The organism is Anaerotruncus sp. G3(2012), from assembly GCF_000403395.2.
Taxonomy (GTDB): Bacteria; Bacillota; Clostridia; order Oscillospirales; family Ruminococcaceae; genus Anaerotruncus.
Genome location: NZ_KE159657.1, coordinates 32,185 through 143,657, shown reverse-complemented (window position 1 = coordinate 143,657; position 111,473 = coordinate 32,185). Strand labels below are relative to the sequence as shown.

At 56.9% G+C, this 111,473-nt stretch carries 107 protein-coding genes, 6 tRNA genes and 1 other annotated feature; of the genes, 32 read left to right on the top strand and 81 right to left on the bottom strand.

Annotation, left to right across the window (positions count from 1 at the left end; genetic code table 11):
* From C814_RS06675 to C814_RS06625, 9 genes are all read right to left on the bottom strand, one after another.
* The coding region (locus C814_RS06675; protein WP_016314861.1) for an efflux RND transporter permease subunit at window positions 1-1,928 on the bottom strand (1,928 nt) is incomplete at its 3' end.
* 19 nt (window positions 1,929-1,947) lie between these two features.
* Window positions 1,948-3,750, bottom strand: a complete 1,803-nt coding sequence (locus tag C814_RS06670) for an efflux RND transporter periplasmic adaptor subunit (RefSeq protein ID WP_016314860.1) — start codon at window positions 3,748-3,750, stop codon at window positions 1,948-1,950.
* A 385-nt stretch (window positions 3,751-4,135) separates the two neighbouring features.
* Complete coding sequence (locus C814_RS06655) at window positions 4,136-5,707, bottom strand: sensor histidine kinase (protein ID WP_016314858.1); 1,572 nt, start codon at window positions 5,705-5,707, stop codon at window positions 4,136-4,138.
* On the bottom strand, window positions 5,691-6,365 hold the full coding sequence (locus C814_RS06650; protein WP_016314857.1) for a response regulator transcription factor: 675 nt from the start codon (window positions 6,363-6,365) through the stop codon (window positions 5,691-5,693). The genes C814_RS06655 and C814_RS06650 overlap by 17 nt, the downstream gene beginning before the upstream one ends.
* Window positions 6,366-6,475: 110 nt before the next feature.
* Window positions 6,476-7,495 (bottom strand): ABC transporter permease, encoded by a 1,020-nt coding sequence (locus C814_RS06645; RefSeq protein WP_016314856.1) that lies wholly within the window; start codon window positions 7,493-7,495, stop codon window positions 6,476-6,478.
* A complete protein-coding gene (locus tag C814_RS06640) occupies window positions 7,495-8,631 on the bottom strand; it encodes an ABC transporter permease (RefSeq protein ID WP_016314855.1) in 1,137 nt (378 codons plus the stop codon). The genes C814_RS06645 and C814_RS06640 overlap by 1 nt, the downstream gene beginning before the upstream one ends.
* A gap of 15 nt (window positions 8,632-8,646) precedes the next feature.
* Window positions 8,647-10,365 (bottom strand): hypothetical protein, encoded by a 1,719-nt coding sequence (locus C814_RS06635; protein WP_016314854.1) that lies wholly within the window; start codon window positions 10,363-10,365, stop codon window positions 8,647-8,649.
* Window positions 10,366-10,535: 170 nt separating this feature from the next.
* Window positions 10,536-11,201, bottom strand: a complete 666-nt coding sequence (locus C814_RS06630) for an ATP-binding cassette domain-containing protein (protein WP_016314853.1) — start codon at window positions 11,199-11,201, stop codon at window positions 10,536-10,538.
* A 279-nt stretch (window positions 11,202-11,480) separates the two neighbouring features.
* The gene (locus C814_RS06625) at window positions 11,481-12,356 is read right to left on the bottom strand and encodes a class B sortase (RefSeq protein WP_016314852.1); all 876 of its coding nucleotides are present in this window, start codon (window positions 12,354-12,356) and stop codon (window positions 11,481-11,483) included.
* A gap of 131 nt (window positions 12,357-12,487) precedes the next feature.
* On the opposite strand from C814_RS06625, the gene C814_RS06620 reads away from it, so the two are divergent.
* From C814_RS06620 to C814_RS06610, 3 genes are all read left to right on the top strand, one after another.
* Entirely contained in the window at window positions 12,488-13,978 is a 1,491-nt protein-coding gene (locus C814_RS06620) for an oligosaccharide flippase family protein (RefSeq protein ID WP_196809892.1), read from the top strand.
* Between the two features lie 64 nt (window positions 13,979-14,042).
* Window positions 14,043-14,483, top strand: a complete 441-nt coding sequence (locus C814_RS06615; RefSeq protein WP_016314850.1) for a cell wall hydrolase — start codon at window positions 14,043-14,045, stop codon at window positions 14,481-14,483.
* A gap of 39 nt (window positions 14,484-14,522) precedes the next feature.
* Window positions 14,523-14,882 carry a hypothetical protein gene (locus tag C814_RS06610; protein ID WP_016314849.1) on the top strand — a complete coding sequence of 120 codons (360 nt, stop codon included), beginning with the start codon at window positions 14,523-14,525 and terminating at the stop codon, window positions 14,880-14,882.
* Between the two features lie 331 nt (window positions 14,883-15,213).
* Here C814_RS06610 and C814_RS06605 read toward each other — a convergent pair whose 3' ends face one another.
* The gene (locus C814_RS06605; protein ID WP_016314848.1) at window positions 15,214-16,539 is read right to left on the bottom strand and encodes an MATE family efflux transporter; all 1,326 of its coding nucleotides are present in this window, start codon (window positions 16,537-16,539) and stop codon (window positions 15,214-15,216) included.
* A gap of 269 nt (window positions 16,540-16,808) precedes the next feature.
* Here C814_RS06605 and C814_RS0103610 point away from each other — a divergent pair, with 269 nt between their 5' ends.
* A complete protein-coding gene (locus C814_RS0103610) occupies window positions 16,809-17,744 on the top strand; it encodes a uridine kinase family protein (RefSeq protein WP_016314847.1) in 936 nt (311 codons plus the stop codon).
* A 32-nt stretch (window positions 17,745-17,776) separates the two neighbouring features.
* Window positions 17,777-18,160 (top strand): DUF2500 domain-containing protein, encoded by a 384-nt coding sequence (locus C814_RS06600; protein WP_016314846.1) that lies wholly within the window; start codon window positions 17,777-17,779, stop codon window positions 18,158-18,160.
* Window positions 18,161-18,361: 201 nt separating this feature from the next.
* On the opposite strand, the gene pheA is transcribed toward C814_RS06600, so the two are convergent.
* The 3 genes from pheA to C814_RS06585 form a co-directional block, all read right to left on the bottom strand.
* Window positions 18,362-19,501 carry a prephenate dehydratase gene (gene pheA, locus C814_RS06595; RefSeq protein WP_016314845.1) on the bottom strand — a complete coding sequence of 380 codons (1,140 nt, stop codon included), beginning with the start codon at window positions 19,499-19,501 and terminating at the stop codon, window positions 18,362-18,364.
* Between the two features lie 158 nt (window positions 19,502-19,659).
* Window positions 19,660-20,676: a 3-deoxy-7-phosphoheptulonate synthase gene (aroF, locus tag C814_RS06590; RefSeq protein ID WP_016314844.1), complete on the bottom strand. Its 1,017-nt coding sequence runs from the start codon at window positions 20,674-20,676 to the stop codon at window positions 19,660-19,662.
* 399 nt (window positions 20,677-21,075) lie between these two features.
* The gene (locus tag C814_RS06585) at window positions 21,076-22,110 is read right to left on the bottom strand and encodes a sugar kinase (RefSeq protein WP_016314842.1); all 1,035 of its coding nucleotides are present in this window, start codon (window positions 22,108-22,110) and stop codon (window positions 21,076-21,078) included.
* Between the two features lie 219 nt (window positions 22,111-22,329).
* Between C814_RS06585 and C814_RS06580 the strand changes: the two genes are divergently transcribed.
* Entirely contained in the window at window positions 22,330-22,881 is a 552-nt protein-coding gene (locus C814_RS06580; RefSeq protein ID WP_016314841.1) for a sugar O-acetyltransferase, read from the top strand.
* Between the two features lie 87 nt (window positions 22,882-22,968).
* Here the strand turns inward: C814_RS06580 and C814_RS06575 are convergent, their stop codons facing one another.
* From C814_RS06575 to C814_RS06545, 7 genes are all read right to left on the bottom strand, one after another.
* Window positions 22,969-24,231 carry a chloride channel protein gene (locus C814_RS06575; RefSeq protein ID WP_016314840.1) on the bottom strand — a complete coding sequence of 421 codons (1,263 nt, stop codon included), beginning with the start codon at window positions 24,229-24,231 and terminating at the stop codon, window positions 22,969-22,971.
* Window positions 24,232-24,469: 238 nt separating this feature from the next.
* On the bottom strand, window positions 24,470-25,186 hold the full coding sequence (gene yunB / locus C814_RS06570) for a sporulation protein YunB (protein ID WP_161909964.1): 717 nt from the start codon (window positions 25,184-25,186) through the stop codon (window positions 24,470-24,472).
* A gap of 275 nt (window positions 25,187-25,461) precedes the next feature.
* The gene (locus tag C814_RS06565; RefSeq protein ID WP_016314838.1) at window positions 25,462-27,114 is read right to left on the bottom strand and encodes an AMP-binding protein; all 1,653 of its coding nucleotides are present in this window, start codon (window positions 27,112-27,114) and stop codon (window positions 25,462-25,464) included.
* Between the two features lie 4 nt (window positions 27,115-27,118).
* Window positions 27,119-27,703: a helix-turn-helix domain-containing protein gene (locus C814_RS06560; protein ID WP_016314837.1), complete on the bottom strand. Its 585-nt coding sequence runs from the start codon at window positions 27,701-27,703 to the stop codon at window positions 27,119-27,121.
* Window positions 27,704-27,757: 54 nt separating this feature from the next.
* Window positions 27,758-28,006, bottom strand: a binding site (T-box leader).
* Between the two features lie 106 nt (window positions 28,007-28,112).
* Window positions 28,113-28,760 carry an HAD family hydrolase gene (locus C814_RS06555; RefSeq protein WP_016314836.1) on the bottom strand — a complete coding sequence of 216 codons (648 nt, stop codon included), beginning with the start codon at window positions 28,758-28,760 and terminating at the stop codon, window positions 28,113-28,115.
* Window positions 28,757-29,146 carry a thioesterase family protein gene (locus tag C814_RS06550; protein ID WP_016314835.1) on the bottom strand — a complete coding sequence of 130 codons (390 nt, stop codon included), beginning with the start codon at window positions 29,144-29,146 and terminating at the stop codon, window positions 28,757-28,759. Before C814_RS06550 ends, C814_RS06555 begins: the two co-directional genes overlap by 4 nt.
* 66 nt (window positions 29,147-29,212) lie before the next feature.
* On the bottom strand, window positions 29,213-31,666 hold the full coding sequence (locus C814_RS06545; RefSeq protein WP_016314834.1) for an ATP-dependent Clp protease ATP-binding subunit: 2,454 nt from the start codon (window positions 31,664-31,666) through the stop codon (window positions 29,213-29,215).
* Between the two features lie 153 nt (window positions 31,667-31,819).
* On the opposite strand from C814_RS06545, the gene C814_RS06540 reads away from it, so the two are divergent.
* On the top strand, window positions 31,820-32,068 hold the full coding sequence (locus tag C814_RS06540; protein WP_016314833.1) for a hypothetical protein: 249 nt from the start codon (window positions 31,820-31,822) through the stop codon (window positions 32,066-32,068).
* A gap of 79 nt (window positions 32,069-32,147) precedes the next feature.
* Here C814_RS06540 and C814_RS06535 read toward each other — a convergent pair whose 3' ends face one another.
* From C814_RS06535 to C814_RS06520, 4 genes are read right to left on the bottom strand one after another with little or no spacing between them, the layout of a single operon-like run.
* The gene (locus tag C814_RS06535) at window positions 32,148-33,362 is read right to left on the bottom strand and encodes an ABC transporter substrate-binding protein (protein WP_016314832.1); all 1,215 of its coding nucleotides are present in this window, start codon (window positions 33,360-33,362) and stop codon (window positions 32,148-32,150) included.
* The gene (locus C814_RS06530; RefSeq protein ID WP_016314831.1) at window positions 33,359-34,174 is read right to left on the bottom strand and encodes an ABC transporter permease; all 816 of its coding nucleotides are present in this window, start codon (window positions 34,172-34,174) and stop codon (window positions 33,359-33,361) included. The genes C814_RS06535 and C814_RS06530 overlap by 4 nt, the downstream gene beginning before the upstream one ends.
* Window positions 34,171-34,986 carry an ABC transporter permease gene (locus C814_RS06525; protein WP_242828983.1) on the bottom strand — a complete coding sequence of 272 codons (816 nt, stop codon included), beginning with the start codon at window positions 34,984-34,986 and terminating at the stop codon, window positions 34,171-34,173. Before C814_RS06525 ends, C814_RS06530 begins: the two co-directional genes overlap by 4 nt.
* Window positions 34,983-36,032: an ABC transporter ATP-binding protein gene (locus C814_RS06520; protein WP_016314829.1), complete on the bottom strand. Its 1,050-nt coding sequence runs from the start codon at window positions 36,030-36,032 to the stop codon at window positions 34,983-34,985. The genes C814_RS06525 and C814_RS06520 overlap by 4 nt, the downstream gene beginning before the upstream one ends.
* 488 nt (window positions 36,033-36,520) lie before the next feature.
* On the opposite strand from C814_RS06520, the gene C814_RS06515 reads away from it, so the two are divergent.
* Window positions 36,521-36,597 (top strand) — tRNA-Pro (locus C814_RS06515).
* Here the strand turns inward: C814_RS06515 and C814_RS24445 are convergent.
* From C814_RS24445 to mltG, 16 genes are all read right to left on the bottom strand, one after another.
* Window positions 36,576-36,872, bottom strand: coding sequence for a DUF4368 domain-containing protein (locus C814_RS24445; RefSeq protein ID WP_242828982.1), 297 nt, complete (start codon window positions 36,870-36,872; stop codon window positions 36,576-36,578). The two genes, C814_RS06515 and C814_RS24445, sit on opposite strands and share 22 nt — an antisense overlap.
* A 59-nt stretch (window positions 36,873-36,931) precedes the next feature.
* Window positions 36,932-37,960 (bottom strand): galactose ABC transporter substrate-binding protein, encoded by a 1,029-nt coding sequence (locus C814_RS06505; protein WP_031219379.1) that lies wholly within the window; start codon window positions 37,958-37,960, stop codon window positions 36,932-36,934.
* Window positions 37,961-37,982: 22 nt separating this feature from the next.
* The gene (locus C814_RS06500) at window positions 37,983-38,864 is read right to left on the bottom strand and encodes a substrate-binding domain-containing protein (protein ID WP_016314826.1); all 882 of its coding nucleotides are present in this window, start codon (window positions 38,862-38,864) and stop codon (window positions 37,983-37,985) included.
* Window positions 38,861-40,678, bottom strand: coding sequence for a cache domain-containing sensor histidine kinase (locus C814_RS06495; protein WP_016314825.1), 1,818 nt, complete (start codon window positions 40,676-40,678; stop codon window positions 38,861-38,863). The genes C814_RS06500 and C814_RS06495 overlap by 4 nt, the downstream gene beginning before the upstream one ends.
* A gap of 195 nt (window positions 40,679-40,873) precedes the next feature.
* Window positions 40,874-42,460: a response regulator transcription factor gene (locus C814_RS06490; protein WP_016314824.1), complete on the bottom strand. Its 1,587-nt coding sequence runs from the start codon at window positions 42,458-42,460 to the stop codon at window positions 40,874-40,876.
* Window positions 42,461-42,634: 174 nt separating this feature from the next.
* Window positions 42,635-43,684, bottom strand: coding sequence for a galactose/methyl galactoside ABC transporter permease MglC (locus C814_RS06485; protein ID WP_016314823.1), 1,050 nt, complete (start codon window positions 43,682-43,684; stop codon window positions 42,635-42,637).
* A gap of 14 nt (window positions 43,685-43,698) precedes the next feature.
* Window positions 43,699-45,201 (bottom strand): sugar ABC transporter ATP-binding protein, encoded by a 1,503-nt coding sequence (locus C814_RS06480; RefSeq protein WP_016314822.1) that lies wholly within the window; start codon window positions 45,199-45,201, stop codon window positions 43,699-43,701.
* A 207-nt stretch (window positions 45,202-45,408) separates the two neighbouring features.
* Complete coding sequence (locus tag C814_RS06475) at window positions 45,409-46,590, bottom strand: galactose ABC transporter substrate-binding protein (protein WP_016314821.1); 1,182 nt, start codon at window positions 46,588-46,590, stop codon at window positions 45,409-45,411.
* A 274-nt stretch (window positions 46,591-46,864) separates the two neighbouring features.
* Entirely contained in the window at window positions 46,865-47,398 is a 534-nt protein-coding gene (locus tag C814_RS06470; protein WP_016314820.1) for an inorganic diphosphatase, read from the bottom strand.
* Between the two features lie 79 nt (window positions 47,399-47,477).
* A complete protein-coding gene (locus C814_RS06465) occupies window positions 47,478-48,083 on the bottom strand; it encodes a LexA family protein (protein ID WP_016314819.1) in 606 nt (201 codons plus the stop codon).
* The gene (locus tag C814_RS24385; RefSeq protein ID WP_207637133.1) at window positions 48,052-48,477 is read right to left on the bottom strand and encodes a hypothetical protein; all 426 of its coding nucleotides are present in this window, start codon (window positions 48,475-48,477) and stop codon (window positions 48,052-48,054) included. The genes C814_RS06465 and C814_RS24385 overlap by 32 nt, the downstream gene beginning before the upstream one ends.
* 38 nt (window positions 48,478-48,515) lie before the next feature.
* Window positions 48,516-49,400, bottom strand: coding sequence for a radical SAM protein (locus C814_RS06455; protein ID WP_016314817.1), 885 nt, complete (start codon window positions 49,398-49,400; stop codon window positions 48,516-48,518).
* On the bottom strand, window positions 49,397-49,831 hold the full coding sequence (locus C814_RS06450; RefSeq protein ID WP_016314816.1) for a C-GCAxxG-C-C family protein: 435 nt from the start codon (window positions 49,829-49,831) through the stop codon (window positions 49,397-49,399). Before C814_RS06450 ends, C814_RS06455 begins: the two co-directional genes overlap by 4 nt.
* 364 nt (window positions 49,832-50,195) lie before the next feature.
* The gene (locus C814_RS06445; RefSeq protein ID WP_016314815.1) at window positions 50,196-50,939 is read right to left on the bottom strand and encodes a YebC/PmpR family DNA-binding transcriptional regulator; all 744 of its coding nucleotides are present in this window, start codon (window positions 50,937-50,939) and stop codon (window positions 50,196-50,198) included.
* A gap of 35 nt (window positions 50,940-50,974) precedes the next feature.
* A complete protein-coding gene (locus C814_RS06440; RefSeq protein WP_016314814.1) occupies window positions 50,975-52,216 on the bottom strand; it encodes a peptidase U32 family protein in 1,242 nt (413 codons plus the stop codon).
* A 7-nt stretch (window positions 52,217-52,223) separates the two neighbouring features.
* Entirely contained in the window at window positions 52,224-53,873 is a 1,650-nt protein-coding gene (gene mltG, locus C814_RS21985; protein WP_016314813.1) for an endolytic transglycosylase MltG, read from the bottom strand.
* Window positions 53,874-54,115: 242 nt separating this feature from the next.
* Between mltG and C814_RS24040 the strand changes: the two genes are divergently transcribed.
* Entirely contained in the window at window positions 54,116-54,286 is a 171-nt protein-coding gene (locus C814_RS24040) for a hypothetical protein (protein ID WP_016314812.1), read from the top strand.
* Between the two features lie 194 nt (window positions 54,287-54,480).
* Here C814_RS24040 and C814_RS06435 read toward each other — a convergent pair whose 3' ends face one another.
* The 10 genes from C814_RS06435 to fliS all read right to left on the bottom strand — a co-directional run bounded on the left by C814_RS06435 (window position 54,481) and on the right by fliS (window position 61,602).
* Window positions 54,481-55,101, bottom strand: a complete 621-nt coding sequence (locus C814_RS06435; protein WP_016314811.1) for a 5-formyltetrahydrofolate cyclo-ligase — start codon at window positions 55,099-55,101, stop codon at window positions 54,481-54,483.
* Window positions 55,089-55,631: a DJ-1 family glyoxalase III gene (locus C814_RS06430; protein ID WP_016314810.1), complete on the bottom strand. Its 543-nt coding sequence runs from the start codon at window positions 55,629-55,631 to the stop codon at window positions 55,089-55,091. The genes C814_RS06435 and C814_RS06430 overlap by 13 nt, the downstream gene beginning before the upstream one ends.
* A 104-nt stretch (window positions 55,632-55,735) precedes the next feature.
* Window positions 55,736-56,611 (bottom strand): GNAT family N-acetyltransferase, encoded by an 876-nt coding sequence (locus C814_RS06425; RefSeq protein WP_016314809.1) that lies wholly within the window; start codon window positions 56,609-56,611, stop codon window positions 55,736-55,738.
* A 16-nt stretch (window positions 56,612-56,627) separates the two neighbouring features.
* On the bottom strand, window positions 56,628-57,536 hold the full coding sequence (locus tag C814_RS06420; protein WP_016314808.1) for a DUF2156 domain-containing protein: 909 nt from the start codon (window positions 57,534-57,536) through the stop codon (window positions 56,628-56,630).
* A gap of 166 nt (window positions 57,537-57,702) precedes the next feature.
* Window positions 57,703-58,374, bottom strand: a complete 672-nt coding sequence (locus C814_RS06415; protein WP_016314807.1) for a dTMP kinase — start codon at window positions 58,372-58,374, stop codon at window positions 57,703-57,705.
* Entirely contained in the window at window positions 58,371-59,150 is a 780-nt protein-coding gene (gene thyX, locus C814_RS06410; RefSeq protein ID WP_016314806.1) for an FAD-dependent thymidylate synthase, read from the bottom strand. Before thyX ends, C814_RS06415 begins: the two co-directional genes overlap by 4 nt.
* Window positions 59,151-59,243: 93 nt before the next feature.
* Window positions 59,244-59,585 (bottom strand): hypothetical protein, encoded by a 342-nt coding sequence (locus C814_RS06405; protein WP_022788172.1) that lies wholly within the window; start codon window positions 59,583-59,585, stop codon window positions 59,244-59,246.
* Window positions 59,578-61,032 carry a recombinase family protein gene (locus C814_RS06400; protein WP_016314804.1) on the bottom strand — a complete coding sequence of 485 codons (1,455 nt, stop codon included), beginning with the start codon at window positions 61,030-61,032 and terminating at the stop codon, window positions 59,578-59,580. The genes C814_RS06405 and C814_RS06400 overlap by 8 nt, the downstream gene beginning before the upstream one ends.
* On the bottom strand, window positions 61,029-61,202 hold the full coding sequence (locus C814_RS23365; protein WP_016314803.1) for a hypothetical protein: 174 nt from the start codon (window positions 61,200-61,202) through the stop codon (window positions 61,029-61,031). The genes C814_RS06400 and C814_RS23365 overlap by 4 nt, the downstream gene beginning before the upstream one ends.
* A 46-nt stretch (window positions 61,203-61,248) precedes the next feature.
* Window positions 61,249-61,602, bottom strand: coding sequence for a flagellar export chaperone FliS (gene fliS, locus C814_RS06395; protein ID WP_016314802.1), 354 nt, complete (start codon window positions 61,600-61,602; stop codon window positions 61,249-61,251).
* 180 nt (window positions 61,603-61,782) lie between these two features.
* On the opposite strand from fliS, the gene C814_RS06390 reads away from it, so the two are divergent.
* Both C814_RS06390 and C814_RS06385 read left to right on the top strand, forming a co-directional pair.
* Complete coding sequence (locus tag C814_RS06390) at window positions 61,783-62,598, top strand: flagellin N-terminal helical domain-containing protein (protein ID WP_016314801.1); 816 nt, start codon at window positions 61,783-61,785, stop codon at window positions 62,596-62,598.
* Window positions 62,599-62,788: 190 nt separating this feature from the next.
* Window positions 62,789-63,559, top strand: a complete 771-nt coding sequence (locus tag C814_RS06385; RefSeq protein ID WP_031219374.1) for a DUF134 domain-containing protein — start codon at window positions 62,789-62,791, stop codon at window positions 63,557-63,559.
* Window positions 63,560-63,637: 78 nt separating this feature from the next.
* On the opposite strand, the gene C814_RS21980 is transcribed toward C814_RS06385, so the two are convergent.
* The gene (locus tag C814_RS21980; protein WP_016314799.1) at window positions 63,638-64,099 is read right to left on the bottom strand and encodes a hypothetical protein; all 462 of its coding nucleotides are present in this window, start codon (window positions 64,097-64,099) and stop codon (window positions 63,638-63,640) included.
* A gap of 71 nt (window positions 64,100-64,170) precedes the next feature.
* Entirely contained in the window at window positions 64,171-64,554 is a 384-nt protein-coding gene (locus C814_RS06375; protein WP_016314798.1) for a sporulation initiation factor Spo0A C-terminal domain-containing protein, read from the bottom strand.
* 409 nt (window positions 64,555-64,963) lie between these two features.
* Between C814_RS06375 and C814_RS06370 the strand changes: the two genes are divergently transcribed.
* Both C814_RS06370 and C814_RS06365 read left to right on the top strand, forming a co-directional pair.
* Window positions 64,964-65,314 carry a sporulation initiation factor Spo0A C-terminal domain-containing protein gene (locus tag C814_RS06370; protein ID WP_147407907.1) on the top strand — a complete coding sequence of 117 codons (351 nt, stop codon included), beginning with the start codon at window positions 64,964-64,966 and terminating at the stop codon, window positions 65,312-65,314.
* Window positions 65,315-66,570: 1,256 nt separating this feature from the next.
* On the top strand, window positions 66,571-67,698 hold the full coding sequence (locus C814_RS06365; RefSeq protein ID WP_016314795.1) for an ROK family transcriptional regulator: 1,128 nt from the start codon (window positions 66,571-66,573) through the stop codon (window positions 67,696-67,698).
* 191 nt (window positions 67,699-67,889) lie between these two features.
* Here C814_RS06365 and C814_RS06360 read toward each other — a convergent pair.
* The 5 genes from C814_RS06360 to C814_RS06340 all read right to left on the bottom strand — a co-directional run bounded on the left by C814_RS06360 (window position 67,890) and on the right by C814_RS06340 (window position 68,346).
* A tRNA-Cys gene (locus tag C814_RS06360) sits at window positions 67,890-67,964 on the bottom strand.
* Between the two features lie 62 nt (window positions 67,965-68,026).
* Window positions 68,027-68,102: transfer RNA gene (locus tag C814_RS06355), tRNA-Gly, on the bottom strand.
* Window positions 68,103-68,105: 3 nt separating this feature from the next.
* Window positions 68,106-68,181, bottom strand: a tRNA-Phe gene (locus tag C814_RS06350).
* A 6-nt stretch (window positions 68,182-68,187) separates the two neighbouring features.
* A tRNA-Asp gene (locus tag C814_RS06345) sits at window positions 68,188-68,264 on the bottom strand.
* Between the two features lie 6 nt (window positions 68,265-68,270).
* Window positions 68,271-68,346 (bottom strand) — tRNA-Val (locus C814_RS06340).
* 367 nt (window positions 68,347-68,713) lie between these two features.
* Between C814_RS06340 and C814_RS06335 the strand changes: the two genes are divergently transcribed.
* Window positions 68,714-70,462 carry an ABC transporter ATP-binding protein gene (locus C814_RS06335; RefSeq protein WP_031219371.1) on the top strand — a complete coding sequence of 583 codons (1,749 nt, stop codon included), beginning with the start codon at window positions 68,714-68,716 and terminating at the stop codon, window positions 70,460-70,462.
* Between the two features lie 84 nt (window positions 70,463-70,546).
* On the opposite strand, the gene C814_RS06330 is transcribed toward C814_RS06335, so the two are convergent.
* Window positions 70,547-71,170 carry a cytidylate kinase-like family protein gene (locus tag C814_RS06330; RefSeq protein ID WP_016314793.1) on the bottom strand — a complete coding sequence of 208 codons (624 nt, stop codon included), beginning with the start codon at window positions 71,168-71,170 and terminating at the stop codon, window positions 70,547-70,549.
* Window positions 71,171-71,652: 482 nt separating this feature from the next.
* Between C814_RS06330 and C814_RS06325 the strand changes: the two genes are divergently transcribed.
* Window positions 71,653-72,030: a VOC family protein gene (locus tag C814_RS06325; protein WP_016314792.1), complete on the top strand. Its 378-nt coding sequence runs from the start codon at window positions 71,653-71,655 to the stop codon at window positions 72,028-72,030.
* 99 nt (window positions 72,031-72,129) lie between these two features.
* Here the strand turns inward: C814_RS06325 and C814_RS06320 are convergent, their stop codons facing one another.
* The 7 genes from C814_RS06320 to C814_RS06295 all read right to left on the bottom strand — a co-directional run bounded on the left by C814_RS06320 (window position 72,130) and on the right by C814_RS06295 (window position 78,010).
* Window positions 72,130-73,248, bottom strand: a complete 1,119-nt coding sequence (locus C814_RS06320; protein ID WP_022788168.1) for an aldo/keto reductase — start codon at window positions 73,246-73,248, stop codon at window positions 72,130-72,132.
* Between the two features lie 238 nt (window positions 73,249-73,486).
* Complete coding sequence (locus C814_RS06315; RefSeq protein WP_016314790.1) at window positions 73,487-73,765, bottom strand: zinc-ribbon domain containing protein; 279 nt, start codon at window positions 73,763-73,765, stop codon at window positions 73,487-73,489.
* A 143-nt stretch (window positions 73,766-73,908) separates the two neighbouring features.
* A complete protein-coding gene (locus C814_RS06310; protein WP_016314789.1) occupies window positions 73,909-74,520 on the bottom strand; it encodes a sigma-70 family RNA polymerase sigma factor in 612 nt (203 codons plus the stop codon).
* A gap of 149 nt (window positions 74,521-74,669) precedes the next feature.
* Entirely contained in the window at window positions 74,670-76,025 is a 1,356-nt protein-coding gene (locus C814_RS06305; protein ID WP_016314788.1) for an MATE family efflux transporter, read from the bottom strand.
* 185 nt (window positions 76,026-76,210) lie between these two features.
* Complete coding sequence (locus C814_RS06300; protein ID WP_016314787.1) at window positions 76,211-77,215, bottom strand: peptidylprolyl isomerase; 1,005 nt, start codon at window positions 77,213-77,215, stop codon at window positions 76,211-76,213.
* Window positions 77,216-77,391: 176 nt separating this feature from the next.
* Entirely contained in the window at window positions 77,392-77,634 is a 243-nt protein-coding gene (locus C814_RS23360; protein WP_016314786.1) for a hypothetical protein, read from the bottom strand.
* Between the two features lie 163 nt (window positions 77,635-77,797).
* Window positions 77,798-78,010 (bottom strand): hypothetical protein, encoded by a 213-nt coding sequence (locus tag C814_RS06295; protein ID WP_016314785.1) that lies wholly within the window; start codon window positions 78,008-78,010, stop codon window positions 77,798-77,800.
* Between the two features lie 142 nt (window positions 78,011-78,152).
* On the opposite strand from C814_RS06295, the gene C814_RS24035 reads away from it, so the two are divergent.
* Together C814_RS24035 and C814_RS06290 are read left to right on the top strand one after the other, a co-directional pair.
* Entirely contained in the window at window positions 78,153-78,329 is a 177-nt protein-coding gene (locus C814_RS24035) for a hypothetical protein (protein WP_016314784.1), read from the top strand.
* A gap of 153 nt (window positions 78,330-78,482) precedes the next feature.
* A complete protein-coding gene (locus C814_RS06290) occupies window positions 78,483-79,004 on the top strand; it encodes a ferritin-like domain-containing protein (protein WP_016314783.1) in 522 nt (173 codons plus the stop codon).
* Window position 79,005: 1 nt separating this feature from the next.
* On the opposite strand, the gene C814_RS06285 is transcribed toward C814_RS06290, so the two are convergent.
* Window positions 79,006-79,209, bottom strand: coding sequence for a hypothetical protein (locus C814_RS06285; RefSeq protein ID WP_016314782.1), 204 nt, complete (start codon window positions 79,207-79,209; stop codon window positions 79,006-79,008).
* A gap of 74 nt (window positions 79,210-79,283) precedes the next feature.
* Between C814_RS06285 and C814_RS24755 the strand changes: the two genes are divergently transcribed.
* Entirely contained in the window at window positions 79,284-79,418 is a 135-nt protein-coding gene (locus C814_RS24755) for a hypothetical protein (protein ID WP_022788166.1), read from the top strand.
* 264 nt (window positions 79,419-79,682) lie between these two features.
* Here the strand turns inward: C814_RS24755 and C814_RS06280 are convergent, their stop codons facing one another.
* A complete protein-coding gene (locus C814_RS06280) occupies window positions 79,683-82,337 on the bottom strand; it encodes a translation factor GTPase family protein (RefSeq protein WP_016314780.1) in 2,655 nt (884 codons plus the stop codon).
* Between the two features lie 840 nt (window positions 82,338-83,177).
* On the opposite strand from C814_RS06280, the gene C814_RS06275 reads away from it, so the two are divergent.
* From C814_RS06275 to C814_RS06220, 12 genes are all read left to right on the top strand, one after another.
* Window positions 83,178-83,486, top strand: a complete 309-nt coding sequence (locus C814_RS06275) for a hypothetical protein (protein ID WP_147407906.1) — start codon at window positions 83,178-83,180, stop codon at window positions 83,484-83,486.
* Window positions 83,487-83,535: 49 nt separating this feature from the next.
* Window positions 83,536-85,548 carry a V-type ATP synthase subunit I gene (locus C814_RS06270; RefSeq protein WP_016314778.1) on the top strand — a complete coding sequence of 671 codons (2,013 nt, stop codon included), beginning with the start codon at window positions 83,536-83,538 and terminating at the stop codon, window positions 85,546-85,548.
* 5 nt (window positions 85,549-85,553) lie between these two features.
* Entirely contained in the window at window positions 85,554-86,036 is a 483-nt protein-coding gene (locus tag C814_RS06265) for a V-type ATP synthase subunit K (protein ID WP_031219367.1), read from the top strand.
* Window positions 86,037-86,079: 43 nt separating this feature from the next.
* A complete protein-coding gene (locus tag C814_RS06260) occupies window positions 86,080-86,664 on the top strand; it encodes a V-type ATP synthase subunit E (protein WP_016314776.1) in 585 nt (194 codons plus the stop codon).
* Window positions 86,665-86,697: 33 nt separating this feature from the next.
* On the top strand, window positions 86,698-87,666 hold the full coding sequence (locus C814_RS06255) for a V0D/AC39 family V-type ATPase subunit (RefSeq protein WP_016314775.1): 969 nt from the start codon (window positions 86,698-86,700) through the stop codon (window positions 87,664-87,666).
* Window positions 87,659-87,979, top strand: coding sequence for a V-type ATP synthase subunit F (locus tag C814_RS06250; protein ID WP_022788165.1), 321 nt, complete (start codon window positions 87,659-87,661; stop codon window positions 87,977-87,979). The genes C814_RS06255 and C814_RS06250 overlap by 8 nt, the downstream gene beginning before the upstream one ends.
* Before the next feature lie 23 nt (window positions 87,980-88,002).
* Window positions 88,003-89,775, top strand: coding sequence for a V-type ATP synthase subunit A (locus tag C814_RS06245; RefSeq protein ID WP_016314773.1), 1,773 nt, complete (start codon window positions 88,003-88,005; stop codon window positions 89,773-89,775).
* A complete protein-coding gene (locus C814_RS06240; RefSeq protein WP_016314772.1) occupies window positions 89,775-91,145 on the top strand; it encodes a V-type ATP synthase subunit B in 1,371 nt (456 codons plus the stop codon). The genes C814_RS06245 and C814_RS06240 overlap by 1 nt, the downstream gene beginning before the upstream one ends.
* 13 nt (window positions 91,146-91,158) lie before the next feature.
* A complete protein-coding gene (locus C814_RS06235) occupies window positions 91,159-91,833 on the top strand; it encodes a V-type ATP synthase subunit D (protein WP_016314771.1) in 675 nt (224 codons plus the stop codon).
* 329 nt (window positions 91,834-92,162) lie between these two features.
* Entirely contained in the window at window positions 92,163-93,383 is a 1,221-nt protein-coding gene (locus C814_RS06230) for an MFS transporter (RefSeq protein WP_016314770.1), read from the top strand.
* Window positions 93,384-93,927: 544 nt separating this feature from the next.
* Entirely contained in the window at window positions 93,928-94,401 is a 474-nt protein-coding gene (locus C814_RS06225) for an NfeD family protein (protein WP_016314769.1), read from the top strand.
* A 171-nt stretch (window positions 94,402-94,572) separates the two neighbouring features.
* Window positions 94,573-95,499: an SPFH domain-containing protein gene (locus tag C814_RS06220; protein ID WP_031219365.1), complete on the top strand. Its 927-nt coding sequence runs from the start codon at window positions 94,573-94,575 to the stop codon at window positions 95,497-95,499.
* Between the two features lie 59 nt (window positions 95,500-95,558).
* On the opposite strand, the gene C814_RS06215 is transcribed toward C814_RS06220, so the two are convergent.
* Window positions 95,559-96,167, bottom strand: coding sequence for a DUF1638 domain-containing protein (locus C814_RS06215; RefSeq protein ID WP_016314767.1), 609 nt, complete (start codon window positions 96,165-96,167; stop codon window positions 95,559-95,561).
* A gap of 192 nt (window positions 96,168-96,359) precedes the next feature.
* Between C814_RS06215 and hflX the strand changes: the two genes are divergently transcribed.
* Entirely contained in the window at window positions 96,360-97,616 is a 1,257-nt protein-coding gene (hflX, locus tag C814_RS06210; RefSeq protein WP_016314766.1) for a GTPase HflX, read from the top strand.
* Between the two features lie 143 nt (window positions 97,617-97,759).
* Here hflX and C814_RS06205 read toward each other — a convergent pair whose 3' ends face one another.
* The 10 genes from C814_RS06205 to hrcA form a co-directional block, all read right to left on the bottom strand.
* Window positions 97,760-98,347: a zinc dependent phospholipase C family protein gene (locus C814_RS06205; protein WP_016314765.1), complete on the bottom strand. Its 588-nt coding sequence runs from the start codon at window positions 98,345-98,347 to the stop codon at window positions 97,760-97,762.
* Window positions 98,344-99,633 carry a glycosyltransferase 87 family protein gene (locus tag C814_RS06200; protein ID WP_196809891.1) on the bottom strand — a complete coding sequence of 430 codons (1,290 nt, stop codon included), beginning with the start codon at window positions 99,631-99,633 and terminating at the stop codon, window positions 98,344-98,346. The genes C814_RS06205 and C814_RS06200 overlap by 4 nt, the downstream gene beginning before the upstream one ends.
* A gap of 104 nt (window positions 99,634-99,737) precedes the next feature.
* A complete protein-coding gene (locus C814_RS06195; protein WP_016314763.1) occupies window positions 99,738-100,316 on the bottom strand; it encodes a hypothetical protein in 579 nt (192 codons plus the stop codon).
* Window positions 100,313-101,107, bottom strand: coding sequence for a M15 family metallopeptidase (locus C814_RS06190; RefSeq protein ID WP_016314762.1), 795 nt, complete (start codon window positions 101,105-101,107; stop codon window positions 100,313-100,315). The genes C814_RS06195 and C814_RS06190 overlap by 4 nt, the downstream gene beginning before the upstream one ends.
* A 45-nt stretch (window positions 101,108-101,152) precedes the next feature.
* Window positions 101,153-101,878, bottom strand: a complete 726-nt coding sequence (locus C814_RS06185) for a 16S rRNA (uracil(1498)-N(3))-methyltransferase (RefSeq protein WP_016314761.1) — start codon at window positions 101,876-101,878, stop codon at window positions 101,153-101,155.
* Between the two features lie 22 nt (window positions 101,879-101,900).
* Window positions 101,901-102,827: a 50S ribosomal protein L11 methyltransferase gene (prmA, locus tag C814_RS06180; protein WP_016314760.1), complete on the bottom strand. Its 927-nt coding sequence runs from the start codon at window positions 102,825-102,827 to the stop codon at window positions 101,901-101,903.
* Between the two features lie 297 nt (window positions 102,828-103,124).
* Window positions 103,125-104,279 (bottom strand): molecular chaperone DnaJ, encoded by a 1,155-nt coding sequence (dnaJ, locus tag C814_RS06175; RefSeq protein WP_016314759.1) that lies wholly within the window; start codon window positions 104,277-104,279, stop codon window positions 103,125-103,127.
* Between the two features lie 108 nt (window positions 104,280-104,387).
* Window positions 104,388-106,232, bottom strand: coding sequence for a molecular chaperone DnaK (gene dnaK, locus C814_RS06170; RefSeq protein WP_016314758.1), 1,845 nt, complete (start codon window positions 106,230-106,232; stop codon window positions 104,388-104,390).
* A 59-nt stretch (window positions 106,233-106,291) separates the two neighbouring features.
* Window positions 106,292-106,861 (bottom strand): nucleotide exchange factor GrpE, encoded by a 570-nt coding sequence (gene grpE, locus C814_RS06165; RefSeq protein ID WP_016314757.1) that lies wholly within the window; start codon window positions 106,859-106,861, stop codon window positions 106,292-106,294.
* 48 nt (window positions 106,862-106,909) lie between these two features.
* Entirely contained in the window at window positions 106,910-107,941 is a 1,032-nt protein-coding gene (hrcA, locus tag C814_RS06160) for a heat-inducible transcriptional repressor HrcA (protein WP_016314756.1), read from the bottom strand.
* A gap of 266 nt (window positions 107,942-108,207) precedes the next feature.
* On the opposite strand from hrcA, the gene C814_RS06155 reads away from it, so the two are divergent.
* On the top strand, window positions 108,208-108,426 hold the full coding sequence (locus tag C814_RS06155) for a hypothetical protein (RefSeq protein WP_016314755.1): 219 nt from the start codon (window positions 108,208-108,210) through the stop codon (window positions 108,424-108,426).
* Between the two features lie 133 nt (window positions 108,427-108,559).
* Here C814_RS06155 and C814_RS06150 read toward each other — a convergent pair whose 3' ends face one another.
* From C814_RS06150 to C814_RS06145, 3 genes are all read right to left on the bottom strand, one after another.
* On the bottom strand, window positions 108,560-108,985 hold the full coding sequence (locus C814_RS06150) for a hypothetical protein (protein ID WP_016314754.1): 426 nt from the start codon (window positions 108,983-108,985) through the stop codon (window positions 108,560-108,562).
* A 131-nt stretch (window positions 108,986-109,116) separates the two neighbouring features.
* On the bottom strand, window positions 109,117-109,245 hold the full coding sequence (locus tag C814_RS24750) for a hypothetical protein (protein WP_022788161.1): 129 nt from the start codon (window positions 109,243-109,245) through the stop codon (window positions 109,117-109,119).
* The gene (locus C814_RS06145) at window positions 109,246-111,012 is read right to left on the bottom strand and encodes a phosphoenolpyruvate carboxykinase (GTP) (RefSeq protein WP_016314753.1); all 1,767 of its coding nucleotides are present in this window, start codon (window positions 111,010-111,012) and stop codon (window positions 109,246-109,248) included.
* Between the last annotated feature and the right edge of the window lie 461 nt (window positions 111,013-111,473).

Sequence of the window (111,473 nt, the reverse complement as noted above, 5' to 3'; positions counted from 1 at the left end):
GTGACCCCGCGGCTGCCAAACGACATGCTGCTGCGTTCCGAAACCTCGACACTTGCATTGTCGATCCCCTTGGTCTGCTCCCGCATCAGGGTAATAAACTCGCCCGTCCCGATCGACCGGTCGTCCTTGAGGGTGACAGTCAGACTGGAGGAGCCGCCACCGCCCCCGCGCATCGAATAACTTTCCACATCCGGCTGTGCTGCCACCAGTTCCTCAATCCGGGTCATAATCTGGTCGGTTTCGTCCAAGTTCAGTCCGGTCTTGGTGGTCACCGAAATGCTGATAGAGCCTTCATCCGACATCGGCATCAGCTCCATATCCAGCCGGCTGAACATCACTGCGGTACCTGCCAGCAGCACCACCGCAATCACGATTACCACCAGCTTGTGGCTGAGCGCCTGTTCAAGCACTCGTGCATAAACCCGCTCCAGTCTGTGCAGCTGGGTGTTGACCCAGGAACGCTCCTTTTCGCGCGGCCGGAACTGCACAAAGAGCAGCGGTACAATGGTCAGCGCGGAGATCAGAGAGGCAGTCAGAGAATAGACGATCGTGAAGCCAACCTCTTTAAAAAGCTGTCCGGACATCCCATCCATCAGCGCGATCGGCAGAAAGACGACCACGGTGGTCAAGGTGGAGGCGATGACCGAGCTGTTGACCAGGTTCGCACCCTCAATGGCTGCATCAGCAAAGCTGCGCAGCTCGTTCTGGGAGCGGAAGCAGCTGTCGAGCACAACAATCGAGTTGTCGACCATCATGCCGATACCGACGACCAGTCCACCCAGCGACATGATGTTCATGGTCATACCGGTGGCTGACATGATAACCAGTGTCGCAAAAACCGAAAGCGGCATCGAAGTTGCGACGATCAGCGCGGCACGCCAGTCCCCCAGGAAGAGGAAGAGCACCAGCATGGCAAGTGAAAGACCCTGAATCAGCGTGGAGACGACATTCATGATGTTTTCATAGATCGTCTCGCCCGAGTTGTTGGTGATGTTGATTGCGAGCCCCAGCCCCTGCCGGTTCAGCTCATCGACCACAGCGGTGATCTTGTTGCAGATTTCTATTGTATTCGCGCTCTGGTTTTTGGAGACCGAAAGACTGATATTGTCCATCCCGTTGTAGCGGCTGATGTTGGAGCGGGCCTCCTCCGCCATCTCCACAGTGGCCACATCCGAAATATGGATGATGTCCCCCGAACGCAGGGAAATTGGGATGGTCGCAAGGCTGTCGTAGGTGTCGTAACTCACCCCGCCCTGTAGCGAAAGGGTGACATTGCCGCGGTTGATCTCGCCTGCGGTGATGGTGAAATCGGCGGTTGAGATCGCATTGACAATCTCGTTCATCGACAGCCCATACTGTTCCATCTCCTCCTCTTTCAGTTCCACCTTGACATACTTACGGGCGCCGCCCCGCATATCCACCGACGAGACCCCGGAGATCCGCTCGATCTCGGGCACTACGGCCGACTCGATATAGGAATAGATGTTGTCGTCCGACTCCGCCTGGATCGACAGATCCATAATCGAAGAGGAGTCCATGCTCATCTCCATGATCGTTGGGTCATCCGCCGAATCGGGCAGCCGCAGGCGGGTGAGCGCCTCGTTGATCTCATCGTACTTTTCGTCCATGTCGGTATTATAGTTGAACTCGAGCGTGGTCATCGACGAGCCTTCGGACGAACGGGAGGACATACTCTCCACATCGCTTACCGACGAAAGTGCCGATTCCACCACATCAGTAATCATCGTGTCGACCTCTTCGGGGCTTGCACCCTCATAGCGGGTCATGACCATGAACACCGGCATCGACATTTCGGGGGTAGACTCCATCTTCATATCAAAGATCGAGGAGATGCCAAACACCAGCAGCATCAGCACACACATCAGCATCGAAACCGGACGTTTGACCGCAAGTTTTGGAAGTGTCATCAATCAATCCTCCGAATCGTCAATCTTTGGGCTGCATCCGTTGGACCCGCTTCGGTTCCGGGGCGGCGGCGGAGGAGGCTTCGGAATCATCAGATGGGGCTGCTTCCGCCGGCTCGCTGTCCGGTTCCGGTTCGGAGGAAACCTGTTCGGGGACCTGTTCCGGTTCCGATGCGGGAGCCTGTTCCGGCTCGGAAGAGGAAGGTTCCACGGCAGGCTGTGTGCCGGCAGTCTGCTCATCCGCCTGCTCTTCCGGACTGTCAGTCTCCTGCCCGGACGCTTCGTCCCGCTGTGCAGGGTTTTCCTCCGGTTTGGCAGGCGGAGCACTGGCCGGGGCTGCCTCCCCGTCAATCAGCGTGACCTCTGCGCCATCCGCAAGGTCGGGATGCCAGGTGGTGATGATCTGGCTGTTCAGCGTCAGCCCGGACTCCGCAACGACCTGCTCGCTCGACGACATGCCCGCGACAAAATCGGTACGGTGGGCTTTTCCATCTGCATAGGTAAAGACGTACGGCTGACCGTCGGCATCATAGTAAACGTTGTCAATATCGACCAGCAGAGCGTTTTCCGCCTTGGCGGTCGCAGCGGTGACCTTGACCGAAACACCGGTTAACAGGGACTCATCCGTCTCGTCAAGGGTCGCCTTGACCGGGAACAGACCAGTCGTATCGGAGGCTTTGGACTCCACCTCGGTGACAGTCGCGGGGTAATCCCTGCCGCCCTTGTTGACGGTTACAGCATCCCCCGCCGCAAGGGCTGCGGCGCCGTCTGCCGAAGCATTGAAGGTGACCGACAGGCTCTCCTTGTTCGAGATGGTAAAAACCGGGCTTTGGGAACCGACCGTCTCATACAGCTCGGCCGACCTCGACTCGATCACCCCATCAATCGGGGAATAAACCTTATATTTGTCGAGGGTGTTGGCACTCTGCTGGAGCGAGAGCGCCGCAGACTTCAGATCGACCTCTGCCGCCGCCTGTGCATCGGTGTAGGAATTTCCCAACACGAGCTCGTAGTTGGCGAGCGCCGATTCATAGCTGGTCTGTGCATTGCGGTAGGCGGAGCGCAGGTCACGCGCGCCCGAGTCCTCGCTGTCCTCCAGCTCCCCGATCTCGACGCTCAGCGCGCGGTACTCGTTCTCTGCCTCCGAAAGCTGGTTGTTCAGGTCGCTGATCTCCTCCCGGTCGGCGTTGTTCGCCTTGGCATCCGCGAGCTTGGCATTGAGCGACGAAACCTTCTGGCGGGCACGCTCGAGGGATTTTTCCGCATTCACGAGGTCATCGTCATAGCCATCGTTGTAGTCCTTGAGCTTGAGCCGCGCGTTGCTCAATGCCTGCTGCGCGTTGTCGAGCTGGCTCTTCGCCGAATTGATCTTGGATTCATAGCTGCTGCCCAGCGTGGTATCAACACTGACAGCGGTCCTCTCATAGCTGGTCTGCGCCATCTGATAGGAGAGCTGCGCGTCGGTGTCGTCAAGCGAAAGCAACAGCTGCCCGGCCTTGACCGAATCGCCCGCTTCCGCATAGAGCTGGACCACCTTCCCCGAAGTTTCGGGGTAAATATTGACCGTTTTGGAGGGCTCAATCTTCCCGATAAATTCGGTTTCCCGGGAGAGGGAACCGATCACAGGGGTGGTGAGCCTGACGTTGATGACGCTTTTGCTCATCTCGACACCGCCTCCCTGCATCCCCCCGGGGCTGCCCGGGCCACCCCGGCCTCCGCCCATCCCGCCTCCGGGACCGGCGGCGAATACCATTGTGGATACCAGCAGGATCATCGCCAGTGCGATGACCGCAGCCATCCTGCCTTTGTCTTTCAATCTTGCCATCGTTGTCTCCATTCTCCGGTGGAACGGGTATTGTGTGACGCGGGACCTCCCCAACCGGCGGACAGCCCCTTTCCAAAGGTAATGGTATGCGCCCAATGTGATAAGCCCGACAGAAAAATATGAATGAACTATGAATTTTCAACATAGTACCATCACATTTTCCGCCGGATTTCCAAGGCACTCCGCCATCTGAATGCCTGCCCGGTATCAGACCGGTTCGGTCCCCCGGGAACCTCCCGGCGGGCTGGCCGCGCAAAATGCATTTCCCACGCAAAAATGCCCCTGCGGGAAGGCGGAACAGACTCTGTCCTCCACGCAGGGGTCTTTTATCATCAAAATGCTTCCTGTACACTGCACACTTACAGGCATCTGCTCGAGATTCTCTTCAGGGATGTTGGTCATCCTCTTCGCCATCCTCCTCGGGGTCCTCCACCTCGACGAGCGGCAGCTCAAACCAGAACCGCACGCCAGTCCCGGTGTTCTCCACACCATAACGCTGGTTGTGCGCCTCCATAATCACCTTGACAATCGCCAGACCCAGACCATAGCCGTCGGTACAGGAACGGGACTGGTCCGCGCGATAAAAGCTGTCAAACAGGCTTTCGATCTCCTCCTCCCGGATCGGTTCTCCCGTATTTTCAACCCCGACCCGGCAGCATCCGCCGTTTCTGTGGACTATCACCCGGATCTCCCCACCATCCGGCACATACTTCACCGCGTTTTCAAACAGGTTTGCGACCACCCGTTCTATCTTATGGTAGTCCGCTTCCACGATAAACTCGTCCTCGATCTCCCGCCGCACCTCTATCCCGCGGCGGCTGGTGGGAAGCCGGTAGTTTTTCATTGCCCCGTCCACCACCTCGCTCAGGCAGAAGATCGAGCATTCCACCTTGTCAATCCCGTTTTCGAGCTTGGAGAGGTCGAGCATCCGCCCTACCATATGTGAAAGCCGGTTTCCCTCGCTGATGATCGTTTCGCAATATTCCCGGCGTGCGGCTTCGGACGTCTCGTTCTCCATCGCTTCTGCATAGCTGACCATCAAGGTGATCGGGGTTTTGAAATCGTGCGAAACGCTCGCCACAAACTGCTGGCGCATCCGGTCGGTCTGCTGCTGGCGCAGCAGATCATTCTGCAACACCTCGTTCGCTTCGACCAGTTTTTCGATCCCTGCTTCCAGCTGTTCGGACATATCGTTGATGCTGCCGGCGATCTGTGCGATCTCGTCCCCGCCGTGTACCCTGCACTTCTGGGAAAAATCCATCTGTGCGATCTTGCCCGCTACCGTACGAATCTCGTTGAGCGGACGGGTCATTCGTGCCGCCAGCAGATAGATCAGCACCGACCCCGCCAGCAGAATCCCGATCGAAAGGAGCGCCGTATACTTCACTGCCAGCTCGGCTGTGGATCTGATATAATCGCGCGGGGTGTAGATGTAAAGATAAAGCCCGTCATCCAGCTTGCAGGAAAGGCTGATGCTGTTGTCCCACGGCTCCTCCCGCTCCTCCCGCCCATCCGGCTTTCCCAGTTCGATCAGACTGTCCTCACCGGTCTCAAGCAGGCGCGCCCGAAGCCGTCCCTGCATCTCTTCATAATGCCGGTGCTTCTCCTTTAAAAAAGGCGGAAACTTCTCCAGTTCATGTTCCAGCTCCTCCATTTTCTGCGGGCGGGAGCGGTAGATTTCCGCTATTTTTCCATCTTCCTCCACCATAAAAAGTGCCACAAGCGCGTTTTCATTTTCGATCGAGCTGATCTCATCGTAAAAGGTCTCGCTGTTCCCCTCATATGCCTGCCTGATCCGCTTGGCTGCATCCTTCAGATTGGCAACCTTGCTGTTCATATAGAAAACCTCGAACAGGGTAGACCCCATGAACAGGAGCACCACCGCATTGCAGATCAGGATCATCAACACCGCTGTGAACAGCTTTCGCCGGATTCCCCAGCTACTCCAGCCACTCAAATTTGTATCCCACCTTCCGTACGGTGATAATACATTTCGCGTAGGGCCCCAATTTGGCGCGCAGGCATTTGATATGGGTATCCACCGTCCGGTCGTCCCCGCTGTAATCCATCTCCCAGACTGTGCAGATGATCTGGTCGCGCGTCAGGGCAATATTGACGTTTTTCAGCAGGTAATACAGGAGATCAAACTCCTTGGGGGTGGTCACGATCCGCCTGCCGTCCACTGTCACCGCCCGCTCCCGGTAGAGGATTTTCACCCCGCCTACCTGCACATCACTCATGTCGTTGGCTGCTGTGCGTTTGAGCAGGTTTTTCACTCTGGTCACAAGGATGGTCGGGGAGAACGGCTTGGAGATGTACTCATCTGCCCCCATCCGGAAACCGGTCACCTCGTCCTGTTCGGCGTCCCGGGCGGTCAGCATCAGGATCGGCACATCGGATTTTTCCCGGATCTCCCGGCAGGCATCGAACCCGTCCTTGCGGGGCATCATCACATCGAGCATCACCAGGACCACATCCTCGTTGTCCTCAAACCGGTCGACCGCCTGCTGCCCGTCCGCCGCTTCGATCACCTTGAACCCTTCCCGCACCAGATAGCTGGAAACCAGCTGGCGAATTTTCGCCTCATCTTCTGCAAGCAAAATTTTACTGTCCATCCGAAAACCACCTTTCCTGTGTTGCCATTTTCCAGTATGGGCGGATTTTGTGTTGCAAATGTGTGGAAACCTTTGCGGTTTGGTTACAATCTCCTGACGGGCCTTCCAGTTTAGAGGATCGACAGAAGCCGCAGGGCATACCATGCCGGCGACAGGAACCGTAAAGCCCCCAACCCGGCGGGCAGCAGCTCCGGCCGGACAATCGCCCCCGAACAGAGGATACTCACCAGCAGAAAGGGCGGCAACAGCGCGGGAACCACTGCCCGGAGCCTGCCGGACAGCGAAACAACGGCGGTGAGCAGGGCGGAAGCCACCGCCAGTATCGCCAGCATGGCCAGACGCGCATACAGCGGATAGGCAGGATGATCGAGCAGGGCGCCAAGCAGCAGATCGGACGCCACAAGCACGAGAAGGTTCAGCAGGGCCTGTGAAAGCGTCCCGGCAAAAACGGTTGCCAGCGGATGCCCGGACACCGACGCGAGCTGTCTGACCGCGCGGTCCCGGCCGCTCTCCCCCAGCAGCCCGGCGGCGAGCGAGATTGCCAGGAATGCCGAAACCAGCGCCGCATACAGAAGCGGCTGGACACTGCTCTCCGCGAGTGTATCGAGCGCCCGCCCGCCCGACTGCCGCAGAACCACGGTCATCGGTTCCGCTTCCTCCCGCAGACGTTCGAAATCGGCGTGCGCCTGTGCATCCGAAAAGCCGTTTTGGGTCAGACGTTCCGCTGCGAGCACCGGCATCTCCTCTTCAAACCAAGCTGCGAACACGATCTCATCGATCAGCGGGCGCATATAGGCGCTTCTGGTCGAAAGCGCGATGATCGGCGGTTCCTCCGCACCCAGCAGATATCCGCAGTGCAGCTTCCCGGCCAGAACCGCCTGCTCTGCCGCTTCCTGTCCGGGATACCGGATAAACCGATAGTCCTCGTTCTGCATGAGGCGGGCTGTAACCCGTTCTGCCCGTTCCCCTTCCGCCACCAGGCCGACCTCCAGACTCATCCGGCTGGAATCTGGCAGAGCCGCGGACAGCACCGCTGAGAGTGCAAGGAAACAGACGGCGGTGAGCAGAAAGGTCCTGGAGGCGGCCCCCGCCTTGATCCGGAGCCGCAAAAGGGTAAAGAAATACCGCATCACCGTTCCCCCCTTCGCCATAGAAATCCACAGAACAGTAAAAAGCAGACGGTCATTCCCACTGCCTGTAAAACCCCTGTCCCTGTGACCGGCTCCCCAAGCAGGGTTGATGCAAGAACACGTGCCTGTCCGGTCACAGTAAACGGGGCGATCCGGGAAAAAGCAGGGGGCATCAGCCCAAGCGGGAGGAACCCGCCTGAACAGAACCCCAACCCAGCCGAAACCAACAGGCATCCAACGGCAGAAGCCGTTCTCCTCCGGAAGAGCAGGAGCAGCAGCAGGCTTGCGGTCCCGAGCAGGGCGCCCAACAGCAGCCAGACCGCAGCCATCTGCGCCGAGCGTTCCCCCAGCCAGAAAAGCAGTGCTGTCGGGAACAGCATCAGCAGGAACAGATGCAGCCATGCCGCGCCGAACAGAGCGAGCTTTCTCCCGCAGAGGGAGGAAAAACAGCGGAGCGACGCAACTGTGGGCTGATAGAAAAATGCATAGCAGAGAACCAGAACCGGAAAGAGCGCGGCCAGATAATACGCGGGCAATGAAAGACCGCCCGTCGCCGAAAGCGGGGATTCTCCAAGCAGGGAATCCCGCTCAAGGATGGCGCGCATCGCTTCCAGGTTCACGTCGGCGAGCAGGAGGGTGTACTGGCCGGGAGCAAGCCCCTCGCCATAGCCGACCCCCTCCTGCACCGTATAAACGCAGAGCTGCGCCAATGTCAGATATTCCGCCCCTGTCCGCGCCATCTGACGGACCCAAACCGCCTCCAGCGGGTTGGCGGCATGGACTTCGACGACCGGGCTGGGATTGGACCCATTGAGCACCCCGGCGAGGAAGCCGTCCGGAATCGTGATGACCGCCCCAAAACCGCCTGCATCGGCTTCTTCCCGGGTAACCGGGTGTACCTCAAACATCGAGTCCAGCCGGTCCTGCCCAACCACCATCCGCACTGCCATCCGGGAAAGCGGATCGCTGTCCTCGTTCACCAGTGCGATCTGTACCGGCCCGGGAGGCTCGGTATCCAGCGCGCCAAGTGCCGCATAGCCCAGCAGGCCGCAGACCGCAAGGATGCAAAGCAGGCACAGCAGCTTTTTGCCGCTGTGCCTGCACGCAACCCATAGAGAAGTTGTGAATAACCGCATCGTTTCTCCTTCTCGTCACGCTGCCGGCTGCCCTGCCTCCGGCACTGCTGACCCCATAGCATATCCGAACAGACTGCCGAACAGGGCCTGTGCACCGGCCTCATATTCGCTGGCCCAAGCATCCAGATCGCTTTCCCCCATCTCGAACAGCGGGGTGAGCGTCCTCGACGCTTCATACGGCACCGTGATCGGGCTGGAAGTGGATTTGCAGGTGAAGTTCAGTGTGTAGGAATCGTCCAGATAGCCCACCTTGCCTGAAACAACCGGGAACTCCCAAATGGTATTCTCCCCGTCGGCTGTGACCGTCCCATCCAGCTGAATGCCGATCGAGGGTACCATCTGGTCAAGGCCCATCCCGTCAAAGCCCATGTCAAAACCGAGCGCATATCTTCCGTTTTTGTCCATCGTGAGCTGCTCGTCTATCTGGATCGCGACCGGTTCCCCCGCTTCCTCGCCTGACAGGTCAAATGTCAGGGACATTTCGTAGACACCGTCCGCATAGCGATCGGAAATCTCGGCGCTGAGAGAACCCTCCCTGACGCCTTCCTCCGAGAAGCCCATCTCAACGGTCATTGACGTATCGCCGGCCTCACTGTAGCTGATGTCCGCCAGAATGGTTTCAAAGCCGGATTCTCCGCCATCATTCGGAACGAAGCTCGCTTGGACCGAGCGGATGGTCCTGTTGATCTGGAAAACCAATGTTGCATCCATCTCGGGCATACTCTCCTCTATTTCGGGGAGCATATCCTCTTCGATCATCTCGGAGTAGCGTTTTCCGTCGAACATTTCAGCCGGGAACGCATTGTCATAGAGCTCACCGATCGGCGAGTCTATGTAGAGATACCGCACCAGATCGACCAGTGCCTGTTTGATATCCGCACCCGGAATCTTCACCTCATAGGCGGTATCCTTGCCCTCTTTCCCGACCTTTTGATAGGTTGCATGTTCCAGCGCGTCCATGAGGATTTTCCGGATATCCTCCTGCATCGCCCTGATATCAAGGCCACCCGCTGACTGGACCATCCCGGCCTGTGCCGTCAGCATCTCCTGAAGCTCCTCCAGCTGCTCGTCCGGCATCGTCTGTGGGTCATAAAACCGGCTTGCACGCATATCGTCAGCAAATGTCTGGGGATCAATCGAGACCATTGTATCGGTAAAGGTCGGGATGCCGCCCGCGTAGGTCTCAGGCGACAGGAAAAAGTAGAGTCCCAGCAGTTCAGAACCGCTCATGGCGATCGAACCGTCCAGCTCCATGACCCCATTCTCCGGATCGGTCACAACCGTACCCTTTAACCCAAAGCCTGCAAACAGCTTTGAAACGATCTGGAGCGAGGTGTCTCCCCCTTCGAGCGACTGGAACTCCAGCTCAAAATCACTTTTCTCGGGTTGCACCGAGGTATCTATCATGGATTTTGCAGCGGGGATCTCCGCGCTGATCCGCTCAATCCGATCCTCCGATTGTTTTTGTGTGGCTTCTATCGCATCGTTGACCGCTTTTTTGGGGTCCTTCCCGAAGATGCCGCTTACCCACAGGATCACCAGCACCACCAGCAGGAGCACCAGCCCTGCCACGACAAACAGAACGGCCGGCTTCTTTTTCTCCGGCTGCCCCGGTGTTTGGGACGGCTCCGCCGACTGCTGCATATTTTCCTGCGGCGCAGCAGTCGACTGCATAACACCGCTTTCAGACAGCTGCTCCGGCTGCTGCATCCCCTTGTTTTCTTCCATATCCATCTTTCTTTCCTCCTAATCTATCCTTCTGGCCTTCTCCACATCTTTTGACAAGAACCCTTGGCAGCGGCCCAGCCGGGCTTCCCGAACGCAGATCCCTCTCCGAAGTTTCTCTGTGCCGCGCCGCACTGCGAACCGCAGCAGAAGCTGCGGCCACAATTGCCTAGCCCGGATTACGTCTGGGAAAGCAGCGCGATCACCTGTGCGATGCGGTCTTCCTGCTCACCCGCGAGCCGGATTTCCCCGGAAATAGCGCCATCCCGCAGCAACAGCACCCGGTCGGCTGCTGCCGCGACCGCAGACGGGTCGTGAGAAGTAAACAAAAGCCCCTTTCTACGCTGTTTCAGATCGGAAAGCAGCGCGAGAATATCGGTTTTGGTTTGCAGATCAAGGGCGGTGAACGGCTCGTCGAGCAGCAGCCCGGGAGGGTCTCCCGCCAGCGCACAGGCGATCGAAAGCCGCTTCCTGACCCCGCCGGAGAGGCGGTCCGCCCTTTTGCGCGCATGAAGGTGCAGGCCGAGCAGCGTCTCGGGTGCGGATGCGGAAAAAAGCAGCTTTCCCGGCAGATTATTCGCCGCATACCACAGGCGGAGATGGTCTCTGACCGTCATCTCCCCGAACAGCGCTGGCTCCTGGGGCACATACCCCAGTTTCCCTTCCGCCGCGACCGAGCCGCTGTCCGGCTTCTGCATCCCGGCCGCGATGGTCAGCAGGGTGGTTTTCCCGGCCGCATTTGCCCCGGCGATACAGACCGCTTCCCCGTCATCAACTTTCAGGTTGACCCCATCAAGCACTCTGCTGCTGCCAAACGATTTCACAATCCTGGACAGCTCCAGCACGCCGCATCGCCCCCTTTCCGGTTCTGTTTTCGCGCTCTCTGTTCACAACTTGTGTCGGAACGGGCCATCGGGACAAGGACGGGCACCCGCCCGCAGACCGTCCCGACCTATAAGCCCGCTGTTGTGGCAGCAAAACCATCTGGTCTGCGCCTATTATAGCACAATGTTTTCATCAATACAAACCGAGAAACAGAGGAAAAGGGGACAGGAAAAACCTACAGGCCCAGCAAAACTACGCCGCTGATGCAGAAATCTGCATCAGCGGCGCATCGTTTGAAATCAGCCGAAGTTCGGCTCTTTGATCTTCGCGTTGGGCTTGAGGTTGGCTTCCTTGTGGAACGACTCGCCATCCTTGACCAGCTTGCCGAACACGACAAAACGCTGGTTCGGGTTCTGGTTGTAGGTGCCATATTTATAGGTACAGGTCGAGAGGGTGATGATCTTGTCATCCTCAGAGAAGGGTACCTCATAGGTCCAGAGCGAGCGGTCCATCATATCATCCACCAGACGGAGGAACTTATCCCCGTCATAGGAAGCCATGTGATACGGAACCGGGCTGGTGGTCGGCTCGCAGTAGGCAACCGCGAAAATCTCGAAGATATGCTGTGCACCCTCGGTGGTGAAATAGATGTACGGGTTCTCTTTGGCGAACTTCTCTTCATTGAACTTGAGCAACTGTGCAAATTTAACCCCCTCGGGATCGTCCTTGACGCCCATCGGGGTGCCGAGGTTATGCCCGTAGATGATCGTGTTCTGCGGGAGGTCCTTGCCGTTGTTCTTCAGCTCGCTCTCATAGTCCACATAGTAGCAGCCCTCATAGGCATAGTTTTTCTCAACGTCTTTGCGCAGATAGAAGTCGTTATCGGTGGTCTGGACAACCGCTTCGTCGATCGTGGTGTTCGGAATCTGGAGCCAGCCCACCACATCTGCGTTCTTCTCCTTGGCGGCCTTCATCTTGTCGGCAACATCAGGGACGGTGGGCTTATAGTCATCCTTGCCCTTGCTGCTCGACTTGGTAGAGGAAGCGGACGAGCTGGTCCCCGAGCTTGCGCTCGAGCCGGGCTCCTCCTCGCTCTGGCGGTTACAGGCGCTCATCGAAGCGACCATCATGGCTGCCAGCATAAATGCGGCGATACGTTTCATGATCTTTTGCATAAAATTCCCATCCTTTATCGTGATTTAATGCCCCACGTTTTTTTGCGCGGACACTTTGAAACGGTGTTTTTTTCTGATCCGGCACATATATTTAACTGATCAGAGAATCAAAGCAAATGTGTGGTGAAGCTATGAAAAAATCGCAGGTATTTCTGCTGAATGCGCTCATTATGACGGTCACCTCCCTCGCGATGAGCAGCATTGGCGTCTGGTTCAACCTCTACATCTCCAACCGGCTCGGGGCCGTCGGGATGGGGGTATTCCAGCTGATGATGTCAGTCTATTCCATGGCAACCACCTTTGCGGCGTCAGGGATCAACCTTGCCGCCACCCGGATGGTCGCCGAAGAAACGGTATCGAAACAAGGGAATGTACGCGGCGCCATGCGCCGGTGCATCGGGTTCAGCCTGCTTTTTGGCGGGCTCACCGGGCTGGCACTCTGGTTCGGCGGGCCGTACATCGGCCTGCACTGGCTCCAGAACGCTGATACGGTCCGTCCGCTCCGGCTGATGGCCTTCAGCATGCCATTCCTGTCGGTCTGCTGCGCCCTCAACGGGTATTTCACCGCTGTGCGCAGGGTGGTCAAGGCGGTAGCCTCCCAGGTACTGGAACAGTTCCTCAAGATCGCCCTGACCATTTTCGCGCTTGCCTGCCTGGTCCCTCCAGGACTGGAATACGCCTGTCTCGCCATCACGGGGGCCGGCGTGCTCGCTGAAGCGGGCTCCTGCCTGTTCGAGCTGGCGCTCTATCTGATCGACCGCCGGCGCTACCATGGCAGCCGCTCCCCGCACCTGACCCGGAAGCTCTGCGGCATTGCTCTGCCGGTCGCTTTCAGTTCTTATCTGCGTTCGGGGCTTGCCACCGTCAAGCATCTGCTTGTACCGGTGCGTCTTCAGGCGGGCGGGCTTGCCGCCGCCGATTCGGTCGCTGTTTTCGGTGCGGTTCACGGGGTCGCGCTTCCGGTCATCCTCTTCCCCTACGCCTTCCTGAACGCGTTCAACTGCCTGATCGTGCCCGAACTCGCGCAGTCGCACAGCCTCAAAGAGGATGTGGCGGGGATGATCGACCGGATGTTTGCTCTCACACTCGGATGTTCGATCGGGATCTGTGGGATTGTCTTTGCCTTTTCGGGCGGGATCGGGGCAGCTATCTCGGAAAACCCCGATGTAGGAATCTATATCCGGCTGCTTGCGCCGGTGATTCCGGTAATGTATCTGGATACCGCAGTGGACAATATGCTCAAGGGGCTGGACGAACAGCTCAGCGTCATGCGCTATAACGTAATCGACGCACTGTTCAGCCTCGCAGCCGTCTGGCTGCTGCTGCCCGTTTTGGGCATCAAAGGCTATATCCTGATTATATGCGGCAGCGAGGTATTCAACTTTTCACTCAGCCTCTGGCGGCTGGTTAAGGTGACGCAGTTCCGTCTCGACCTTTTCGAGCGGGTGGTCCGTCCGGTCCTCTGCATTGCAATCGCAGTCCTTCTCGGGCGGCTTGCAGTAGAAGCGGCTTCCCTCCCGCTCTCCCAGCTGCGGACCATCACCGCCGCGACAGTTTCCGGATTGGCCTACCTGCTTCTTCTGCGCGTTACCCGCTGCAAGCCCGGGAAAATCCCGGCATAGGGACAGGCGGCCCCTCCATAGACTGTATCATTCAGCCAGTTTAAAAAGGAAGGAGGCGGTATCCATGCCGTTGGACGACAGGGAACTGTTTGCCAGGCTAATCCAGTGCGAAGCCGGCGGGGAAGGCGAAAACGGTATGAAAGCGGTAGCCAGCGTGGTCATGAACCGGGTGAATGCCCCGGGCGGAGAGTATGCGCGGGTCGGCCAAGGGAGTATCCGTAAAATCCTCTACCAGACCGGGCAGTTTGTCTGCATGTCCGAGACCGAGCGCGGGCGGTATAATCCACAGAATGTCTACAACATGCGTCCGGAGCCGATCCACTACGAGATTGCAGACTGGGCAATCGCTGGGAACCGGCTGATCAACCTTGGACAGTCGCTCTGGTTTTTCAACCCGTTTTCACCCACCTGCCGCAGATACTTCCCGAGCGATGTCGGGATTCTGGCCGACCGCATCGGCGACCACTGTTTCTACAACCCGACCGACGCCTACTATCAGACTTAGGGGATGCCCACCCCACAACTTTCGGAAAGGATGATCGCAATGCCAATGGATGCAATGGGGAGAACCATGAGCCCCGCTACCGACGTACAGGAGGTGCTCGACCCACAGAATACCGAGCAGGTGTACGCCTCGTCGTTCGTCTCGGTGCTGACCGAAAATCTTGGCTATTATGTTGTCGTTGAGTTCCTGATCGGCACTTCCGGGCTGGTGCAGAAGGAGGGGATCCTTTACAACGCGGGAAACAACTTTATTACCCTCTACCAGAGCGCGGAGGACCGGTATGTCGTCTGCGACCTCTACTCGATTAAGTTCGTCACCTTCTATGACAGGCACACGCCCCCGGCCAACGTTCCACAGCAGCCCCAACCCACCATCCCACGCCCTAGAGCAATGGGATAATAACCGGTTCGCATAAACGCCCGCGCGGCAATCCGTCTGGAAACCGCGCGGGTCTTCTGTTTCTCAATCCTCAACAAACCCTATCATAACACAGCTTTGTGAAAAAAACAAGCCTGCAAAGGGGGGTGAAAAAATGAATTTAAGGTTAATTTATGTGGCAGAAGGGTAAAAAAGAGCGGCCATTTTTTATTTTATAGTTTCTTACAGAAAAGGAAATTTATATCCGTTCATGGACATGTAAACCATTATTTCACAGCAAACTGCTGTTTGAAAAGCAGAAGCCAAACTGCCCTGTCCGTCATTGCCGCTGGCATAAGCGCCAGCCTGCGCTTCAGACACCTTTTATGTATTGCCACTTTCCACCCATCGTACGAACAGTAAAGACGACGGCGCGGGCAACCCAGTCGATAATCATGGCAAGCCAGGTGCCAAGCAGCCCCATCCCCAGCCACGCGCCAAGGATATAGCTGAATCCCACCCGAAATATCCACATGCTGAGTACCGAAACGATCATCGTAACCTTCACATCATTGGCGGCCCGCAGGCCATTTGGCAGGGTAAACGAGGCGGGCCAGATCAGGGCATTTCCGATACAGCAGACCACACAGACCTCCCATGCCGCGCGGGCGGTTTCTTCCGAAAGCCCGAAGCAGCCGATAACCGGCGGCAGAAAAAAGATCATCAGAAGGTTGAGTGCAGCCATCAGCGCATAAGACACTCCTGTCAGCCCGAACATATACTTTTTAGCCAGCGGATAGTCCCTTGCACCGACGCATTGCCCGATGACTGTCACCATCGCAAGCCCCAGCGCCGAACCGGGCATCTGGGACATGGTAAGGATGCTGTTGCTTACCGCATTTGCCGCGATTGCCACCGTCCCGAACGAGGCAATCAACCCTGCAACGATGATCTTCCCGATGTGGAAGATACCGTTTTCCAGTCCGTTGGGGATGCCTAACCGAAGAATATTTCGGATCATCTCCCGGTCGAACCGGAATCCCCGGAGGGTATCCAGATGCAGGCGGTTGTGCGGATTCCGCAGGAAAAAGAGAAGCAGTGCGGTGCCGCACATGCGCGCGATCAGCGAACCCAGTGCCGCACCCGCTACCCCCATCCGGAATACAAAGATCAAAAGCGCGTTGAAGCCGATGTTGGTCACATTCATCACCAGCGCGGCAAACATGGAGATGCGGGAGTTTCCCTGCACCCGGAAGAGCGCCGCTGATACATTATAAATAGCAATCAGCGGATACCCGAGGGCGGAAAGCCAGAAGTAGGTCTGTGCACTCTGCATGACCGCCTGTTCTGCCGACCCAAACAGCAGATGCAGGATCGCCGGCCCCACAGCCAGGCAGACTGCCCCCAGCCCGGCCGCAACCAGTGTGGTGACCACCATCAGCTGTCTTGCGGCGCGGTTGGCGTTTTCGGCATCCTCCCGCCCGAGGTACTGCGCGGCAACAATCGCGCCGCCGGTGGAAAGGGCGGCAAACACCTGTAGCAGCAGAATATTGATCGAATCGACCAGCGAAACGCCCGAGACCGCAACCTCTCCCACGCTCGCAACCATCAGGGTGTCTGCAATGCCGATGGTTGCCGCGAGCACCTGTTCGATAATCAGCGGAACAATCAGCCGCACCAGGTCCTTCCTTGTAAACAAAACGCACTCCACCTTCTCTCTTTAAGGTTCTATTCTGAACCTTTTTCCGGAAGATTGCAAGCCTTTTGGCAGAGTTTGGAGACCTGTACGGTTTGTACACCCCTGCCGCATACGTTTTGTGCAGTCTGCCCTTGCCATCCGGCAGGCAACATGGTATAGTATAGTCAAAGCAGTTCCATCCTTGCTTTTTCATCCGGCAGAGAAAACGCTGCCAATTCGATACAGCTATCAAAAACGGGGCATTCTATCCCATCTTCAAGGAGGTTTTTATGCGTTATAATCCCCTTCTCGACAGGATCAACTGTTCCAGCTTTTACGGCCATATGGCACAATCCCCGCAGGAGATTGTGCAGAAAGCCGAGGACCGCTATCAGAAACGGATTGACGAGGTCTGCGACCGGATCATCCGGGAAAAAAAGTGCATCGTACTGGTGACCGGGCCTTCTGCCTCGGGCAAAACAACGACCGCTCAGAAAATTTCACTCGTCCTGCAAAAGCATGGCAAAAAGGTCAGCACCATCTCGCTCGACAACTTCTACCGCCATGCCTCCGAGCTTCCCCGCTGGAAGGACGGCTATCAGAACTACGAAAGCATTGAGGGCCTGGATATCCCTTATTTTGAAAACCGGGTCACCGAACTGCTCACCACCGGGCATTCCCAGTTCCCGCTTTACGATTTCTCGGTCAACGAGCGGTCTGCACAGTCGGTCGATCTTACCTTTGATCAGGACACCATTCTGATCTTTGAAGGGATCCATGCGCTTAACCCGCTGATCTCCCAGCCGGTGTCGGATTTTTCCACCCTGCGGATTTATGTCAGCGTACATAGCGACTTTGTGGACAGCGATGGGCAGGTGCTCTTCCCGGCACGCGACCTGCGCCTCACCCGGCGGGTACTCCGCGACTACACCTACCGGAACACCTCCGCGGAAGGCACCTTCCGGATGTGGGATTACGTGATGATGGGGGAAAAGCTCTATATCCGTCCGTTCCGCAAGTATGCCGACTGCCACATAGATTCCACCCATAGCTATGAGCCGTTCCTTTATCACGACGACATCCTCACCGCTCTGGACAACACCCCGGCCGATTCTCACTATGCGGAAATCGTCCTGCGTCTGCGGGAATCTGCGGAGCACTTCTTCGGCATCTCCTCCGCGCTGATCCCCGAAACCTCCCTGATCCGGGAGTTTATGAAGCCCTGACCCAGGGGGAACTCATTGATGGAGGTGACGAGATGGGATTTGGTTTTGTATTTGGAATCCTGGAACTCCTGGTCCCGGTTGTGTTTCTTTTGGTGATCGGGGTTTTTGTTGCAACGATGGTCAGCGGCCTTCGCACCTGGAACCGGAACAACCAGTCGCCGCGGCTGACGGTTCCGGCTGTGGTTGTGACCAAAAGAACCGAGGTCTCGCATCATCACGCAAACGCAGGGGACGCCAGCGGCGCCCATGGGTTCCATACCACCTCCGCCACCTGGTATTATGTGACCTTTCAGGTTGAAAGCGGCGATCGGATGGAGTTCTCTGTGGGCGGCACCGACTTTGGTATGCTTGCAGAGGGCGACCATGGAAACCTGTCGTTTCAGGGAACCAGATACCTGTCTTTTGAGCGGACATAAACCGTTTTCTGTTTGATCCATTTCATAATCTTGATAAAGAGGGGCTTTTTAAAAAAAGCCCCCTCTTGCTGTTCTTCAAACTGCAAACCACTCCAAAAATGCGCTTCCGCAGCGGGGGCCCCGCCCCTCGACCCCGCCACACCTTTGAAAAGGTGGACGAAGCTTTTGAATCAAGATCACAGGAGCCAAACGGACGCTGTCTCAATTGGTCCGCCGGGAGCCGCTGCTCCGATAAGCGCCAAGCATCTGGAACCCCTTGCTCTCTCTGGAGATCGACTCTAACAGCGCCTTGACCCGCGCGTCTGCCGGATCGCCCTCAAAGTCCAGATAAAACCGGTAGTTCCAAAGCACATCCGGAATCGGCCGAGACTCGATCTTTACCATATTGACCTGTTGCTGGGAGAAATGCCGGAGCACATTGTAAAGGGTGCCCGAAGCGTGGTCGAGCAGGAACGAGATACTCACTTTATCTGCATCCGCCGTACACATCTCCCGCGCCACAACGATAAACCGGGTCGTGTTCTGGCTGTTGTCCTGAATGTCCGGCGCAACCACCGTCAGACCATACAGTTCAGCGGCCCTGCGGCTCGCGATCGCTGCCTTGGATGGGTCTCCCTCGTCCGCGACCATCTTGGCACTGATCGCGGTGTTATGAAAATGCAGCATCTGCCAGCTGCGATGCTGTGCCAGAAATTTCCCGCTCTGCTCGATCCCCTGCGCGTGGGAATAGATCGTCCGGATGGTGTCCAGCGTTGCACCCGCTACGCTGACCAGATTCTGGCTGATTCTGACGCTCTGTTCCCCTACAATATAAAACCGATAACTGCCCAGCAGGTCATAGACCTTGGTGATCGAACCTGTGGAAGAATTTTCAATCGGCACTACCCCGAAATCAATCTCCCCAGTATGAAGGGCGGCGAACACATCCTCGATCTCCGGATAGGACGCAGCCTGACGCCCCTCACCAAAAAAGTCGAGCAGGGCCTGCTCGGTGAACGAGCCCGCGACCCCAAAATATCCGAGTCTGCCCTCGAACAGATGTGGCTGTTCCCCCTGGATAGGCGGCTGGCTGTCCGCAATCTGCTGGTGCTGGCTGGCGCGGCTCAATTCCATCACCTGATTCATAAACTGCCGTATCTGCGGCACATAGGTAGGGTTTTTCAAACTGTCCGCAGCTTTCCGGAGGACCTCCTCCTCCCGGCCTGCATGGAGCACCGGCAGATTGTGCTCTTTTTTGTATGCGGCAACCTTCCGGACGACCTCCATCCGCTGCTCAAAAAGCGGTACCAGCTGGTGGTCAATCTCGTCGATCTCCTTGCGGTAATCACTCAAATCTGCCATAGAACCATCTCTCTTTCCCATAAGCACATTGCGTCAGATTTTTCACAAAAATGGGGCTTTGCCGCCCTGCCTGAATATCGGGATTGGTGCGCTTCGGTATTCGCCGAAAGGCGGGAACGCCGTTCTAAGCAATATCCCTTGCCGGCGCGCAGCGGGTCTTACATGGCACGCCCAACAGCCGCCGCTATCGGCCGGATATCGTCGATCAGCTGCCTGTAGACCGACGGTCTGATCGACTGCGGACCATCGCAAAGCGCATTTGCCGGGTCGTTGTGTACCTCGACGATCAGACCGTCCGCACCGACCGCGACCGCTGCTTTGGCAAGCGGATCAACCATCCACCATTTCCCGGTTGCATGGCTCGGGTCCACCACTACCGGCAGATGGGAGAGTTTCCGGATCGCGGGGATCGCAGAAAGATCAAGGGTATTGCGGGTGTACTGCTCAAAGGTGCGGATTCCGCGTTCACAGAGGATGATGCTTTCGTTTCCGCCCGCCATGATGTATTCAGCTGACATCAGCCATTCTTCGATCGTTGCGGAAAGGCCGCGTTTGAGCAGAATTGTCTTGCGGGTTTTTCCAAGCTCGCGCAGCAGATCAAAATTCTGCATGTTGCGCGCTCCCACCTGAATCACATCAACTTCCCGCTCAAAAATTTCGATGTCATGAGGCGCCATGATCTCGGTCACGATCGGAAGCCCGGTCTTTTCCCGCGCCTCCATCAGCAGCTCCAGCCCGTCGTATTTCAGGCCCTGAAACGCATACGGGCTGGTACGCGGCTTGAACGCTCCGCCCCGCAGGAAGTTCGCGCCCGCCTCCTTGACCTCGGCCGCAATTCCGCAGATCTGCTCCTCGCTCTCAACCGAACAGGGGCCCGCGATCAGCGCAAGGCGGCTGTTCATGCCCACTTCCTGACCGCCCACATGGATGGTAGTCGGTTCTGGGTGGAACATTTTATTCGCCTTTTTGAACGGCTCCGCAACATGCATCACCCGCATGACGTTCCGGTTCGCCTCGATCCAGCTGTCGTCGATCCTGCTGGTGTCCCCGACAAGGCCGAGAATCGTCAGGTCCTTTCCGACCACCGGATTGACTTCCACCCCTTTTGCAATCAGCGCTTCCGAAAGCTTGTCGATTTCCTTCTGGGGGGTTCCCCGTTTCATAATAACAATCATGGCTAAAATCCTCCTGAAAATTGATCTGGGACGCGCCGGGCCGCTCGCTTGCATCCTGTGGGACAACAAAAAAGAGAACCCATTGCGTCAATGAGTTCTCTTGAATCGTCCCTGAATCTGCCACTCCGGGAACTATCTCCGCTCACAAACACAACGATGGTCACAGCAAATAAAGCCGGTGCCGTAATAATAGCCCCAGCTAAAAAAGCTGTTAAATCGGTTCTGTTTGCTGGTCAGACAGTTCATGGCTTCCTCCTGGAATCTTTTCAAATGGTTTGACTCTATTATAGCAAGATTGGTGCCACTGTCAAGGGGTTTTGGAAAATTTACTTTATCAATTTAAATCTGTACTGCTTATAAGTGGAAAACCGGCGGGCGGAATACCCGCCGGCTCCGGCTTTACCGGTTCAGCTCATCCCCGGACTTGCCGGAATTGTTGATCGTAATCACCCGCTGGATTTCCTCAAAATCGGAGGCGGGCATGTCCCCAACGATCGTATTTTTGACCGCGGACATTGCATTTCCAAAATCGACCGCCTGCTGTATATCCCCATATTTGAGCATTCCGAACAGCGCTCCCGCGACATACGCGTCGCCCGAACCGATCCGGTCGATTACGTCGATGTCCTCGAACGGCACACCAGTGTAGAGCCTGTCCTCCTCGTGCAGATAGATGGTCGAGTTGAACGAATGGCACCTGGGGCTTTTGACCTTGCGCTGGGTACAGGCGACCACCTTGCAGCCAAACTCGCTGCAGTAGCCTCTCATGATCTCTTCCATGGTGCCGCTGCGCTGCATCATCCTCCGGGAAGTCTCCTCCGAGACAAACAGCACATCCACATAGGGCAAAATCTCATAGATCGTTTTGCGCGCTTCCTCCTCGTCCCAGAGATTGGCGCGGTAGTTGACATCAAACGAAATCGCCGCGCCTCCAGCCTTGAACTGTTTGATCATCTCGACTGCGGCGGTCCGGCAGTTCCGGCTTAACGCGAGCGAAATCCCGCTGGTGTGGAACACGCGGGTATCCTGATAGATGGCGGGGTTGATCTCGTCAACCGAGATGCTGTTGATCGACGAATAAGCGCGGTCATACATTACCGCCGGCTTGCGCGGATAAGCTCCGCTTTCATAATAATAGATGCCGATGCGTTTTTTATCTGATTGATCGTAGATCAGGCAATCATCGCTGACCCCATAAAACCGGATCTTATTTTTGATGAATCTGCCCATATCGTTGTCCGGGACCTTCGTGATTACCGCAGTGCGCAGCCCAAGCAGCGAGATGCCCGAAACCACATTCAGCTCACTGCCGCCCGGACGCTTCTCGAGCGTTTCACACTGGGACAGCCGCTCCAAGCCGGTTGGGGAAAGGCGCAGCATGATTTCTCCAAACCCCACAACGTCAAATTCTTTTGTACGATTGCCTAACTCCATATTGACACACTCCTGTTCTCAAACTAACAAATCTGCATCTTTGTACCAAAAGCAATGGCGTCTCCTGCCGGAATATGGTATAATAGCTGTGGCCAGGACGATACACGGGCCGAGCCTGTCCGGCGTGCTGGCGGGCTTCTGCCTGCCGCTTAAAAACAACTGATTGTTTTTAAGCGGGTCGATTATACAACCTTAAAAAAACAAACCGAGGTGTTCCACATGACCGAAAAAGAAAAGATGATCCGCGGGGAACTGTATGCCCCTGGCGACCCTGTCCTGCTCGCCGCACGAATGCGTGCACGTGCGCTCTGCCGGCGATACAACCAGATGGAGGAGGGCCACTGGGAGGAACGCGAAGCGCTGACCCGGGAACTGTTCGGGGCGGCAGGCGCAGACCCCTACCTCGAGCCGGGATTCCGATGCGACTACGGCTTCAACATCCGGGTGGGGGATAACTTCTACGCAAACTTTGACTGCGTGATGCTCGACGCCGCCCCCATCACGATCGGTGACAACTGCATGATCGCGCCGCAGGTTGGCATCTACACCGCGACCCACCCGATCGACCCGCAGGCCCGCAACTCCGGGCGCGAATTTGCCCGGCCGGTCACGATTGGCAACAATGTCTGGATCGGCGGCCATGCGGTTATCAACCCCGGCGTTACGATCGGGAACAATGTGGTGGTTGCGTCGGGCGCGGTGGTCATCCGGGATGTGCCGGACAACGTAGTGGTTGGCGGGAACCCCGCCCGCATCCTAAAACAGGTCTGACCTCCGGTACACCACCCTCACCCTATTTCGGACAACCCTCGCACGTTTTTGCCACTACATACATGCGGCGACAGCCCTGCGGAACCTTCAATGGGTCGGCTTGTTGATGTACTTCGGGCGCATTTTGCTGTACATGATCTTCTGTGCACTGTACAGGCTGTAATATCCAGAGAGCATATAACTGGATGCGAGTGCAAGCAGAAACCCTTTTGGGGAAACGAACCCAAAGATCTCGAACGCAAGCACAAGCGCCGTGATCGGGCAGTTGGTGACTCCGCAGAACACCGAAAGCATTCCCAGCGCCGCCGCATAGCCGGGTTCCAGGCCGATCATCCGCCCGATCAGACAGCCGCCGGTTGCGCCGACAAAAAACGACGGGACGATCTCTCCCCCCTTAAATCCCGCACCGAGCGTGATTGCGGTGAACAGGATTTTGAGAAGGAATGCTTCCGGACGTGCCTGCCCGGTGATCGCGGCTTTGATGACCGGCATCCCCGCGCCGAGGTAGTCCCGGGTCTGGAAAACCAGCATCAGCAGGAGCACCAGGACCCCTCCCGAAAATGCCCGCAAATACTGGTTGGGCAGGTATTGCCGGAACAGCCGGTTTGCCTGATGGAACGCAGCGCACATCACCACGCTGATCCCCGCGCAGAGCACCCCCAGCAGCAGTACCCGCAATACTGTCGAAAGCGCAAACGCCGGGACCGTCTGGATGGAAAGCGCTTCGGGCGGTATGCCGAGGCGCCCCGCCAGTGCATATGCAACCACCGCTGAAACCACGCAGGGCACCAATGCCGCGTAGTACATCACCCCGACGCTGATGACCTCCATCGAAAAGACCGTCGCCGCAACCGGCGTACCGAACAGCGCTGTAAAACCCGCGCTCATCCCGCACATAATCACGATCTTTTTGCAGTCGTCATCCAGTTTGAGCCACCGTCCGACCAGTGTTCCCAGGCTCCCGCCGAGCTGAAGCGCTGCCCCTTCGCGTCCCGCGGAACCGCCAAACAGGTGGGTCAGGACCGTGGAAACAAAAATCAGCGGCGCCATCCGCGCAGGCAGCGGCTCCCCCGAGCGCACTGCTGCCAGCACCAGATTGGTCCCTTTGGGCGTCTCCACCTTGCTCAACCGATAACAGCCCACGATCAGCAGCCCTCCAAATGGCAGCAGCCAGACCAGCCATCCATGTTTGGTGCGAAGATCGGTAACCCAGTGGAGCAGGTAATAAAATGTACTTCCCGCCGCACCGACCACCAAACCAACCGCCGCCGCAACCATCAGCCATCGGCAGAAGCTGGCAAGGTTTGCCCGCACCGGAACCAAAATCCGCTCTCTCCAATCGAAACGCATATGTACGCCCCTCCCTTAGACCGCCTTCGGTCTACGTTTTCTATTTTAACACATTCCAAGCGTCTGCAAAAGGGATTGCGCACAAATTGGGTAAAAAAATCATCCGGATGACGCCCGCATAAGACACAAAACTGGGACATGGGGAACCTCTTGAGAAAGCAGAGGCGAAAGGAACGGGTTCCTTCCAGAGGCTGCGCCTGTCAGACCTTCCGCTTTCCTCAGACCGGCCGCCACTCAATCAGGAAATTCCCGCAGGGGACTCTGCCGGAGGTTCCGCGGCATAATCATTCCTCATGTTCAGCAGACTGGATTTATCGCCGTTGATGTCGGTGAACGCCTGCGGCACCTTGCCTACAATCACCGTTTCGGCGATGCAGAAGTTGGTGGTGATGTCGGTGGTTGTGGTATAGACCGGGGCAACCGCGCTGACCGTCGCATCGACCGAAAGCATGATCTGGTGCAGTGTCTGGTTGATCCCGGCGGACTCGAAGTTGTTATAAATCTCGGTGTGGACATATCCTGCCGGCAGGATGCGGAATTCCATGTTGGGGCCGCGTCCCGAAAAGAGCTGCCCGCCCAGTACCGTACCGATCGGGATCAGGACTGCGCGGTCGGAATCCTCCAGAAGCTGGTCAGAAATCTGGTTGGTGATCTCGGATTTCAACCGGTTGACGGTAATCATGTCGGTTTCGATCGAGGCGATCTCGCCATTCTCGTCCTGCACCATGCTGATGATGTTGTTATAGACCACATCCTCCTTAGAGATCACCTCGATGACCGCATTGTTGATCGAGCGGGTCGCCGAGAGTTTCGCCTGATAGGAGGCAATCATGGTAATCAGCGGGCGGAGCCGGCTGTCCATCACCAGCACAAGGACCATCGCCAGCACCCCTGCCAAAACCAGTTTGATCGCCCGCAGCTTTTTCTTTTTCACTCGAATTACGATCGGTTTCACCTGTCCACCTCCCGAAAGCATCTCTTCCACTATATTCATACAGCCTGCAAAAGTGCACAAAAACCCTCCGGGTTCCGTATCATTGCCGCATATATCTTCAAGGTACTAAAAAAACGGACCGCAAAAACACAGCGGAATGGTTTCTGACGAAGTGGTATGTTCCGGATAGCAGGCGGGCGATCTCAGCTCTTCCGTTTTTGAAAGACTGCCCTGATTTTCAGGCAGCAAAAAGGCACGTGTATCTTCCACTACGTGCCTTTTGTGTTTCTGCTGTTTTATTTCTGCTGATCCTTCGCCCGAATTTCGGTGCGGCGGATCTTACCCGAGATGGTTTTGGGCAGCTCATCAACGAATTCGACGATCCGCGGATATTTATACGGTGCGGTCTGGCGTTTTACATAGGTTTGCAGCTCTTTCTTCAACGCTTCAGACGGCTGATATGCCTTTGTCAGAACGATGGTTGCCTTGACAACGGTGCCGCGGATCGGGTCAGGCGCGCCGGTGACCGCGCACTCGAGCACCGAGGGATGCTCCATCAGGACGCTTTCGATCTCAAACGGGCCGATCCGATAGCCCGACGCCTTGATTACGTCGTCCGTCCGCCCGACATACCAGAAATACCCATCCTCATCCATCCACGCGGTATCCCCGGTATGGTAGTAGCCGTCATGCCACGCCTGCCGGGTGATCTCTTCATCCCGATAGTAGCCGGAAAACAGCGCATAATGCGGTTTATCGGTGTTAATCACAATCTCGCCCACCGCGCCGCGCGGGACATCCTTCCCATCCTCGTCTACCAGGTGGATGTCATAAAGCGGCGATGGCTTGCCCATGGAGCCGGGCTTGGGGGTAGTCCCAACAAAGTTGGCGGTCTGCACCACCGTTTCGGTCTGGCCGTAGGATTCCATCAGCTTGAGCCCGGTGAACTCGAACCAGCGGTTATAGACCTCCGGGTTGAGCGCTTCGCCGGCGGTAGTCGAATAACGCAGGCTGGAAAGGTTGTACTCCCCCAGCCCTTCTTTGATAAAGAACCGGTAGACGGTCGGCGGCGCACAGAAGGTGGTGACCTTGTGTTTCTCCATCACATGCAGCAGGTCGGACGGGACAAATTTATCAAAATCATAGACAAAGACCGACGCACCGGCGAGCCACTGTCCGTAGAGCTTGCCCCAGACACATTTCATCCAGCCGCTCTCCGAAACCGTCAGATGCAGGTCGTCGGCGTGGACATTGTGCCAGTAACGCGCTGTTACGATATGCCCCAGCGGATAGGCCATATTATGCACCACCATCTTGGGGAAGCCGGTGGTCCCGGAGGTGAAATAGAGCAGCATCGGGTCATCTTTGGAGGTCTCTATCCGTTCCCAGTTCCCGTCACACTGGGACATCTCCTCATCATAGGAGAGCCAGCCTTCGCGAGAGCCGCGCACAATCCATTTTGCGCCGATGTCATGATATTTCTGACAGGCCTCATCAACATAGGATGTGATGCTGCATTCTCCCGAACAGACACAGGCAGTGATGCCCGCCGCTTCAAACCGGTAGAGGATGTCCTTGGTGGTGAGCAGGTTGGTTGCCGGGACGCCAACCGCACCGATCTTATGCAGTGCGAGAACGGTAAACCAGAATTCGTAGTGCCGCTTGAGCACGAGGAGCACCTTGTCGCCCTTTTTGACCCCTCGTCTGGCCAGCATCTGGGCACACCTGTCCGAATACTGTTTCATCTCGCCAAAGGTGAATACCCGCTCCTCACCCGGGACATTGCACCAGACCATTGCCCGGCGGTCAGGCTCCAGCCGCGCGATCTCGTCCACCACGTCATAGGCAAAGTTGAAATTGTCCGCAGGAAGCGGCTCAAAAAAGCTGAGCACTCCGTTTTCGTCGAACCCCTCCTTGCAGAAGCGCTGGTAAAAATGTTCCATATCCATCCTGTTACTCCCCTTTTTCTTCTTCGTCCTTCATCACGATTGCCAGAAATACGCATTCTTCCCCGCCGGTCGCGATCATCCCGTGGCCGTGGCCCGAATCATAGTAGATGGCGTCGCCCTCATGCAGATATTCGGTGTGCCCCTCCATCTGCACTTTGAGCTGTCCTTTGATGATGTAATCAAACTCCTGCCCCGGATGCCGGGACAGATGGATCGGCTGGTCCTGCTCCTCCGCAAAATAGGGCGCGGTGACAAGGAACGGTTCGGCCGTCTTGTCCTGGAACCGGTAGGCCATATGTTGATAGGTGAACCCTTTGCGGCGCTCAATGTTCAGTCCCTCGCCCTTGCGGACGATCGAATAAAAGGACAGCCGCGGGGTTTCACCGGTCAGCAGTTCAATGATGTCCACCCCGAACTTCTGCGCGCAGTTATAGAGGAAGGTAAAGCTGAAATCCTTGTTCCCCGCCTCATATTCCTGGTACTCCGCCTCGGTGACGCTCGCTGCCCGCGCCATCTCCGCCGGGGTGAACTCCATAATCTCCCGCAAGGTGCGGATTCGCTGTGCAATTTCCAAAATCTGATCCTGCATGGTCGATCCCTCCAAAAAAATCTTCTCTGAACAAAACAAAAAGGCCCGCCCCAACACTGGGACGAGCCTGTTTTTACCAAACATACCCGCGGTACCACCCGCATTGCGCAGATCTGCGCCTCTCATCAGAGCTCCAACAAGCTCCTGACCTGTAACGCTGTCCAGCGGAGACACCTACTCACAACCGTTTTGAGTGCCCGGCTCAAGGGTGATAAACAAAATCCCCTCCGCTGCCGGTTTCCACCAACCACCGGCTCTCTGTAAACGGAATCCGGAACCTGCCGTCCCTCTCCCTGCCTTTGTTCAGATATTGGGGTTATTCTACACCATCACGCAGCGTTTGTCAAGCGTCTCCCAGAAAATACCGCTTGAACCATGGAAGCCCTTGTTTTTCAATGTACTGGCCCGGTCAGAGCAGATGCAGGATTTCTTCAATCGACCCGGCAACCGTATCCGCACCGGCCTGTTCCAGTTCCTCCCGGGTGCGGAAGCCCCAGAGTGCACCGACCGCGAATACACCCGCATTTTTGGCGGTCTGCATATCCACCCCGGAGTCCCCGACATACAGGCAGTCCTCCGGCTGGGCATCCGCCAGTTCGAGCAGCTCGGTCACCAGCCTGCGGTCGGGCTTGCGGGGATACCCCTGCCGCTGCCCATGGACGAACCGGAGCCGGTCGCCGAAAAACCGCTTACAGAGCGGGACTGAAAATTCATGTGGTTTGTTCGAAAGCACCGCGCAGATCACGCCGCGTTCCCGCAGGGCGTCAAGCGTGTCGAGTACGCCCGGATAGGGAGCGGTCAGTTCCTCGCCGTGTGCCGCGTAATAACGGTCGAACCCCTCCTTCAAACGGGCGGCCAGCGCGGTATCCGCCCGCTGGGCGGGCGGCGTCATCCGCTCGATCAGCTTATAGACCCCATCTCCGACAAATGTTTTGTACTGTTCCACCGGGTGGACCGGCAGCTCCTGTTCCGCAAGCGCATGGTTTGCCGCAGCCGCGAGATCGTCAAGCGTGTTCAGCAGGGTGCCATCCAGGTCGAAGATCACCAGTGTTTTCACTCTGCCGCCTCCCGCTTCGCGTTGGTCTTGGAGAGGAATTTTGCTGCGTCGACGACAAACCGCGTATGGGTCCCCCGCCCGATCTCCCCGCACGCATCCCGCGCGGATACCTCAAATTCTACCTTGCGTCCCTCCTGTGCGGTGATTGTGGCGGCCGCTGTCACCTGCATCCCGAGCGGGGTCGCCGCTGAATGTGCGACATGCATCATGGTTCCCACCGAGGTCTGCCCCTCCTCCAGGAACTCCTGCAAAAGCGTGCAGGCGGCCTGCTCCATCGCGGCAATCATCATCGGGGTTGCGAACACCTCCAGGCTCCCGCTCCCCACGGTGCAGGCAAGTTTCTCCCGGTCCACTGTTACACTGATCTCTTTGGTCTTTCCAATCATTGCAATCCTTCCTTTTCTAAGAACCTGTCATGATTAGATTGTACCATATTCCGCCGCATTCATCAATCAGGAAAAGGTAAATTGTTCATTCTCCCAGGTGCAGATGATCTTATCCCCCGCCTTGATCGTGCCATGCAGCATTTCATCCGCGAGTTTATCCTCGATCTTCGCCTGAATCGCCCGGCGCAGCGGCCTCGCCCCGTAAACAGGGTCGAATCCATCGGTTGAGATCCGTTCGGTCGCGGACGGTGTGAACTGGATCTCGATCGACAGCCCTGCCAGCCGGGTCTTTAGCCCGTCGAGCATGTTATCGGCAATCTTATGGATTTCCGACCGGCTCAGTTTGTGGAAAACGATGATCTCATCCACACGGTTGAGAAACTCGGGTTTAAACTCCTTTTTCAGCTCCCCAATCATCATCCTGCGCACCAGCTCCTGCTGTTTCTCCACCGCCTCCCGGCCCTCTCCGCCCTGCGAAAACCCAAGGCTTTTCTGTTCACTGAGCAGGCGTGCGCCGACATTCGAGGTCATAATGATGATCGTGTTTTTAAAGCTCACCCGCCTGCCCTGCGAATCGGTCAGCATCCCATCCTCAAGGATTTGCAGGAGCATATTGAAGAAATCCGGGTGCGCCTTTTCGATCTCGTCGAAGAGAAGCACCGAATAGGGCCTGCGGCGCACCTTCTCGGTGAGCTGTCCGCCCTCTTCATAACCGACGTATCCGGGGGGCGGCCCGACCAGCTTGGAAACCGCGTGTTTCTCCATATATTCGGACATGTCCAGACGGATCATCGAGTGGGGGTCGCCGAACATGCACTTGGCAAGCGCCTTGCAAAGCTCGGTTTTGCCCACCCCGGTCGGGCCGAGGAAGATGAATGAACCGAGCGGCCGCGCGGGGTCGTGCAGGCCGACCCGGGACCGGCGGATCGCGCTTGCGACTGCGTGCACCGCCTGTTCCTGCCCGACCACCATCTCATGAAGGGATTCCTCGAGGTGGAGCAGGCGTTCGCTCTGCTCTTCGGTCAGGCGGGTCACATCCACACCGGTCATGTCCGATACCAATACTGCGATCTCGTCCGAAGAAAGGCAGAGCCCGCCGTCCCCTCCCGGACCATCCCACCCCTTTTGCAGGCGTTTGATCCGGTTTTTCAGCTCGGACTCCCGGTCCCGGATGCTGGCGGCAAACTCGAAATCCTGCGTTGTAATCGCGCTTTCCTTCTCGGATTTGAGCGCATCCAGCTTCTGCTCCAGCTCGCGCAGGCTCCCCGGATTGCCGGCCGCGTGCATCTTTGCGCGGGAGCACGCCTCGTCGATCAGGTCAATCGCTTTGTCGGGCAGGCGGCGGTCCGCGATATACCGCGCCGAGAGGGAAACCGCTGCCTGGATCGCCTCATCCGAAATCCGCATCTTGTGGTGGTTCTCGTACCGCTCCCGCAGCCCTTTGATGATCTCCACCGCGTCCTCCTCGGAGGGTTCCTCAACCATCACGCTCTGGAACCGTCGTTCGAGTGCGCTGTCCTTCTCGATAAACTTCCGGTATTCGTCAATCGTGGTCGCACCAACCAGTTGGAATTCCCCGCGCGCGAGCTGGGGTTTCAGGATATTTGCCGCGTCCACCGCGCCCTCTGCCGCGCCGGTGCCGATGATGGTGTGCAGCTCGTCGATAAAGAGGATCACATTCCCTGCCGCCACCACCTCGTCGATCGTGTTTTTGATCCGCTCTTCAAAATCCCCCCGGTATTTGGTCCCTGCAACCATCGCGGTCAGGTCGAGCGCGGCAAACCGCTTGTTTTGCAGCTGAGGCGGTACCTTCAGCTCCACGATCCGCCGGGCAATCCCTTCGGCCACCGCCGTTTTTCCCACCCCGGCTTCCCCGATCAGGCAGGGGTTGTTCTTGGTGCGCCGGGTGAGAATCTGGAGCACCCGTTCGATCTCCTTCTCCCGGCCAACCACCGGGTCCAGCCTGCCCTGACGCGCCAGTTCGGTCAGGTCCCGGCTGTACTTATCGAGCAGCGGGGTCTTGACCGCCGGCTTCGCACGAACAGGCGCAGCTTTTTTCATTCCTGTGAGGTCCGCACCGATCATCTGGGTGAACTCGGTGAGCTGTTTGACCACCGATTCCGGGTCGATCGAGAGCTGCCGCAAAAACCGCACCGCATAGCTCTCACTCTCCTTGAGGAGGTTGATGAGGATATGCTCGGTGCCAGCCGCCTGCACGCCGCTCATCCGGGTCTGCATCAGCGCCTGCTCGAGGATCCGCTTACACCGCGGCGTGATGTCGGATGGGGAAAGCACCGACTGTATCCCGCGTCCCACTGTCTTGATCAGCAGTTCCCGCACCTTGTCGGCGGTGACATCACATTTCAGCAGTACGGTGTAGGCCACCCCGCTGCCTTCTACGAGCAGCCCCAGCAGCAGATGTTCGCTCCCGATATAGGTGTGCCCCAGCGCGGAGGCTTCCTCAATCGCACAGTTGATCGCGGCGTTCGCCTTTGGCGTAAAGCCGTTGAATTTAAACAAAAGATCACCCCACAAATATCTGTATGCGACTTACGCTCATAATATTGGCAGATGTGCTCCGCTCTATTCGCCTGCCGGTAAATTGCGGGCTGTAACCCAATCCGGGCCTCTGACATAGTATAAGTTGAAATCACAATTAGGAGGTCATTCTTCATGGGATGCAATAACAATTTCGGCGGCAACTACTTCTGGATCATTATCCTCATCATCATTATCTTCGGCTGGGGCGGCAGCGGCAGTGGGTTCGGTCTTGCGAACAATGGCTGCTGCAACAACGGTTGTGGCTGCAATGGCTGCTGCAACAACGAAGGCAATGGCTGCTGCAACAATGGATGTGGCTGCTGCAACAACGGCTGTGCGACCCCTTACACAAACAACTGCGGTTGTGGCTGCGGCTGCTAACCGTCGGAATCCTGACAAAGGGCTGGATGCAGATGCGTCCAGCCCTTTTTTTGCGCCTGTGAGGGGCGCTGTTGTTTTGTTATTTTCCATACCTCTTTTTACGGTAGGAACGGGAGATATTCAGTCCCACCGAAACCGCAATGCAGATCAGCATGAATGCCGGGATCAGCCAGCGGCTGTATTCCTCGTCCGCCGAGAGCAGCTCGGTCCACGCCTGATCGACCGCGAGGTTCATCTCGGACGGGAGATCCACCCACAGCTCGGTCTTTGAGATCACCTCTTCCGATGGATAGGCAACCGGGTTTCCTGTCACCTCCTCCGGGAGGATCGCCAGCGCGGCGGTGTTGGGGGAGCTGTAACCGATATACTCGGCATTCGCCGCCCCCACTTCGGCTTCAAGCATAAAGTTGATGAACATTTCCGCGCACTCCTTTTCCCGGGAGCCTTTGGGAATGACAAGCGCATCCACAAACCGGTTGGTCCCCTCCTCCGGGACGAAATATCCAAGGTCCTCGTTGTCCGCCATCATCGTAATGGCATCCCCCGCATAATAGGGCGCAATCGCCGCTTCTCCGCCGATCATCTTGTCGAAAATCTCGTCCATCACATATGCCTGTACCAGCATTTTCTGTTCCTTGAGCAGCTCGAGCGCCTCAGAAAGATGCTGGGTGTTCTGAGGATTCATCGGGTAGCCGAGCCGTTTGAGCGCGATTCCGAAGTCGTCCCGCGGATTGGAAAACATCAGGATGTCGCCGAGATATTTCTGGTTCCAGAGCAGGTCCCATCCACCGATGTCCTCCTCGTCCACCACCGTCTTGTTATAGATCACGCCAATCGTTCCCCATGTATAGGGCACAGAATATTCGTTGGACGGGTCGTACACCAGGTTTCGGAAATCGCTGCTGATGTTTTCAAAGTTGGGAATATTGTCAAAATCGAGCTTTTCGAGCATCCCTTCCCGGATCATCCGGGCGATCATGTAATCGCTCGGCACAATGACGTCATAGCTTGCGCCGCCGTTGCGCAGGCGCGCATAGACCTCCTCGTTGGTGGAAAAGGTCGTATAGTTGACCTTGATGCCGGTCAGCTGCTCAAACTCGGAGATCACGGCCAGGCTGTCGTCCGACCCGTCAGAGATATACTCCCCCCAGTTATGGACATTGATCGACTTTCCCTGTCCCTGAAACCGGGTGTAGTAACCCGTATCCCCGACCTGTACCTCCGCCGAAACCGGCAGAGCGGCACCCGTCAGCAACAGCACCGCGGTGCAGAAAAGGCAGATCATCTTTTTCATATCCCCATCCCCCTTCTGCCCCGCTGGTTTTCACGCTCAATGCGGGTGTCATGGAGGTTGACCAGCAGAAGAACAGTGAGCACCACCATAAAGATGATGGCGGAAAGCGCGTTGATTTCGGGGCTGACCTTGCGGCGGGTCATCGCAAAGATGGTGATTGGAAGGGTCTGGGAGGTCGCGCCCGCCACGAAATAGCTGATGATAAAATCGTCGAGCGAGTAGGTGAACGCCATCAGAAATCCGGACAGGATGCCGGGCAGGATTTCGGGGATCACCACCTTGAAAAATGCCTGTGACGGGCTGCACCCGAGGTCCTGCGCCGCCTCGTAGACATACATGTCCATCTGCCGCAGCTTAGGCATGACATTCAGGATCACATACGGGATGTTAAAGGTCACATGCGCGAGGATCAGCGTCACAAACCCGAACTCGATCTGGAGGCCGATCGACTTCACCCAGACGAAAAGCAGCATCAGCGAAACGCCGATGATGATTTCCGGGTTGATGACCGGCATATAGGTGATATTCATAATCAGGCTGCGCTGCCACCGCTTCATATTGACGATGCCGATGGCGGCAAGGGTGCCGATCACTGTCGCAATGATCGAGGAGATCACCGCGATAATCAGCGTGTTAATCAGCGAATTGATAATGACTTCATTCGTGAACAGCCTGCGGTACCAGTTCCATGTAAAACCGGTCCATGCGCCGCGCGATTTGGACTGGTTGAACGAAAAGACGATCAAAACCGCAATCGGGGCATAGAGAAACGCCATTGTGACCCATACATAGGATTTGGAAAGCCATTTCATTTCAGCATCTCCCCCTTCTCTTCATCGCCAAACTGGTTGGTGATGCTCATACAGAGCAGGATCATCACCATCAGCACAAGGGAGATCGCTGCACCCAGGTTGGGGTTATAGGCATTGCCCAGAAATTGCAGGTCAATCAGGTCCCCAATCAGAAGGTTCCCGCCGCCGCCCAGCATCCGGGAGATGATAAAGGTGGAGACCGACGGCACAAACACCTGGATAATCCCGGTTGATATCCCGGGCAAGGTGAGGGGCAGCAGCACCCTGATAAGCACCTGGACCCCGTTGCAGCCGAGATCCTGTGCCGCCTCAATCAATGCATTGGGAATCTTGGTCATTACCGAGTAGAGCGGCAGGATCATGAACGGGAGATAGTTGTATACCATGCCGAGTACAACCGCGCCCTGCGTGTTGATCATCTCGAGCGGGCCAATTCCGAACTGTGCAAGGAACCGGTTGATCAGGCCGTTCTTTTCCAGAATGGTCATCCATGCGTAGGTGCGGAGCAGAAAGTTCATCCACATCGGCAGCATGACCAGCATTACCATCGTGCGCTGCCCGGAACCGCTTTTGCGGGAGATGATAAAAGCCAGAGGATAGGCGATCAACAGGCAGAGAACCGTAGCAATAAACGCCAGCCAGACCGACCGCACCAAAACCGGGGTGTATTCCCCCACCTGAGAGATATAGTCGATGGTAAAAGCCCCATCGGGGGTAGTAACCGCATAGTAGGCGACCAGAAGAAGCGGAACCAGAATGAAAATAACCATCCAGAGCAGGTATGGGATGGCGGTAGCTCTTGTTTTCATCATTCCACCTCCATCTTCCGCATGATATGGATGTCGAACGGTGCAACCTCCATTCCAATAAACGCGCCGGGCTGCTCACTTCTGGTTGAATGGATCATCCATTTATAACCATGCGCGTCCACAATCATCTCGTAGTGTACCCCTTTGAAGATCACCGATTCTACCATGCCGCTCAAGGGGGCATTCTCCGGGTCAATCACCTTGATGTCCTCCGGGCGGATCACAACATCCACCCGCTCGAGTTTGCCGAACCCCTTGTCCACACAGTCGAACTTCCTGCCCGCAAACTCCACCAGGCAGTCCTCAAACATCACTCCGTCCAGAATATTGCTCTCTCCGATAAAATCAGCGACAAACGCATTCTTCGGTTCATTATAAATATCCTGCGGACTTCCCACCTGCTGGATGTCCCCATCATTCATAACAACGACGGTATCCGACATGGTGAGCGCTTCCTCCTGGTCATGGGTCACATAAATGAAGGTGATTTCAAGCGTCTGCTGTATCCGTTTCAGCTCAATCTGCATCTCCTTGCGCAGCTTGAGGTCCAACGCCCCCAACGGTTCATCCAGCAGCAGCACCCGCGGATGGTTGACCAGCGCACGTGCAATCGCGATCCTCTGCTGCTGTCCGCCCGAAAGCTGGTGAATGTTGCGGCGGTCATACCCCGCAAGGTTTACCAGCTCCAGCATCTCCTGTACACGGGCTTTCCGTTCATTTTCCGGTACCTTGCGCAGCTTCAGCCCAAACTCAACATTTTCAAATACATTCAGATGCGGAAACAGCGCATAGCGTTGGAACACTGTATTGACATTCCGTTTATGCGGCGGCAGGTCGTTGATCCGAAGTCCGTCAAAAAAAACGTCACCCGACTTGGGATGGACAAATCCACCGATCGTCCGGAGGGTTGTGGTCTTTCCACAGCCGGACGGGCCAAGCAGGGTAACGAACTCCTTGTCACGGATGTCGAGATCCAATCCGACGAGAATGGGTTCCCCATCAAAATCGACCGAAATGTCTCTCAGGCTTACAATATTGCTTTCTTTCATTTATGCATCCCCCTTTGCGGAATTTAGGCCGTCTTTACGACCCCCGATGATTTCTTACCACTTACCCGCAAAAGGTTTTAGACCGCCCTTCAGATTTGACGGTCCTAATCGCAGCGAAACCGTTGACACCAGTCTCGCCCGTTATTAGGTGGTAAATTGTCATCGATTTTGAATTGCAGATGCAAAAACTGCATACACAATATAGCAATTACTGCCTATATTGTCAAGTATTTTTCTCGATTTTCCTTCTTTTTTTCTACAAATATTCTCTTTTTTAGATTTTTATTTAGAATATCTCTCTTATTCTTAAATAAACGTTGAAATTCTCATTTTTTCTTTGATTTTTAATTTCATTTTTTTAGAATAAACAATATAGATAAATATATACATATTATTCGCCTTTTATTTGTATAGTTTGTTCCCCATACTTCCTCTTGATTTTTTTAAATAATTATGGTAATATAAGAAAGCTGTATCACAGCTTTTCTCCGGATATGGCGCAGTTTGGTAGCGCGCTACCTTGGGGTGGTAGAGGCCGTGGGTTCAAGTCCCGCTATTCGGACCATGCGGAGTGTCCTTATAGGATTTGAGTATCCTTGTGGGACACTCCGCATTATTTTTGCTCAAAATCCTATATGGCAATCCGCTCCGGGAGTAGCTGACGGCTACTCCTTTTCTCGTTCCCATGGTGATCTCCGCAAACGGGATTTTCCGGCGGTCAAGGACGGAGAAAGTGCCGATGCAGTTATAATAGATGGTGATGTGCTGGGTGGTAACGCCGTTCTGCTTTTCAGCGTGGTACACACCGATATGGCCAATCGGCTCCGCTACCATGCGCATCCACGGTCAGATATATTTTGGCGTTAAGCCCCCTTGCATAAAGAATTACGAAACAGATCCTAAGGGAGGAACTCGTCCAGGTTTTCGGGGGTCACCACGGCGTATTCTGTCCGGATATATTTCCCATTTTTCAGCCCTTCTATCCCGTTGAGTCCTTCCCCGGCGGAGAGTGCGCAGGCGAGATCGAGCATCGCGGACGCCTGCGCCGATGCATTGTTGCGCACCGTCCCCTTGAGGGTCCCCTCTGCGATCGCTTCCAAAGCGGGCGGCGTCGCATCCACCCCCACGACAAACGGGAGCTGATCCTCCGACATTCCCGCCTCAAAACAGGCGTCAATCGCGCCGAGCGCCATGTCGTCGTTGTTGGCAAACACCACTTCGACCTGCTGCCCGATCTGTTTGAGCCACTGGGCCATCCGGGTATGCGCCTGCCCGCGCTGCCAGTTTGCGGAATCGTTCGCGAGCTTCTCGACCGGCACCCATGCTTTGGTCAGCGCTTTGATACTGTTTTCGGTGCGCAGCAGCGTGTCCTGATGCCCTGGCTCCCCTTCCAGCATCACATATTGGAGAAGGCCGTCCCCGTTGCGGTCGATCAAGCCGCGGTCAGCCTTCCACACATCCCGCACGATTCCGCCCTGAAGCAGCCCCGACTGCTCCGCATCCGACCCGACATAAAACACCTTATCCCACCGCATCAGGTCTTCTTCCACCGGCTCCCGGTTGAAAAAGATCAGCGGCACGTTGGATGCACGCGCCTTATCGATCAGCACTGCGGCCGCGGTACGGTCCACGATGTTGACGCAGACCACATCATAGCCCTGCTTCAGAAAACGCTCAATCTGTTCATTCTGCGCCGCCTGGCTGCCCCGCCCATCCGCAATATTCAGGTTGAGCTTTCGGTCCGCTGTTTCCCGCTCTTTCGCCTGCTGTTCGAGATTCTGAACAATGGTTGAAAGGAAGGTGTCATCCTGCTGGTAGAGCGCCACGCCGATCCGTACCGTTTCCGGTTCTTCCTCCGCGCATCCGGCCAGACAGCAAAAACCGATTGCTGCCAGCAAGGCCGCCCTTCTCAAAAATGAATGGTTCATTGCTGTCACCTCTACATGGCTCCTACCGCGTGACCGGGAAGAGCAGCTTTTCATGGTTGGAATCATACATATTCTCCTGTCGGGAAATCAGAAAGGGCAGCGGCTCCACCGCCTGCTGCGGCGCATCCCGCGCCGCCTGTGCCGCTGCTTCGACCGCCAGATACCCGGCCGCGAACTCATTCTGGGAGGCGATCGCCATGATCTCCCCGCGTTCGAGACCTGAGACCACCACATTGGTGCCGCCCATCCCATAGAGCAGCGGCGGCTTTTCAAACTCCCGCGCCAGCCGCGCCGCAGATTCGAGCGTTTCCGAATCAAAGGCAACCACTGCATCGGGCGGGTCGGTGCGGTACCTCTCTGACAGAAACTCGCCCAAGTCGTGTGCGTCCGGGATACCGAGCGCTTCCGCCCGCCTCCCGTTTTCCTCCAGGATGCGTGCGGCCTGTGACAGGCGCTGTGCCATACCTGAACTGCCTGGAACGCTGTCGAGCAGCAGGACCGTCCCGCCGAGCGGCACCCCGTTGATCGCGGCACGCCCCAGCGCTTCCCCCAGTGCGGCGTTGTCCGCCGAAATACAGGCAACCGCCCCGCTGGCAGACATATCCGATTTGATCCCGTCGGCGCCGCCTTCCACCTCACGCGCAAGCAGGCTGCTCTGTTCGCCCGCATGGTTGGGGCGGTCGAGCGCCAGAAAACGCAGCTCCGCGCCCAGATCGACCGCCGCCTGTTCCATACCCTGCCGCGCCGGCCAGCTGGCACTGTCGGCCCCCCGAAGGATGACGGAAAGAGACAAAAGCTCCTGTTTCCGGTGCAGGCCGGGCGGATCGAATGCAACCATTGAGAGCAGCACCCCCATCCCGAACAGGGAGAGCACTCCCATCTGAAAGATATGTCTGCGTTTCATCTGGCTTCCCCTTTCCCCGTTCCTGCATCGGGCGTTTTGAGCGCCGGAACCCGGATACGGACAACAGTCCCGTTGTCCGGCTCGCTCTGGATGGTCACACCGTACGGCTCCCCGAAGGTCAGCCGGATGCGCTGGTGGACATTTCGCAGGCCGATTCCCGAACCTTTGGACCCCGGCGGGCTGTACTCCTGGTCCAGCAGACGGTCAGCCAGTTCCTTTGGCATACCCGGCCCGTTATCCGCCACCTCGATCACCAGGTCGCCGTTTTCCAGAAAGGCATGGATCAGGATTTCGCCTTCCCCGTCCGCATAGGCCATCCCGTGGTAGATCGCGTTTTCCAGAATCGGCTGGACCACCAGTTTGATCGTATAAAGCGCCGGTACGCCGTCCTCAGCCGAAATCCGGGCGGTGAACCGGTTTTTGTACCGCATCTGCTGGATGGTGAGGTAATGCCGGGCATGCTCCAGCTCATCCGCAACCGGGATAATCATTTTTCCCTTGCTTAACGAAATCCGGAACAGCCGCGCGAGGGAGGTCACCATCCGGACCGACTCGTCAGTCCGCCCGTTTTCAGTCATCCAGATCACCGAATCCAGCGTATTATAGAGGAAATGCGGGTTGATCTGGGAATGGAGCACATCCAGTTCGCTCCGGCGTTTCTGCTGCTCCTGTTCAATGATGTCGTCCATCAGATGGTGCATGGTCGAGACCAATGAATCGATCGAGCGGCCAAGGTGCTCGATCTCATACGGGCCGCTGACATTGAAATCCACTTCGGTGCTTCCGGCTTCCAGCTCCTTGACCGACCGGTCGAGCGCCTTGATGGGCACCGAAATGCCCTCGGACAGACGCAGGTTGATAAACGCAAGCAGAAAGACCGAGAAAAGCACCACAAACAGCGCAAAGAGGAACAGCTGGTCATAGTCGTCCAGCATCCCGTCGAGCGGTACCACACCGACCAATTTCCAGCCGGTATACCCCACCGTCCGGACGATCACCTGCCGCTGCCTGCCCTGGAACAGTTCTTCGTGGCTGCCATCCGGATACTGTGCAGCATGGAGATTGTTTTCCTCCAGCAGGTCCGAATAGATCAGCTGCTGACGCGGATGGTAGATGATCTCGCCGTTTCCGTCGATCAGGTAGAGGTACCCTCCCGAGGGAGAAAGCTCCACATCCTTACAGATCTGCTCGATCCCGCCAAAGTTCATATCCACCAGCAGCACCCCGCTCTCGGTCCGGCCGCCGCGGGTCAGTTCGACCTGCCGGCTGAGCGACACCACCCACCGGTAGCGATAATCCGGGTCTTCAAACAGGTTCTGAACATGCGGGGTGGAAAAATGCAGGTTCTCGATCTTTCCCTGCGCGGAGAGGAACCACTCCTGCCACTGCGGGGAAATGCTGTTTTTCAGGGTGGAAAGAGGGGCAACCGAAACCAGCTCCCCCTTTTGAGAAAAAACCGCAATCGACACCAACATGTCCCGGTTCCCCTCGTAGAGCAGGTTCAGCTCGGTATCAATCGTGTCGGTCTCCAGGTCTATCCGCTTGATGACCCGGTAATAGGCCGTATCCGACATCCGCATCATGCTGCGCAGGTAGGAATCGAGGTGCAGGTTGACCTGCGCCATCACCCGCTCGCTGCTCTCGGCGAGCTGATGGTTGGTCGAAACCGAAAACCGCAGGAACAGCGACAGGCCAAGAAAGATCATGCCAGTCACCGCGACCGCTGTAAACGAGAGGGAAAGGATCATCTGGATGCTCGATCTGCGGTAAAAGCTCCGCCACCGCTCCACCATCCGGCCGATCAGCCTGCGCATTTTCTCTTCCCCCTTTTCCGGCATATCATGAAAACGCTGAAAAAGAACCCTCCTGACCCTTTTCCAGCCTGCGGCGATCCTGCCATAGAAAGCCGCCTGCAGCAGCTCCCCTCCCGCATCGGGCACACGCTGTGTGATGGCGTGCAAAAGCCCGCCACTGAAAACAGGTACCTGTTTTCCAGTATGCTGACCATATCACCCGCCGCGGAATCTGGTCGGAGACAGGCCAAAATGTTTTTTAAAGACATAGCTGAAATAGTTCGGGTCCAGATACCCTGTCTTTTCCGCGATCAGATAGGTTTTGTCCTCGCTGTTGCGCAGCAGGTCGGCCGCGTGTTCCATCCGCACCTGTGTCACATAGGCGGTAAAGCTCATGTCGGTTTCCCGCTTGAACAGGGTCGAAAAGTAGGCGGGGCTCAGGTGCAGATAGGCGCAGAGGGTTTCGACCGAAAGGTCGGTTTCCGCATAGTGGCCTTCGATAAACGCCTTGGCTTTCTCGACCGTACGGCCTGTGGAATCGGTCCTGCGCCGGCCGAGCAGCTCATGGATGCGCAGGCACCGGTCAACGCACCAGTTTTCCAGCTCCTCAATCGAATCAAAATCGGTGATCTGTACCGCGCCGGTAAACCCCTCGCCAAAAACCGACTCCATCTCCAGCCCCGCTCCACGGGTCAGGCGCAGCAGGCTGGTGAAGAGCTCGAGAAAAAACAGGTGGCACTGCGGGAGCGCCAGCCCGGCCTCGCGGATTTTGCCCGCCAGACGGCTCACCACCGCGCGTACCTCCTCCGGTGTGCCGAGTTTGACCGCCCCGACCAGCTCCCGCTCGTCGTTCTCGTCAAAGGTGGACGCTGTCCCGCTGTCCGGTTCCAGGTCCCCGATGTAAATCGCGCGCCCGGCGCCCACCAGCACCCGGTAGTCGAGCGCACTGCGTGCGCCCGCAGCCGCGAGCGGGATTTCCCCGATTGCGGTGCAGGGCAGGCCGACCCCCACCGTCAGGGTAAGGTTCAGATAACTTTTTGCCAGCTTGCAGACCCGGTTGACCTCCTCGGTCAGACGGTACATCTGCGGGCTGTGGTCGAACCCCGCCAGCAGCGCGACCGAATCCCCATAGAGGAACGCCCGGCAGGTACAGCCCTGCTGCGCATACAGGTTGTCCTCAAGGAATGCCCGCACCGAGAGGGCAAGCAGTTCCCCGCGCTCGTCCGGGCTGTCAAACTGCGCCATACCAACCGTCCACGCACAGCCGCTGAGGTCGATGTCGTAGCGCGCCGCGCGGGCTGCTGCCTGTTCTGCGCGGATGCGCCCGTCCAGCAGCTGGGTATAGAACAATTCACGCAGGATCGGGAGCGATTCCTCGTACTGCCTCCGGAGGGTTTCCAGGTTCTGGACCTCTGCGCGATGCGCGTCGAGCTGCTTTTTCAGCCTGTCCAGTACCTCCGAAAGCTCCTGTGCGCTGATCGGCTTGAGAATGTATTCAAAGACGTTCATCTGGATCGCCTGTTTTGCATATTCAAAGTCGTCAAAGCCGGAAAACAGCACAAATCTGGCTGCCGGAAGGCTCCGGGTCAGGATGCGGCAGAGTTCCAGTCCATCCATAAACGGCATCCGGATGTCGGTCAGAACAACATCCGGGCGGAGCTGTTCCGCCAGTTCAAGGGCTTCCTGTCCGTTTTCTGCCTCCCCGACCAGCGAGAAGCCAAGCGATTCCCAGTCCATCTTGCGGCTGATGCCGACCCGGATGTCCTCTTCGTCATCCACCAGAAGTACGCGGTAGGGCTGCATACCTGTCCCCCTTTTTCATTCTTTGAAATACTTCGATTATACTACAAATCCGCTTTAGATGCCATACCCCAAGAGCCTGCTTCGCGTTTAAAAGTTTTACGCAATGTAAATTTCGCGAAACGGCAAAAGCCCGCTGCTGGAAACCAGCAGCGGGCTTTTGAAGAACAGGGAATTTTATTTTTTGACCAGATATTTCCGCATGTCAAGTGCACAGGCGAAGAGGATAATGCCGCCCTTGATGAGGTACTGCAGATCCTGGTTAATACCGATCATGTTCAGGCCGATGAAAATCAGTCTGAGCAGCAGGACGCCGATCACGATGCCGCGGATCTTACCGATACCGCCGACGAACGAGACGCCGCCGATGACGCAGGCCGCGATCGCATCCAGCTCATAGTTGAAGCCGGTGTTCGCGGTATTGGACGCGACACGTGCGCCCTCGATAAAGCCGGTGATACTGTACATCGCACCTGCCAGCGCAAAGACCATGATGGTGGTCATGATGACATTGACACCCGAAACGCGGGCCGCTTCCTCGTTCGCACCGAGCGCAAACATGTTTTTACCAAAGGTGGTCTTGTTCCAGATGAACCACATCAGCGCGGTGAGGAAAACTGCGATCCAGATATAGTTGGGAATCGGGGTTCCCGCAATCGAGAAGAGCGAGCCGGTGATAAAGGTCTTATAGGAATCGTCCAGACCCGAAATCGCCATACCATTGTTGTTGCCCATCTTGACATAGAGCAGCAGCAGGGTATATACGATCAGCTGGGTGCCGAGGGTCACGATGAACGGGTGGAGCTTAAACTTTGCAACAAAGAAACCGTTGAACGCGCCAAACGCCGCGCCAATCAGAATCGCGATCAGGATGACCACTGGAATCGGCAGGGTACCGATGTTGGGCCACATCTTGTTCGCACCGCCCACTGCCTGAAGCAGGGAAGCCGAGACACAGGCGGTCAGGCCAACGATACGGCCCGCTGAAAGGTCGGTACCGGTGAGCACGATACAACCTGCAACGCCCAGCGCCACCGGCAGATAAGCCGCAGTCTGCGCGATGATGTTGATGAGCGAAGCCGGTTTGATGAAGTTCGGGTTGCGGATCGCGATATAAATAATCGCAATAAACATCAGGATAAACAGGGCATTGTTCAACAGCAGGTTGCCGACCCGTTTGGCATCCCACGGCTGTTTTGCGATCGCTTTTCCGGGATTGTTACTCATGGTGCATCCCCCTCCTATACATATTTCGCAGCCAGCGTCAGGATCTCCTCCTGACTGGTGTTTTTCGCATCCACCTCACCGGCCACCTGCCCGCCCGACATGACCAGAATCCGGTCGCAGACGCCGAGCAGCTCCGGCATTTCGGAGGATACCATGATAACCCCCTTGCCCTCGTTCGCAAGGTCGATGATGAGCTGATAGATTTCATACTTTGCCCCGACGTCAATACCGCGCGTCGGTTCATCCAGCAAAAGCACCTCCGGTTTGGTCAGCAGCCAGCGGCCAATAATCACCTTCTGCTGGTTGCCGCCTGAGAGGGAGCGGATCTGGGTTTTCTGACTGGGCGTCTTAATATGCATCGCCTTGATCGCCCAGTCGGTGTCCTCTGCCATTTTTTTGTCGTTCAGGCAGATACCGGCCATCAGATAACTTTTCAGGTTAGAGATGACGGTGTTTTCCAGAATATCCCGGATGCCGAAGATGCCGGTCGCGCGGCGTTCCTCGGTCAGGAGGGCAAACCCGTTTTTGATCGACTCCTGCGGGGAGTGGTTGAAAATCTCTTTGCCATGCAGGCGGATCGTGCTGCCATTCTCCTTGGTCATCACCCCGAACAGGTTTTCCAGCACTTCGGTACGCCCTGAGCCATCCAGACCCGCGATCCCGAGGATCTCCCCTTTATGCAGGCTGAACGATGCATCCTTGAGCCGGGTGTACCGCCCTTGCAGATGCTCGACCTCCAGAATTACTTCGCCGGGTTTGTTGGTTTTGGGCGGGAACCGATTGGTCAGCTCGCGCCCGACCATCAGCCGGATGATCTCTTCCATCGTCAGCTCTTTTGCCGCGCGGGTCGCCACCCAGGTACCATCACGCATGATCGTGACGTCGTCCGAAATCCGCAGGATTTCTTCCATCTTGTGCGAGATATAGATGATTCCACAGCCCTTTTCCTTGAGCATCGTGATGATGCGGAACAGGTGCTCAACCTCGGTTTCGGTCAGGGAGGAGGTCGGCTCGTCAAATACGATGATCTTCGCATCGTACGAAACCGCCTTTGCAATCTCCACCATCTGCCGCTGGGAAACCGGCATGGTGGACATGATCGCCAAAGGATTGACCTTAACTTCGAGGTTTTCAAAAATCTCCTTTGTCCGCTGCCGCATCATCCGCTCGCTGACCATCACCCCGCCTACCTTGGGGTAACGCCCCAGCCACAGGTTATCCTGCACGCTCCGGGTAAGTGCCTGGTTCAGCTCCTGATGTACCATAGCAACGCCGTTTTCCAGCGCTTCCTTGGAGCTTTTGAAGTTGACCTCTTTGCCTTCCAGCGTGATCGTGCCGCCGTCCTTGCTATAAATCCCGAACAGACATTTCATCAGCGTCGATTTACCCGCGCCGTTCTCGCCCATCAGCGCATGGACGGTGCCGGGGCGGACTGTCAGCGACACGTTGTCCAGCGCCTTGACACCGGGGAACTCTTTGCTGATATTCTTCATTTCCAGCAGTGCTGGCCGATCCATGTGACTCCTCCTCTCTCTGCGGCGGATTCCGCAACCCTTCCCCACAGCCTGCCTGAAAACCGGGCAAAAGACGATGCCCCGGCCTTCCGGACAGACCCTGTCGAAAACGGCTCCGGAATCCGCAGTATGCGGGGCTGTCATCAGACAGCCCCGCACACTCCGCTTTTATCCTTCCGGTTGGTACGCGTTTGTGTTGGAGCGCTTCACTCAGCCGGTGTATACGCCGTACGGGACGCGGATTTTAGCTACGCCAGCGTCTACATTGAAGCTGGAAGTATTATCCATCAGGGCCGCCCCACTGTTGAGGTTGGAAACCAGAGCAGTGATCGTGTTGGCCATGCCCTCTGCATCCTGCATGATGGTACCGGTCATCTGGCCATTCTGGATCTTCTCCTTCGCGGAATCCACCGCGTCTACCCCGAATACCGGGATGAACTTGCCAATATTGTTCTCTTCATCGTAGCCGTTGTTGTAGCCGGCAGCCTGAAGCGCCGCGATTGCACCCTCAGCCATGCCATCGTTGTTCGCGATGACCATTTCGACCATGTTGTTGTTTGCCTCGGAGTACTCAGCGAGGATGGTGTTCATGTAGTCGGTTGCAGCCTGCGAAGACCATGCGCCGGTCTGGTCAACCAGGTACTTGGAGGCGTTGCCTGCATTGTAGAATGCCAGCGGCTCTTTGCCAGCCTCTGCGAGCAGCTTGTCGCAATCCTCAACCGCGAACTGGGTGCGGTACTCGGCCTCTGCGTTGCCCTCCTGGCCTTTGAACATGACATAGGAGATGGCCCCGTCCTTGTTGAGGTCCACTGCATCGTAGTTAGCGAGCAGGTACTCGGCGATCATCTGGCCCTGCATGTGACCAGCCTCGGCGGCGTCAGTGCCGACAAACGCGCAGTTCTCATAGCTGTTGACAACATCATCCGCAACCTCGCGGTTGAAGAAGATGATCGGGATACCGGCAGTTTTGGCGGCATCACAGGCGGTCTGCGCCGCATCCGGCGAAGAGGTCTCAACGATGTTGACAACCAGCAGGTTGCATCCGTTGGTGATCGCGGTATTGATCTGGTCGAGCTGGTTGGCCTGGTTGTTGTTGCCGTCGTAGTTCTGGAAGGTGACGCCCAGCTCGTTGAGCTTCGCATCCATGTTGGTGCGCACGCTGGTGATGTAGACATCCGAGAAGGTGTAATAGAATACGCCTACATTCAGGTCAGACGCTGCCGGAGCCGGGGTTTCAGCCGGAGCCGAAGAGGCCGCCGGGGCTTCCGAAGAGGCCGGTGCGGCAGAAGAAGCCGGCGCCGCCGAAGAGGTGGACCCGGAACCGCCGCAGCCCGCGAGCGCGGTACCGATCATTGCTGCTGCAAGGATGGAAGCAAGTAATTTTTTCATCATTTTTTCCTCCTAAAATAGCTGTGGTGTTTCTGTCTTTATCCGTTTCCCCGGGTTCCATGCAAAGCTGTCAGACAGCATTCTGCTCACCACTTCAAAATCCTGCCCCGTTTTGAGCTGCTTTGATGCTACCATTGTAACCGCTGGGGATGTTTTTATTTTAGTGAAAATTACCCGAAAAAGCGATAGAAAAATCTTCGTTTTTCTATGAAAAAACTTGGCTGACAAAAAACTGCATAAAAAAGCCCCCGGAGATACCGGGGGACGGTTTCATTCGTTATCCCTTGCAGAATTTCTCTATGTAGTTATCAACCGCTGCCTGAATGATACCCAGCGCGGCTTCCGAGCCGGACGCCTCATTGACCGCAGTCTGTTTCCCCTCCAGCTCCTTATAGACAGTGAAGAAATGGCGCATCTCCTCGAAAATATGCTTGGGCAGCTCATCAATGTCCTTATACATATTATACATCGGGTCGTTGAACGGGATCGCGATGATCTTTTCATCGTATTTGCCATTGTCGATCATCGAGATCACACCGATCGGATAGCAGCGAACCAGGCTCAGCGGAATCAGCGATTCCGAACAGAGCACCAACACATCCAGCGGGTCACCGTCGTCCCCATAGGTGCGGGGAATGAACCCGTAGTTCGCAGGATAGTGGGTGGAGGTGTAAAGGATGCGGTCCAGAATGATCAATCCGGTTTCCTTATCCAGTTCATACTTGTTCTTGCCGCCCTTGCCAATCTCGATCACCGCAATAAAATCTTCTTTTGTGATCCTTTTGGGAGAAATGTCATGCCAAATATTCACAATAAAACCCCTTTTCCGTGTATCAATAAACGTCCAAAACGGATGGTTTTAGTCTAGCACAATTTCCTCAAAAATGCAATCACCATTTGGTTTTTGTTTCCACGACCTTCCCCACAATCGTGAGCTGGGAAAGCTCCTCCCCCATAAAAATCTGTGGCTGGTAGGACTGGTTAAACGGCTGCAAAATCACCGCGCCATCCCGTTTCACCACCCGCTTGAGGGTTCCTTCCTCCCCGTCGACCAGCACCACCGCCAGCTCGCCGCTCTCGACATCCGGCTGCCTGTGGACCAGCGCGAGATCCCCGCTGCTGATCCGCGGTTCCATGCTGTCGCCGCTCACCACCAGATAGAAATATTCCTCCGGATTATGCACGCTGGCGGGTTCCGTCCCGCGGTACTCCTGAAAAGCAAGCGCCCCATAGCCCGCGCGGACAGTCCCCAGGATGGGCAGAAGAACCTCCCCTGCCGCCCCCGCGGACGCTGGCGGGATCAGCTCCCGCCCTAGCAGCAGGTCGACTGACACCTCAAAAATATCCGCGATCTCCCGCAAGGTGGCGGGATCAGGCGTGGACTTCCCAGTTTCCCATTTTCCGACCGCCTGCTGGCTGATCCCCAGCCGTTCCGCCAGTGCATGTTGGGAGAATCTGCGCATCTTACGCAGCTCCTTCAACCGCTCTGCAAACATCCTGCCGACCACCTTTCGTCCCTTCTTTTTCCATTATACAGCGAGTAGTTGTTTTTGTCAATTCAAATTTCGATAAAAAGTTGTTCTTTAGCTTGACAACTCCAAAAAGTTGTATTATAGTTTTAGAAACAAACGTTCCTAATTTTAAAAAAAAGCAGGTGAAGGTATGAAACTGGTCAGGCGGGTCCGCTTCCTTTTCCAGGCAGGCGTATTGCTCGCATTCTTTCTGGTATTTGGCACAGTCGGTGCATTGGAAACCGACATGATTAACCCGGTACAGTTTGCTGTGCAGCTCACCGCCTGCACTGGTTTTGGGGTTTTCTGTGCCCGGATGAGCCGCCGGAGATTTTTTATCCGGCTGAAAGACCTCCGGCACCTGCCCTTTTCCAGACACCGGCGGACCATCCTGCACGCCGCATGACCCCAGCGTTTTCAGACTCCTTCCAGATCAAACGGCGGTGTGTATTCCTCCCGCGCGGAGGAACGCTCCTGCATAAACCCTTCCAGCCCGAGCGACTGCGCATGTGCCAACACTATTTTATATTCATAGCTGCTGACCCTCCGTCGCAGCTCAGGGAACCGCTCCAGATCACCGCATGGGGTGTACTGGCTCATCAGGCTGACAAGCACTTCCCCCGGCAGGAAAGTCCCCGCGATCCAGTCGAGCACTGCTGCCGCATCCTGTACCCCCTTTGGCAGCACAAGATGCCGGATCACCACCCCTTTCCGAAGCAGGCCGGACGCATCCCACACTGGTTTTCCCGTCTGGCGGTGCATCTCCCGGATTGCTTTGGTAGCTGCCGCCCAATAATCGGACGCACCGGAATAACGCTCCGCCCGGACAGAGCCGGCATATTTCAGATCAGGCAGGTAGATATCCACCAGTCCCTCCATCGCGCGCAGGGCTTCCGCCCGCTCATAGCCGCCCGAGTTCCAGACCACCGGCACCCGCAGCCTGGCAAGCTGTAATGCGTCCCGCACCCACGGGAGGTAATGGGTCGGGTTCACCAGATTGATGTTATGTGCCCCCTGTGCCTGCAACATAAGAAAAATTTCGGCCAACCGATTGACCGAAATCTCTTTTCCAAAATTCCCCGCACTGATCTTTCCATTTTGGCAGAAGCAGCAGCGCAGCGGGCATCCCGAGAAAAAGACAGTGCCCGATCCGTTCTGACCGCTGATACAGGGTTCCTCCCAAAAGTGCAGGGCAGCACGCGCCACCCGCACCTGATTTCCGCCGCCGCAGTCTCCCTGCCCGGATGTGCGGTCAGCCCCGCAGACGCGCGGACAAAGCCTGCAATTCGTAATCCGGATCATTTTTGGGTCTGTGCCTCTGCATCCCCGACAAGCTGTGCCTCCACGATCCGGGCAGCATCCGCAATCCAGCGGTTGCATGGCCGTTCGAGCGACATATCATTCTTTTCGAGCAGCTCGCGACAGATCACCGTACCATTCTGCTCCTTGAACGCCGCGCAGAGCTTCTGTACCTGCTCATAGGTTTCCACCTTGCTGATCCCGTTTTCGACCCCGCCGCTGCTGCCTTTCACCCCTGCCAGCATATACATTGCGGTCACTGCGCCGCAGGTCCCGTCCTGCATGCCGCCCATGCCGCCGCCGAACCCTTCCGCCAGCCGGAACGCGGTGGATTCGTCCATCCCGAACAGTTCGCAGTAGGCGCAGACGACCGACTGTGCACAGTTATACCCTCTATCATGGTTTGTGACCGCCCGTTCCACTCGATTTTCCATCCATCTTTCCTCCAATTCACAGTTCGGACCCGCCCCGGCAGGCTGGGCGCAACTTCCTTCTTCCCCGACCTAAACCTAGGGGCTGTTTGAAAAATCGAAATAGCCGTCTTTTTCTACAAAAAGCGGCAGCTGCCGCGTCAAAAATGCGCGGAATACAGCAAGTATTCCTGTGCTTTTTTCCTTGCAACCGCTCGCTTTTTACGAACCATCCGTCTATTTCTCTATTTTCAAACAAGCCCTAAAGTTTTACTCGATTTTTTTCAAAAAATCGCGGGGTCAGGGGGCAGAGCCCCCGCCGCCGGCGGCAAGAGGGGGGCTTTTTGCAAGTGAAAAAGCCCCCTCATCAAAATTGCAAAACAGAATTTTAATCCTCGTCCGGCTCCTCGGGCATGTCCCAGTTGTGATAGACGTTCTGCACATCATCGTTGTCGTCAAACAGATCGAGCAGTTTTTCCATCTTTTTGACCAGTTCCTCATCGGTGATCTGGGTTTTGGTCATTGGGATATACTCAGCCTCGGCGGAATCGTAGGTATAGCCCAGCTTTTCAAGCGCGGATGCGACCTTGGTCACATCATTCGGCTCGGTGACAATCGTAATCATCCCGTCCTCATAGTCAAAGTCGGATGCACCCGCCGCAAATGCGTCATCCATCACCTTTTCCTCGTCGATCTGGTTGTCTTCATTCTCAATGTAGATCATGCCTCTACGCTCGAAAAGGAACGACACGCTCCCGCTCTGCCCGAGGTTGCCACCGCATTTATCGAAATAGTGGCGCAGGTCGCCGGCAGTGCGGTTACGGTTGTCGCTCAGAGTCTCAACGATGACTGCTACACCCGAAGGCCCATAGCCCTCGTATGTAATCTCCTCGTAGTTCTCCTTGCCCTCGCTCGCTTTCTTGAGCAGACGCTCAATGTTGTCGTTCGGGACATTGTTCGCTTTGGCTTTGGCGATCAGTGTAGCCAGCCGGCTGTTGTTATTCGGGTCGGAACCGCCCTCGCGCGCGGCAACCGTGATTTCCCGTCCAATTTTGGTAAAAATTTTGGCTTTTGCGCCATCCGTTTTCTCTTTTTTCCGTTTGATATTCGCCCATTTGGAATGTCCTGACATTTTTTTCAACCTTTCTTTCCATGGTGTGCTGACTTTCAAATCGTTTCTGCCGCCTGCCTGCGCAGGATCGACCCGGCTGGCAGGGGGGTGTCATATGGGAGCAGATAACGCCGCATTGGATGGCAGGCGGACTCAACCTCCCCGCACTCCGGATCGAGAATCATCCCGATCTCAAATAAAACCGGCCTGCTGTGCGGGATCATGATTTCCACCCGGTCGCCCCGGGTGAACCGGTTGCGCTCGGTGACCACCAAACTGCCGTCCTCCCAGCCGCCCACCACCGCGACAATCTCCCATTCGCGGATATAGCCGCCATCCCGGTCGCGCTGGTCGGGGCGGTCAAAGTAAAACCCGGTCGAATATTCCCGGTGGCTGACCCGGTTGACCTCCTCCAATGTCCATGGGGGCGGCTCAAACCGCTCGGGGTCACGCCGATAAGCGTCAATCGCGCCGCGGTAGGCATTGGTTATCACTGCGGTATAGTAGGCGGATTTTGCCCGCCCTTCGATCTTGAACGAGGTGATCCCCGCCTGCGCCAGCTTGTCAATATGCTCGATCATACAGAGGTCTTTCGCATTGAGCAGGTAGCTGCCCCGCTCATCCTCAAAGATCGGGAAATACTGCCCCGGACGCTTCTCCTCAACCAGACGGTAATTCCAGCGGCAGGGCTGCGCACATTCACCGCGGTTGGCATCCCGCCGGGTCAGATAACTGCTGATAAGGCACCGGCCTGAAAAGGACATGCACATCGCCCCATGGACGAACGCTTCCAGTTCGAGTTCGGGCGGGGCCTTGTCCCTGATGACACGGATCGTATCGAGCGAAAGCTCGCGCGCGAGTACCACACGGGACGCCCCCAGCCGAAAAAGCTCGGTCGCGGTGAGATAGTTGACGACCCCCGCCTGCGTCGAGATATGGACCGGCAGCGCGGGGACGACCCGACGGGCAAGCATCAGAATACCCACATCCGCCACGATCAACGCGTCCACTCCGGCCTCCTGCGCCATCCGCAGAAATTCGGGAAGCTGTTCGGCCTCCTCGTTGGTCGGGAGGGTATTGCAGGTGAGATACACCCGCGTCCCGCGTTCGTGTGCATAGGTGCAAGCGGCTTTCAGTCCGTCCGCGTCGAAGTTGGCCGAAGCGGCACGCATACCGAACTGTGTGCCGCCGAGGTAAACCGCATCCGCTCCATAGCGGATCGCGGCTTCCAGACATTCCCGGTCACCCGCCGGGGAGAGCAGCTCTGGCATCTGCAAAACAGGATTCCCCTTTTTCATGCAGTCTTTACGCCTCCGGCGCATCGGTGTCCGCGGCGGTGCCGTGTACCTTGCCGTTCTGCGCCGCAACCGCAACATTCTGGTCGTGCTCGGCGAGGGTGGATGCATAGTAATAGTTGCCCGCCTCATCGGTAACAAAGTAATAGTAGTTGTTCTGGGCCGGGTAGAGCGCTGCCCGGATCGCCTCCAAGCCCGGGTTGCAGACCGGTCCGACCGGCAGCCCTTTGCAGACATAGGTGTTGTACGCATCATACATCGCCTGATTCGGGTCAACCGCATCGGGGTTGGACTCTTTGTCCACCGCATCGTCGAGAAACGGTTTAATATAGTTGTTAACATAATCACGCGTAACATCCGACTGAAGCTGCGGCAGCTGGCTTCCCTCCGCAAGGCGGTTGTGGAATACGCCCGACACATTCCCCATCTGCTCGGCGTTGCTCGCCTCTTTCTGGATCACCGAAGCAAGGGTGATCGCCTGATCGACACTCATCCCGACAGCCGACAGCCGCTCGGTCAGTTCTTCATCCGCTATCACCCGGTTATAGAAGTTATTGAAGAACCGCTGCACCACCTGTGCCGGTTTCATGTCTTTATAGAAATTGTAGGTGTCCGGGAAGAAATACCCTTCATATTTGCGGAACCGGTCCGCGCTGCGCGGAATCTCCGCGACAAAGTCGTAATCCGAAAGATCAGCAGTATTGAGATATTCATAAAGCGCGTCCGCCGTACAGACCTCCGCCTCTTCGAGGCTCTGCGCCATCTCGCTGAGGGTCATACCCTCATAGAACAACACCCGGACCTCAATCAGGATCTTGGAGCCGGTGCGGAACTTCATCATGATCTGGTCATACCCCATGTTCTTGTTGAGGGTGTAGTTTCCCGGCTCGTATTTGGCGGTATCGTCCTTGAAGTCGGCATAAATCTGAAAGACCAGCGGCTGGGTGATGATCCCTTCGGTTTGCAGCTTTTCCGCGATTTCCGCAGTAGTAAGCCCCGCCGGGAGGGTAAATTCGACCTCCCCCTCCGCCTTGTTTAGGCCGAACAGGTCGCTGGCGGTTTCAAGCGCGAAAAACGCCAGGAAAACCGAAACCGCCAGAACAACGATCAGCGCGATGATCGCTTTGAACCAGCGTCCGCCTCCGCCGCCTTCATACTCGTCCTCATCTTCTTCGTCATCGTAGCCGCCGCCATATCCACCGCCTCCGCCGCCTGCTGCGCGGACCGGCTGCATGGCCGGGTAACTGCGCGGCGACCCGGACGGGCCGTACGCATCCTCATCAATCTGCACCTGAAACTCCTTCCGGCGAGCCTGCATCTGTGGGGGATTCGTCTGCGGTGCAGGGTACTGCGGCTGCATCGGATACTGCGGAGCGGTCGCCTGCTGATATTGAGGCGCCGCCACCCCCTGTCGGGACGGGCGCACTGCCCTCTGCTGCGGATGGCCTGTCCGCATCTGCTGCCGCTGCTGCGCGGAGGAGCGCGCCTGCTGTGCGGACGGACGCGGAGCGGTCGCCTGTGCGGCGCGGGGGCTGGGTTGTTGTTCCTCACGGTCAAAGTCAAAAGCCCTGCGTCCCGCAGCCCCCGAACCGGGAGGCGGTTCCATATCATCCAGCTTGAAGTTGCGGATCAGGCTTTCAAACTCATCATTGGTGCTCATATGTCCTCCTTATCCTCCGCCGGAACGCCATTTTTGTCGTTCTTTTGCGGGCGGAAAAGTACAATTTGCCGATATATCATATATAATACCTCAAATTGGCACAATAATCAAATCCTTCGGGAGATTTAATCATAAATAATTCGTAAATTTTTTCCGTTCGCCGCTCTGCCCCTGTTGTAACCCATTTTTGGCCCCCCACATAGTATAAAACAAATCACTAACTAGAGAGGTGTCAATCAATCATGATGAACAACTGTAACTGTGGATGTGGATGCGTACCGGTTTGCAACAACTGCAACTGCGGGTGCGGATGCTGCGGCGGCAACGGTCTGGGATTCGGCGGCTCCAACGCAAGCTGGATCTGGATTCTTCTCATTATCATCATCCTGTTTGGTTGGGGCGGCTGCTGCTGATCCTTCCCGCGTACATCGACCGGAAAAAGGAGCCCGGGGTATTCCCGGACTCCTCTTTTCTGCAATTTTGAACGCAAACGCCCACCGCACGCCCAAGGCTGGACGTACAGCTTCCGGGTTCGGTCTTTCCAGCGACCGGCGATCACCATGAAAAAGGCCGGATGAAACGCCAGGCCCAATGAGGCTCAACCGGTTCACCTGCTTCTCTTCGATTTGGTGCGCTGCGGCTGTGCGGCGCAGACACACAGCCGCGATTCGGTTACCACGAGATCGACCGCAACATCATACCGCCCATGCCACAGCCCCTTGCAGAGGTTATGCGCATAGGTGATCCCGATTTTCGGGTGCGGATACCGCGAAAGGAACCGGTCATAGTAGCCAGCGCCATAGCCGAGCCGGAACCCCGAGCGGTCGTAGGCGAGCGCTGGTACGATACAGATGCTCCCGTCGTATCGGGTGACCAGCTCACACCGTCCGGGAACCGGTTCCAGAACCCCGAACGTCTGTGGGGCTAGGTCATCCATCCCGGTGATATAGTAGAACTCCATTTCGTGGCTGCCCTCGATGCACCGCGGAACCGCCACCCGCTTGCCATCCGCGAGGGCACGTTCAATCAGCCCAAGCGTGTCCACCTCGATCGGCAAGGATACATAGGCAAGCAGGGTATGACACCGCGCGTACTCCCGCAGGCGGACCAGCCGTTCCCGTATTTTACGGTCCGCACGCTTTTTCTGCCCATCGGGCATTGCCCTGCGCCATTCCTTGATCTCAGCGCGCAGCTTCTGCTTGAGCGGGCGGATGTCTACCCTCTGCATTGCAGTGATGCCTCCAGAACCGCGGCCCGCTCCCTGCCCTTGAACAGCTCCACCAGCTTGAGGGCGAACTCGAGCGCGACACCCATCCCGCGCCCGGTGACAAACCGGCCATCGACGCAGACATACGACTCCGAAAGCCGGGCACCGGTGAGCTGCTCTTCAAAACCGGGGAAACAGGTCGCCTCCCGCCCGTCGAGAAGCCCTTTATGCCCCAAAATCGACGGGGCCGCGCAGATCGCCGCAATCCATCTGTCGTTTGCGGCGCAGAAGTCGATCGCTGCCTGAACCGCCTGGGAACGCTCGAGGTTGAGGGTTCCCGGCATCCCGCCCGGCAGAACGATCATCTCGATTTCCGATGGCTCCACCTCCTGCTCGGACAGGTCGGTCCCGACCACGATCCCATGCGAGCCGGCCACCGTCCTGCCGCCCACACCGACCGTCCTGACCTCCAGCTCCGCACGCCGCAGAACGTCCACTGCGGTCAATCCCTCGATCTCCTCAAAGCCATCCGCAAGGAATACATAAATCATCTCGATACACTCCTTTTCTGTCCTCCCGCACCTGCGGGGACGCGTTCCTGAAAGCCTGACCAATTTCTCCCGCTGCCCAAAAGGGCGGCCAGGGGCCTTGCTGTTTAATCCAATACCAGACTGATATAGGGCGCCCTGCCATCGGTGCTGAATGTCCGGGCTTTTGCGTCGGTGTCGTACCAGTAGGCCGCACCCGAAGCGACCCGCTCAAGCGGATAGGGGCATTCGATGTCCATCGGCAGGCGCAGATGGTATTCCTGCGCGTCATACTTGCGCTGAAGGATGGCCAATGCGGTTTCGATCGTCATTCCATCGAGCGCAAGCTCCTTGACCAGCACCGACCCGCTCCGGCTGTAGCAGACCGCGACCGCACGCGCCCCCCCGGTGGTGAGGGTGAGGGTTTCGCCGCCATTGAATGCGGTGTCGGTCAGCCGGTAGGAGAGGGCGTCCCCATCCCACCGGACGAACATCGTGCGCCCGGAAAACGCATTTTCCCGGATGCCCATAAACTCTTCCGCCGTTGATTCGCTGACCGCAAAACTCCCGTTGTATTCCGGGATCTGATCCCTGGTGACAATCGTGTGCCCTGCATAGAACGCCGCCTCAAACCCCCGCTTGCCGTAGAAATTATAGAGCGGCCCGCTCGCAGGGACGAGCACCGAAAGTTTCAGGCCCGCCTGCCGCATATGTTTGTGGGCGGCTTCGAGCATCTTTGTGCTGATCCCCCGCCCCCGGTGGCTGGCCTTGGTCGCCACCGCATAGATGTACCGCGCAGGCAGAATCCCCGCCCGGGTCACCACCGTCATCGGCAGAAGCGAGAGCATCGAAACCGGGGTTTCCCCGTCGATGAACACCATTGTATGCCGGGCAATGTCGTGCTGGGCAAAATACAGGTCAACATAATCATTGTTGTCCCCAAAGCACTCGTGCCAGAGCTGGCGCAGCGCCTCCCGCATACTTTCATCTGCAAATCGGATCATCTGCCAAACGCCTCCTCTATTGTTTTGCACCCTTTTCGGACACCAGATATTTCTCCAGCAGGATGGCAGGGCGGTAGGAGAGTTTTGCCTTGCGAAGCCCCTCGTCCCCCACGTCATCCTCCCGGTTGACATATCGGTATTCCGCACAGTTATGCGCAGCAAACTGCTGGTTAATCATCGGGTAGGCGCCCGCTACCGAGGCGAACGCCTTTTCGATATGCACAATAAACGTGTCCGACGAAAGCGGCCTGCCCATCGAGAAGGCGACGGCCCGGTCCCCTACCCGCAGGAGCCCGCCCCGCAGCCCGAGGGCATCGAACGTTTCAAAGCAGTTGCGCACCGCGCATGACTCCTCCAGCAGGCTCGGGTCCTCCCCGCACCCCATTTCGGCGCACCACTCGACGTTCATCCTCCATGCGTCCCCGATGTTCCGCGCGTCGATCGGCTCATAGCGCCAGTTCCCTTCCTGCTCCGCCTTGAACCGGTTGATAAAATTTCGTTTGGAATGCAGCTTTTTGCCCGCCAGCGTGATGAGCGATTCGCTCTCATAAAGGTAGTCAAAATTATCCCGCGCTTCCTCAAACGAAAACACACCCGGGAAGAGGGTTTCGAGCTGCGCGACATCCTCTTTCACCGCACCGCTGATGAGCAGGGGAAATCCGCGTTCCTGTGCGTCAAGCTGCATCGCCCGGATCACGGGGGCGAGGTCGCCGCTGCCCGCCGGGAAGAGATAGAAAGGCGGTTCCCCATCCTTGCGGGAGCGGACCAGATAGTAGTTTTCCATCCGGGCGACCTCGATCTGATAGATCGTCCGGTAGACGTAGTTGTTGGAAAAGGTGTATTCGCTCCCGCGCCGGTTGGACATCGCGAGCAGCGGCGCGATCCATTCCTGATCGCTGAGGGTAATCGGTTGAAACTCCAGCATATGGTGTACATCCCTTTTCTATACCTTTTTATCTTTCCCGGGAGCAGGGGCTTTCTCTCTTGCAAGAAGCCTCCGCCTGCCACCTCGCGGCAATTCACCCGAAAAAGCGCTTCACAGGATAAGCATTCCGTGCTCTGAGGAAAGCGCGGGCGCCTGTAAGTTTGGTCTATGGCCTACGGATACAGGCGGCTGCCGCCTCATAAACCCGCTCTGCAATCTCCTCGATCCCAAACGGCCGACGCTCGTCCGAACAGGGGATCACCCGCCAGCCAAACCGTTCCGCGGCATAGAGCGCACAGCCCCTGCACCGCTGGAGATAGGCGAAATTGGCCTCGTGGATGTCCTTTTTCCGTTCATCCCTCCTGTAGCGCACCGAAAGCAGCTCGCGTGAAACGTCCGGATACATGTCCAGATAAAGCACCAGGTCCGGCCGTGGGAGCTTCATCTCATCATACTCGTAGGCTTCCAGCCACGCGATAAACCGCCCCCACTCCTCACGCGGGAGCTTGGACATCTGATGGATCAAATTGGAGGTGGTGTAGCGGTCGGCAAGGATAGTATGCCCCGAAAGATAGTCATCCTTCCAGAACTGCATGTAACTTGCGAACCGGTCCACCGCATAGAAGCTGCTGGCGGCATAGGCGGAAACCTCGTCCGCCTGCCCGAACCTCCCGTCCAGATAGAGCCGGACCAGTGCGGAGGAGGGCTGCCCGTAATCCGGGAAGCTGATCGCCCGCACCGGCACCCGCTCCCGTTCCAGTCGCTCCCGCAAAAGCCGGGCCTGGGTCTGCTTGCCCGAGCCATCCAGGCCGTCGATCACAATCAGGGTCCCGTTCATCCCTGCGCCTCCTCTTTGAGCCGGGCGATCCGGGCGCGGACCTCTTCCGGCCTGCCGCAGGACATCTTCCCTTCGGTGCATCCGCCCCGCACACAGGGAGGGCCAGCCTTGGCAAAAAGGGTCGGCGCGACCTCGCTCACCAGCGCGAGCATCCGGTCGGCCACCTCGCGGATCTCCCACTGTGCCCGGTTGCAGCACCGATGGGAGAAAAAGTTGAGCAGGCTCCTCGCGTTCATCGTGACCACCAGCTTGGTGTCGCACGCATTCGGAAGCACAAACCGCGCATCCTCGATCGCCAGCTTTTCCGCCTGACGCACCGCATCCTGTTCGGGCACCCCAGCGGCGGCGAGCCGGGCGGTATGGTCCGCTTTCAGCAGGGCGGCAATCCGGTCGTAATAGTCCTGTGCCGAACGCATAGCCTCGTCAAACAGTGCCTGCGCTTCCGGGTTCTGCGCGATCTGGGGCGGGGTGACAAACGCAAACGCGTCTTCCCGCACATACCGCTGGCTCTGGACGCTGTAAGATGCGATCCGGTGCCGGGTGATCTGCGCGAGCAGCGAGCGGGAGACCCCCTCGATCCCGAAGGTGAAGCTGGCATGTTCGATCGGGCTTTCGTGCCCGATCTCGGCGAGCATCCCGACAAAACCGGATGCTTTTTCATCCGAGAGGTTGTCCAGCAGGTCGGCGATGGACGCGGGGGAATAACAGAGCCTGGCCGCAGCCGCAATCGTCCGCTCGGGGGCGGGGGTATGGGTAAGCAGGGTAACTTGTGGCATGGTTTATAACTTCCTCCTGTATGGTTTCGCAGGCCCGGCGCGTGGGAGCAGGTTCTGCCTGCTCCCTATCCGCACGCTGCCGCACCCGGTCGGTTAAGCCTGCCCGATTTCGTTGAATTTGGGCGGGAAAAACTGGTTCACCGGGAATTTGATCTTCTTGAACACCTCGCATGGATCGTCCGAGCCGGTGTTGGTGCTGCCCTCTTTGTCCGGGACCGCGTAGTCGTATGCAGGAATCATCATCTGCACACTCCGTTCGAGCTGGACAATGGTGAACAGGCCGATCGTAATCAGGACCACCTTCTGGGGTTTACAGGCGGCGAAATCGCCGTCAAACTTGGCGCAGACCGAGGCGGGCAGGGTCACGCCACTGTCGAACATCCGCTGCGGCCCGCATTCAACCAGCTTGCTGTCGAGACACATCGGGTCAACCACATGTGTCGCTGCCCCCAAACAGGGGTTTCACTGCGATTTCCACCCGTCCGTCCGGAAAGACGGTGATCCGGTCGATCAGTTCCCGCAGGTCGGCATTGGTCCAGCCGGGGAGAGCAAACCGCTCCCGTACGCGGGACGTCCAGTCGGCCTCCGGGCAATCCTCCCGCAGCCTGCCGCAGAGCCGCTCCCGTTCCGCGTCCAGACAGGCGACCTGACGTGCAAGCTCCTCGAATCCGATCAGCCCATCGGCACACATGGCCCGATACCGCTCCGCCCGGCGGTTGAGCTGCGCCAGCCTGCGCCCCGCATCGGACCTGTCCGACGCTCTGTCCGAGCGCCTGCATATCCGGGCAACCCTCTCCAAAAACGCTTCCCGGTCAGGGACTGCCCGGTCAAGGAACCGCTCCAATTCCTCCAGCAGCATCTGTTCGTCGATTGAAACGGCGTTGGGGCAGAAATCTGCCGTATACTGATTATGCCCCGAACAACCCCATTTCAGAAAGGTATTGCGGTAGGTATACTGCCTGCGGGTGAACAGATGCCCGCAGCTCCCGCATCGGATCAGCCCGCTGAACAGATGCCTGCTGCTGTGCCTCTCGTTGGCCGCATATTGGCCGGCGCGCGCGTCAGCGGTGCGCTGCACCTGCTCAAACAGGGCTTTCGGGACGATCGCATAAGCGGGCCGCTCGTGGACAAACTGCTGGTCAGCAGGCAGGCGGACCTGCCGACCGGTCAGAAAATCGACCGTCTCATATTTGTTGTTGACCAGTATCCCGCAGTAGATCGGGTTGCGGAGCATCCGGCGGACCGTCTTGGAGGTCCACCGCCCGCCCTTCTTCCCGGGGACCCCCTCCCCGTTGAGCAGGAGCGCGATCCGGTGCGCACCCATTCCCTCGTTCTGGTAGAGGGAGAACACCCGCCGGACAACCTCCGCCTCCTGCGGGTTGACCGCGAGGGTAAAGGTGTCCAGCTGGTCGTAGCCGTAGATCAGGTTGGGCACCCTGCCCCGGCGCGCGTTGACCCGTTTGCCGAACCGCACCCGTTTGGAGAGGTTGGCGCTCTCCTCCTGTGCCAGCGCGCTGAACAGGGTGAGTACAAATTCCGAACCGCCGAGGATGGTCTGGCTGTTGGAGAGGAACTGCACCTCGATCCGCAATGCGCGCAGACGCCGGGTAGCGCAGAGGAAATCGACCGTATTGCGGGCAAACCGGCTGATATCCTTGACCGCGACCATCTCGAACAGCCCTGTCTCCGCATCCGAGAGCATCTGCAAAAACGCCTTACGGTTGGACATCTGCCTGCCCGAAAGCCCTTCGTCGGCGTAGACCCGCACCAGCTCATGCCCATACTTCCCGGCAAATTCCGCGAAAAATGCCTTCTGGTTTTCGAGCGATTCGAGCTGCGCCTCCCGGTCGGTGCTCACCCGGCAGTAGGCCGCGAGCCTCATCCCGGTTCACCAGCCTTATCGCATTTTATTTTACCATCTTCCCCGCGGTTCGTCAATTCCGCGTACCCGTCCAGCAGCCTGCCCACAAACAACTGTTCCAGCCTCTGTTCGACCGCCCCCGGCGGGTTGGGGTCGATCCAGAAAAACTGCGGCTTTCTCTTCTGTGCCATCCAAACACCTCCCGCCCAAGTCTATGCGGGGCGGGCTGTCCATCTTTCACTGGTCGCACCGGGTGACGCTCGCAAGCCGGTTCAAAATGTTTATGGCCTCATCCAGCCGCCCGGCATCCTTATTGATGTTGCAGAAAAAAAGCTCCCGGATCAACAGCCCCAGCACCTGCCTTCCCTGTTGAGAAGTCTCGTCCCCGTCCTTGGGGATGAGCGACTGGAGCTGTATCAGGATATCCTGTGCATTTTTCAGATGCTCATTCGCCTGCGCAAACTCCTTCCGCTCGATCGCCAGCCTTGCCCCCGACGCATGGGTAACGCACTTTTCCACCAGCCCGCCAACCAGATGTTTGGGGTCCATCGAAAAATACTGTTTTTTCCGGATTTCCTTCGGATTCTGCATCGTCCGCACCTCCCTTTTCCCGGTTGCTCCCCGGAAACAGCCTGCGATTCAAAAATATTCTAACACAGACCGGTAAATTTTCCAAGAATCTTTCCGCAGCTACTTGCATTTTCAGGATCATTTTAGTATACTGGAAATGGATAAGAATCTTTCACTCCATATGACAGGGGGTTGTGTTTTATGAAAGTAAATGGCAATGTCGGTTTACAACAGTCGATGCGGCGGATGCTCTCGGGCGCGCAGAAGATGCAGGCGATGCAGATCCGCCGGATTGCGTCCGGATACCGGATCAACAGCGCGGGCGACGATGCTTCGGGGCTTGCGATCGGGAAACGGATCAACGCGCAGATCACCGGCCTTTCGACCGCCAGCATGAATGCACAGGATGCGATTTCCTATATTCAGACTGCGGAGGGCGCGATGGACCAGGTGCATTCGATCACCAACCGGATGACCGAGCTGGCGACCCGCGCGAGCAACGGCCTTCTCAGTTCGACCGAGCGCAATATGATCCAGGCGGAGTACAAACAGCTTTCGAGCGAGATCGACCGGATCGGCCAGTCGACCGATTTCAACGGTCTGAAGCCGTTTGACGGAAGTTCCCAGCAGATGCAGGTAGGCGCGACCGCGGGCGAGCAGATTACGGTCGAGGCCGGTAAGCTTTCCGCCGCTTCGCTTGGGCTGGATAAGGTTGACCTTTCCTCCCTCAGCGGCGCTCAGAGCGCACTGGACCGGATCAGCAGCGCGACCGACCGGGTTTCCTCCCAGCGTGCAAACCTCGGCGCAACCGAAAACAGCCTTGCCAGCACGATCAACGCGCTTGACAACACCAATGAAAACCTTCAGGCCGGGCTTTCCCGGATCATGGACGCGGATATTGCAAAAGAGTCGACCAACCGCAGCATCAGCATGGCGCTCAATGCGACCTCGATCGCAATGATGAAGAATGCCCAACAGATGATGGCCTACAATGCGGTTTCGATGCTGATGCGGTAGACCGGGTTCTAAAATCCGGTTCATTCCCAGGTGGGTTCCCATGTATTTTTGATCGGAAACGGTGTGATCTCAGGGTCACACCGTTTTTTCATTTTCCACGAGCGTCTCAAAGGGCTTGCTTTTTTCCGCTATATGCAGTATGCTATTATCGACATATGTCGATAATAGCTTCTGAAATGGAGGTGACCGCATGGCCAGACCGAGCCGATGCCGGAGGGTTTGCATGGAACCGGCCTACTGTGGCTTTATCCCCAATGGCGAAACGCATACAGGCATCACCGTTCTCACCGTGGACGAATACGAAGTGGTCCGGCTGGTTGACTACGAAAAAAGGACGCATGAACAGTGTGCCGCACAGATGGAAATCTCCCGCACCACCGTAACAGAGATCTACGAATCCGCGCGGTTTAAGCTCTCCGACGTCCTGGTCAACGGAAAGGCACTGGTCATTGCGGGCGGGCATTACCGCATCTGCCAGGGGGAACGGGGACACGGTTGTGTACGGCATTGTCAATGGAGCCAAATCAGGCAAACGATTGCGGAAAAAGGAGTGTTGATGATGAGAATTGCAGTTCCATACGAGGATGGCCAGGTGTTCCAGCACTTTGGACATACCGAACAGTTTAAATTTTATGACGTTGAAAACGGGCTGGTAGTCAAAGAGCAGCTTGCCGATACCAGTGGGAGCGGCCATGGGGCACTGGCCGGTTTTCTGAAAGCCGCAAAGGTGGATGTGCTGCTTTGCGGGGGGATTGGCGCCGGGGCCAAAACCGCCCTGGCGCAGGCTGGGATTCAGCTCTACGGCGGGGTTTCCTGCCCTGCGGATGACGCTGTAAAGGCATTTCTGGCGGGTAATCTTTCTTACAACCCGGGCATCCAGTGCAGCCACCATGAACACAGCCATCATGAGGATGGGCATTCATGCGGGGAACATGGCTGCGGTGGGCATAGCTGCGGCTGACAGGGCCGGCATTGATTAACTGTGGAGGGTGAAACAGAACCGTTTCTGGCGGTCTGTCGCAGACAATATCCAAGGACTTCAATAGGATGTCCAGATTCTTTCTTGAGAAGCATTCTGATGATAAATCGTCCGGGCACATGCCGGGGGGAGACTGCAAACTGGCAGCCTCCCCTTTTCTGTTCCCCCCTGTTTTGGGTCCACTGTGTGTACACTTGCCTTGGGCATGTTGGTATTGTCGTGTTCACTGCAATTACGGGGGTCCGTCGAACAGTAAACCTTGACATTGCCGTCGCTTCCAAACAGGATCACCTTTTTGGAGAATGCCGCTACCCCAACCACTGTCGCCGGAGGCACCACCGGAGAGCTGTATGCGCTGAGGGTTACCTTAAAGAAGAAGGTAATATCGACCGAATAAAACCCCTTATTGAATGGAACCGGCTCGACATCCAGATAGACGGTGATAATCTCGACATCTTTACATTTGACGCTCAGCGCATTATCAATTACCGGCTGCGCCCGGTCTGTAAAGAACACCTGCAAGTCGGTTAAACAATCCTTATCATAACAATATGCAGGACCCCGGAGATCGTATTGTAGGAAGCGGTGTCCCGTCAGCCAAAATCCCCCGGAAATTTGCGGATCGCTTCATAATAGGGAATCCCAAAATGCGCGTAAACCGCAAGATAGAGGATCAGGTCTCTTGGGGCGTGCATATCCTCACAGGGCTCTCCGATGACTTTCTCCCGTATCTGTGCCTCCTGCGATTTCCAGCACTTCCTCGCTGCCCGGGCGATATTCCTGGTGACGCTTGCCGGCCCGCCCCCCATTAGCTTTACAACCTCGGGATAGATATCCTTTGTCACCTGAATATCATAGATCGACTTCTTTTCTTCAAACAACAGCCTTTCCATAACCATAATCGCACAGGACAGGGCTTTAAACTCTTTTCCACCCTTTCTCAAAAACTCATAAATCTGAGATTCAACTGTTGTCACAATGCTCACCCCCTTTTATCGTCATTTAGAAACAGCATAAAGTAAAAAAGAGCGGATGGACAAAATATATCTTTTTTAGACTTAAAATTCGACTTAAAAAGATATCTTTTCATTTTTCAGTCAATTCCTGTATATATTTGCACCACCTCTATCCCCTGCGAAAATCCTGATAAAACCACTTCTCCTATTTAAGAATGCGACAATAGATTTGTCGTATTATGTCGTATAACATCGTTTTTCGTCTGTCACTGCCGTTTTTACTCTATTATAAAAAGAAAACTCTAAGAAGCCGTATTCACAACCAGCTGGACAGTTCTTTCGCCTACCCGAAATGACCCGGTTATGAATACCAGTTGCAGGAAAGGGTTGGATTGCCACGACACAGACAGAAGCACGTATTTATGAAGTATTGGGACAGAGAGGAAAAGAATTCAAGGCGTTGAGCTGCGCGGTTACGGTCATGGAAAAGCTGCTGTTGGAGGAGAAGCTCTCGGTTTATGACATACGGGTGACCAAGCAGATTTATCCTGAAGTGGCCAGACAGTTGGGTGATTCTCAGGCCAATATCACCAGAAATATTGAGAGAGCCGCCCGCCGCTGCTGGGAGCTGAAGGAAAAAAAGATGAAGGAAGTGGTTATTGGGGACCCGTTGGAGGAAATCCATACCCCAAAGGACATCATCCTCTACCTCGCGGTCTACGCGCATTTCGGAATCTCCTATTATGAAGCGCTCAGAAAATTTCCGGAGTGCTTCGGCTAGAACCTGCCTGCAATGGCGGCGCTCTGTCCGGGATTCTGGCTGACCCGGGTTTGAAAAATCGAAATGGCTCCTTTTTCCGCCAGAAAGGGACGCCCACTTTTCTCGCTTCAAACAGGCTGGATGCGGGACGCCGCGCCGACCGCCAAAAACAAAGCTCCTGTCGGCGGGGCCAACTCACTCGTGGGAAACCATGTGGGCTTGTGCGCTGGACAGGACATAAACTGGGGGCATCCCGGTCTCATGCTGCGGCGTTGAAACGCAAAACCGCCTAACCGGACCGATACCGCAGCCAGCCGGACTGGGTATCGTCTGTCGGTTATCTTGGATCATGTCATTCAGTACAAGAGTCGTAGATCCGACCGGCGTCAATGCATACCGCTTCCTTAAAACAGTTCGCCCCTGTCGCGGTGACCGGAGCTGTTCTTTGCTCTGCCATATGAATCCTCCTAGTTCTGTTTTGAGCTATACTCACTACCAGTTTATGAGCATTTGATTTTTTTGTGCATGGATTCCCCAAAATACCACTTGATATATCGTCAACTCACTTGAAAACAATCCTGTTTCCAAACAGCAGGCAAATGCCTGTGAGCAGGCCCATTGGCTTCGGAATGCGAACCAGGACGCATGATAAGCCTTCCACCGCATTGGCTCCTGCCGTTTCCATTCTGTTACAGCAGGCTGGAAAAAAGAAAAGGGCCTGCCGCCTGTTCTTCACAGATGGCAAACCCTTTGGGATGCTTATAACCTGTTGCTTCGTATGCTTGATGAGAAGTTGCGTTCCCTGGTTTCGCACGCTTTGGACCCGCGCGAAAGCGTACATATCAGTTCTTCCACAGAGATCGTGGGATCGGCAAGCAGATAGTCCAGTGGGCTGCCCGGCGCCAGATAGGACATAAAAAAGACGATCACCTTAATTCCAGGAAAGCAAGAAGACCAGCCATCCGCCTGCACACAGTATATCTTCCCCTCTCTCTTTCCGCCTTAATTAGTAAATGATATGGATTATTTATTTGCAACCATTATAACACAGGGATATCTTTTGTCAAGAACCATTGTGCACAGTTCTGGATAAAAAACCGGTTTTGTTTACATGACCTTAATTTTTAACGGTAAAATCCAACAAAACAACCTTCTATTCTATTGACATTCTCTAAATTTCTATTTATAATATAATACAATTATGAGATTTTCTGTTATTACAGATTTAGTCTGTAATCCGTATTATTAAGTGGACAACTTTTATTGGAGAGAATGTCATGTCCGGAAATAAGAGAGCTGCCAGAGCAGAACTCATCAAAAAAATCAACCGGTCGCTTGTGCTTGACATGATTAAGGAATGTCAGCCGGTTTCCCGCGCCCAAATCGCGCGGGAGCTTTCTCTGAGCAAAACCACCGTTTCGCTGATCGTAGAGGACCTTCTGAAAAAGTCCATGATTATTGATCTGGGAGAATGCACAGCAGGAAAGGGGGCTGGGAGGCCCGCCTGGATGCTCGGCTTCAACCCTGACTCCGCCTATGGAATCGGGGTTTCGATCGCCCGGAGCGAAACCCTGCTGGTCATAACCAATCTGCTTGGAAGCTGTGTGTTTAAGACCACCTTCCCCTCTACGAACCAGCTTTCCGCGCTGATCGAGCGCATCCAACACGGGATTTCGGAGAGCGGCCTTGCCGACCAGACGATCTCGGGTCTTGGCATCAGCGTGCCAGGTACCGTCACCCGCGAAGGCATCGTGCTCCATTCCGGAACCCTGAACTGGCACCACTACAATGCCGGTTCGGTTCTGCAATCCCAGTTCCCATACCCGGTCTTTTTGGGCAACGACGCCAACTGCGCAGCTCTGGGAGAACGCTGGCTGGGCGCGGGCAAAGGAACCGACGATATGCTGTTTCTCTCGATCGGGAACGGCGTCGGAGGGGCGGTCATCTGCAACGGCAAGGTCGTTGATGGAAGCCACTCACTGTCGGGGGAAATCTGCTATCAGATCGGAACCGATGACATCCGCCAAAAACGGTTTAATGTGCTGGGGGAAACCGGTGTTTTTGAACAGAAGGTTTCCGCACACACCCTGTCAAAAACATTCGGGAGCTGTCAGGCGCTCTTTGACGCCTATTGCGCAGGGGATATCCTGGCGCGTGAGACCGTTTCTCAATTTGTTCTGGAGCTCTCGGTTGTTCTGGCAAATTTCATCGGATTGCTCAATCCCGAACGGGTGATCCTGGGGGGACCGGTTATTGAGGCGATGTCCGGAGTTATCCAGGAGATTCGCGACACTGCTTTTAGTCTTTCCCCGATGCACGCCGAAATCAGCCTGGCCACCCTTGGAAAATATGCAAGCGCATATGGCGCCATCGCGGATGTCTTTGAACGGGTCGAACAGGGGTGAGAAGCCTGTCATATTCCGAAAAGCGGCTGAAACCGCAAATAGCGGCAGGTATTTCTGTACCTGCCGCTATTTCCCCAGACCTTCGACCGGGAACCCGGATTTCACTTGTCGAAAAGATCCTTGAATAGGCGGATCGAATTTTGAACGTAAAAAAGACCTCTTTCTAACGAAAGAGGTCTTTCAAAATGATTTGGAGGCGCCACCCGGAATCGGACCGGGGAATGAGAGTTTTGCAGACTCCTGCCTTACCGCTTGGCTATGGCGCCGTCTCCATATACTTAGTATATGGAAAAAGGGACTTTGTGTGACACAAAAGATCCCCTTTTTTTGGAGCGGGTTACGAGGCTCGAACTCGCTACCTCCACCTTGGCAAGGTGGCGCTCTACCAAATGAGCTAAACCCGCGTGTGGTGCCTTCGGTCGGAATCGAACCAACGACACGAGGATTTTCAGTCCTCTGCTCTACCAACTGAGCTACAAAGGCACACTCTGGCGACCCGGATGGGGCTCGAACCCACGACCTCTAGCGTGACAGGCTAGCGTTCTAACCAACTGAACTACCGGGCCATTTTATGGTGGGAACAACAGGGCTCGAACCTGTGACCCTCTGCTTGTAAGGCAGATGCTCTCCCAGCTGAGCTATGCTCCCATAACGGCGTTGCGTTCTTTATGCTTTCTTGAAGAGTGCTTGCTTATTATACGCGATATGGACCGGTTTGTCAATAGTTTTTCTGAAAAAATGCAAAATAAATTCCGAAAAAAATCCGCCTTCCCTGAAAAGGGCGTAAAAAGCGCTGATACACAGCCTTTGTGCGCAGTCGGGTACGGTTGTAGTCTGTCCGGATTTGTGATAGAATAATCTGCGGGATCAGTGAAATGCAAGCCAATATTAAGAACCTGTATTCATAATCCGGGAGCGCCGGATTATGAATACGGGTTCTAAGCCTGCCCGCCTGCCAAACCGCCTTTGACAGGCAACAAATTCACCGGGAGGGACCTTTTTGAACAATCGACAGATGAAGACGAGCGTGCTTTTACGCCGCTTCGCCCCCTATTTCAAACCTTACGCCGCAATTATGCTGATCGACCTGGTCTGCGCGGCGCTCACCACCGTCTGCGAATTGGTGCTGCCGCTGATCGTGCGGTTTCTCACCAACCGCGGCACCGGCGGTGCAATCGGGCTGACTGTCCCGCTCATCCTGCGGGTCGGGCTGCTCTATCTGGTTCTGCGGATCGTCGATGCATCCGCAAACTATTTTATGCAGAGCATCGGGCATGTGATGGGAGCCCGGATCGAAACCGACATGCGCCGCGATCTGTTTGACCATCTCCAGCGGCTGTCCTACACCTTTTACGATAGCAACAAGATTGGGCAAATCATGGCGCGGATTACAAGCGACCTGTTCGATGTGACCGAGTTTGCCCACCACTGCCCCGAAGAATTTTTCATCGCCGGGTTGAAAATCGTGGTATCGTTTGCGATCCTCTCGAACTACAGCCTCACGCTGACCCTGATTATCTTCGCGATCATCCCGCTCATGCTGCTTTCGACCATCTATTTCAACCGCAGGATGCGCCGGGCGTTTAAAAAGTCCCGCAACCAGACAGGCGAGATCAACGCACAGGTCGAGGACAGCCTCCTTGGCGTGCGCGTGGTCAAATCCTTTGCTAATGAGGAGCTGGAGAAGGAAAAGTTTGACGAAGGAAATCAGGCGTTTCTCGAGATCAAAAAAGAGCAATACCGCTATATGGCGGGGTTCAACAGCACCACCCGCATCTATGACGGGGTGATGTATCTGGCGGTCATGGTGATCGGCGGGCTGTTCATGACCTATGGAAAGATCACCGCCGCTGATTTCATCGCCTACCTGCTTTATGTCACGACGCTGCTGGCCTCGGTGCGGCGCATTGTCGAGTTTACCGAGCAGTTCCAGCGCGGCATGACTGGGATCGAACGGTTCATTGAAGTGATTGATGCGCCGGTCGACATTGAGGATGCACCAGACGCGTCCGAGCTGGGGCAGGTCGAGGGGAACATCCGGTTCGAGCAGGTCGGGTTCCACTATGCGGATGACCCTGCCCCTGTGCTTGCGGACATCAACCTGACGGTCAAGCCAGGGGAAAGCGTCGCGCTGGTCGGGCCTTCGGGCAGTGGCAAAACCACCCTTTGCAACCTGATCCCGCGGTTCTACGACGTGACCAGCGGACGCATCCTGATCGACGGGCAGGACATCCGCTCCCTCACCCTCCACTCCCTCCGGCAGCAGATCGGGGTGGTACAGCAGGATGTCTACCTGTTTGCCGGGTCGGTCTATGAAAACATCGCCTACGGGAAGCCGGGCGCCTCCCGGCAGGAGGTCATTGAGGCGGCCAAGCTGGCGGGCGCACATGGCTTTATCAGCGAGTTCCCGGACGGGTATGACACCTATGTCGGGGAACGCGGGGTGCGGCTCTCCGGAGGCCAGAAACAGCGGATCAGTATCGCACGCGTATTCCTCAAAAACCCGCCCATCCTGATCCTCGACGAGGCCACCTCCGCGCTCGACAACGAAAGCGAGCGGATTGTGCAGCAGTCGCTCGAAAAACTGGCGCATGGGCGTACCACCTTCACGATCGCCCATCGGCTGACCACCATCCGCGGGGCGGATACGATTCTTGTCCTGACCGAAGATGGTATCGCCGAACAGGGGAACCATGCAGAACTGATGGAAAAACGGGGCATCTACCACAGCCTGTACAGTATGTATGAGGAATCCAACACATAATTCCACATAATGGAAAGTTTAAAGTATGAGCGGAACCCCCGCTGCCCCATTTGGGGCAGCGGGGGTTCCTTTCTGTTTTCCTGTTCAGCTCAGTTTGATTTCCAGATATGCCTTGACCAGCGAAACGCATTTCTCCCAACCCAGTTCCTTGCTGTTCAGGCAGAGATCATAGTTATCCGCATTTTTCCAGTCCAGACCGGTGAAGTACTTGTAGTAGAGCGCGCGCTCCTTGTCGATTCTGGTGATATAGCGGGTGACCTCATCGCGGGTCATCTGCGGATGAATCCGCATCGACTCATTGACGCAGTGTTCGAACGGCGCATGCACATAGATCCGCACGACATGCTCCATATCCCGCAGGATATAGTCGGCACACCGTCCGATAATGATACAGGATTCGCTCTCGGCCAGCCGCCGGATCACCCTCGCCTGAAAATTGAACAGGTTTTCGTTGGAGGTGAACTCCCCCTTATCCGGCGGGATCAGTTCACCGGTATAGGCGCCCCGCGCGGTTTTGAAGAGCAGGGTACGCTTGAATTTTTCATCCGCATTGGCGAAGAGGGATTCGTTGATCCCGCTGTCATCCGAGGCCATCCGGAGCAGCTCCCGGTCGTAGTAACCGACCCCCAGCTCTTTCGCCAGCAGTCTCCCGATCTGCTTTCCGCCGCTTCCATATTCACGCGCAATCGTAATCACAAATTTTTTCATGGCAGGCCCTCCCTCGCATCGTCTCGTTGAACGGCCCGGCTGCCGAAATCTGCATACCGGCCTTTCTTCCAGTATAATTTATCCGCCTGGAAAGGTCAACCTTTTTCTTCCCAGAACACCTTGTCCCCAGGTTTTTTCTGGGCCGCGCACTTCTCCGCAGACGATTTTGCACATATTCTGTATTATGTCTAAAAGTGAGCCTTTTCCCATGCAGCCGGGTGATCCGGGGACAATCTTTTTCCTGTTTTCAAGTAATTTTGGAATAGACAGGGCAGACTATACTAAAAGTAGTTAAAAAGAGGCAGTATGATCCAGCGGGGCCGCCACAGAAAGCTACTGGGGCCGTACTGCTCCTATTACATAGCCATCAGGCACGCAAAGCGTGCTTGCGGGCTTTGGCCCGACACGCCAAAACAACCCGTTGTTTTGGCGTGTGTTCACGATATCAGAAGATATTTTCAATCAAAGTCAGGAGGATGCATATGATACCTAAACTTTCAAAAGTGACCATCTATGTCGAGGACCAGCAGCAGGCAAAACATTTCTGGGTCGACCGGATGGGGTACCGGGTCGCATACGAACAGGCGGCCGGCCCTGGATTGAACTGGCTGGAGGTTGCCGCACCCGATTCCCGCATCAGCTTTGTGCTCTACCCAAAAGCCGTCATGCAGGCCCAGAACCCGGAGGTACCTGTGGGGCATCCCTCGGTGATCCTCTGCGCGCACAACCTCGACCGGCTCCACCGCAAGATGAAAAAGAACGGGATCGAGGTCGGCAAGCTGGAAGAGTTCCCCTACGGGCGGATGTTCTCGTTCTTCGACCAGGATCACAACCTCTATCTGGTGCGGGAAGGGGATTAAAACGGGCCTGTAAGAATGCCTCCAGCAACGACCGCACCACCAAAACGCACGATACAGGGCATCGGTTCCTGCATGGTGCGTTTTTTGGAATATGCGCGGCTATCTTTCAAATTTCGCCGCAACATCCTCCAGATAATTCCTGACTGGGAGATGCTGCGGGCAATGCTTCTCACACTTTCCACATTTGATGCAATCACTGGCTTTTCCAAAGGCCAAGGCCAGATTTTCGTAATATGCTGCTTGTACGGTAAAGGTTTTCGTTTTCCGTTCCTGCGCCTCCGCATTATACAGAGAGAAATATTGAGGAATTGCTATCCGTTTTGGACACTCTTCTGTGCAGTAGGCGCAGGCCGTACAGGGGATTTCCACCTGTTTGTTGATCTGCTCCGCGGCCTGTTTTACCAAAGCCATCTCGGTCTCGTCCAGCGGCTGAAACGCCGACATATAGCTGATGTTATCCAAAAGCTGCTGGAGATTGCTCATCCCCGACAGAACAAGCTGAACCTGCTCATGGCTTGCGGCAAATCGAATGGCCCACGACGCTGCCGAGCGGCCCGGAGCATATCCCTGGAACAGCTCTTCGACCGCTTGCGGCACCTCTGCCAGTGTGCCCCCCTTGACCGGCTCCATCGCAAAAACCGGCTTTCCATGCTTTACACAAACCTCGTAGCATTTTTTTGACTGTATGCCAAGGCTCTCCCAGTCAAGGTAGTTGAGCTGTAGCTGTACGACCTCAAATTCTGGATGCTCTGTCAACAGTTTGTCGAGCAGCTCCGGCCCATCGTGATAGGAAAAACCGATATGCCTGGTATCCCCCTGGGCTTTTTTCCGCTTGATCCAGCCGAAACAGTCAAAGCGCTCGAAGTCCGGGAGGGTGGAGGCGTTGATATTGTGCAAAAAATAGTAATCAAAATAGCGCACCCCGGTTTTTCGAAGCTGTTCCTGAAAAATCCGATCTCTGTCATCAAAAGAGTGCAGGACATAAGCCGGCAGCTTATCTGTCAGCTGATAGCGGTCACGCGGGTAGCGTTCCACGAGCGCTGTCCGGACTGCGCACTCGCTCTGTTCCCTACAGTAAGGCCAGGCTGTGTCAAAATAGGAGAATCCGTTGGAAAGATAGGTGTCCACCATCTCCTTGAACAGTTCGAGATCGACGCTCCCAGCGTTGTCGGGATCTGTCAAGGGCAGCCGCATCGTGCCAAAACCGAGTTTTTTCATATCGTTCACCTCTGGGGGCGGGGCCTGTTTGAAAGCGGGGCAGCGTGACACTCCCGATTTCTCAGGCAATCCCGGTCCTGATTTTTATATTTGTAAAAGCCAGCGGGCGTGTAAAAGCGGGAAAGCAGAACCCGGATACGAAGAAAGCGGTACATGAATGTCATCCATGTACCGCTTATTTTACGCATATCCGCTCTGGGCAGATCACCCGAGAGGATACCGTTTCATTTTACGGAAATTACTGCGCGTCTTTCATCTTGGCGAAGCAGTCAGAGCAATAGACCGGGCGGTCCTCACGGGGCTGGAAGGGGACTTTCGCCTCGGCTCCACAGCTCGCGCAGACAGCGGTAAACATCTCTCTCTGGGGTCTTGCATTGTTCTTGCGCGCATCGCGGCAAGCTTTGCATCTCTGCGGCTCGTTCACAAAGCCTCTTTCAGCATAAAACTCCTGCTCGCCAGCAGTAAAAACGAACTCGGCTCCGCACTCTTTGCATGTTAGTGTTTTGTCTGTGTACATTTTGATAACCTCGCTTAAAAATTGGATTTACCCGCTGGAACTGCGTAGACCGAGATTGATTTCAAGCTCTGCCAATAGGTGCCAAAGGGTATATATGCAATCCCTCTACGGGACTGTCACAAAATAGGGGATACGCGGGCACATCACTCAAGGGTAAATACTGTCCGCAGCTTTCGCCGCACTCTTTGCAAGGCATTGTCAACAGCTTTGGTGGATGAACCGAGTTGTTTCGACATCTCTTCATAAGAATATGAGCTGAGATACAGTTTTAAAACCTGCCGTTCAAACAAGGACAAAAGAGTTTCGATCCGCCTGTTGCGTGCATCGGTCTCCTCACTCTGGATCACAAGCTGTTCCGGATCCAGCGTATGCGCGGTGAGCGCCTCCTCTGGAACCTCCGGCTCGCTGAGTGAAAGATATCCGCGCATCGGGGCATTTTTCTCCCGCATATGCGCACGCAATGCACTGTTTAACTTGTTGTTGATACAGACCGACGCAAACGTCCGGAAACTGCTGTTCAAACCTGCACAGTAATTGCGCACTGCGGTCAGCAGGGCAATCATTCCCTCCTGATACAGGTCATCCGCATCCAGTTCCTTCACGCCGTAGGCGCCTGCCCTCATCCGGACAAAAGGCGCGTACCGCTGGATCAAAGCTGTCAGCGCCTCATCATCGCCGTCTTTCGCACGCGCCACGAGCTGCTCATCGCTTTCTGCCCGGAACAGCACAGCTTCCGGATGGGAAACTGCATTCATCCGATCTCCCCCTGCTCGCCTGCGACGTGCCAAAGTCCCAACAACAAAATTAACATATTGCCATTATACTCGATCTGTCCGCCTTTTGTCAAGATGCATTTGCAAAACCGGGCGCAAAAAAGCTGGTATTTTTGTGAAAAACTCCAAAACTAACGGCCTGTTACATCCCGCAGCCACCGGAACCGGACGATCCGCACCATTGTTATCAGGGATTTTAGGATTTCGTCGCATTTGAGCAGCAGGAATACCGGTGCGGCAGGCCATCCGAGCACCAGCCCGGTATAGAATCCGGCGGGCACCGCCACAAACCAGAGGAAGACCACCTCACAGAGCAGGACGAACTTGGCGTCCCCGCCTGCGCGGAGCACCCCGACCATCCCGATGAGCGCGATCGACTGGAAAAAGACGATCAGCGCGCCAAGCCGGGTGATGGCGAGTGCGATCTCCACCGTCTCGGGGGAGAGGTTGTACATCGAAACGACCATCGGGCCGAGCAGGAGGGTGACCCCTGCCGAAAAAAGCCCCAGCCCGAGCGAAAGCATCAGCAGGGTCACCGAGCGCTGTTTGGCCAGCTCGTAATCCCCGCTGCCGATCGTATTGCCCACAATGGTCAGCGCGGCGTTGCCCACCCCGAAGATCATCACCGAGACAAACTGGTTCAGTACGGTATAGATGCTGTTCGCCGCGACAAAATTGGTGCCCATCCGACCGATCACCACCGCAACCATCGAGGTCCCCAGCCCCCACATCAGTTCATTGCCGATCACCGGTATCGAGATTGCAATATATTTGCGGTAGAGGGCGCGGTTATTGGGAAGCAGGTCCGGGAGCCGGAACCTGATTTTCCCCTCCCTGCGCAGGATATAATAAGCAGTGATTGCAAACTCCGCCACCCGCGCGCAGGCGGTTGCAGCTGCGCCGCCGCGCACCTCCAGCCGAGGGAATCCGAATTTCCCGAAGATCAAACAATAGTTGAGCGAGGTATTGACCACCAGTGAGCTGAGGTAGACAACCACCGAGATATTGACTGTCCCGACCGAACGGAGCATCATGATCGCGACATTGGCCATCGCATAGAGCGGATAGGACCAGCCGATGATCCGCAGATATTGCGCACCGTATTCGATTACCGCCTGCTCGGTGGTGAAAATGCCCATAAACTGGCGGGGAAAGAAGAGGGCGACCGACCCGAAAAAGAGCGCCGCCGCAAGGCTGATCTTGTAGGTCATCGCCTGCACCCGTTTGATGACTTCCACGTCACCCTTGCCCCAATACTGGGCAATCAGGACGTTTGCGCCGCCCGCTACCCCAAAGCAGACAATCATCAGCATAAACCAGAGCTGGTTTGCGATGGAAGTTGCCGAAAGCTGGGTTTCACCGAGCTGCCCGATCATCAGGGTATCCATCATCGAGACCGATACGGTAATCAGGTTTTGCAGCGCGATTGGTACTGCAATCGTCAAAAGCAGCTTGTAAAACGCTTTTTCACGCACGAACAGTTTCATGTTTCCCCTCCGTCACAGATGTAAAGGCAGCGGGTTTTTGCGCCCGCCGCCTTTCGGTTGTTGCTATATCTCCCTGTATCCGCTTGCTGGATGCCCTTCGGCCCCGCAGCCTTTGGATGCCGCCGCAGCGGCCCGCGGGCTGGAACAAAGCCCGGCGGGCTTTTTGCGAAATGCCGGGCAGGTACTCACTCCGCCACAGTTGCCTTCACAATTTTGATTTCCTTGGTCGGCTTGCCGGTCGGGTTTCCGCCCTCGTCCACCTCATCGCTCTGGAGCGCGGCGATCTTGTCCACGACATCCATCCCCTCGGTCACAAAGCCGAACACAGTATGCATGTAGTCCAGATGCGGGGTCCCCCCAAGCTCCCGGTATTTCTCAATCACCGGCTTCATCCGCTCCCGGTAATCATCCGGGACGCCTTCGTTCATCTTTGCAAGCAGCTCGTTGTTGAGCTGCTCATATACCGCATTGAACTGCTCCTGTGTGGTGATCTGGTCGATCATTGCATCCAGACGCATACTCGCCTGATAGACGATCCTGTTCTGGTACATCATGGTCAGAAACTGGTCAACTTCTTCATCGCTTTTGATCGCGCTGGGATTCTGCACGATAAAGAACTGGCTGCCGTTGGTGGTGTAGCCCGCATTCGCCATCGAAAGGGAACCCCGGAAGTTGTGCAGCAGGTCGGTGAACTCGTCCTCAAACGGCTCGCCGAAGATACTCTCACCGCCAGCCCCGGTCCCCTCGGGGTCGCCGCCCTGGATCATGAAATCCTTGATGACCCGGTGGAAGGTCAGCCCATCATAATAACCTTCCTTCGCATGGGTCACAATGTTCTCGACCGCCTTGGGCGCCTGCTCGGGGAACAGCCGGATTTTGATGGTCCCTTCGCTGGTCTCGAGGGTCAGAACCGGCAGCCCGGCATAGTCGCCGGTCCCGTTATAAAGCGCGTCGATCTGTTCCGCCAGCTCCGCCGCCGAAAGCTCATCCCCCGGAAGCGGCTTTTCCGCCGGAATCTCTGGGACCTCCACATCGGAAGCACTGTCCGAGCTGCTGCTCTCCGCCTCGGAGGAGGACGAAGATTCCCCCTCCGATCCAGCCCCGGACGAGGAATCGGCCCCCTGCGTACCGCAGGCCGAGATGCCTGCGGCCAATGCCAGCGCAAGCAGTATTGAAATCCATCTTTTCATTTCCAAAAATCCTCCAGTTGAACTTCTGATGTTGGCAGATGCCAACAGAATGGTTTTCCCGTGTGTTGACGATCTCGTCAAATAACGTGAACCAGTATAGCACAAAAACAGAGGCCGCTTATGAACCTTTTGTAAATTCATACCGCAAAGCCTCTGTTTCTCTGGTTGGGACGGGTTCATCCATAAACCCGCTGTTTTTCGGTGAGCCATTCGGCCATCCGGGCAAGTCCATCCGCGTCGATCGGGAACTCCTCCCGATCAAGCACCTGCGCCTTCTCGTAACAGACATCGAGGTAGACCTCGGCTGTCATCGCCTCCCCGGACGGGGAAATCCGGTACCGGAAGGACTCCACGCTTCCAATGTAAGGGTTGCCAAAGCTGAAATAATCCAGGTTCGGCAGTTCGCACATCTTTGCCATCTGTTTCTCCTTTTTCTGTCTGTTCGATTTTTGGTTCTCTTCCGCTTGTTTTCCAGTTTGCTGGCGATACAGTCCCAAGCCGCCTTTGACCGCCGGCTTCAGCAGTTTGATTATAGGGCAAATCCATGCAAAATACAATTCCTTTTCTCAAAAAACCTCTGAACTAGATCCGGCTTAACTGCTCAAACAGCCGGTTTACCTGCTGCTGGGAAACCTTCCCGCGTGCCATGCCCAGCACCTGATTCAGTGTCATCCCCCGCGCCATCCCCAGCATCGGATGGTTGAGCAGCGCGGGATATTCCCGCTGGAGCAGGGCGCGCGCATTTGGGTTTGAAAGAACCTCCCCCACCGTAATCTGTCCGTTTTTCAGATTCATCCTCTCACCTCCTGTCAACCCATTGTATGCCTTCCCCGGCTGGTTGTTGCCGCTGCTGTCATAGACGCCCGATTTCCGGACATACTGTTTTTCAGGGGCGTTGTCCCCCTACCAGCAACCGATCAAATCAGGAGGTTTTTCCATGCAGAATCCACTTTTAAACAGCAACAAGGGCGCATCTGACGGGCAGTATTTCTCATCCCTCCCGCCGGTGGTACAGGCTACCATCAAACAGTGCGGCGTCAAGTTTTCCAGCGAAGAGGAGCTGCGCAGCTATGCGGAAAAGCTGATGCGTCAGAGCGGCGGGGCGCAGTCCTGACCGCTCCCACAACAACAGAAGCCTGTTTCCGGTCCCCCTGTCTGGGACGTGGAAACAGGCTTTTCTATCTGTTTGCAGGCATATCACCGGCGTGGTGCACATAGAGATGTCTCATACCGAACCTTTTTTCAGAAACCTTCAGGAGGAGTTTTTATGCCGCTTCCGCCCACTGCCGACCCTGCCCCTTATCCCGAGATCGCTGTCTGCGGGCAGGACTGCCGCTATGTAGAGCTGCTTTCCAAGAGTTTTGCCTCCCGGCGCGGGGAGCTGACCGCCATTACCCGGTATTGCTACCAGAGCTGGATGCTTCAAAAAACCACTCCCGAGCTCTCCCATCTGCTGATCCGCATTGCAATGGTCGAGATGAAGCATCTGGACATCCTCGGACAGCTCATCCTTCTGCTCGGCGGGGAACCACGCTACTATGTCCCCAGCCCGCCGGGCTGTGTTCCATGGAATGGGGGAATGGTTGACTATACCAGCCGCAGCCTTGCGCAGATGCTCCGGAACAACATCGAAGCCGAGCGGTTCTCCTGCCGCACCTACCGCGTACACGCCGGCCAAATCCGGGACAAAAAGGTCTCAGCGATGCTGCGCCGCCTCGCACTGGACGAACAGCTGCATATCCGGCTGTTTGAGGATGCCCTGTCGGCCTTTTGCCTGCCTCCCTCATGATTTAAAATCGCACCAGCCTGGCTTCGGCCGAATTGATCCGGTACTGGGGCTCCGCGCGGTAGACCGGGAGCGGTTCCGGGATTTTCGGACGGACCGGTTCAGGTACCGGCGCCTGACGCGGGTGGTTCCAGTCCTGCTGCGGTGAAAAACCCGGCTGGCCGCAGTGCCTGCGTCCTATATACCCGATCTGACGATGACGGTTCATATGTCTGTTCACCTCCCGCTCTATCCTATGCAGGGTCCCGCCCTTTTGACTTTTCTATTTTGGAGGCTGCCTATATGAAATGCTGTGACTGCCGCCCGCCGCTGCGCCGGTGCCGTCCGAGCGGCTGCCGCCCCGGATGCCTTCCGATCCTGTTGATCGCCGCCGGCATTCTGCTGCTGTCCTGTGTCCTTTGGATGCTGTTCTTCTGATCCACGCACGTCCCCTCCCTTTCCCGCATATCCTGTGAAAAAAGGGGGGACTTTCCATGTCCGGACAGAACGGTCAGATGATCCGTGTGGCCATCCTCTTCCTTGCAGCGGTGCTCTTTTTGCTGCCACAGCTACAGGGAACAAAAGGTGTCTTTTAAAGGGCCTCGGCAAGCGCGGCGTCTCCCGCCGACAGCCAGCGACAAAAAAGAGGGCTTTTTGCCAGTGAAAAAGCCCTCTCCTTATCTTCCAAAGCCGGACAGGCTGTCACCGTCCGGCTTTTTCGAATGCATCCCGCATGGCATCGGATTTGACCCGCCGGTTGCTGCGTGCCAGCGCAGCGGAAATCTTCCCCTCGACCAGCTCAACCTCCTCACGGAACGCCCGCGCCGAAAGCCGCAGCGCACCATGCCCCAAAATAATCAGCTGTTCCGCGCTGTCCGAGGTGGCCACCCGCACCCGATGGTTTTTCCCGATCTCATAGGTGGCCTTCTCGATATAGGCGTCGGCTGTTTCCGCCTCTTTGGTGTAGACCACGTGGATATTGTGGTACCGGGTGACCGACCCCGGGTTTCCCGGCACCTTGTAAGCGTCGAACACCAGGATCACCTCGCAGCCGCAATATCCCTGATAGTTGCTCATCAGGTCCATCAAACTTCCACGGGCGGCGTCCAGATTGTCCCGGGCGATCTCTTTCAGCTCGTCCCACGCGTGGAGGATATTGTACCCGTCAACCAGGAGGTATTCCGGCCCGCTGGGGACCGGTGCCGGAACAGGCTTTTCCGCACCCTCCCGTTCGACGCGGGAAAGGGCGGACTGCGGCGCCATCGCCCGGCGCTTGATCGGGCCATAGGTGCGCTCAAAGATCGCCTGTAACTCCTTGTCCTGCTCCAGGCTTCCCCCGTAGGCCGGGCCGGCACGCCGGGGCACCCCTGCTGCGGGTTCCGCCCCCTGCATCCCCGGGTTTCTGGACGGAAGCCCGCTTTCGACATGCATATATTCCCGCACCCGGTCCCACCGGACGGTAAAACCCGCGCCATGCGCGCAGAACACCGAATCGGCCGGATGCTCAAGGTCCCGCTCGCTGTCGTAGCCGAGCGCCTCCACCACCTCCTGCTGGTTGTGGCAGGGCGCATACCCCAGAAGCGTGCAGGAGAGCCTTCCCTGGCCGCGGGTATAGGACGCGACCTCGACCGCATAATCCCGCATACAGGCAACCGGGGCCGAACCGGTCACCACCGCATCCGCGCCTGCTGTCTCGGGCGGGTCGACCTGTCCATGCCGCCGCTGCAGATCGTTGAGCGCCCGGCCCACCGACCCGGCGGGCAGCTCCAGCCGGAAGCGGTACCACGGTTCGAGCAGGATACTTTCAGCGGACATCAGCCCCTGACGTACCGCTCGATAGGTCGCCTGCCGGAAATCCCCGCCTTCGGTGTGCTTTTCATGGGCGCGCCCGGCAACCAGCGTGATCCGAAGATCGGTGACCGGAGATCCGGTCAGCACGCCGGGCTGTACCTGCTCCTCCAGATGGGTAAGGATCAGCCGCTGCCAGCTGCGGTCGAGCATCTCCTCGCTGCACGCCGTCCCGAACTCCAAACCGCTCCCCGGTTCGCCCGGTTCGAGCAGGAGATGCACTTCCGCATAGTGGCGCAGCGGCTCGAAATGCCCAATCCCTTCCACGGGGGCGGCGATCGTTTCTCGGTAGACGATGCTCCCTGTCCCGAACGAAACCTCCCAGCCGAACCGCTCCCGGATCAGCCGCTGGAGCACCTCCATCTGCACCTCACCCATCAGCCGGACCTGTATTTCCCGCAGCTGTCCGTCCCACGAAAGCCGGAGCTGCGGGTCCTCCTCCTCGAGCTGCCGCAGTTTCCGGAACGCGAGGTGCGGGTCACAGCCCTCGGGCAGCTCCACCCGGTAGGTCAGCACCGGTTCGAGGCTGGGCGGCTCCCCCATGGCTTCACAGCCAAGCCCTTCGCCCGGGCGGCTCCCGTCCAGGCCGGCCACCGCGCAGACCTCCCCTGCAAACACCTCTTCTGCCAACCGGTACCGGCTCCCCGAATAGATGCGCAGCTGGTCGGCTTTTCCCTCCCAGACCGCACCTTCCGGCATCCCCTCCCGGCGGTTGGTCAACAGGGCCTTCACACGCAGGCTCCCGCCCGTGACCTTGAGAAAGGTCAAACGCGCGCCGCCCGGGTCGCGGCCAATCTTGTAAATCCGCGCACCGAACGTCTCCGGATAGTCGGGCATCTGGGTGAACCGTTCAATCCCTTTTAACAGGGCGTCCACCCCGTCAAGGCGGAGCGCCGAGCCGAAATAGCAGGGGAACAGTCTGCGCTGCGCAACCAGCGAGGCGACAAATCCGTCCGGGAGAACACCGTCCTCCAGATAGCGGGCCATCGCCTGCTCATCGCAGAGCGCGACCTCCTCCCAGAACGCCTCCCCTTCCTCGCCGCCGAATGCGGCGCATCCCTCCTCAAGCTGGCTTTTGAGCGCGGACAGCAGCCCCTCCCGGTCGCTGCCCGGCAGGTCCATCTTGTTGACAAACAGGAATACCGGCACCCGGTATCTGGCGAGCAGGTCCCAAAGGGTACGGGTGTGGCCCTGTATCCCGTCGGCGCCGCTGATGACAAGGACTGCGTAATCCAGGATGCCGAGAACCCGCTCCATCTCGCTCGAAAAATCAACATGCCCCGGTGTGTCCAGCAGGGTGATCCCCCATTCCCCCACCGGCAGCTCCGCCTGCTTGGAAAAGATCGTGATTCCCCGCTCCCGTTCGAGCGCATCGGTATCCAGAAACGCATCCCGATGGTCCACCCGCCCAAGCTTCTTCAGGCAGCCGCTCCGGTAGAGCATCGCCTCCGAAAGGGTGGTCTTTCCCGCGTCAACATGGGCCAGTATCCCAACAGCCAGCTTTCCCATACTCCATTTTCCTCGTTCCTGCATTTTTGGCAGACGCCAAGACCGCCGCGAAAACAGTCTTTTCCGGCGGATCAAATCAGCAAATCCAACTTTGCTTTTTCGGATATCGTCAGCACACGCAAAAGCGAGCGCTTGCTTTGCACTAAAGTGGAGGGCAAAAGCCCGCCGGCACGCTCTGCGCGCAAGATAACTGCGCAATCCAATCCAGCGCTGCCGCCGCCCCTGCCGTAAGCCCGAAAAGAACCCATTCTGCGTCTTTCCAATTACTCGATTATAGCACAAAAATCCTGGCCCGGCAACATTGGCCCTGCTCCCTGTCTGCGGCATCCAGAGCCGCAGGAGAATTCCTTATTTGCAGGGAAAGTGAGTGCATATCGTGAAAAGAGAACCTTGAACTGCCAGATGCGGGCTTGCTTGCTGCCTGTGTTCAGAAAATATAAAATGCTGTGGCTGCCATTCAGATTTATCAAAGACTGGAAAACGCTGAATTCTGCTTTGTTAAGCAGTGGGCCACAATGGGCAATTACCTGTTGTGGCCCTTTTTGGTGAAGGGCTTGAAGAACCCGGTATCAACGGCATAAAAGGAAGCCGAGAGGCGCTGCAGAGCATATCACCAGAGCCCTCCAGCCCCCTTGATAAGCCCTCGAATGCAAAATGCAGGATACCGATGTAAATCTTGCGAAATCCAGAAAAAGATGCTCTTTTTTCGTACCAATTATATTGCATTTTGCCTTATTTTCGTGTACAATAACAAAGGTGTCTCTGATGGAGACCCTCTCCTTTCTAAAGGATGGCTACAAAAATACATCTTCAAACGGTGCAAAACAGGTGGTGATAAGCATGAACCAGAATACGGTGCAGACGATCCGGGATGCAGAGCTTGCAGCGGAAGAAACCGCTAAAAAAGCGGCTCTTGAGCGGGAATCTATCCTTGCCAAGGCCAAGAGCGACTGTGCACAGTCGGCCTCCAAAATGATCAGTGACGCCAAAGCGCGTGCCGCCCTCGAGGTTGAACAGGCGCGCCTGCTCGGTGAAGGCCTCCAGAAAGAGGCGCTCACAGCGGCGGAGTCGAAGATTGACGGCTTGCGCGCACAGGCGCAGTCCAGACGGAAAGAGGCGCTCAACCTGATCCTCTCCGAACTGGTCTAGGCGGGTTTTGACAGCCCGCTGATCCCATCTAAAAAGGAGGTATCGTTTTATGGCGGTATTGCAGATGCAACGCATCAGCATATGCGCGCTCAAAAAGGATCGTAAACAGATTCTGGAACTCCTGCAGCGGCGCGGCGCGGTCGAATTGACCGATCTGCCCTTGCAGGACCAGGTATTCGGCAAGCCGGACACGCAGGAGCAGAAGTCGCTGTTTGAAAAAGCGGCTTCCACCGCCAGCCAGGCTGTCGAGGTGCTCAACGAGTATGTCCCGGAAAAGTCCTCGATGTTTGCCATGTTCGAAGGCAGGCGCGCGATCTCCGCAAAAGAATACGACGCGCTCTGCGGCAAACGGGATGAAATTTCCGAAACAGCATCCCATCTGGTTTCCCTCTCGAAAAAAATCGCGGAAAACCGCGCGGAACTGGTGAAACTGCAAACCCAGCTCGACCAGCTCGCACCGTGGGCGGGCCTCGATGTCTCGATGCGGTTTACCGGGACCCGCACCACTGCGGCGTTTATCGGGTCGTTCGCCGAGCCGCTCACCCTTGAGGAGCTATACCGGCGGATTGCCGAGCTTGCCCCCGAGGTGCAGGCGGTCAACATCGACCTCATCAGCCAATCGAACGAGCAGACCTGCATTATGGCGGTCGTCCCGCGCGGCGATGCGCCCGCCCTGGAGGAGGCGCTCCGTTCGATGGGCTTCATGCGTCCCCCATCCCCGTCCAAGCTCCCGCCTTCCGAGCAGATCGGCATCCTTTCTCAACAGGCCAAGGAGGCTGAGGTGGCGGTGCAGAGCGCACAGGCCGAGATCGCCTCACAGGCCAAGGCGCGGGAATCCCTGCTCTTCCTCTCCGATTATTATACGATGCGTGCCGAACGGTATCAGGCGATCGGCTGCCTCTCCCAGTCGCGCAGCACCTTCCTGTTGACTGGGTATATCCCCAAACCGGACGCTGCTGCGCTCGAAGCTGCGCTTACCAGCCGGTTTGACCTCGCGGTCGAGCTGGAAGATCCGGGTGAGGAAGAGGAAGTCCCCTGCGCACTGCGCAACAACGGGTTCGCGGAGCCGGTCGAAGGGGTGCTCGAGTCGTACGGGTTGCCTCTGCGCAGCGAGATCGACCCGACGCCGATCATGGCCTGCTTTTATTATTTCCTCTTCGGCCTGATGTTCTCGGACTTCGGCTATGGCGCGCTGCTCTGCATCGGCACCGGCCTGGTCCTGCTCAAGTTCAAAAATATCGAACCGGGCCTGCGCAAGATGGTCAAGATGTTCTTCTTCTGCGGTATCTCGACCGCTGCATGGGGCATCGTGTTCAGCAGTTATTTCGGCGACGTGGTCAACGTCGTTTCCCGCACCTTCCTCGGGCATGAGGTCAGCATTCCGCCGCTCTGGTTCCTGCCCCTCAACGACCCGATGAAGCTGCTCGTCTTTTCGATGGCAGTCGGCGTTGTCCACCTGTTTACCGGCCTGGGCATCCAGCTTTACCTGCACATCAAGCACAGGGATTACAAAAGCGCGCTCTGCAAGGTGATTTTCTGGTATATGCTCGTCGGCGGGCTGATCGTTTTCGGGCTTTCGACCGATATGCTGGTCAGTGTTTTGCAGCTTCCGTTCGCTGTCCCTGCTGGCATTGGCAGCGTGTTCGGATGGGTCGCCGCAGCCGGCGCGGTGGGGATCGTGTTCACCAACGGAGACAGCGCCAACCCGGCTGTCCGGTTTGCGCAGGGGCTTTACGAGCTCTATAACGTCACCGGCTACCTCAGCGACATCCTCTCCTACTCCCGTCTGCTCGCGCTCGGCCTCGCAACCGGCGTTGTCGGCTCGGTTATCAACCAGATGGGTTCCATGGGAGGCAAAACCGTTCCCGGCGTGATCCTCTTTGTGCTCGTCTTCCTAGTCGGGCATATCCTCAATTTCGGTATCGAACTGCTGGGCGCGTATGTCCACTGCAACCGCCTGCAGTTTGTCGAGTTCTTCGGTAAGTTTTATGAGGGCGGCAGCCGTCCGTTTTCACCGTTTGCTGCCCATACCAAATATTTCAAATTTAAGGAGGAAAACTAATCATGATGGCTAATATGGGAATTGCATTTGCGATACTGGGCGCGGCGCTCGCCGCCTGTCTTGCGGGCGCAGGCTCCGCGATCGGAGTCGGCATTGCCGGCCAGGCTGCCGCCGGTGTTACCACCGAGGACCCCGCGAAATTCTCCAAGGTTCTGATCCTTCAGCTGCTCCCGGGCACCCAGGGCATCTACGGCCTGCTGATCGCATTCCTCTGCCTGTCGAACGTCGGCGTTATCGGCACCCCGGTCGAGATCTCGCTCGCCAAGGGCGTCATGTACTTCTTCGCCTGCCTGCCGATGGCAATCGCCGGCCTGATGTCCGCGATCTATCAGGGCAAGGCATCCGTCTCCTGTATCAGCATGGTTGCAAAGCGCCCGGACCAGTTCGGTAAGGCAATGATCTTCCCGGCAATGGTCGAGACCTACGCGATCCTTGCCCTGCTGATCTCCCTGCTCGCCATCAGCGGCGTTGGCGCGATCAACATTTAAGCGGAATCGGTTCCGTACTTACAAAGTTTAGGAGGATTCTGCGATGACAGGATTAGAAAAAATCGTAAAGCAGATCCGGGACGAAGCTGCCCAGTCGGCCAGCGAGGTCATCGCACAGGCGAAAGAAGAGGCTGCTGCATATACCGCCGAGGCCCAGAAACAGGCCAAGGCGGACTGTGCTGCGATTGCGGCGCAGGCGAAAACAGCGGCGGAAGCCGCTTCCGCCGCGGCAAAATCCGCTGCTGACCTTGCGGTGCGCCGGGAGGTTCTCGCCGCAAAACAGCGGATCATCTCCGAGGTGATCGCGGATGCGCAGCAGTCGATCCGTTCGCTGCCCGACAAGGAGTATTTCGACCTGATTCTCAAGATGGCCGGTAAATTTTCGCTGCCGCAGGAAGGGGAAATCGCTTTCTCCGCCGCTGACCTGGGCCGCCTGCCCGAGGGTTTTTCGGAGGCGCTCTCCAAGGCCGCGAAAGGCCCCCTTTCGATCTCCGCCAATCCCTGCACCATCGACGGCGGCTTTGTGCTGACCTACGGCGGCGTCGAAGAGAACTGTTCGCTCGAGGCGCTGTTCTATGCGGCGCGTGAGTCGCTTCAGGATAAGGTGCATGCCCTTTTGTTCGCATGACGCGCGTGCAGTCCGGTAAAAGGAGGTCAAGAAATGTCTGAATCATATACCTATGCGGTCGCACGCATCCGCGCAAACGAGCTTGCACTCTTCAACGACCAGGCGATCGAGCAGCTTCTCGCCGCCAAAAGCTATGAGGAATGCATCCGGCTGCTGCAGGACAAAGGCTGGGGCGGGATGGAAGCCAACCCCACCGCCGAAAGCCTGCTTGCCGAAGAGCGGGAAAAGACCTGGGCGCTGATGCGCGAGCTGGTGCCCGACCTCTCGGTTTTTGACGTATTCCTCTACACCAACGATTACCACAACCTGAAAGCCGCAATCAAGCTGGTCTGCACCGGCTCGGAGGACTTCGGGCTGTTCATCTCACATGGCACGATCGACCATCGGGAACTGCTGCACGCGGTGCAGGAGCGGGACTGGGGTTCCCTGCCCGACCCGATGCGCGGCCCTGCGGAGGAGGCTTATACCGCGCTCGCCCAGACCCGCGACGGGCAGCTGTGCGACATCATCCTCGACCGCGCGGCGCTTGATGCGGTCTATGCAGCGGGCAAAGCCTCGCGTGACGAGCTGGTCCGCAGGTATGCGGAGCTGACCGTCGCCGCCGCTGACATCAAAACAGCGGTGCGGTGCGCACGCACCGGCAAGCCGATGGATTTCATCCGCCGCGCGCTGGCCGAGTGCGATTCTCTGAGTGTCTCCCGGCTCGCGAAAGCGGCCGCCGAAGGGCTGGATTCGATCTGCGACCTGCTCTCGACGACCGACTACGCGGACGCGGTCGAGGTGCTGCGGCAGTCCCCGTCCGCATTTGAGCGGTGGTGCGATAACCTCATCATCCGTTATATCCGTCCCCAGCAGTTCCAGAGCTTCGGCGTCGGGCCGCTGGCGGCCTACATCCTTGGGCGCGAAAACGAAATCAAATCGGTTCGGATCATCCTTTCGGGCAAGCTCAACCAGCTTTCCGACCAGTCGATCCGGGAAAGGGTAAGGGAGATGTATGTATAGGACAGCAGTCATGGGGGACCGCGACAGCATCTACGGCTTCGCCGCGCTCGGGCTGGATACCTTCCCTGTCACCGACCCGGCAGAGGCTTCCAAAAAACTCCGCCAGCTCGCCGAAGGGGAGTATGCGGTCGTCTATATCACCGAAGCACTCGCGGCACAGATCCAAGCCGAGATCGACCGCTACCGCCTGGCCCCGCTCCCCGCGATCATCCCGATCCCCGGCGTCTCGGGCAACACCGGCATGGGGATCCTCAATGTCAAAAAATCTGTGGAGCAGGCGGTCGGCTCCGATATTATCTTCAACGGCAACTAATAGATAGTAGGTGAATGCATAAAATGAGCAAAGGTACGATCAAAAAAGTAGCCGGCCCGCTGGTTATCGCCGAGGGGATGCGCGATGCGAACATGTTCGACGTCGTGCGCGTCAGCGACCAGCGCCTGATCGGTGAGATCATCGAGATCCACGGCGACCAGGCTTCGGTGCAGGTCTACGAAGAGACCTCCGGCCTCGGCCCGGGCGCACCGGTGGAGTCCACCGGCGTCCCGATGAGCGTTGAGCTTGGCCCCGGCCTGATCTCGAATATCTATGACGGTATCCAACGTCCGCTTGAGGCGATCATGGCCAAGAGCGGCAACTCCCTTGAGCGCGGCGTTGAGGTTCCCTCGCTCGACCGCGATAAGAAATGGCATTTCACCCCGGTGATGGCTGCTGGGGACCCGGTCGTGGGCGGCGATGTAATCGGTACGGTGCAGGAAACCGAAGTGGTTCTGCACAAGATCATGGCGCCGGCCGGGATCGTCGGCAAGCTGAAGTCGATCACCGAGGGGGATTACACCATCTCGGAGACGGTCGCGGTTATTGAGACCGAAAACGGTTCCGAACAGGCACTTACCCTGATGCAGAAATGGCCGGTCCGCGTCGGGCGGCCCTATAAACAGAAGCTCTCCCCGGATAAACCGCTGGTCACCGGTCAGCGGGTCATCGACACCCTGTTCCCCATCGCCAAAGGCGGTGTTGCGGCGGTCCCCGGCCCGTTCGGTTCGGGCAAGACGGTCGTACAGCATCAGCTCGCCAAGTGGGCGGACGCGGACATCGTTGTGTACATCGGCTGCGGTGAGCGCGGCAACGAGATGACCGACGTTCTGAACGAGTTCCCCGAGCTGAAAGACCCGAAAACCGGCCGTTCGCTGATGGAGCGCACCGTCCTGATCGCAAACACCTCGGATATGCCGGTTGCGGCGCGTGAGGCGTCGATCTATACCGGTATCACGATCGCCGAATATTTCCGCGACATGGGCTATTCGGTCGCGCTGATGGCCGATTCGACCTCCCGTTGGGCGGAAGCGCTGCGCGAGATGTCCGGACGCCTCGAGGAGATGCCTGGTGAAGAGGGTTATCCCGCTTACCTCGGCAGCCGTCTGGCGCAGTTCTATGAGCGTGCCGGGCGCGTGGTTGCGCTCGGCGCGGATGGGCGCGAGGGCGCGCTCTCGGTGATCGGTGCGGTTTCCCCTGCGGGCGGCGACATCTCCGAGCCGGTCACACAGGCGACCCTGCGGATCGTCAAGGTGTTCTGGAGCCTCGACGCCCAGCTCGCCTACCGCCGCCACTTCCCCGCGATCAACTGGCTGACCAGTTATTCGCTCTACACCGATTCGATGTCCAAATGGTTCAACGGGCATGTCCAGCCCGACTGGATGGAGCTGCGCGCCCGGATCATGCGGCTTTTGCAGGACGAATCCGAGCTGGATGAGATCGTCAAGCTGGTCGGTATGGATGCGCTCTCCGCGCCCGACCGCCTCAAGCTTGAGGCCGCCCGTTCGATCCGCGAGGACTTCCTCCACCAGGATGCGTTCCACGAGGTGGACACCTTTACCCCGCTCCAGAAGCAGTATATCATGATGGAGCTGGTGCTGGCGTTCTACGACCGCTCGGTTGCTGCGCTCGAAAAAGGCGCGCCGATCGACGACCTGGTCAAGATGCCGGTCCGCGAGCGGATCGGCCGCTACAAATATACCCCTGCCGAGCAGCTGGAGGCCGAATATAACGCGGTCTTTAAAGCCCTCGAGCAGGAGATCGAAGAGATTGTATCACGGAAGGAGGAATTCTGATGCCGAAGGAATACCGCACAATCCAGGAGGTCGCAGGCCCCCTGATGCTGGTGCGCGGCGTCGAAAACGTCACCTACGACGAGCTGGGTGAAATCGAGCTTGCTTCCGGTGAAAAACGCCGCTGCAAGGTGCTTGAGATCGACGGCAGCAATGCGCTGGTTCAGCTCTTTGAAAGCTCGACCGGTATCAACCTCTCCAATTCCAAGGTCCGCTTCCTCGGGCGGAGCATGGAGCTTGGCGTTTCGGAGGATATGCTCTCCCGCGTGTTCGACGGGCTGGGGCGCCCGATCGACGGCGGCCCCGAAATCCTGCCCGACAAGCGGGTGGACATCAACGGCCTGCCGATGAACCCCGCTGCGCGCAACTATCCGCAGGAGTTCATCCAGACCGGCGTTTCAGCAATTGACGGGCTGAATACCCTTGTCCGCGGCCAGAAGCTGCCGATCTTCTCGGCATCCGGTCTGCCCCACGCCAACCTCGCCGCACAGATCGCGCGGCAGGCGAAGGTACGCGGAACCTCTGAGCCGTTCGCGGTTGTCTTTGCCGCAATGGGCATCACTTTCGAGGAATCCAACTTCTTCATCGAGAGTTTCCGTGAGACCGGCGCGCTCGACCGTACCGTCCTGTTCATCAACCTCGCGAATGACCCGGCGGTTGAGCGTATTGCGACCCCGCGTATGGCGCTGACCGCTGCCGAGTACCTCGCATTTGAAAAGAACATGCACGTCCTGGTCATCCTCACCGACATCACCAACTATGCGGATGCGCTGCGTGAGGTTTCAGCCGCCCGTAAAGAGGTCCCCGGACGCCGCGGTTATCCCGGCTACATGTATACCGACCTCGCCTCGCTGTACGAGCGTGCAGGGCGGCAGAAGGGCAAAAACGGTTCGATCACGATGATCCCGATCCTGACCATGCCGGAAGATGACAAAACCCATCCGATCCCTGACCTGACCGGTTACATCACCGAAGGCCAGATCATCCTTTCGCGTGACCTCTACCGCAAAAATATTGCGCCGCCGATCGACGTGCTGCCCTCCCTGTCCCGCCTGAAGGACAAGGGAATCGGTGCGGGTAAGACCCGCGCCGACCATGCCAATACCATGAACCAGCTGTTCGCCGCCTATGCACGCGGCAAAGAGGCGAAAGAACTCATGGTCATCCTCGGTGAGGCTGCACTGACCGATATCGACAAGCTGTATGCGCAGTTTGCCGACGCATTTGAAAACGAGTATGTCTCGCAGGGCTACGACGCCAACCGCGACATTGAGGAAACCCTCGCGATCGGCTGGAAGCTGCTCAACATCCTGCCCCGCAGCGAGCTGAAACGAATCAAGGACGAGTTCCTCGACGAATACTACGGAAAGTAAGGGGTGAGCTGTCATGGCGAAACAACAGGTAAACCCCACCCGTATGGAGCTGACCCGCCTCAAGCGGAAACTGGCGACCACCACCCGCGGCCACAAGCTGCTCAAGGATAAGCGTGACGAGCTGATGCGGCAGTTTCTCGATCTCGTGCGGGAGAATAAAGCACTGCGCGAAAAGGTGGAAGCGGGCATCGCTGCTGCCAACAAAAATTTCGTGCTCGCCCGCGCAGGGATGGCCGACGAGGTGCTCAATGTCGCGATGATGGCGCCGATGCAGGAGGTCTATCTTGAGACCTCCCACCGCAATGTCATGAGCGTGGACATCCCGGTTTTTGAGTATAAGACGCGCACCTCGGATGCAAACAACATCTATTCCTATGGCTACGCTTTCACTTCGAGTGATCTCGACGACGCGGTAAAGTCGCTGGCGGACATCCTGCCTGATATGCTCCGTCTCGCCGAGTGCGAAAAGTCCTGCCAGCTCATGGCTGCGGAGATCGAAAAAACCCGCCGGCGCGTCAATGCGCTCGAACATGTCATGATCCCTGAAACGCAGGAGAACATCAAGTACATCACGATGAAGCTGGACGAGAGCGAACGCTCTACCCAGATCCGTCTGATGAAGGTCAAGGATATGCTGCTTGAGCAGGCGCACCATTACAAAGAACGGCAGGAAAAGACCCCTGCTTAAACACAAACAGGCATCCCGTTTCCGGGATGCCTGTTTTGTACTTCTACCGTTTTATGCAATCTGTCAAAGGCAGCCCCTCGGGCAGAAACCGGAAGATCCGCCGTAATACCACCTCTGGCTCTCTTACCAGCCAATCATCATACGTCCCTCCCCGGCCTGAGAAATCCTCTCTGTTTTAAACTCTAAAGTTTTACTCGATTTTTTTCAAAAAATCGCGGGGTCGAGGGGCAGAGCCCCCGCCGCCGTACGCGCTGTGTGCCCCCGGCGCTTGCGCTTTCTATCCAGATTGGATATAATAGACAAAGTATCTGCGCAGAGGGGGCTTCGATATGTACCAATGGAAAAAGAACTTTTTTATAATCTGGTCCGGACAGGCGGTTTCCCAGCTTTCCAGCTCGATCCTGCAATTTGCGATCGTCTGGTATCTCACCGAAAAAACCGGTTCCGCATTAGTCCTCTCCGCTGCAATGCTCGCCGGGTTTCTTCCACAAGCGGTGCTCGGCCCATTCATCGGGGTTTACATCGACCGCTACAGCCGCAAAAAAATTATGATCGTTTCCGACCTGCTGATCGCACTCGCAAGCCTCCTGCTGGTTGCCGCCGGATTGGGCGGAAGAGCGCTCCCCGTCTGGCTGATCCTCTCGGTCCTGCTCGCCCGGTCGGTCGGGTCGGCATTCCACAACCCGTCGCTTCAGGCGGTCACCCCACAGATCGTCCCGGCGGATCAGCTCACCCGCTGCGCCGGGTATTCCCAGTCGCTGCAATCGGTTTCGCAGATTCTCAGCCCTGCGTTGGCAGCGGTCATTTACAGCGTCTGGAGCTTGAGCAGCATTGTTTTTCTTGATGTAATCGGTGCGTTGGCAGCGGTCTGCACCCTCTGTATCTGCCATATCCCTCCTCTGCCCGCCCGCTCCGAAACGGCAGAACCCAAAGGGTCGTTTTTGCGGGAAGCCGCTGCCGGATTCCGCATCCTGCGCTCCAACCGCGGCCTCTTTGGGCTGGTGCTGGTCAGCTCACTTTACACCTTCGCGCTGATGCCCACCAGTGCGCTCTTTCCGCTGATGAGTATGTCCTACTTTGGCGGCACCAATGTTCACGCAAGCATTGCGGAGATCGTTTTTTCGATCGGGCTGCTGCTTGGATCGTTAGTCCTCGGGGGCTGGGGCGGCTCCAAAAATAAAATCCGTACCATCCTGTTTTCGTTCCTGCTGATGTCTGCCAGCCTGATTTTTTCCGGCCTGCTCCCGCCCGACGGATTCTGGGCATTTTCTGTCTGCTCGTTCTTTATGGGAGTCTCTGGACCGTTCTACTGGGGGATGTACACCCCTCTGCTCCAGCAGGGATTCGAACAGCAGTATCTCGGCAGAGTTCTCTCGATCTCAAGCAGTGTTCAACTGGTGGTCGCACCGGTCGCTCTGTCGGTTTCAGGCATATTTGCCGAGCTTTGTGGGGTGCAAAACTGGTTTATCGTCGCAGGAGTGCTCACTCTGGCCGCCGCTTCTCTCATTGTCGGGGTTCCATCCATCCGCAGCTGCGACCAGAAGCCCTGACCGCCGCATCTGCCCTTTTTCCCGGCGTAACGAGGCCGTTTTCCCATCGGGCCAGGATACTATAGGCGGTCCTTAGAACATTCTGATTCGGAACTACTGCCGCCTGAAAGTGGTGTATGAGCGCGTATACGCGAGATTGGACGCGATTGGGTAAGCTCGAGGAGGATGCGCCCATCTACAAAACCCGCCCGGACCCCACCGGGAAAAAAAGGCTCTGTTTCAGGCATTGTGAAAAACACTCGTTTTATGCTATAATATCCACAAAGGCGGGGGCGATGTTGCAGACAGCCTGCAAGATCGTACACCAAAGCTGAAATCGGCTTTGGTACCTGCCGGTTAGGACAGGAGCAAAGCTTTTTCTGGTTTTTTTAACCCGCAGCGGTCTCTCTAAAAAAGGCTGCTGTTTACGGCCTTGCTTCTAGGGTTACATAGTCATTCGGCACACAATGTGCTGGCGGACTTTTGCCCGCCTCTGAAAAGCAGATGCCTGTTTTTCAGTGTCTTGACGATACCACCAGATGAAAAAAAGCAAGGGGGTCTGATTATGTCGTTTGTTGGGTCAATGATGCCGGTGTTCTGGCTGGTTCTCGGAATCGCGATGGCGGTTACCGAGGGGATCACGGTACAGCTCAATGCAATCTGGTTTGCGCTGGGCGCAGTGGTCGCGGCGGTTTCAGCGGCGCTGGGCGCGTCGGTACGCACCCAATGGATTCTATTTGCGGGGGTCTCTCTGGCTGCACTGCTGGCTACCCGTCCATTTGTCCGAAAGGTGGTTAAGACCTGCAAGGAACCGACCAACGCAGACCGCGTAATCGGAAAGACCGGGGTGGTGACCCAGACGGTGGATAACCTTCCCGGAATGGGCCGGGTCTCGGTGCTTGGGATGGACTGGTCCGCCCGCACCCAGGATGGCGAAATCCTCGAAGAGGGGGAACGGATCCGGGTGCTGGCGATCGAAGGGGTGAAGCTGATCGTTGCAGCCGAAACAGCACAGCATACCCACAAAGGGGCGACATGATGCCCCTCCGCCAAGAGAATTCCGCAGCCTGATTCAGCGTCCAGACGGATACATACAACAGACTGGCATCAGGCAGTTGGAACCCTTCGGGAACTTCTGTTGTAGTGTTTGATAGGCAGTGCCTGTTTTATTTCTAAAAAAGGGGGAATTTCCATGTTTATTTCAACGTCCATGCTTTTAATCCCAATCCTGATCGCGATTGTACTGTTTGTGCTGATCGTCGTGATCTCGAACATCAAGATCGTCCCGCAGGCGAGTGTCTATGTGGTCGAGCGCCTCGGCAGCTATTATGCCACCTGGGAGACCGGGCTGCATGTCAAGGTGCCGTTCATCGACCGGATTGCCAAAAAGATGTCCATGAAGGAACAGGTAGTCGACTTCGCGCCCCAGCCGGTAATCACCAAGGACAATGTTACCATGCAGATTGATACGGTTGTCTTTTATCAGGTGACCGATGCCAAGCTCTACACCTACGGGGTCGAGCGCCCGATGTCGGCGATCGAAAATCTGACCGCAACCACCCTGCGCAACATCATCGGCGAGATGGAGCTGGACAGCACCCTGACTTCCCGTGATGTCATCAACTCCAAGATCACCGCGACGCTGGATGTCGCAACCGACAAATGGGGGATCAAGGTCAACCGGGTCGAGCTGAAAAATATCCTGCCGCCGCGCGAGATCCAGGACGCGATGGAAAAACAGATGAAGGCCGAGCGCGAACGCCGCGAATCCATCCTGCGTGCAGAGGGCGAAAAACACAGCCAGATCCTTGTGGCCGAGGGTGAAAAGGAGTCCGCGATTCTGCGCGCGGAAGCGGAGAAAGAATCCGCGATCCTGCGTGCAGAGGGTGTCCGCGAGCAGAAGATCCGTGAAGCGCAAGGTGAAGCGGAAGCGATCCAGATGGTGCAGCGCGCCTATGCGGATGCACTCAAGATGCTGAACGAAGCCGATCCGACCGACCGGGTCATCCAGATCAAAAGCCTGGAGGCGTTTGCAAAAGCGGCAGATGGCAAGGCAACTAAGATCATCATTCCAAGTGAAATCCAGTCCCTAGCAGGGATGGTCACTTCTCTGAAAGAGATCGCCGGCGGGAAATAAAGAGGATCACAAAGAGGGCGCCGCATTTGCGGCGCCCTCTCTGGCGCGGGAAAGCCGGATCACCGGCAGGCGGCAGCTTCCATCAGGGTACGGGTGTAGGAGGGCAGGACCTGTTCCCCCGGACGGACAGTCAGGAACGCATCCGTGTCCCAGTCCCCGGCGAGCATCCGCTCAATCAAGGAGAGGTCGGTTTCGGCCTCGAAAAAGTCCCAGCCGTACCGTTTGGCAGCGGCCTGTGCTTCTACTGAAGTGTCCCGCAGGCCAAGCTGGGTATCCGCAAGATAGCACAGACAGGAGTACGCTTCCTGCGCGTCGGAACCGAGCAGCGCGGCAAGGCCGGCGGTCTGCCAGCAGATGCCGCCCTGATAGCGCTCAAACAGGCTGCGGTACCGGTCTGCACCGCCGAGCAGGAGCGCCACGCAGTTATGTACCCGGGGCAGGACCAGCGGGATGCTGCCCGCCCGAAGCCCGGTTTCCCCAAGGATGGCCGCGCCATCCGGAAGCAGGATCGCGTCACAGCCTGTAACACGGGCGAGCTGTTGTTCCAGCAGCTCCGGAACGGGCATCTCCTCCTCAAAACAGAGGAGTTCCACCTCGTGGGGGGATGCGGGGAGCAGCCGTTCGAAAAAGGGCCGGAGTGGAAGCGAGGTTGACAAGAGAATCTTCATCGGTTGTTCACATCCAATTCAATAATACTATCTTGAGTTTATCCCATTCCGGGCCGATCTTCAATGCAAAGAATTTGGTAAAAATCCGAGAGGTGTTTTCCCAGGGCAGATGTGGTATGCTAGAAGCAACCCATCTGGAAGCAGCTCAAACGATTGGGGAGTAAAAAATCCTCCCCGGAAATGGAGTTCCGCATGATCGAAACAACAGAAAATAAACCACAGCGGGTGGTTCTGATCGCCGCAGACACCGGGGAATTTGACCTGGAGGTCTCGCTCGCCGAGCTGGAGGAGCTTGCGGCGACCGCGGGGGCTGAAGTTGTGGCAAAGATGACCCAGAAGCGCGCAGCTTTTGAAGCAGCTACGGTGATCGGCAAAGGGCGGCTGGAGGAGGCCGCAGCATTCTGCAAAGACCATCAGATCGACCTGCTGATCTTTGACCATGAGCTTTCTCCCGCGCAGGTCCGCAATATCGAGCAGCTCTGCGACGTCGCGGTGATCGACCGCACAGCGCTGATCCTCGATATTTTTGCCCAGCGCGCAGTCACCGCAGAAGGGAAATTACAGGTCGAGCTGGCGCAGCTCAGATACCAGCTCCCACGCCTGGCTGGGCTTGGCAGCGTGCTTTCCCGGCTGGGCGGCGGGATCGGCACCCGCGGCCCGGGCGAAAGCCAGCTCGAGACCGACCGACGGCATATCCGGCGCGGGATTACCGCATTGCAGGAACAGCTTGCAGAGCTGGAAAAGCGTCGCGGACTGCTGCGCAGCCGCCGCAAAAAGGACGGTGTGACCACTGTGGCGATCGTAGGTTATACCAATGTGGGGAAAAGTACGCTGCTCAATGCGCTGACCGATGCAGGCGTGCTCGCCGAGAACAAGCTGTTCGCAACGCTGGACCCCACTTCGCGGGCACTGACCCTGCCGGATGGCAGGACCGTTATGCTGGTCGATACGGTGGGATTGGTGCGGCGGCTGCCGCATCATCTGGTGGAAGCATTCAAATCGACACTGGAGGAAGCCGCCGGCGCAGACCTGCTTTGGAACGTCTGCGACATCTCCTCCGGGGAAGCGGACGAACAGATCGCGGTCACCAAAAAGCTGATGCAGGAGCTTGGCGCGCAGGAGATACCGATGCTCACCGTGTTGAACAAATGCGACCTGGTATCCGAAGCGCCCCTGCCGATTAACGATCAGACCGCGCTGATCTCGGCCCGGACCGGGTTCGGCTTCGATGCGCTTCTGCAAAAAACCGCCAAAGCCCTTGCACCGACGCATAAACGGCTCACGCTTCTGATCCCGTACAGCAAAACCGGGCTTATCAATGAGATTATGCAGGAAGGGAAGGTTTTTTCCCAGGCGTATGAAGCCGATGGCACCCTGGTGGATGCATTGGTCGATTGCAAGCTGCTGCATAAAGTGGCGGAATATGCGCAGCATCAGCAGCACACTTGAAACAGACAGAGGTTCACAGAATAGAAGCCCCTGAAACAGGAACAAAAACACCCCCTGCCGCATCTGGTTCGCAGCAGGGGGTGTTTGAATCCACAGTCCGGAAAAGAGAAGGGCAGGCCATTTCCCGCCGGTTTTTCGACCGGTTATGTAGCCGATGAGGCTGGCTGGTCGAGAATCCCCATCAGGAGGTCCACACAGGCGGTCAGCGAGTAAACGAAGTCCACCCCATAGGAAGGGGCTATCTGGCGGTACTGGTCATGCAGCTCGTTGATCTGCTCATAGAGCGCCGCTGAATGGTCGAGTTCTGCGGCATTGGCAATCAGGTCGACTGCATGCAGCATCTCCTTGCGGCGGTACCCGTACAGCTGCATCAGCAGTTCATACCGGAGATGCCCCACCTTGCTCCCGCTGAAATATTCGGCGTGTGCATAGCAGAAAAAGTCCGACATGAAATGGCAGAGGATGCCAAGCTGACGGCTGTATTCCTTGACGCTCATCCGCTCGCCCTCTTTGGAAAGATGCTCCGCGCGCGCCATCACGAGGTCATAGATGTCCTTTTTGAAGTGGGAAAGCCTGAACAGGCTTGGGGCGACGTCCGGAAGCATGTTCCAGCTTACAAAGCTGACCTTATCCAGCTCTACACCGAGGTTTTCGGTAAAATAAGCGTAGAGGTACCGCCCCATGGTGAGATGTGAAAATACGTTCAATCCAACACACAGCTTTCTGTTCAAAATTTGTAAGAACCCGCCTGCTGAATCCCCTCACGCAGGCTGATCCGCCCCCTGCGATACAGGATATGCAGGCAGACCGCAGCTGTCAGTGCATAGACAGCAAGGTTCGCCCACGAAAACTGTTCGACGAGATCGCCGAACCAGAGCGTCCAGGCCTTTGGCGGGTCGCCTGCAAACGCCTCTTCCAGCACAAGGAAATGGTTAAAAAAGGTGATTGCCGTCAACGCGGCGTATCCCCAGAAAAGCGGATAACTCCTGTGTACAACGCTCGCCAGAAGTGCGAACAACAGCACCGGTATCTGATACCGCTCATGCATCCGGGCGGTGAACAGGAATACCGTCTGCATAAACCAGAACCCCAGCAGCCAGACGCTTTTTTCGGTCGCGGTCAGGTAGAAGTAAGCCAACAGAAGCAGCGCGGCGGCTGTGGCACAGGCGGAAAATCCGCCGACAGTAAGCGGCCCAACCAGAGTGGTTGCAACGCTGGCATAGTTCAGCCCTTCCGCACTGTAAAGGTTGAATGCGTTGAGCGACGCCCCTGGATACTGTGCAAATCCGCCAAAGTAAACGCGAAACGGAAGATCCCAGCCTGAGCGGAGCATGAAAGGCAGAAACACCGCAAATGCGGTTGCCACGGCTGCACAGCCGCCCAGGGCCGCCCTCCGGAACGGATACCGCGTAAAGAGCACCAACGCAAAAAGCGGCGCAAAATAGAGCGACTGGAACTTCATCAGGCAGGCGAGCGCCATTGTCACGCTGCTCCAGACCGGCCTGCCATTGTCGAGCAGGCTGAATGCGAGCGCGAGCAGGAAGAGCATAATGCTGTCGGTCTGGCCCCAGTAGGCGGAGTTGTAGAGGATGGTCGGGTTGACCGCCCAGAGCGCCGCTCCAAGCAGTCCAAAAAGCTCGCTATGCCTGCGCAGAAGAAGATACAGCATGGGGATGAGCGCCAGATCGAAGAGCATCTGCCAGCCCTTGAGAGCAAGCATCGCGTAGGGGTGAAACTCCGAGACCCGCGGGTCGGACATCACCCACCCGGTAAAATAGAGCGGGAAGAGAAACAACGGCGGATAATCCAGATTTTCGATCCGGTCATATGCGCCGAAAAAATCCTCCAGCACACCGGACGACCAGTCAACATAGTATCCCAAATCGAAATAGTGAACCGCCGTATAGCCGAGGATCAGCCGCACGAGCGCAGCGGAAAGGAGCAATGCCGCCAAAAAGACCCCAGCCTGTTTCCGGGTAAGAGGGATCTGCCATACCATCTGTTTCTCTTTTGCCAATTTTACGATCTCCCAGTTTAAAATCATTCTACCACAAACCATCCGAAATTTACAGAGATGGAGCGATATTTATGTATAGAATTCAAAAAATTTGTGGATTCCATCTAAACGAGATCGGAAAATTTGCAACAGATTGTGAAAATCCCCTGTTTTTCTCCTATCAGGGAGGAAAGTTCTGCATCTGAAAACAGATTGTCCCGCCCCAGAATTTCCATCATCTCCCTGGAGGCGTCCTCCCGGTCGGAAACACAGTCGGCCATCAGGGCATTTTCTTCCCATCGAAACCCGGTCAACGCAGCGCCGGAACCCTCCGCCGCGTCCAGAAGGGCGCAAAACCGGGCGAAAGCCCCCCGTCCGGACGGGTCGAGGTTTTGGAGGGAATCTGCCATCGAGTCGAAATAGCTGACCAGCAGGGCAGCGGTTTGGGGGTCGGAAAGGAGCTGGGTCAGCCTGCCCTGATCGGATAACTGGGAGAACCTGCCCAGGTCAGCCCCGCCTGTGAGCGACTGCACAAGCTGGGTTTTCAGGATCTGATCCTTCATCTGCTGGACCTGCCATGCGATCAGGCAACCCGCGGCCAGCACCACCACAAGCAGGAGGAATGCGGCAGCCGTTGCCGCACGCCGTCCGCGCACCTCCAGCAGGCGGTACGCGGCCCGCGCAGCTTTTTGCCGGCGGCTCATTCGATCATTCCCTGCTGCTCAAGAAACTCCTCAAGGCAGAGCCCGTTTTCCATAATCTCCTTTGCCGCGTCAATTCCCACATACCGGTAATGCCACGGCTCAAAGTTGATCCGGGTGATCTCGGTTTTATCCGCCGGGTAGCGCAGGATAAACCCGTAGTCCGCCGCGTTTTCAAGCAGCCATTTTGCCGCGTCGGTCTCGGCATACCCATCGTCCAGCCCCTGGTAGGCCGGAGTTACGATGTCTGCTGCAAGCCCGGTCTGATGCTCGCTCCTGCCGGGATAGGCGATCAGCTGCGCGGTAGCCGCGACCGCCTGATCCCGGCTGTAGCCCATCGAAAGATAGGTGTTGACACTGTTGTTAAAGTTGCGCTCCTGCGAGGAATACGGCCGGTAGGCTGAACACACCAGAAGGCTTACCCCCTGTTCCGCCGCGTCCGCGATCATCTGCCGGGCGATCTCGGCAACGCGCACATCCATCCGGTAGCCGTTCTGGACCTCTTCCAACTCGGGCTCGTACTCCCGGATGTCGTGGTCATAGTTGGCAAGGACCAGCGCCCACTCTTCCAGCTCGAGCGGCGGCTCTTCCGGCTCTGAGGGCGGCTCTTCCGATGCCGGGGAGGACTCTTCCGGCTCCGGATCCGAAGATAGCTCCTCCGGGACCTCCTCCCACCATTGAGAGCTTACCGGGGCGGCATCCTCCGAGGACTCCGCCTGCACCGGCGCCGCATGGCGCTCTTCGCATCCGCCAAACAGCAGGCAGGCCAGCAGGAGTGCTGCAATCTTTCTCATGTCACTCTCCTTCTTTCTCTGTTTCAAGTATGTTCACCAGGCGGGTCAAATATCCCCGGCCTGATATAAAATCGCGGTGATCGCGGCGAGCGGGGCGGTCTCACACCGCAGGATACGGCTCCCCAGTGAAAGCGGGACAAGGCCGTTTTCTGCCGCAAACGCCGCTTCGGACGGTTCAAACCCGCCTTCGCTCCCGATCAGGATGGAAACCCGGTCCCCGAGACGCCCGGTGAGGACTTCCCGGAGCGGCTGGTCGGCGTTCTCGTAGAAGAAGAGCGCGAGCGGGTCGGCGCGCATCTGCGCGACCGCCTCCCGAAACCCGACCAGCGGCGCAACCTCGGGCACCCGTCCGCGTCCGCACTGTTTGGCTGCTTCGAGCGCAATCCGGTTGTACCGCTCACACTTTTTGCGCATGGATTTGTCGTCCGGACGGGAGACACACCGGTGGGTCAGTACCGGCACGATCCGTCCGACCCCCAATTCAACCGCCTTCTGGACGATCGTTTCCATCTTGTCCCCCTTGGGCAGCGCCTGGTAGAGGGTGATCCAGACACCCGGCTCCCCAGCCGATGGCGCAACCTCCTCGACCCGCAGTTCCACCTGTTCCGGGCTGATCCGCTCGATCACGCACTGATAGTCCTGGCCATCCGCGTCGCAGACAGTCAGCCGTTCCCCGGCCTTCATCCGCAAAGCAAGCGCGATATGACGCGCATCCTCCCCCACGATCAGCGCCCGTTCCCGGTTCACCTGGCCTGTAAAAAATCTGGGCATCCCGCCTCCACCGCCTTTCTGGTCAGTTTCCGGCGCGGCAGGCGGCAAGCGCGACCCATCCGCCCGATTCTTTCCTGCCAGCCAGTTGGTAACCGGCAGCGGTGAGCGCCTGCATAACGTCCGGCTCCCGCATGTCGATGATCCCCGACGCGATGAATACACCATCCGGCTCGAGGAACCGGTCCAGATCGGGGATCAGCCGGATGATGACATCCGCCACGATGTTGGCGGTCACGACCCGGAACCGTCCGCTGGCTTTGTCCGCGAGGTCGCCCGCAAAGAAGTCCACCCGATCGGAAACGTTGTTTGCCGCAGCATTTTCGTTTGCAACCCGCACCGCAACCTCGTCGATATCCACCCCGACCGCCGCGCTTGCGCCAAGCAGCAGCGCCGAAACTGCGAGGATGCCGCTGCCGGTGCCGACATCGAGCAACCGGTCACCCGGGCGGACATGCTCTTCGAGCAGCTGCATGCAGAGGCGGGTGGTGTCATGGGTGCCGGTGCCGAACGCCATGCCCGGGTCGATCGTCAGGACGACCTCCCCCTCAACAGGGGAGTAGGTTTCCCACGAGGGGCATACGACCAGACGCTCCCCGACTTTGGTGGGAAAATAGTATTTTTTCCAAGCGGTCGCCCAGTCTTCCTCGTTGACCTGTGCCCGCTCGATCGAAAATCCGATCCGTTCCGACTCGAGCCGCTCCCGCACGAATGAAACCGCCTCTGCCGGGTTTTCCTCGGGAGAGATGTAGAGATGGATGATTGCGTGATCCCGATCGCGGTCGAGCAGCTCCTGTTCGATCAGATCCACATGCGCAATTTTGGGCGCAAGCTCCTCGATGTCGCTGTAATCCTCAATATAAAGGCCGTACGGAACCACCAGATTGGCGATCGCCGCAGCCGTATCCACATCCGCGGTTGCAACCCGAATCTGCACCTCGCTGTACTGCATACCTGTTTCTCCTTCCCTTATTGCAAATCCAAAAGTTTCGCCAGCCTTTTCAAAGGCTGCGGTTTCCAAAGGCAGAGCCTTTGGCCGCTGCGCGCATGCAGCGGAACCCTTTCTCCTGTGAAGCCACTCCCGGCAGCTTTTCCAAGATACAGTATACAACAAAGCCGCCTCTTTTTCAAATCGAAAAAAGAGGCGGCTGGGGGTTCTGACTGCTTAGAACCCATATTCACAACCATTCGCCACCGTCTGAGCGGGTCTTTTGCCCATCCGGCATCCCCTGATGATGAATACAGATTCTTATTTCATTGCATCCTTGAGCTTGTCGAAAAAGCTGCGGCGTTTTTCGTAGTTTTTCTCGGTTGAAAGCTCCTCAAATTTGCGCAGGGCTTCCTTCTGTTTGCCAGTCAGGTTGCGGGGGACCTCGATATTCACCTTGACGTACTGGTCTCCGCGTCCGCGCCCGTTGACATACTGGATACCCTTGTTGCGCAGGCGGAAGACGGTCCCCGACTGGGTCCCCTCCGGGACGGTATATTTGACCTTGCCGTCGATCGTCGGGACGGTGATCTCGTCCCCAAGCACAGCCTGTGAGAAGGTGATGGGGATATCGCACCAGACATCGAACCCATCCCGCTCGAAGAGGGTATCCGGACGCAAAGTGACCATGATGTTCACATCACCGGAAGGCCCGCCATTGACCCCCTGATCGCCCTGCCCGCGCAGAACGAATGTCTGTCCGTCATCAATGCCCGCAGGGACCGAGACTTCAAGTGTGCGGGTATGCCGGACACGCCCCATCCCGCGGCAGTCGGGGCAGGGCTCCTTGATGACCTTGCCTTTGCCCGAGCATTTCGAACAGGTGCGGGTGGTCTGGATCACACCGATTGGCGTCCGCTGGGACACCTTGACCTGGCCTGTACCGCCGCATTCGGTACAGGTTTCTGCGGTCGTACCGCTCTTGGCGCCGCTCCCGCCGCAGACATCGCACTTTTCAAGCCGCTGGACTTGAATCTGCTGTTTGCAGCCCTTGGCCGCTTCCATGAACGACAGCCCGAGCGTCACATTGATGTCGTTGCCCCGGATCGGGCCGTTTGGATTGCGGGTGCGGCTGCTTCCGCCAAAACCGCTGAAGCCTCCGCCAAAAAAGCTCTCAAAAATGTCCCCAACGTCAAAACCGCCGAAACCGCCTCCGCCGTATCCCGCGCCGCCTCCGCCATAGGACGGGTCAACCCCTGCATGGCCGAACTGGTCGTACCGCTGGCGCTTGGCGGGGTCATTCAAAACCTCATACGCCTCGTTGACCTCTTTGAACTTGGTCTCCGCAGTCTTATCCCCCGGGTTCATGTCGGGGTGATACTGCTTTGCAAGTTTGCGGTAAGCCTTTTTCAGGTCGTCCGACGAGGCGTCCTTCGAAACGCCCAAAACTTCATAATAATCCCGTTTATCTGCCAAATCTGTTCACCCCTGTTTGTGTATCTGTTTCATATCGCATTGGCTGTTCCACTGCATCAGGTTAAGGCGGAGGGAGACCCCCGCCTTAACACCTGCCAGCCTATTCTATTACTTTTGGCCGTCCTCGTCAACCTCTTTGAAGTCGGCATCCACATAGTCGCCTGCCTGACCGTTGCTGCCGCCCATGTCCTGTGCGCCCATATCCGGCGCACCCTGCGGGGCCTGCTGCTGGTACATCTTGGCGCTCATCTCGTAGAAATCCTTCTGGAGGTCCTCCTGTTTGGACTTGATTTCGTCGGTGTTGGTGCCCTTGAGCGCCTCTTTGAGCGCGTCGATCTTGGACTGTACCTTTGCTTTCTCATCCGCCGACACCTTGTCGCCGAGGTCGGTCAGCGTTTTTTCACACTGGAATACCATGTTGTCAGCCGCGTTGCGGGCGTCAATCTCCTCGCGGCGCTTTTTATCCTCTTCGGCAAACATCTCCGCATCCTTGACTGCCTTGTCGATATCCTCTTTGGACATGTTGGTCGAAGCGGTGATCGTGACGTTCTGCTCCTTGCCGGTGCCGAGATCCTTCGCGGTGACATGGACAATGCCGTTCGCGTCGATGTCGAAGGTCACTTCAATCTGCGGCACGCCGCGGGGAGCCGCCGGAATACCGTCCAGACGGAACATGCCGATCTGTTTGTTGTCGCGCGCCATCTCGCGCTCGCCCTGCAGGACGTTGATCTCAACCGAGGTCTGCCCATCCGCGGCGGTCGAGAAGATCTGGCTCTTCTTGGTCGGGATGGTGGTGTTGCGCTCGATGATCTTGGTGCAGACGCCGCCGAGGGTCTCGAGGCCGAGGGAAAGCGGGGTGACATCCAGAAGCAGGAGGCCCTTGACATCGCCGCCAAGCACGCCGCCCTGGATCGCGGCACCGATCGAAACGCACTCATCCGGGTTGATCCCCTTGAACGGTTCCTTACCACAGAACGCCTTGACCGCCTCCTGTACCGCCGGGATTCGGGTGGAACCGCCCACCAGCAGGACCTTGTTGAGGTCGGAAACCTTCAGCCCAGAATCCGCCATCGCCTTACGGACCGGGACCATCGTCCGCTCGACGAGATCAGCGGTCAGCTCGTTGAACTTTGCGCGGGAGATGGTCACGTCGAGATGTTTCGGGCCGGTCGCATCGGCGGTGATGAACGGCAGGTTGACATTCGCGGTTGTCATGCCGGAGAGCTCAATCTTGGCTTTCTCCGCCGCCTCTTTCAGGCGCTGCATAGCCATCTTATCGTTGCGCAGGTCGATGCCGTTTTCCCGCTTGAACTCGTCCGCGAGGTAGTTGATGACCCGCTCGTCAAAGTCGTCGCCGCCCAGACGGGTGTCGCCGTTGGTCGCGAGAACCTCCTGTACACCGTCGCCCATCTCAATGATCGAAACATCGAAGGTACCGCCGCCGAGGTCGTAGACCATGATCTTCTGATCCTCTTCCTTGTCAACACCGTATGCGAGCGCGGCAGCGGTCGGCTCGTTGATGATGCGTTTGACATCCAGCCCAGCGATCTTGCCCGCGTCCTTGGTCGCCTGACGCTGTGCATCCGAGAAGTATGCCGGGACGGTGATGACCGCCTCGGTGACCTTTTCGCCGAGATATGCCTCCGCGTCGTCGCGGAGCTTTTGCAGGACCATTGCGGAAATCTCCTGCGGGGTGTAGCTCTTGCCGTCGATGGAGACCTTATAATCGGTGCCCATATGGCGTTTGATCGAGGAGATGGTGCGGTCCGGGTTGGTGATCGCCTGCCGTTTTGCGACCTGCCCGACCATCCGCTCGCCAGTTTTGGAGAACGCGACAACCGAAGGGGTTGTCCGCGCGCCCTCAGCGTTTGCGATGACGACCGGCTCGCCGGCCTCGATGACGGATACACAGCTATTTGTTGTACCTAAGTCGATACCAATGATTTTTCCCATGATTCAGTCCTCCATTTATTTCGAAATAATAATCTGCAACATTTAGAATCTGTCCCTGTTCAGTTTGCAACCTTGACCATTGCGTGACGGACCACCCGGTCGCCGATCCGGTAACCCTTCTGGAACACCTCGACGATGCTGTTTTCGGCGAACGATTCGTCCTCAATATGCATCACCGCATTGTGGCATTCCGGGTCAAACTGCTCACCCGGTGCGCCAAACTCCTCGACGCCCATCTTGGCCAGCACATCCTTGAAGTTCTGGAGGATCATCTCGACCCCCTTTTTGAACTCCTCGTCCGCACAGGGGGCGGAGAGGGCGCGGTCGAAGGTATCCAGGATCGGGACAAACTGCGCCACCGCCGCCGCAGTTGCCTGCGGGTAGATGGCCTCCTTTTCCTTCTGGCTGCGTTTGCGGAAGTTGTCGTACTCCGCCATCGTACGCAGAAGCCGGTCGTTGAGTTCGTCCACCTTTTCCTGCAACAGTTGGGGTTCGGTCTTTTCGGGCTTCGGCTCCTCCGGTTTGGGCTCCCCCGTCGGCTCCGGCTGCGCTTTCTGCGCTTCCTCCTGGTCCAAAACAGTCTGTTCCTGCTCCGGGTCCAGCTTTTCGTGTTTGTTTTCCTGGGACAATCTGCTCGCTTCCTTTCCGGACGGTTTTGTCTCTATCCAAATGATGGATCAGTTCTCCTGTTCAAACGTCTCCGCCAATAATTTACCTAGTGTCTGCGAAAAATATTCCAGATGTGGGATCAATTTTGCATAGTCCATCCGCACCGGCCCGATCACCCCGATCGCACCCGAATTCTGCTCCCCAATCCGGTATTTGGTAACCACCACCGAGGTATCGGTCAGTTCGCTCTGGTTGTTCTCCTTGCCGATCGTGATGAACACTGCGTCACTTTTGGAGCCGATCACACCAAGCAGCTGTTCGCGGTTTGCCATCGCGCTTAACAGGTCCCGGGCAATGTCCGCCAGCTCCTTGTAGTTGAGCAGGTTTGCGCCGCCCGAGGTGTAGAACTGCCCGTCGTTGATCTCCCGGCAAAGCTCATAGATGGTGGCAAGCACCGGGATAAAAAGCTGGGAGTAATCCCCGAGCGTGACCGAGATCGAGTTGATATACCACTGGGAGATGTCGTTAACCGACCTGCCGACCAGCCGCCCGTTGGCAAACTGGTTGAGGAACTCGACGATCTCTCCGGTCACCCGGAAATCGACCCGGCAGACCTTGTTCTTGATGACCCCATTGGTGGCGATCACCAGGACAACAACCGTCCGCGTGCCCGCCGGGACGATCTCCACCCGCTTGACCAGAACGGTCTTTGGGGTGATGGTCGTTGAGACGGTCGCGCAGTTGGTGTAGTCCGCGAGCGCCTGCGCCGCATCCTCAAGGAGCTTGTCGGGATCAGGATCGCGCACATTGAAAAGTGCGTCGATCTCCCGGCGCTCCTCCTCCGAAAGCGGCTTGCAGTGCATCAGCTGGTCAACATATACCCGGTAGCCAAGGTGGGAGGGAACCCGCCCCGCCGAGGTATGGGGCTGTTCCAGAAGGCCCATCTCGAAAAGGGCCGCCATATCGTTGCGGATCGTAGCGGACGATACCGAAAAACCGAGCTGCTGCGCCAGTATTTTCGAGCTGACCGGCTCGCCGGTGTCGATATATGTCTCTACAATCGCAGTCAGAATCTTCAGTTTTCGAATATCCAGCTTCATCGCTGTCACCTTTCCATCAGGCTTTAGCACTCATGTAAATTGATTGCTAACAACTATAATGTACCATATTTTTTGCAGAAGTCAATACCCTTCACGAAATGTTTACATATTTTTTAGCAGTCTATTATATCGAGTGCTAATTGTAGTGAATATGTATAAACAAAAAAAATCAAATTGTATATATTGACTTTTAGAAAAATTTGTAGTTTAATAGAGGCGTAGGAAAGAAAGCAAGCAAAACCCTTTTTGAAAGGAGAGTTTTATCCATGGTAAAAGAGATTATGCTCCATTCCGCAGAAGACCTGCGCCAGTTCATGTATCTGGCGATGCAGTCTGTGGAGGACATCGGTGTGCACACAGTCGAAGGGAAAATCGCGGACGCGAAGTCGATCCTCGGGCTGATGGCGCTCGACTATAACAAACCGGTCCGGGTCGTGACCGAGGACCCCCATTTCCTGAAACAGATCGACCGCTGGGCGGAATAAGCGGGGACAGTGCCCGGTCCAGGATTCTGACCGGGCAACCCGAAACCCAATACACAGTCAGGCGCACCCACAGGCCACACCGACCTGTTGGATGCGCCTGTTTCATTTTGCATTCCATAGTCAGCAAGCACGCTTATGGATCTGTCCTGAAAAAATGGACAAACAGGTAGCAGTAAAAGACCCAGTTGCAGAGCAGGATGGGAAGCTGATTCGGCCTTGAAATCTGGAAGTCCAGCGGCAGTGGAGAAAGAGCGTTCCAGAGCGCCGCGGAGAGAAACGCCAGCAGCAGGGCCGTCAGGACCAATCGGCTCTTTCGGAAAGACCGAACCTTTGCAACCGCTAAAAACAGGTATCCAAATCGGAAGAGGAGCGGGGAAACGAGGTCCATCATACCGATCATCTGAAAGCATAGGGAGGTTGTGAATGCAGACAGTTGGATTCGGCTCTGATAAAGCTCGCCAAGAGGCAAAAAGACGAGCAGGAACAGAAAAAGCAGCTCTATAAGCCGATTCCCCTGCCGGCTGGTACTTTCTCCAATCTTTACTTTTTGGATATGCATAAGGATTGTCCCCTTTCTCAAAGAGGCGCCCCATGAGCTGCCGGCTGACATCTGTGCCGCCAGGCAGCGGGCCCCTGTAGATTTTCCCAACAGTCAAAACAGGCGGCCGCAACAGCGGCCGCCTGTTCCATTCAATGCTGGCGCGGATTGAGAACCAATACTGCCATAACCCCGTAGACCACCGAAATCGCCGCTGCCGCAGCAACCAGCGCAATCGCAGTGACTCCGCGCCACGGGTTTGCACGATACACCCGCATCATTTATTTGTTCAGGTTGGCTTCCAGATTTGCCAACTCAGCCTCGAGCTCCTTGGGCAGCTTGTCGCCAAACTTCGCGTAGAACTCGTGGATGCCCTTTGCTTCCTCTTTCCAGAGGTCTTTGTCGACATTCAGCAGGCCCTTGAGGGTATCGAGATCAATGTCAAGCCCTTCGGTGTCGATATCCTCCGGCTTCGGCTCGTAGCCGATCGGGGTTTCCACTGCATCGGCCTTGCCTTCGCAGCGGTCAACGATCCAGTTCAGCACACGCATATTGTCGCCGAATCCCGGCCAGATGAAGTGGCCCTCATCATCGGTGCGGAACCAGTTGACATTGAAGATCTTCGGCGCTTTGTCACCCAGTTTTTTGCCCATCTCGAGCCAGTGCGCAAAATAGTCGCCCATGTGGTAACCGCAGAACGGCAGCATTGCCATCGGGTCGCGGCGGACAACGCCGACCGCACCAGCTGCGGCAGCGGTGGTCTCGGAAGCCATTGTCGAGCCTACAAACACACCATGCTGCCAGTCACGGGACTGGTAGACCAGCGGAGCGGTCTTGGCGCGGCGTCCACCGAAGATGATCGCGGAAACCGGCACGCCCTGCGGATTTGCAAACTCTGAGGAGATGCAGGGGCAGTTGACCGCCGGTGCGGTGAAACGGGAGTTGGGATGCGCACCCTTGGAACCATCGGTGCAATCCCACTTGTTGCCCATCCAGTCGACCGCGTTCTTAGGCGGGTTCTTGTCCAGACCCTCCCACCAGACCGTGTTGTCGTCCAGATTGTGAACCACGTTGGTGAAAATGGTGTTCTTTCTGGTGGACTCAAGCGCGTTCGGATTGGACTTGACGTTGGTACCCGGTGCAACACCGAAGAAACCGTTCTCGGGGTTGATCGCCCAGAGGCGCCCGTCCGGACCGATCCGCAGCCATGCGATGTCATCGCCGACTGTCCAGACCTTGTATCCTGCTTCGAGGAACTTCTTGGGCGGAATCAGCATCGCCAGGTTGGTCTTGCCGCACGCGGACGGGAACGCTGCACAGACATATTTGATCTCGCCCTGCGGATTCTCAAGGCCGAGGATCAGCATATGCTCTGCCATCCAGCCCTCCATCTTCGCCTGATAGGAAGCAATGCGCAGCGCAAAGCACTTTTTGCCGAGCAGGACGTTGCCGCCGTAGCCCGAGTTGATCGACCAGATCGCGTTGTCCTCGGGGAAGTGGACGATATACCGGTTCTCCTCCTCGAGTTTCGCCTTGGAGTGCAGGCCGCGGACAAAATCGTTGGACTCATCGCCCAGCTGATCAAAAGCGGCCTGTCCCATACGGGTCATGATGTCCATGTTCAGAACGACATAGGTAGAGTCGGTCAGCTCAACGCCGACTTTGGAGAACGGGGAACCGATCGGACCCATGCAGTAGGGGATGACATACATGGTGCGGCCCTGCATACAGCCGTCATACAGCTTTTTGAGCTTTTCATACATGACCTGCGGGTCTTCCCAGTTGTTGGTCGGGCCTGCATCCTCTTTGTTTCTGGAGCAGATATAGGTTCTGCCTTCAACACGCGCGACATCGTTGACCGCAGTGCGGTGCAGCAGGCATCCCGGGAGTTTCTCCTCGTTGAGCTCCTCCATCTCCCCGATCGAGATCGAAAGGTCACGCAGCTCCTTGAGCTGCTCCTCGCTGCCGTCAATCCAGACCACCTTGTCAGGTTTGACAAGCGCTTTCATTTCCTCAATCCAGTTGAGGACATTTTTGTTGTTTGTCATTTCCGGTTCTCCTCTCGTTGTATTAAAATAGCAACTTGAAACAGTAAAACAATCGGCGGGAAAATGAACTCTTCCCACAGCTACCATTATAGTTCACCGCTGTAAAAATTGCAATGGTATTTTTGTTAAATTTTCTACAATAGAACAGCACTTTTTTGGAGCCTCCTGCAAATCGCGGCCGGAAGCCGGTTCCTAGCCGTAGCGGCAGGCTTTCCTGCTCAGGCGCGGGGCAGTGAGGCAACGGAAGTTTGGATTCCAGCCCAAACTTCCGGGGCGCAAGCGCCCTTCTTCGGGGGACTTCTCGGGCTTTCAGCCCGAAGCGCGCTTCGCGCGACGCCCCCTCAGTTTGCCTTACGGGGAGGGGTCGGCGACCCCTCCCCGCAGGCCCCTCCCTTCCGGGCCGGGTGCCGCTTTTTACCTGTCCTTTATCCAGAAGTTTCGTCCACCTTTTCAAAGGTGGC

Coding starts and splice junctions, on each gene's coding strand:
- C814_RS06650 (WP_016314857.1), bottom strand. CDS start 6,365: ATGGACAGTAAAATTTTGCTTGCAGAAGATGAGGCGAAAATTCGCCAG.
- C814_RS06475 (WP_016314821.1), bottom strand. CDS start 46,590: ATGATGAAAAAATTACTTGCTTCCATCCTTGCAGCAGCAATGATCGGT.
- C814_RS06155 (WP_016314755.1), top strand. CDS start 108,208: ATGGTAAAAGAGATTATGCTCCATTCCGCAGAAGACCTGCGCCAGTTC.
- C814_RS06215 (WP_016314767.1), bottom strand. CDS start 96,167: ATGAAGATTCTCTTGTCAACCTCGCTTCCACTCCGGCCCTTTTTCGAA.
- C814_RS06245 (WP_016314773.1), top strand. CDS start 88,003: ATGAGCAAAGGTACGATCAAAAAAGTAGCCGGCCCGCTGGTTATCGCC.
- C814_RS06440 (WP_016314814.1), bottom strand. CDS start 52,216: ATGAAAAAGGGGAATCCTGTTTTGCAGATGCCAGAGCTGCTCTCCCCG.
- C814_RS06400 (WP_016314804.1), bottom strand. CDS start 61,032: ATGAGGCTCGCGGCCTACTGCCGGGTGAGCACCGACCGGGAGGCGCAG.
- C814_RS06585 (WP_016314842.1), bottom strand. CDS start 22,110: ATGGAGTTAGGCAATCGTACAAAAGAATTTGACGTTGTGGGGTTTGGA.
- thyX (WP_016314806.1), bottom strand. CDS start 59,150: ATGCCACAAGTTACCCTGCTTACCCATACCCCCGCCCCCGAGCGGACG.
- C814_RS06575 (WP_016314840.1), bottom strand. CDS start 24,231: ATGCGTTTCGATTGGAGAGAGCGGATTTTGGTTCCGGTGCGGGCAAAC.
- C814_RS06580 (WP_016314841.1), top strand. CDS start 22,330: ATGACCGAAAAAGAAAAGATGATCCGCGGGGAACTGTATGCCCCTGGC.
- C814_RS24750 (WP_022788161.1), bottom strand. CDS start 109,245: ATGATGCGGGTGTATCGTGCAAACCCGTGGCGCGGAGTCACTGCGATT.
- C814_RS24445 (WP_242828982.1), bottom strand. CDS start 36,872: ATGCGCATGGTAGCGGAGCCGATTGGCCATATCGGTGTGTACCACGCT.
- C814_RS06640 (WP_016314855.1), bottom strand. CDS start 8,631: ATGCGGTTATTCACAACTTCTCTATGGGTTGCGTGCAGGCACAGCGGC.
- C814_RS24035 (WP_016314784.1), top strand. CDS start 78,153: ATGCAGAATCCACTTTTAAACAGCAACAAGGGCGCATCTGACGGGCAG.
- C814_RS06255 (WP_016314775.1), top strand. CDS start 86,698: ATGTCTGAATCATATACCTATGCGGTCGCACGCATCCGCGCAAACGAG.
- C814_RS06250 (WP_022788165.1), top strand. CDS start 87,659: ATGTATAGGACAGCAGTCATGGGGGACCGCGACAGCATCTACGGCTTC.
- C814_RS06455 (WP_016314817.1), bottom strand. CDS start 49,400: ATGATCCGGATTACGAATTGCAGGCTTTGTCCGCGCGTCTGCGGGGCT.
- C814_RS06290 (WP_016314783.1), top strand. CDS start 78,483: ATGCCGCTTCCGCCCACTGCCGACCCTGCCCCTTATCCCGAGATCGCT.
- C814_RS06225 (WP_016314769.1), top strand. CDS start 93,928: ATGTCGTTTGTTGGGTCAATGATGCCGGTGTTCTGGCTGGTTCTCGGA.
- C814_RS06335 (WP_031219371.1), top strand. CDS start 68,714: ATGAAGACGAGCGTGCTTTTACGCCGCTTCGCCCCCTATTTCAAACCT.
- C814_RS06220 (WP_031219365.1), top strand. CDS start 94,573: ATGCTTTTAATCCCAATCCTGATCGCGATTGTACTGTTTGTGCTGATC.
- C814_RS06185 (WP_016314761.1), bottom strand. CDS start 101,878: ATGCCCAGATTTTTTACAGGCCAGGTGAACCGGGAACGGGCGCTGATC.
- C814_RS06495 (WP_016314825.1), bottom strand. CDS start 40,678: ATGCGCAGGCTGATCGGCCGGATGGTGGAGCGGTGGCGGAGCTTTTAC.
- C814_RS06240 (WP_016314772.1), top strand. CDS start 89,775: ATGCCGAAGGAATACCGCACAATCCAGGAGGTCGCAGGCCCCCTGATG.
- C814_RS06420 (WP_016314808.1), bottom strand. CDS start 57,536: ATGCTGGAGTTTCAACCGATTACCCTCAGCGATCAGGAATGGATCGCG.
- C814_RS06230 (WP_016314770.1), top strand. CDS start 92,163: ATGTACCAATGGAAAAAGAACTTTTTTATAATCTGGTCCGGACAGGCG.
- C814_RS06280 (WP_016314780.1), bottom strand. CDS start 82,337: ATGGGAAAGCTGGCTGTTGGGATACTGGCCCATGTTGACGCGGGAAAG.
- C814_RS06425 (WP_016314809.1), bottom strand. CDS start 56,611: ATGATCCGATTTGCAGATGAAAGTATGCGGGAGGCGCTGCGCCAGCTC.
- C814_RS06285 (WP_016314782.1), bottom strand. CDS start 79,209: ATGAACCGTCATCGTCAGATCGGGTATATAGGACGCAGGCACTGCGGC.
- C814_RS24755 (WP_022788166.1), top strand. CDS start 79,284: ATGAAATGCTGTGACTGCCGCCCGCCGCTGCGCCGGTGCCGTCCGAGC.
- C814_RS06500 (WP_016314826.1), bottom strand. CDS start 38,864: ATGAAACGCAGACATATCTTTCAGATGGGAGTGCTCTCCCTGTTCGGG.
- pheA (WP_016314845.1), bottom strand. CDS start 19,501: ATGGCAGATTTGAGTGATTACCGCAAGGAGATCGACGAGATTGACCAC.
- C814_RS06235 (WP_016314771.1), top strand. CDS start 91,159: ATGGCGAAACAACAGGTAAACCCCACCCGTATGGAGCTGACCCGCCTC.
- C814_RS06385 (WP_031219374.1), top strand. CDS start 62,789: ATGGCCAGACCGAGCCGATGCCGGAGGGTTTGCATGGAACCGGCCTAC.
- C814_RS06260 (WP_016314776.1), top strand. CDS start 86,080: ATGACAGGATTAGAAAAAATCGTAAAGCAGATCCGGGACGAAGCTGCC.
- C814_RS06320 (WP_022788168.1), bottom strand. CDS start 73,248: ATGAAAAAACTCGGTTTTGGCACGATGCGGCTGCCCTTGACAGATCCC.
- C814_RS06195 (WP_016314763.1), bottom strand. CDS start 100,316: ATGAGCCGCCGGCAAAAAGCTGCGCGGGCCGCGTACCGCCTGCTGGAG.
- C814_RS06600 (WP_016314846.1), top strand. CDS start 17,777: ATGGGATTTGGTTTTGTATTTGGAATCCTGGAACTCCTGGTCCCGGTT.
- aroF (WP_016314844.1), bottom strand. CDS start 20,676: ATGATTGTTATTATGAAACGGGGAACCCCCCAGAAGGAAATCGACAAG.
- fliS (WP_016314802.1), bottom strand. CDS start 61,602: ATGCAGAATCCGAAGGAAATCCGGAAAAAACAGTATTTTTCGATGGAC.
- C814_RS23360 (WP_016314786.1), bottom strand. CDS start 77,634: ATGGCAAAGATGTGCGAACTGCCGAACCTGGATTATTTCAGCTTTGGC.
- C814_RS06295 (WP_016314785.1), bottom strand. CDS start 78,010: ATGAATCTGAAAAACGGACAGATTACGGTGGGGGAGGTTCTTTCAAAC.
- C814_RS0103610 (WP_016314847.1), top strand. CDS start 16,809: ATGCGTTATAATCCCCTTCTCGACAGGATCAACTGTTCCAGCTTTTAC.
- C814_RS06445 (WP_016314815.1), bottom strand. CDS start 50,939: ATGTCAGGACATTCCAAATGGGCGAATATCAAACGGAAAAAAGAGAAA.
- C814_RS06625 (WP_016314852.1), bottom strand. CDS start 12,356: ATGCAAAAGATCATGAAACGTATCGCCGCATTTATGCTGGCAGCCATG.
- C814_RS24040 (WP_016314812.1), top strand. CDS start 54,116: ATGATGAACAACTGTAACTGTGGATGTGGATGCGTACCGGTTTGCAAC.
- C814_RS06435 (WP_016314811.1), bottom strand. CDS start 55,101: ATGCAGAGGGTAGACATCCGCCCGCTCAAGCAGAAGCTGCGCGCTGAG.
- C814_RS06610 (WP_016314849.1), top strand. CDS start 14,523: ATGCCAATGGATGCAATGGGGAGAACCATGAGCCCCGCTACCGACGTA.
- C814_RS06415 (WP_016314807.1), bottom strand. CDS start 58,374: ATGAACGGGACCCTGATTGTGATCGACGGCCTGGATGGCTCGGGCAAG.
- C814_RS06390 (WP_016314801.1), top strand. CDS start 61,783: ATGAAAGTAAATGGCAATGTCGGTTTACAACAGTCGATGCGGCGGATG.
- C814_RS06480 (WP_016314822.1), bottom strand. CDS start 45,201: ATGGATCGGCCAGCACTGCTGGAAATGAAGAATATCAGCAAAGAGTTC.
- C814_RS06535 (WP_016314832.1), bottom strand. CDS start 33,362: ATGAAAAAGATGATCTGCCTTTTCTGCACCGCGGTGCTGTTGCTGACG.
- C814_RS06520 (WP_016314829.1), bottom strand. CDS start 36,032: ATGAAAGAAAGCAATATTGTAAGCCTGAGAGACATTTCGGTCGATTTT.
- C814_RS06615 (WP_016314850.1), top strand. CDS start 14,043: ATGCCGTTGGACGACAGGGAACTGTTTGCCAGGCTAATCCAGTGCGAA.
- C814_RS06330 (WP_016314793.1), bottom strand. CDS start 71,170: ATGAAAAAATTTGTGATTACGATTGCGCGTGAATATGGAAGCGGCGGA.
- C814_RS06325 (WP_016314792.1), top strand. CDS start 71,653: ATGATACCTAAACTTTCAAAAGTGACCATCTATGTCGAGGACCAGCAG.
- C814_RS06620 (WP_196809892.1), top strand. CDS start 12,488: ATGAAAAAATCGCAGGTATTTCTGCTGAATGCGCTCATTATGACGGTC.
- C814_RS23365 (WP_016314803.1), bottom strand. CDS start 61,202: ATGGCACAGAAGAGAAAGCCGCAGTTTTTCTGGATCGACCCCAACCCG.
- C814_RS06190 (WP_016314762.1), bottom strand. CDS start 101,107: ATGAGAAAGATTGCAGCACTCCTGCTGGCCTGCCTGCTGTTTGGCGGA.
- C814_RS06450 (WP_016314816.1), bottom strand. CDS start 49,831: ATGGAAAATCGAGTGGAACGGGCGGTCACAAACCATGATAGAGGGTAT.
- C814_RS06490 (WP_016314824.1), bottom strand. CDS start 42,460: ATGCAGCCCTACCGCGTACTTCTGGTGGATGACGAAGAGGACATCCGG.
- C814_RS06525 (WP_242828983.1), bottom strand. CDS start 34,986: ATGATGAAAACAAGAGCTACCGCCATCCCATACCTGCTCTGGATGGTT.
- C814_RS06670 (WP_016314860.1), bottom strand. CDS start 3,750: ATGGCAAGATTGAAAGACAAAGGCAGGATGGCTGCGGTCATCGCACTG.
- C814_RS06560 (WP_016314837.1), bottom strand. CDS start 27,703: ATGCAGGATCAGATTTTGGAAATTGCACAGCGAATCCGCACCTTGCGG.
- C814_RS06300 (WP_016314787.1), bottom strand. CDS start 77,215: ATGAAAAGATGGATTTCAATACTGCTTGCGCTGGCATTGGCCGCAGGC.
- prmA (WP_016314760.1), bottom strand. CDS start 102,827: ATGCAGTACAGCGAGGTGCAGATTCGGGTTGCAACCGCGGATGTGGAT.
- hrcA (WP_016314756.1), bottom strand. CDS start 107,941: ATGAAGCTGGATATTCGAAAACTGAAGATTCTGACTGCGATTGTAGAG.
- C814_RS06150 (WP_016314754.1), bottom strand. CDS start 108,985: ATGCATATCCAAAAAGTAAAGATTGGAGAAAGTACCAGCCGGCAGGGG.
- C814_RS06270 (WP_016314778.1), top strand. CDS start 83,536: ATGGCGGTATTGCAGATGCAACGCATCAGCATATGCGCGCTCAAAAAG.
- C814_RS06265 (WP_031219367.1), top strand. CDS start 85,554: ATGGCTAATATGGGAATTGCATTTGCGATACTGGGCGCGGCGCTCGCC.
- C814_RS06635 (WP_016314854.1), bottom strand. CDS start 10,365: ATGGATATGGAAGAAAACAAGGGGATGCAGCAGCCGGAGCAGCTGTCT.
- C814_RS06540 (WP_016314833.1), top strand. CDS start 31,820: ATGGGATGCAATAACAATTTCGGCGGCAACTACTTCTGGATCATTATC.
- C814_RS06365 (WP_016314795.1), top strand. CDS start 66,571: ATGTCCGGAAATAAGAGAGCTGCCAGAGCAGAACTCATCAAAAAAATC.
- C814_RS06430 (WP_016314810.1), bottom strand. CDS start 55,631: ATGATTTATGTATTCCTTGCGGATGGCTTTGAGGAGATCGAGGGATTG.
- mltG (WP_016314813.1), bottom strand. CDS start 53,873: ATGAGCACCAATGATGAGTTTGAAAGCCTGATCCGCAACTTCAAGCTG.
- C814_RS06550 (WP_016314835.1), bottom strand. CDS start 29,146: ATGATTGGAAAGACCAAAGAGATCAGTGTAACAGTGGACCGGGAGAAA.
- C814_RS06645 (WP_016314856.1), bottom strand. CDS start 7,495: ATGCGGTATTTCTTTACCCTTTTGCGGCTCCGGATCAAGGCGGGGGCC.
- C814_RS06305 (WP_016314788.1), bottom strand. CDS start 76,025: ATGAAACTGTTCGTGCGTGAAAAAGCGTTTTACAAGCTGCTTTTGACG.
- dnaK (WP_016314758.1), bottom strand. CDS start 106,232: ATGGGAAAAATCATTGGTATCGACTTAGGTACAACAAATAGCTGTGTA.
- hflX (WP_016314766.1), top strand. CDS start 96,360: ATGATCGAAACAACAGAAAATAAACCACAGCGGGTGGTTCTGATCGCC.
- C814_RS06565 (WP_016314838.1), bottom strand. CDS start 27,114: ATGGATATGGAACATTTTTACCAGCGCTTCTGCAAGGAGGGGTTCGAC.
- C814_RS06275 (WP_147407906.1), top strand. CDS start 83,178: ATGAACCAGAATACGGTGCAGACGATCCGGGATGCAGAGCTTGCAGCG.
- C814_RS06465 (WP_016314819.1), bottom strand. CDS start 48,083: ATGTTTGCAGAGCGGTTGAAGGAGCTGCGTAAGATGCGCAGATTCTCC.
- C814_RS06485 (WP_016314823.1), bottom strand. CDS start 43,684: ATGAGTAACAATCCCGGAAAAGCGATCGCAAAACAGCCGTGGGATGCC.
- C814_RS06505 (WP_031219379.1), bottom strand. CDS start 37,960: ATGAACCATTCATTTTTGAGAAGGGCGGCCTTGCTGGCAGCAATCGGT.
- C814_RS06310 (WP_016314789.1), bottom strand. CDS start 74,520: ATGAATGCAGTTTCCCATCCGGAAGCTGTGCTGTTCCGGGCAGAAAGC.
- C814_RS06145 (WP_016314753.1), bottom strand. CDS start 111,012: ATGACAAACAACAAAAATGTCCTCAACTGGATTGAGGAAATGAAAGCG.
- C814_RS06530 (WP_016314831.1), bottom strand. CDS start 34,174: ATGAAATGGCTTTCCAAATCCTATGTATGGGTCACAATGGCGTTTCTC.
- C814_RS06315 (WP_016314790.1), bottom strand. CDS start 73,765: ATGTACACAGACAAAACACTAACATGCAAAGAGTGCGGAGCCGAGTTC.